The sequence below is a fragment of the Yersinia antarctica genome (assembly GCF_056636475.1).
Window position 1 is genome coordinate 343567 of sequence record NZ_JBSJQF010000001.1, and the last position, 115343, is coordinate 458909.

The following is a 115343-nucleotide window of genomic DNA, read 5'->3' on the forward strand; positions in this document are numbered from 1 at the left end:
CATTTTCAGCAGAGAAAATAGATCAGCAGGACCGTGGCCGCTATATTGCTGAAAAAATAGCATTAAACATCACAGATGAAAGCCGTGTCCAGGGCTTGCTATTAACACCGAAAAGCAAAGGCCCTCATCCGGCGATTGTTCTTTTGCATGACCATGGGTCTAAATTTGATATTGGCAAAGAGAAAATGATCCGGCCTTGGGGCGATAGCGCGCAGCTTGCCTCAGCGCAGGCTTGGTCGGATAAATTCTTTAGCGGTAAATTCATCGGCGATGAGTTGGCAAAACGCGGTTATGTTGTGCTTTCTATTGATGCTATTGGCTGGGGTGATAGAGGCCCTATCAGCTATGAGCAACAGCAGGCTTTAGCCAGTAACTTCTTTAATCTTGGTCGTTCATTAGCAGGCACGATGGCTTATGAAGATATACGAACGGTTGATTTTCTGGCGACACTTCCATCAGTTGACCGCCAACGTATTGGTGCTCTTGGATTTTCTATGGGAGCGTATCGTGCCTGGCAATTAGCTGCATTATCGGATAAGGTCGCGGCCACTGCGGCTATCTCTTGGTTTGGTAACTATCAAGGTTTGATGACCCCAGGTAATAATGTACTTCGTGGGCAATCCGCTTTTTACATGCTCCACCCTGGTATTGCCAATAAGTTGGATTTCCCTGATATTGCCAGCTTAGCAGCACCAAAACCGATGCTTCTTTTTAACGGCGGGAAAGATAAATTGTTCCCATCGGATGCGGTCGAGCAGGCTTACAGTAAAGTGCATGCAATCTGGCGGTCACAAAATGCGGAATCACGCTTGGTCACTCGTAGCTGGCCTGCGTTGGGGCACGTATTTTACCAAGAGCAACAAGATGTGGTTTTCCCTTGGTTAGACCGCTGGTTGAAGCCATAAAAAAGGCCCCGAGGGGCCTTTTATCCGCCGAATACGATCAGTGAGAGCTACTTTGAGAGGCACCCAACCCCGTTTGTGAACGGACAAACTGTGCTTTGAAGCGCAGACGTTCTTGCTTACCTTCTTCTGAATTATCGGTGACGGAGAAGAACCATATCCCGACAAATGCCACTATCATTGAGAATAATGCTGGGTATTCATATGGATAAATTGGTTTTGCGTGCCCTAGAATGGTTACCCAGATAGTTGGGCCTAAAATCATCAGGAGCACCGCAGTCAGTAACCCCAACCAGCCACCAATCATTGCACCACGCGTGGTCAGTTTATCCCAATACATTGAAATGAAGATGATTGGGAAGTTACAACTGGCGGCAATGGAGAATGCCAAACCTACCATGAAAGCAATGTTTTGCTTCTCAAACAAAATCCCCAAGCCGATTGCCACAAACCCTAAAATAACGACTGTGATTTTAGAAACTCTCAGTTCATCGCGTTCATTTGCTTTACCCTTCTTGATGACACTGGCGTAAAGGTCATGAGAAACAGCAGATGCCCCCGCTAATGTCAGACCGGCAACCACCGCCAAAATAGTTGCGAAAGCAACTGCCGAGATAAAGCCTAAGAAGAAGCTACCCCCCACGGCATCAGCCAGATGCACTGCTGCCATATTATTACCGCCAAGCAGTGCCCCCGCCGCATCCTTAAAGGCTGGATTCGGGCCGACCAACAGGATTGCGCCAAAACCAATAATAAAGGTCAATATGTAGAAGTAACCGATAAAGCCAGTGGCATAGAACACGCTCTTGCGGGCTTCTTTGGCATCACTTACCGTAAAGAAACGCATTAGAATGTGTGGTAAGCCTGCGGTACCAAACATTAATGCCAAGCCGAGCGACAATGCTGATATTGGGTCAGAGACTAGCCCTCCAGGGCTCATGATCGCCAAGCCTTTAGGGTGAACTTTAATGGCCTCACTGAATAAGGTATTGAAGTTAAAGTTAACCGACTTCATAACCATAATGGCCATAAACGAAGCACCCGCCAGCAGTAACACCGCTTTGATAATCTGTACCCACGTTGTGGCTAACATGCCGCCAAACAAGACGTACAGTACCATCAGGATGCCCACCAACACGACAGCTACATGGTAGTTCAAGCCAAACAACAACTCTATCAGCTTACCGGCACCGACCATTTGAGCTATCAGATATAAAGCGACCACCACTAACGAACCACAGGCAGATAATGTTCTTATCGGCCTTTGTTTCAAGCGATAAGAAGCCACATCAGCAAAAGTATAGCGACCCAGATTACGCAGCCGCTCGGCAATTAAAAACAGAATGATTGGCCAGCCGATTAGAAAGCCGATGGAGTAAATCAAGCCATCATAGCCAGAGGTATAAACCAGCGCGGAAATACCCAGAAATGATGCCGCAGACATAAAGTCCCCAGCAATGGCCAAACCATTTTGGAAACCGGTTATGCGCCCGCCAGCGGTATAATAATCACCCCGGGAACGGGTGCGCTTTGATGCCCAGTAGGTAATATATAATGTCGCGCCAACAAACAGTACGAACATAATGATCGCTTGGATATTGAGCGGCTGGCGATGAACTTCGCCGGTAATTGCTTCTGCCTGTGACAGCGCAGGCAGAGTCAGTAAGGAAAGTACGGACCAATGGCGAGTCTTCATTGCTTCACCTCACGAAGAATTTCTGCCGTCAGACGGTCAAACTCGCCATTAGCACGAATAACGTAAATACCTGTAAGAACAAAAGAAATAACGATCAACCCCACACCAACGGGTATGCCGCGAGTAATGCTGGAGCCTGCATATAGCGGGGTACCGAGCCATTGTGGTTCGAAAGCAATAAGGAAAATGAAACCGACATACAGCGCTAGGGTAATGAGCGACAGTATCCAGGCAAAGCGGCCACGCTTTTGCACCAACTCTTTGAAACGCGGGTTATTTTCAATCTCTTGATAAATGCTGTCATTCATCAGAGTCTCTCCTTTGAGGCATTAATTAAGTTTGCCGCCGGTAGGCGGCACAATTTACGACGGTGTTTGCATTGATTGTTTTTCTTCCAGTAATTTGTCCACTACGCCCGGATCGGCCAGTGTTGAGGTATCCCCTAAGTTGCTGGTATCGCCAGCCGCAATTTTGCGCAGAATACGGCGCATGATCTTGCCTGAACGGGTTTTTGGTAGTGAATCAGTCCAGTGCAAAATATCTGGGGTCGCAATTGGGCCAATCTCTTTACGCACCCAATTACGCACCTCGGTATACAGCTCTGGTGTTGGTTCCTCACCGTGATTCAGCGTGATGTAGGCATAGATAGCTTGCCCTTTAATACTGTGTGGGACACCGACGACGGCAGCTTCGGCAATTTTCGGGTGTGAAACCAATGCGGATTCAATTTCAGCGGTCCCTAGGCGGTGACCTGAAACGTTAAGTACGTCATCGACGCGGCCGGTTATCCAGTAGTAGCCATCTTCGTCACGGCGAGCGCCATCACCACTGAAATACATGCCTTTAAAGGTTGAGAAGTAGGTCTGCTCAAAACGGTCATGATCGCCGAATAAGGTTCTGGCCTGACCCGGCCAAGAGTCGGTTATCACCAGATTGCCTTCGGCTGCACCTTCTTGCAGGTTACCTAAGTTGTCGACCAACGCTGGCTGTACCCCAAAGAAGGGGCGAGTAGCTGAACCGGCTTTTAACTCTGTGGCTCCTGGCAGTGGCGTTATCATGAAACCGCCCGTTTCAGTTTGCCACCAGGTATCAACAATCGGGCATTTACTGTTACCAATCTTGTTGTAATACCATTCCCATGCTTCCGGGTTAATAGGTTCACCAACTGAACCCATAATGCGTAGGGAGTCGCGTTTTGTCCCTTCGATGGCTTTGTCACCTTCGGCCATTAAGGCACGAATGGCGGTAGGAGCGGTATACAGAATATTAACCTGATGTTTATCGATAACCTGACCCAAGCGATTGACGCCTGGATAGTTAGGAACACCTTCAAACATCAGAGTAATAGCACCGCAAGCCAGTGGGCCATACAGCAAATAGCTGTGGCCAGTGACCCAACCAACGTCCGCGGTACACCAGTAGATATCGCCGGGGTGATAATCAAAAACGTATTTAAAGGTCAACGCGGCATAAACCAGATAACCGCCGGTGGTATGTAAAACCCCTTTTGGTTTGCCAGTAGAACCCGAGGTATAAAGGATGAACAGTGGGTCTTCGGCATTCATCTCTTCTGGCGGGCAGTCGGCGGAGGCTTCTTTTATCAGGTCATGCCACCACAAGTCTCTCCCGTCTTTCCAATAGCTGGCATTGCCAGTACGTTGGAAGACGACCACATTTTTGATACTGGTGATAGCTGGATTTTTTAGGGCTTCATCGACATTTTTTTTCAGTGGAATTGCGCGACCAGCACGAATGCCTTCATCGGCAGTAATCACCAGTTTTGAGTTAGAGTCGATAATTCGGCCAGCAACGGCATCAGGTGAGAATCCACCAAAAATAACAGAGTGCACGGCGCCAATACGCGCGCAGGCCAGCATAGCAACAGCGGCTTCTGGCACCATCGGCATATAGATTGCAACCACATCACCTTTCTTGATGCCCAGTTTTTTCAGCACATTAGCAAACTGGCATACATCGTGGTGAAGCTGTTTATAGGTGACGGTTTTTGATTGGTTAGGATCATCACCTTCCCAAATAATTGCGGTTTGATCGCCACGCTCTGCCAGGTGACGGTCAAGGCAGTTAGCTGCAAGATTCAGTGTGCCATCTTCGAACCAGCGGATGCTGATATGACCGGGGTCAAAGGAGGTGTTTTTAACCGTTTTATACGGTTTAATCCAATCAATAATCTTGCCATGTTCGCCCCAAAATTCATCTGGGTTCTGCACAGATTGTTGATAATATTGCTGATATTGTTCAGGGTTTATCAGGGCATGCTCTGCAATTGCAGTTGGAATAGGGTGTTTATGTATCTGGCTCATAATAGTTCTCCTTGAGATTGTTAATAATATGTCAATCAAAAGTTAATTATAGTGTGGAGGGCCGTTTTGTTTCTTTTTTGGGCGGCAGATCACGCATAAAAGATGTTGATTTAGAGACTTACTTAATGTGCTGCGTGGTGAATCGATATCTTAATGATAGGAGACGCGCCTTGTGATCATGCAATAAAGGAAAGGAAATGTGCAGATCAGCTCATTTCTAGCGTGAAATAAGAATATTGAAGGGGGAATGTCACTAAAAGTACTAACGTAGCGTGACTAATGCAATTTAATAGTAGTTGTTAACCAAAAAATTAAAAATTAATTTACAATCATCGGAAAGTTTATATTTTTATATTTTACTGTAATTAGAATTACATATATATATCAACTGAGAATATGAATATATAAATACAAAGCCCAATGGAATAAATATGCAATTTACTATTTTCTCTATTTGAATAAATTTCTCTTATTTCGCTGAAAAAAAATCGACTTTGGTTGCGAAACCTCCAGAATAAGCGGAGAATTAAAATGGCTGAATTTAACAAAATAAAAACAAAATAAGTGAAAAAATAAAACACAATGAGAGTTTATCATGTAATTTAATTTAGCTTGTTTTTTATACAGACAGTTGCGATGTTATTTGTCTCTGATGGATTTTATTATTTTAATAACAAATATTTACTGTGGTCTAAAGATTTTTGGGGCTGAAGTTATGCCTCAGCATCATGTGGGCTTAGTGTAAACAAGGCTTGCAGAAGAGTGTCCAGAAATGATACTGATTTATAACGTGGTCGGCTGGCGGGAGGCTGAACCATACGTTTTATCAACTATAGCCCCGTATTTAATGATTAAGTATTCTATTTGAAATGCTTGGTAACTTGCATTTTATAGGATGCTTTGAGGAATTTTTAGGGTATGAAAAGTGTAAAAATAGGTCTGGCCTGGCAAATACTCATTGCGCTGGTATTAGGTATTTTGGTTGGTGCGGTTCTGCATAATCAAATTGAATCCAGAGAGTGGTTAGTTAGTAATATTTTAAGTCCAGCAGGTGATATCTTCATCCGCTTAATTAAAATGATTGTTGTACCGATAGTTATTTCGACCTTGATCGTGGGTATTGCTGGTGTTGGTGATGCGAAGAAGCTTGGGCGAATTGGCCTGAAAACCATTATCTATTTCGAAGTTATCACTACCATCGCCATTATTGTTGGGATCACCTTGGCGAATGTGTTTCAACCGGGGCACGGCATTGATATGTCGGCATTGACGGTGGTCGATATCTCCCAGTATGAAAAGACCACTGAGCAAGTACAAAGTGGTAGCCACAGCCTGGTGAGCACTATCTTGTCGCTCATTCCTGCCAACGTCTTCGCTTCCATGGCGAAAGGCGATATGTTGCCAATTATCTTCTTCTCAGTGTTGTTTGGTTTAGGGCTGTCTTCATTGCCAAAAGAAACCAAAGAGCCACTGTTGAATGTGTTTAAAGCAATTTCTGAAAGCATGTTCAAAGTCACTCATATGATTATGCGCTATGCGCCTATCGGGGTGTTTGGTTTGATCTCGGTGACGGTTGCCAATTTTGGTTTTGCCTCGCTTATTCCATTGGCCAAGCTGGTTATTTTGGTTTACGCCGCGATTCTATTTTTTGCACTGGTCGTGCTGGGCACCGTTGCCAGATTATGTAAATTACGTATCTGGACATTGATTCGAATTTTGAAAGATGAGCTGATTTTAGCTTACTCTACCGCCAGTTCAGAAACTGTATTGCCACGAATCATCGAGAAAATGGAAGCCTATGGCGCGCCAAAATCGATTACCAGCTTTGTGGTTCCGACGGGCTATTCCTTCAACTTAGATGGTTCTACCCTTTATCAGAGTATTGCCGCCATATTTATTGCCCAGTTATATGGTATCGAGCTGTCCATTGGGCAAGAGATCATTCTAGTCCTAACCTTAATGGTGACTTCTAAAGGGATTGCTGGTGTTCCGGGAGTTTCGTTTGTTGTCTTGTTAGCAACGCTAGGCAGTGTAGGTATTCCACTGGAAGGTTTGGCCTTTATCGCTGGTGTGGACCGTATTCTGGATATGGCACGTACCGCACTGAACGTGGTGGGGAATGCGTTAGCGGTGCTGGTTATTGCCAAGTGGGAACATCAGTTTGACCATAAAAAAGCCAAGGCATACGAGAAGGCGTTATTTGCACCAAAACAGACGCCGGTTAACCAAAGCTAATACTCTTTACCCTTGATGTTCCGGTGATGTTAGTCGCTCGTATTGGCCCGAATCATTTACTCATATAAGATCATTCGGGCTGATTTATTCGCTGCTTGGAGTTGGGCATTGATATTTGTAGGCCCCCTATCGATGAGCGACAGATAGGGGGTTTTTATTTGTGTCTATCATCAATAAAACACCAGTGACATTATTCATTTAGTCCTAAGCGGTATGACCAATGGATAAGCTCAGCGACTTTGTGCACATCCAGTTTTTTCATCATATTAAGGCGGTGGGTTTCTACGGTTTTTTGGCTGATAGAAAGGTGAACCGCGATAATACGATTACAAGCACCCTCGGTAATCAGTTTTAGGATCTGTCGTTCTCGTGGTGTTAGTACTGGTTGGCTGGCATCGCTACCTTGTGCCAGTTTATTAACCAGAGAACTATTGAGTGCGGGATCAATATAGCGTTTACCCACCGCCACCGTTTGAATGGCGGCCAGCAGAATTTGCTGTGGGCTTTTTTTCAGAACATAACCTAGCGCGCCACTGCTTAACGTTTTGCTGGCGTGATGTTCCTCATGACGGGCTGTTAATGCCAGAATCCTCATCGTCGGCCAGCGGCGAAGCAGTTGAATAATGACATCAAGGCCATCCATGCCAGGCAATCCGAGATCTATAATCGCAATGTCTGGTTCTGTCTGGCGGCATAAATTGTATACATCCAGCCCATTATCAGCTTGGCCAACAATTTGATAACGTGGATAAGCTGCCAACATATTTTTAATACCATTAATGATTAGTTCATGATCGTCGACAATCAGTAATTTCGTATTCATAAAGTTATTCCCTTTACCTGATGATTGAAATGGTGTCGCGGGGCTCCCGCGGTTGAAACAGAAAATGGATTATCTCGTCGAGGTGATCGATATCTTGCTGTGTAATGAGTTCATGATTTTCGACTGCTATTTCCAGCTGAATCACAGCGTCTTGTAACTCAATAAGGCCCGCTTGCCCGGCACAGCCTTTTAAGGTGTGAAGCTGGTGCGATAACGTGGGGGTATGGGTGAGAGACTCTCTCACTTGCTGCACTAATAGTTGCAATGATTGTAATAGTTTAAGGCGCAATGAGCTGTCAGCCAGATTCAATAGTGGCCTCGGTGTTGATAACTGGGGAGAGAGAGTGACCCCGCGTTCGAGCTGGAATTGTGCGGTCAGATCCAGTACTTCTGCCAGTTGGCTGAAAGTTACTGGTTTAGAGAGATAATGATTCATCCCCGCCTGACTGGCCCTTATCTTTTCCTCAGGATTGGTATTGGCACTTAATGCCGTAATCATGCAGCGATTATCCTGGTTGGTCGCATCATCACGCCAATAGCGGGTTGTTGCCAGCCCATCCATACCTGGCATACGAATATCCATCAGCACCAGATCAAAACGCTGCGTTTGGCCGAGGCGTAGTGCGATTTCGCCACTCTCTGCCAGAGTCACTTGATGCCCCAATTGGCGCAGCATCATGCCGGTGATATCTCGATTGGTTTCAGCATCATCGACTAACAATATGGTCATATGCCAAGGTTGTAGTGGGAGAGCATGTGGTATCTCTTGCTGAGATGAGGCGGGCTGCTTCTCTCCGTTAAGATGCTTTTTAACGTTGCTATATAAGCGACCGGGTAGGTAGCACAGCTCTTTATCGTTAAAGGGGGTCTGCGGCAGGTGTACTGATTGATTACCTTCTGGCGGGCAGGTTATCCCCCACGAAGATAATTGAGCATGTAATGGCTGTGGTGCACATATTTCACCTTTAAACGGTTTGAGCACTATTATCCCACAAAATGGCAGACTTAATGAGAAGCGACTACCGTGGTCTGGTAGGCTAAAAAGTGTAATATTCCCCCCCATCATTCTTGCCAGATTATCTGCAATAGTTAGTCCCAACCCCGTTCCCTGCCCGTGCTCATGGGTCTGGACAAAAGGGTGGAATATCTCTTGTTGAAGCTGCAAATCAATACCACAGCCGGTATCTTCAACAGTGAAGCAGAGCTGCTGGCCCTTACGGACTACATTGAGCCTAATATGGCCACATTGCGTGAATTTAACGGCATTGCCCAATAAGTTAACCAGAATCTGCTTTAAGCGTTGTTTGTCCAACTCCAGTTCCAGCGGCACATCCGAACTGACGTAAGTAGAGAGGGTGATGGCTTTACTCAAGGCCTGGCTATGAATAGTTAACATGGCCTGATCCAATAAGGGCAATAAGGCGGTTTTCTCTTGAGACAAGGCCATTTGCCCCGACTCAATACGTGAAAAATCCAACAGGTTGTTAACTATCATCAGTAAAGAATGTGAGCACTGGCGAGCGGTCTCGGCCAACCGATATTGCTCGCAGGTCAGTGGGGTATTTTGTAATAACTCAACCGCACCTAGCGTGCCATTTAAAGGAGTACGAATTTCATGACTGATAGTGGTTAGATGGACACTCTTACGGCGATTAGCCTGTTCGGCCAGCTGTTTTGATTTTGCCAGCGCCAGCGTGCGTTCCTTTACTTTCATTTCAAGGGTGTCGTACTGCTCATTCAAGGTGTCTAGCAAGTTGTTATAAGCACGAGCAATCTGCCCTAACTCATCCATGCGTTTCACTGGTAAACGCAGCTCCATCGCTTGTGGGCCGGTGGCACCAATAATATTGATGAAGTTCCATAGGGGAATAGCGAGGTAATATCGCAGTAATAAAGAGAGCACTAACGTGAGCAGCAGCAAAATAGCCAGTGCAAAGGGGAGTTGATGTAATGCGGGTTTGGCCGCTTCCCAGGCAAAACCGACGCGGGGATAAATAACTAACTGTTGCCAACCGGGGCCTTTTAACTGGGTTCTTAATACCAAATAATCAGGTGTTTGTTGCCAACCATCATGTAAATTTCGGTCTTTTAGCTGGCGAAGAATCTCATGTAACTGATGCGAAGGTATATTTTGCTGAGATATCGGTAACAACTCGCCACTCTTATCCAACCATAAATTAATATCTCTCTGTTCAACTGGCTGATTATCCGTCACCAACTCATTCAGTTTTAATGAGAATCCAGCTAATGAACCGGCGTGGTCACATGCGGCAACAGAAACATGCCAGCCTCGTTGTGGGCTATAAGTCGGCATCCCCCAAAAAATATTGTCATGGGTAGGAAATATTGGCAGTAAAAGTAATTCTTTACGTCGCTGGTTCAAATAGTTATTTGATACCGCCTGTGGTCTGAATATGGTAATACCTTCTTTGTTTTTAATCGTGAAACTGTCGAGATAATAAGTTTGACCAGAAGTTCCATATGCCTGAGCGATGCGAAGGTCATGTCTGGATTGGATGGCATTACACATTCCTGAACTAAAAGGAATATTGTCGCTCGGATTATCATCTGTATGTCTAATAGGCAATCGCCAGGTGGCTTGGTAACTTGTCTGGCGACTTATCAATGCGGTTGCGTCCCGTTCTGCGCCTTCAAATTGGTAATTACTTAAATCTGCGCGTAATGATGCCATGTGGGTTAATTCATTCACCAAACGTTGGCGTGTATCCTCATATGAGAAGAATGCCATGGCCGCAATTGAAATAAGCCATATGGCCATTAAGGTCATGCCCAGTAATAGTGTCAATCGAGTGACGAGTGATGATGAATTTTCCATAAAGTCACCTGACTGTTTTTTTTAGTACGCCACAGCCAAAATTTGATATCAAGAAATACACTGATTTCATTACTGCTCGTTATAGATTCATTTAGTTCTGTAAAAAGAGTAAATCAGGGTTTTACCTTATAACGAATATTTAATTACGGAGGATAATTAAATCGTACTGATGCAGGAGTTACCGCCGATGCTTGAAATGTTGAAGAGACAACCCTTAGTTAACGACATTGATTTATCAGATATTAATATTGTTCAATTCACGTTGAAGGGAATTCCTGCCAAAGCGATGGATTACCATCATTCTATTTGTATTGGTGTTTTTTTTATTGAGAGAAAAATGATATCCAATACTGTTATTCGATATATTGCACTTATGCTGGTGGCGCTGGAGAATACGCAGGATTTTGCTTTACAGTTTAACGATGGCAATTGGTGGTTATGGGGGCGATATACACTTGATAATAGCGAGAGGATCGCCGGTGAGAATCAAGATCTCTCGATGAAATTAGAACAAATTCATGCCGTTATTCAGCATTTAAGTGGCTTGGTAGCCACATTGAGTACTTCCCAAACAAACGTCTTAACCAAACCGAAGAAGCATGTCAGCAAGGCTATCTCATGAAAGAACTTGCCAGTTTAATATTACTGTTTTCAGTGTCACTGGCCCATGGACAAGCTATTCCCTGGCAAGGAGAGCCTTTCTTTATTTATAGCCGGGGTATGAGTGTATCTAACCTATTAAAAGATTTAGGGATGAATTATGGCATACCGGTAGTCATTAGCCCGGAAATAAACGAACACTTTAGTGGGAAAATTCGCGACAAAACACCAGAAGCAATCCTGTCTAAATTAGCCGGTCTATACAATCTTACCTGGTACTATGATGGTGAAATACTCTATTTTTACAAAGCTCAAGCCATCCGAAGGGAATTTATATCGCCAGATGGATTATCAACGACAACTTTAATCAAATATCTACAACATAGCGGAGTAGCCGCAGGAAAAAACTGTGCGATAAAGGCTATTTCTCGTCTGGATGCTATTGAGGTTACAGGTGTTCCTATCTGTATTGAACGGGTGACGACATTGAGAAAAATGCTTTCGTCTCAAGCCCGTAAGCAAAACCAAAATAAAGAAACAGTGAAAGTCTTCCTGCTAAAATATGCCTCTGCGGCTGACTCTAATTATCAGTATCGTGATCAGCAAGTTAAATGGGCTTAGTCAGCGTATTGCGCGAGATGAGTCAGGGCAATAGTCTGCCTTTAGTTGCAGGAAAAGAACAAGATGAGGCGCATACCAGCATGCCTCTTTTCTCGGCTGATCCTCGGCAAAACGCAGTTATTATCCGTGATCGTCAGGTCAATATGCCGGTCTATCGTAGTTTGATCGCCCAGTTGGATCAGCGGCCAGTTCAAATAGAAATATCAGTGACCATTATTGATGTTGATGCCGGAGATATTAGCCAGCTTGGTATCGATTGGTCCGCATCTACTTCCATTGGTGGCGCGGGTATCTCGTTTAATAGTAATTCGGGGAAAAATAGTGCTGATGGTTTCTCCACTGTAATTGGTGATACTGGGAACTTTATGGTTCGCTTGAATGCGTTACAAAAGAATTCACGTGCCAGAGTCTTATCACGCCCTTCGGTGGTCACCCTAAATAATATTCAGGCGGTACTGGATAAAAACGTAACGTTTTATACTAAGTTGCAAGGCGATAAAGTGGCAAAACTTGAATCGATCACCTCTGGGTCATTATTGCGAGTGACACCGAGAATGATTGATGCCGATGGTGTAAAAGAAGTTTTGCTTAATCTTAACATTCAGGATGGGCAACAGCAGGCGCCAATAAGCAGTAGTGAACCGTTGCCGGAAATACAAAATTCAGATATCTCAACGCAAGCCACGTTGCGTGTTGGGCAAAGTCTGTTATTGGGTGGCTTCATCCAGGATAAACAAATTGAGTCGCAAAACAAAATACCGCTACTGGGCGATATTCCATTATTAGGTGGTTTATTTCGCAGCACTGATAAGCAATCTCACAGTGTTGTCAGGTTATTTCTGATCAAAGCTGTACCGGTTAATACAGGGGAATAGCATGGCAGTACGGTTTAAACTCCGCCTGTTAAATGGTGAACTTAATGGGCGTGAGCTGATGTTACCTGAGGGGGAGTTTACGCTAGGGGGTCAGCAGTGCGACGTATTATTACCCTTACTTCAGGGGCAAATATTGACCTTGAGAATAAGTGATGAGCACATAACTTTGCAGACATCTGGGGATGTCTGGGTTAAGGGGGAGCGGTATGATTTACAACAGAAACTCCCACTCGGACAGGCGATTGAAACCGGGGGATTAATCTTGGTTGTTGGTGAGGCGGGCGATAATTTAAGTGATATTCATTATATCCCTCGCGCTCGGCCACGCTTATTACTCTGCTTATCTGTACTGGCATTTATCCTATTGTTACTGCTATCGGTAGTTATATTCTGGTTTATACAGCAGCCAAAAGCGCTACTGGCTTATCTTCCTCCTGATATTCCAACACAACTCTCAGAGCAGTTAAAGCAACCCGCTTTACAGGGGATAAAAGAAAACTGGTTATTAGATGGCAGTATTGTTTTGAGTGGTCACTGTAGCTCATCACCCGCAGTGATTAAGTTGCAGAATTTCCTGGTTCTTAACCGTATTGTTTTTCGTAATCAATTAGTCTGTGATGACCATCTGCTCAGTAGCGTCAAGGATGTATTACACCAGTATGGCTATCAGGATATAGAGGTCGACACGGGGAAACATCCAGGGCATATCACAATCCATGGTGCTATTGAAATGGGGGGGCAATGGTTAAAAGTTCAGGAAACACTGGCGACAGTGGCTGGGTTAAAGGGCTGGGCGGTTATTAATAGCCATGATGGGCAAATTGCGCAATTAGTTGAGCGCTTGAGGGAACTGGGGTTATTAGGCTATCTCAGTATGGCGCAAAGTAATAAGGAAATCATTATCAGCGGTATATTGTCGCTCAGCCAACAACAACAACTGATGGAAATGTTGACAGCATTGGCCCGGCAACAACCGGACTTTCTGGCGGTGAGGTATCAGAATATTCCCACGTCAGATCAAACTGCTCAGCTTCTTCCCGCTGCAATTGTCAGCTATGGCGGAAATAAATTTTCAGGATTCGTGCAATTAGCTAATGGATTACGCTTACAGCAAGGGACGGTACTGGCGAATGGCTATAAAGTTATTTTTATTGGAGAGCAAGGCATATCATTACTAAAATCTAACAATTTAATCCATATACCCATGAATTTTTAAGGATTAGGAGAGCAACGAGTGTCGCATATTACTGAACTGGAAGATGCTATTAAATATGACGAGAAAAAAACACAACAGAAGAATGCGTTGTTGGAAAATGGGAGGTTATTAATTTCACAACAATTGTCTCTACAGCAAACACCTGATAATTATAAAACTCTTAACAATATGATGCTGGCCCTAAGTAGTGCGGGGAAAATAATAGCAACACTGTCAACTCGCTATGGAAATTAAAAAACAATCATCATGCCATTTTATGGAAAAAATGGAATAAATATAAAAGACAGATGCTTTTTAGTGAGACAAAATAATATTATATATTTATCAGTGCATCAGGAAATTCAATATGAATGATAATGATTCTATTCAGAGCATGTTAGGGGACCTACACAGTCGGTATAGTAAATTACTGTCTGATCTAGGGAAGTTGAAAGGATTCCAGCAACAAATCGAATTACTGAAAGAAAAAGCCAAAAATGACAGTAAAGCAAGAGAGAGGTTAATTCGCTTGAATGAAGCCTTTCCGAATGGTTTAAATCAAGAAAAAGCACAAATGGTGGTATCTATTGCAAACATGAAAGTACAGTTTAAACAACTGGAGACGCAGCTCAGAAATATAAGTTCAGGTGAGGCAATGTAGTTAATCTCTTCCTGAAATATCATTATTATCTTGAGTTAAGGAGTATTTCTATGGTCGCGAACACTGGTGTAAATAAATCAGACAACACTTCCTCGTATGTTAACCAATCTTCCAATAATGAATTTAATTTTTCCGTTTTGGAAAATAAATTTAATAGTCTTCACAACAATATTAATAATGTTGGCAGTAATCTGAGTAATAATCTAAGTGAGCATGCTGATATTTTCAGTATGGGATTGAGTGCCTTTTATGAGTACCTGGACGTACTTGAATCACTTGCCAGAAGTGCCTATGACGCTATGCACACCCGATCAAAATATGCCAATGATATACAGGATAACGCTAATCAGGTTGATTCCGTAATTGCCGAAGCGGCTAAAGGTGACGATAAAACAACCAAGCCGCTACCGGATTCAGTTATCGAGTTTATGCGGGAGCATGGCATCAAAGTTGATAAGATGAGTATTGATGAGTATTTAAAGAAGAATGGGCCAGAACTGGATAAAGGACAATTACAGGCAGTAAAAGCGGCATTAGATAATGAAAAGACCCGCGCGTCAGATACCATGACTCAAGAACAATTACAGTTACAGAAGTTTATGCAAAGTTATAACGTTAATGTTAATAACATCAGTACATTGCAGACAGGTTTAAAAGATATATTAACGACGATTGCCCGCAATCTTTGTTAACCAAGTTATGGCCGTAAGGATGATTCGATATGAATATTGAACCTACTGATCAACTTATTAATTTTATGCGACGTGGCGGTTCTCTGCGTATGTTGGCAAATATGTCAGAGCAAGACTTGACGTTAATATATGAATATAGCGTACAACTTTGTCACGGCGGAGAATATGACAGCGCAAAAAAGCTGTTAAATATATTGATTCGTTTCGACCATTGGAATTTTGCTTATTGGTTAACATTAGGTTCGTGTTATCAACAAACCGGGGATTGCCATCAGGCGATTTATTGCTTCAGCCGCGCGGGGCAAATTCAGGTCGATGACCCTCGTCCATCTTGTTTCGCTGGGGAATGTTATTCCGCTTGCGGCAATACTATTTATGCTGAAAAAGCATTCCGTGCCGCATTGAACTGGTGCCATGCTCACCCTGAGCAGGCTCAAGTCCGCCAGCAAGCTGAACGGGGACTGGCGGCATTATTACTGGAGGTGAGACATGCCTAATAGTATTGCATTTAAAGCCGACACACAGACTGATTGGGCACTGGCTGCCGCAGGTAAAAGCACACCTTTGGCACCGGCGAAAATGCCAGATTGGTGGGCAATTTCCGGGTTGTCACCCTCGGCGGATATGAATATGACGTCACCCAAGGTGACGCAGCAAAAAGCCCAGGCCGCCTTGGATCGCCTGCTGGTCGCCTTACCCCGTTCCGGCGCCAAAGCAGGGGACAGTGGCCGGCTTTCCCTTGATCAGTTGGGCAGTACAGATATGCAGCTTATCCTCTCGATGGCTGGCAACCTGAGCCTGGTTTTTTTTTCTGATTCCTGTAAGTCAATCCGCCAGCAGATGGAGCGGGCGACGGATGTGCAGACTTTTTTACGCGATAAACGGGTTAATGAGTATCAGCAACAGATTGATAAAGCAGTTCAGCAAGCGGATAAAGCTCACAAGGCTGGTATTTTCAACATGGTGCTTGATTGGGCCATCGGCTTAGCCGAGATAGTATACGGTGCGATTAAGGTCTCTGCCGGGGTATTAACCGGGGATCCGGTGGCAATGGCTTCCGGGGTCGCATATTTGGCGGCGGGGACCGCCGGTTTGGTTAAAGCCGCCGCCGAAACGGCGATGCTGGCTGGAGCCTCAAAAGAGAAATGTCAGGAAGTTATTGATGTTGCAGGTAAAGTTCAACTCGGTTGTGAATGCTTTGCTATGGCAATCGACCTGTTTCAAGCTGCCCGCGCGATTAATGCCGCTCGAGCGGTGACCAAAGGGGCGGGTGATGTGCTAAAAGCGGGCGGAGCTGATGCGTTGACCGAAGCGATGAAGAATCTAAGTCAACAAAAAGTGCAACAGTTAACTGAACAGTTCGCCAAGAATGCCTGTAAGCAGATAACTGAAACGGAAATGGCCTTGATGCACAATATCAGCAACTCTTTTACCCACGCTGGCGTTGAAAAACTGGTGGGCGATGTGACGAAAGATCTGGTTAAAACCGCGATTAAGAAAGGCACTACGCTCACTGCGGAACAATTTACTCGCCAATGTACCAAGAAAATTATGAAGGAGATGGTTAAGAAAATAATAAAAGATATCAGCCTCTCACCATTAAATATAATGCAAAAAGTTACTCAAGGGTTAGTGCAGGTTAATAGTGGCCAGTTGGCGATCCAAAATGGAGGGCTGCAAAAAGAAATTGAAAAATTGATGCTTGATCAAGACTTCACGCAGTTTATGGATCAATGGGTTGAGCGGAATAAACAGCAGCAAAGTAAACAACTCAAAGATATCTCTCAGAGCGCACAAGACACATTGGAGAAATTAAGCGATAACATCCATCAAAGCGGCATGCTACAAACGAGAGTGGCAGGTTCATTAATATAATGAGGTTATAATGAATACACCTATCAGCCAGGACATAAAAATAAACGACAAAGCCCTACAGGCTGTCGATGATGATGGGAAATTAGATAATAATATTGGCAATATCATTAGTGATATCTCCGATATTATTTCCCAAATGTATGCATTATTTAAAAAAATGCGTGATTTACTGGGTGCCTATGGTGGGAAACAATTCGAACTTCTATTTAATATCAAAGCTACTGCTATGAAAAATCAACGTGAAGCTATCGATAAAACAGCATCAGCGGCCATCGCCAGCGGAGTTTGCTCCATGCTATCCGGTATATTTAGCGGCGTCGGTGCTGGAGCAGGCGACCGGTTGGGCGGTATTGGTGGGCATATTAGTAATGCTACTGGGCAATCTATTATCGGTATTGGGAAACTGGCCGAAGGTGATAAAGCCCGTGCTGCGGAAACCTTGCGCATGGCGAGTATTCTGCAAAGCTCTAGTTCTGATAGTTATTCAAAAAATTCCAATGAAATACAGGATAAAATAGTAGAGCTAAGGCAAGCATTCAAGGAATTTGGCAATACCTTGACTAACCTAATAAACCATATTTCCATGGCGGTGAAATTATGATATATGAAATTTAACTCTCAGTGCATTGAGCAATACTTACTCAGTAAAGGCTGTGTGACTCAAACAGCCTTTTTCGAAAATAGCCCTATAAAATTAGGGCGTGAGTTTTTATTTGATGCATATCGGGTAATCTACCGTATTGAACAGCATGAATTAATTATTTGTTCTTTGGAGATTTCCACTGAAAAAAATACGACGGGGAATTTTTTGGCATTATTTAATTTCCTGCTCCATTTAGGTGAGGAAATTACTGATATATCGATAGTCAGGATGCTGATTATTAATAATGTCGCTAATCAGCCGTTGCGGTTGATCCGCAGTAGACTTATTCGAATATTAATAGTTAAAGGAGCATTCAGTAAAAATATCGATGGTAATGATTGGCTACTATTTGATGTCAGTACGGGGAAATAGAATTAAGGAGGCCCAATGGACGATTTTTCTGCCGATGATTTCCAGTCCCTGTGTGTAAAGATAAATAGTGTATTGAAAGAACAGAATATTATTCAGTACCCAATGAGTGATTTTAAGCAGCAACCTGATCCGCAGGAAGTAGAAACGCGCTATACACGGGGTTATCAGGCCTGGCTGGCAGATGACTATACTGCTGCGATTAGCGATTTTTCTTGGCTTACACTCTGTTGCCCCTTAGTGTCACGGTTTCATCTGGCTTTGGCCGCAGCTCTGCAAATGCAGCAAGAATATGCTCTGGCGCTGAGTGCTTATGCCGCCGCGCTATTACTGGATGCAAATGATCCTGAACCGGTATATCAAATGGCGGTTTGTTTACGCGCGCTGGATAAAGGGGCTGATGCCAGAGAAGCATTACAAACCGCCATTGAAATGAGTTATCTGAACCCTGAGTATGCGTCTACAGCAACGAAAGCCAATCGATTATTGAATGAAATATAAATGAAATAATACGAATGTTATGGCCAATATTTAAAAGGGGATAGCGATGGATGGCATAGACAATATTAATTGTGTTAATGATTTATCTGAGCCTAATGCGGTAGTTAAACCGAATATCGAGGGGAGACCCTCTATTAGCCCCCCTGAAGCATTAGCAAATGACTTTCTGAACAACACTGTTCCGAATGCTAAGGACAAAATAATTGAAATTTTTGTGACTCAAAAAGATATTGTTATTAAAGAGCATGAAATCAGCGTTAAGTTAGCCAAAAAACAGTTTTTCATCAATGTGATTGAGTTGACGGTTTCTCTGGCTTCATTTGTTGTCAGTGTTGGCATGAGTATTTGCAGTGGCGGGGCGGCGACCCCGGTTGCCATAATTACTGGGGTGAACTTAATGTTATCACTGTCTAACCTGGCATGCGCCTACCATAACTGGAATTGTGCCAGTAAAAATAAAGAGGGGCTAACCATGGGCAGTGATGCAATTCAGCAAGCTGCCTTTATGCTCGCTAAATCCTGTGGTGTTTCATCCGATAATTGCAAAAAAATCGCGCGCTACACATCGTTCTTTATTCGTGTTGGTATCGTGGCCTCTTTAGCAGGTATAGGGCTACTAACGCACCCGGTCGTTACCAACAGTTTATGTTTACTTGCTAAAAACTATAATCCAATAGTGGCCTCTATAACCAGTATTATTACTGCCGGTGCGCTAGGTGTGTGGATAAGTAATGATCATGATCAGAAAAAAGAAATAGAGGGTATTTTAAGGAGTAATGAGCTGGAAGCAAATGAAATACTAATAACAACTCATGCTGAGGGGGCTGCATATCGAAAAATCGGTATCATCAAGGATAATGTACAAACAAATTTCGCTTAGGGTGAATGCCGGATAGTCTCTTTAGTGTTATTTGTTAACCTTGTATAAGGTTAATTACTCTCTAAGGGATATGATGAAATCAATACAGTTTGTTTTATTTCGGCAAGAGGGAACATTACGTAGCAACGGAGAATGTTATACCGTACCTGCGGGGAATTTGGTTGTTACCCACGAGTTGGCTACGGTATCTTCTTTCTCACAGAGCACTTTTATTTCAATATTGTGTCATTCGATAGATCTTTTACCTATATATCAAAACTTAGCCAGTAAAATGGTGCAGTCGAATAAATTTCGCTTACCCTATAAAATATCTGATCACTACAAAATATTGCCAGCAAATAAAGATGTTATTCACGCAACTGAACAGTTAATTGATATTGAGCGCTCAGCATCATTACGCTTTCTTTACCTGTATTGTTTAGGTCTGGATTCAGTTTATTTCTCCAGATTGTTGGAATCAATTGTGGGTACCAATAATGAGTTACTGGAGTTTTTTGAACAAAATCGCCTCAATCCCTGGACGGTATCGCGCTATGCCGATGAATTAGGTATTTCCACCCGTAAATTGAATTTTCTGTTTTACGAAAAATTCGGTATGTCTGCAAAGCAGTGGTTACTGGATCAGCGTTTGAAAAAAGGCTGTGAATTGCTGTTATCTACACAGCTACGCGTGGCAGATATCGCCATGGAATGCGGTTTTAGCAATCACGCACATTTTTCTGATAGCTTCCGTCGCCGTTTTCAGCAGTGCCCATCGCATATGCGGTCACTTATGGAATAGGGAGGTTTGATGGATATAAACGCATTAATGAACGAAATGACGAATAGCATTAATAAGATAAGTCAGGACTTTCAAAACCAGATGGCGGCCGGTAATCCCTCTGATCCTGAACATATGCTCAAGATGCAATTTGCCATGCAGCAGTATTCGTCTTACATCAACTTTAGCAGTGCGCTGATGAAGAATATTAAAGATATGACCAGTGGGATTATTGCCAAAATATGATCTTACTTTCAGCACAATGTCGCCAGTTGGTGGTTGAAGCCGCCTTGGCCGGGGTGAATCACAGCCTACAGGCTGAAGCCCAAAATATCCTTAATGTGTTACCCCAACTGATACCGGACCCTCAGGTACGTTTGGTCTGCGAGGCAATGCTGCTATTCGGACTTAATGACAGAGTGGCAGCGCTGGCGTTACTGGCAACATCCGCATCTGAAGATGCGCAGGCCATGTTGGCGTTGCTACAACAAGGGATCTCTGCTGCTGACTCAACGTCATTGGCGTTGCCGATAACAACGCGGCAGCCTCTGGTACTAAAGGCATAACACCGCAACGGTATAAAATTGCTTATCAACAAGGAGATCATTAGATGGAAATTGATGCCATTCAGGCTGCTTCAATGTTGAATACCCCCCTTCAGCCAGCGGCCGGTGAGCCGCAACAAATCGCCAAATTTACGCAGTTAATGCAACAGGCGGAACCTGGCACGGCAATGATGTCGCCATCCCAATTATTGGGCGTTCAGTCGCAATGGATGTACGCCACATTAGCAGTAGATTTAACGGCTAAAGTGGCCGGTGTTCTCGGGCAGAACATCAATAAACTGGTCAATATGCAATGAAGCACCTGCGGCGTGCGATAGCGCTCTTGCTGGTGGTTATCTCCCTTTCAGGCTGTGGTATGGAGCTATATAGCGGGCTTTCTGAGGGGGAGGCCAACCAGATGCTGGCGTTGCTGATGTTGCACCAGATTAAAGCCGAAAAGCAGTCCGAGAAAGGCGGGACGGTAGGGCTGAGTGTCGATAAAAGTCAGTTTATTAATGCAGTGGAACTGCTACGACAAAATGGTTTTCCGCGCCAGAAATTTACGACCGTGGATACGTTGTTTCCGTCGAACCAGCTCGTGACATCACCTGGCCAAGAGCAGGCCAAGATGGTCTATTTGAAAGAACAGCAGTTGGAAAGCATGTTGAGCCATATGGATGGGGTGATTCATGCCGATGTGACCATTGCCATGCCAGCGCCGACCGACGGGAAAAGCAGTGTTCCCCACGCCGCCTCAGTGTTTATCAAGTATTCCCCCGAGGTCAATTTACAAAGCTATCAGCCACAAATTAAAAATCTGATCCGCGATGGTATCCCCGGTATCGATTACTCACAGATTAGTGTGGTGATGCAGCCTGCCAATTATCGGTTTATCGCCGCTGAGCCACACCAGCACGCTGAGGCACAACTGAGCTTGCAATGGCTATTACGCCACGCCGGTGCGATACAGATAGCGTTAGGGCTGGTGTTAGTGCTGCTGGCTGGGTTGTCAACGGTGTGTTTATTACGCTATTTGCGCCGATAAATCGCTAATGGAAGGGGAAAAGGGATGATATTACCGTTAACCGCTGATATCCGGCATTTGCATCAGTTAGCCTGGCGACCCGCACAGTTTGCCCATCCTCTATGGTTGGCAGCGATGGGAATTAAAACAGAGAACTACTGTTATGGCCGCAGTAACGTGCTGGACAGAGTGTTGAATAATGCGCTAATTCAGCAACGAAAATTCCCACAGCAAGCCCTGCCTGCGGTGCTGAGCAAGCCGCAGCAAGAGCGAATGGCAAGCTATCCGCGCTTATCTGCCCACTGTCTGGCGCTGGGGTTGGTTCATTTACAATGTGGTGATTATTTGCGCCTACGGCGTTATCGCGAGAGGCTTTCGCCGCTGTTGGATGAAGCTGATATTCAACAACTCATTGGTATGGGATATCAGGGTCACCTGCCTGCCAGCTTAAGCCCACAGCATCTGCCCACGGTTGCCTTACGTCTGGGGCATAGCCTGGCACATCAGGTACGCCACGATGATGTGGTTTGGCGTGCAATCTCTATCTCATTACCTCCTCAGCCCCGTGCGTTATTTTTGTCCCAGGCCTTCTCTTTTGCGGTTGACGGTTGGTTAACCCGACTGGAGCGTTTGCTGTGAACCCTTTTCATCTCAGGATAGAGAAGTTTGATTATTCGCTGCCAGCGGGGCGAGTCATTGCGGCGGTTCAGTTACAGGAAATGGCGCAGAGTCGCGATATTTTGTCTGCTGCCCGGGTGCAGGCCGCCGAGATTGTGCAAGCAGCGCAGGATGAGAGCCGCGTGTTGTTGGCGCAAGCACAGCAACAAGCAGACATGCTGATGGTTCAAGTGCGGAGTCAAACAGAAGCTGAGGTGGTGGCGCAACATGTTGGCTGGCTAGTGGCGGCGGAGCAATTGGAGGCATCCTTGATTACACAAGCCCGTCAGCAGATTCTGGCAGCGATTACGGCGGTGGTAACTGCCTGGGCCGGTCAGCAATCTGTGGAACAGATTTTGATTCATCGGCTGGGGGCGCAAGTGGAGAAAATGGCGCACGATGAAAAGTTGCTCTTACAGGTTCACCCGCAGCATCTGCCTGCCGTGGTCTCTGCTCTGGGTGAACGGGTGCAGTGTGTGGGGGATGAGAGCATGCCTGAAGATACCGCCCGCTTAGGTTCGCCAATGCTGCAAGTCAGCCTTTCTCTGCGTAGCCATTTGGCGCAACTTATCCTTTGGCTACAGGAGCCAGCTCATGATTAGTGCCAATAATGTGTCAGAGACCTTGGCAGTTCACGGCTCTGACCAACATGTGGGGAAGGCTCATGGCGAAGTAACCCCCGCACACTCAGTCATGGAATTGGCCAGCATTGAATTATCTGAAGTGAGACAAACCGCGCTGGAAGAGACGATGGAAGAGATCGGGCTGAGTCTCGGCTCCCGTTTGAAAGATCAAAAATCCATTGAGGCTGAGGAGCGTAATCTGCGCCGCCAACAGCTATTGGTGAAGTTGATAACCCAGCTCTCCGGTAGCAACGATATGCTGTTTTCACAGAACATTCCGCTTGATGTGGATATTGTTTCGCTTGCCAATAAGCTTCGACAGGGTGAGCTATCGGCAGGGCAGCAAGTGTTACTGTTGGCCGCCATGCTGGCACACAGCAAAAATAATCCATTACGCCGCCGCAGCTTATCGCAACTACTTGGCCCACTACTTGAGCGTGAAGGCTGGGAGGTTGAGCTATTTGGTCTGTTGGAGCTAGGCGCAGAGGGTAGCCGCTCGCTGGGAGCCGTCAAACAGTTGTTTCAGCAAAGTATTCATCAAAGTGAATTGTCGCTGGCGGAGTGGTTTACCCGGGTGAGTCGTTGGCCACAGCGCCAGCAACGTGTTCGGGTACTCATGCGTGCCGTCGCGTTTGATTTGTCCTGTCGGCCGTTCGCTCAATACGGTGAGCGTTTGTCCGCGACACTCCACCAGTTGCGCCGTTTGCTGATGTTTCTCGGGTTGGAAGACCATTGCAGCCAGGTGGGGAATGTCTGTGGCGTGGCAGGAGATATGATTCTGAACGAGGTACTGGCAGTGGTGGGGCAACCCTGGTTATTCAGTAGCTGGTTGCAGCCACGAATTGAAGCGATTACCGGTTCGGATGCCAAAGCACAGCGAGGATTCATTCGTCGGTTTTATGAGTTGTTTAAATTGATGCCAGTGGATTGTTTCAATGATCAGGAACAACAAGCACAAATTTTAGCCACCTTGCTGGAGATATGACTTTTCGTTTCAGGCGAACCCCCGATGGTTGATAAGGCATTAGCTGCTTATTCTTTTCATTGTTTATTCTCGTCATTTTTCAACTTGCAGGTGTGCTGGCTGCGCTCACGACCCGACCCGGCCACAACCGATTTGTCTCTTGCTTGCCGCCGGCCTGAATTTTGAAATCTATTATGTATAGCGAAAAGTTGCATCAAAAGGACATTGGTTATGGAGATGGATTTAGTTGTTACCCGTAACCTTCAATTGTTTATCCGCATGGCGGAATTGCCCTGCTCGGCTATCACCTCTCGCATGCAGTGGCAGATAGAAAAACGGATTATTTTCCTTGAGTGGCGAGCATCAAGGTTACTGCTCACTTGCGGTTTACAACAACGGCACTACAACCATGATGATCTGCTGCGGCTCCAGCAATGCTGGCGGCTTGAGCGATTTAATGGCGTGCCACAGCGTATCTACTTACTGAAAATGGGTATTATGGTCAGTTGCTCCCCGCCAGCATTGTCCGATGCTGAGTTTTGGTATCAGCTCTACCGGCAGCAGTGTGCCTTGCTGTGCCGACTGCCGGGAGCATGTCCATGAGGCAATCGGCGTTGATACGTGGCTTGCTGATGATAACTGCGCGGCAGGATATTTTTCTGGCGATCATGCTGTTGGTAGCGATCTTTATGATGATCCTGCCTCTGCCAACCGTGTTGGTAGATCTGCTGATTGCGATCAATCTGGCTTTCTCAGTCATCCTGCTAATGATCTCGATTTACCTGCGCGATCCCCTCGAATTCTCGGTTTTCCCGTCGTTATTGCTGATTACCACGCTCTATCGCTTGGCGCTAACTATCAGTACTACGCGCTTAGTGCTGCTCCAGCATGATGCCGGTGAAATTGTCGAGGCATTCGGTCAGTTTGTGGTTGGCGGTAATCTGGCTGTGGGGTTGATCATTTTTACTATTATCACCGTGGTCCAGTTTATCGTGATTACCAAAGGCTCAGAGCGAGTGGCAGAGGTCAGCGCCCGTTTCTCGCTTGATGGCATGCCCGGTAAGCAAATGAGTATTGATGGTGATATGCGGGCGGGCGTGATTGATGCGGCCGAGGCTGGGCGGCTAAGGGAGAGGGTGCAAAGAGAGAGCCGGTTGTTTGGGGCGATGGACGGCGCGATGAAGTTCGTTAAAGGCGATGCTATTGCCGGGATTATTGTCATTCTGGTGAATATTATTGGCGGCATCACCATCGGTGTGCTGCAACATAATATGTCGGCGGAACAGGCGATGATCACCTATGCGGTGCTCTCGGTTGGCGATGGGCTATGTGCCCAAATCCCATCGTTACTTATCTCCATTACTGCTGGGATTATCGTGACCCGCGTTCCTGGCGGCGATAAGCAGAGTTTGGCTAAAGATCTGGCGGTACAAGTGGGGCGTCAGCCAGATGCTTTATGGTTAGCCGCCGCCATCCTGACTGTTTTTGCTTTGTTACCCGGTTTTCCATTCCTGATCTTTATCATACTGGCGGCGCTGGTGGCCGCGCCTGCCTTTTTACTCTATCGCAAGAATCAGTCAATACGGCACAGAGGTACGGTAACGGGGGCTGGTGACAGTGGCTTATCTGCGGACCATGCAATGACACCAGGTGCGATACCTTTGATGTTGCATTGTGCGACCAACCTGGATTATCCCGAGTTGGCCCGAGATATTGATAGCTTGCGTTGGCGCTGGTTTGAGCATCTTGGCGTGCCATTGCCGGAGGCGGAGATCCGCAGTGATCCTACCTTGATTGAGAACAGCTTATCGATCCGGGTCTATCAGGAGCAAGTGCTGGAACTGACATTACCATCAGATGATTTGCTACTGACTCAGCCCAGTGCCCAGCTAGAGACGCGCAGCCAAAGGTTAGGCAGCAGAATGGGCACTTTTGAGTGGTTAGCTGCAGATCAGGGCAGCCATGCCAGCATCTTGGGCATCCCATATGTACAAGGGCATAAACGTATTATCTCTTGCCTGACACGGGTATTTGAGCGACATACGGCTGAATTTATTGGTGTGCAGGAAACCCGTTATCTGATGGATGCGATGGAAGGGCGTTACGGGGAATTAGTGAAAGAACTACAGCGCCAGATGCCGCTGGGCAAAGTCGCGGAGATACTGCAACGGCTAGTGGAGGAGGATGTGTCGATCCGGGATTTGCGCGCCATTTTCGGCGCGCTGGTGGTCTGGGCACCGAAAGAGAAAGACAGTGTCATGTTAACCGAGTACGTGCGCATCGCCTTACGCCGCCATGTGTGTCGCCGGTTCAGTAAAAACAGCGTCTGGTTACCGGTATTGCGGCTGGGAGAGGGGGCTGAGAACTTGATTCGTGAATCTATTCGCCAAACCTCTGCGGGTGCTTACTCGGCGTTAGCCGATAAACACTCACGCTTGATCCTCGACAAGATAAAAGCCGCTGTTGCACAAAACAGTGATGTTGTCCTGCTGACCGCCATCGATGTACGGCGTTTTCTGCGCAAAATAGTTGAGCGGGATATTTTCACGCTGCCGGTACTTTCCTGGCAGGAATTGGGTGATGAGATGAATATCAAGGTGGCAGGCACTATTGAGTTGATTGGTGATGAACTTGATGAAGCTGCCTGATAGTCCAACACTAAGTGCTCAGTTGCATCAGCAATTGAGCTTATCGTCTCTGCCGCCGGATGGTATGGCCTATCGCGGGCCAATACTGGATGTTGGCCCAACCCTATTACGCGCCAATCTGCCCGGTGTGGCGCTGGGGGAGTTATGCCGTATTGCGTCACCGGACATGCTGGCCGAAGTGGTAGCTATTGAACAACAGACCGCGTTGCTATCGCCATTCGCCTCTTCAGCCGGTTTGCGCAGCGGTCAGTGGGTGTCACCACTTGGGCATACCCACCGTGTCAAGGTGGGGCCATCACTGGTTGGGCGGGTTTTGGATGGTTTGGGGGTCGCCATGGATGGCGGCCCTCCGGTTATCGGGCATTGGCGTGAGTTGGATTGCCAACCCCCGGAGCCACTAACCCGCCAGCCGATTCGGCAAATACTGACCACCGGGATCCGGGCCATTGATGGCGTATTGAGCTGCGGTGAGGGGCAGCGAGTCGGTATTTTTGCGGCGGCAGGGGGCGGGAAAAGTAGCTTGCTGAGTATGCTCTGTGCGGGCAGCAATGCGGATGTCATGGTGTTGGCGTTAATTGGTGAACGTGGCCGTGAGGTGCGGGAGTTTCTTGACCAGGTGCTCACCCCTGAAACCCGTGCTCGCACCGTAGTGGTAGTCGCAACCTCTGATCGTCCGGCTCTGGAGCGGTTGAAGGGTATTTATACTGCTACTACCGTGGCCGAATACTTCCGTGAGCGCGGGTTGAAAGTGTTGTTAATGGTGGATTCGCTAACCCGCTATGCCAGAGCGGCTCGAGAAATAGGGCTGGCGGCCGGTGAACTGCCTGCGGCGGGCAGCTTCCCTCCCAGCGTCTTTGCGGCATTACCCCGCTTATTGGAACGGGCCGGTAACAGTGAATGCGGCAGTATCACCGCTTTTTACACCGTACTGGTGGAAGGGGACGATATGAATGAGCCGGTGGCTGATGAGGTGCGTTCGCTGTTGGATGGGCACATTGTGCTATCCCGCCGACTGGCCGGTGCCGGGCACTATCCGGCTATCGATATTGCCGCCAGTGTCAGCCGTATCATGCCGCAAATCGTCACGGTAGAACATCTGGCGCTGGCACAGAAATTGCGCCAAATACAAGCCTGCTATCAAGAGATCGAACTGTTGGTTCGCGTGGGTGAATATCAGGCGGGGCAAGACCCGCAGGCTGATGACGCACTGCAACGTTACCCGAAGGTCTGTGCCTTTTTGCAACAGGAGAACGCCTTATCGTGCCATTCCGACACCGTCAGCCTCAACCACACCTTGGAACAACTCGGCCAAATAATCGATTGAACCACCCCGCGCTGGATATTTTGCAGCGCTTGCTCTGTTTACGGCAACGCAAGGAGCGCCGGTTACGCCAACAACTGTTCCGTTGGCAGCAAGAACAACAGCAGCAGGAACTGCAATTGATACAGTGCCGTCGCGAACGCTACCAGTTATGTCAGCAGTTACAACAACTTGTGCAATGGCGCGGTAGGTTGCTCCCCGCGCAAGCGGATCAGCAGAGAGTTTTACAACATCAGGTGTATCAGGCGGAGCGGCAGCAGCAAAAGCAAATTAGCGCGTTGCATGCTCTGGGGCTGCAACAACGGAGCGCTATAGCAGCACAACAGGCGCTGATACGGAGTAATCAGCGTGAACAGGAAAAATTAAGGATGTTAATAAAAGATGAGTCGAATCGATATTGAAGGTGCATTACCTCTGCTCAGTGAGCATTATTTGGGCGGAAATTCGCAGCAGCGGGTAGCTAATGAGAGACAAAAACAGCAATTTGCCCGTTATCTCTCTCCGCGCGTTCTTCCCATGGCGGAGATGGCCGATGCAATTACCACGGTGAGAGACCGTGGCTTGATATCCACTGATTACTGCATTGCCAGTGGGCCGTTGCGTGGGACAAGGGTCAGTGTCAGCCTGGCCGTTCAGGGGTTAAATATTGTGCTCAGTCACACCAATGGTGAATTGGTTGAACGTTTGCAACGTATACAGTCGCGCTGGCAACGGCAACTGTACTTGTTAGGCTTCCCCTGCTGGTTGGAGGTCATCCATGTTCGAGAGTCTGACGGCTGAATTACGCCAACTCAGCGCCGTTATTGGTCATGGACGGCATTCGGCTGGGGTGTCTGCAACCTTCATCAAAGCTGGGGGAGAGGGGGTTTATCTGCCACTGCAATTTAACGGGCAGGAATGTGGTTTGTGGTTATCGCAGTCATGTTGGCAGCACTGGCTGGCCTATGCGCTGGCAACGGATGATGCCCCTCTTTTGGCGGCAGAATTGGTGAATGCAATGGCGCATTGGGCCGTCAGTCCACTGCTTGCGTCGCTACCCGAGTTGGTCCTTCATGACATTACTCCTCAGGCGATGACACTGCTAACGCAGTGGGCGGTGGGGCTGACTTTCGAACTGGAAGGGCAGCAACTCAGTGTCGTGCTGTGTAACTGGCCGCCGGTGGCATTAATAGCAAGGTTATCTCACTGGCAGAGTGAGGCGCTACCCGCTCAACAAGATGCTGTCTGGCAAGCTGGCTTAGTGGTTGGTTGGAGTCATTTATCCTTACACCAGTTGCAACAAATCAGGCCTGGAGATGGGGTTCGGATACTGGCGGCCGCTGAACTGGAACAGCGGAATTGTTGGTTATGGCAGAGGTCATCCGCGCAGATTTATATCAAATTAGAGGATGGAAACAAAGTGACAATTCAACAGGTTAATGACGATATTGACCGGTTGCTGGCGCTGGATATTGCCACGGTGACCCAAGAGCCACCGGCGGTGGCGCTAGAGCAATTACCGCAGACACTCGTCATGGAAATAGGGCGGCTGACACTGCCGCTGAGTGATATCAAGCAGTTAGCCGTCGGGCAAACACTGGACTGTAAAACCGCCTTCTATGGTGAAGTGAATATTCGTTTGCATGGGCAATCGGTCGGCAGTGGCAGCCTGTTGTGTTGTGATGAGCAGTTGATTGTGCGGATTGAGCAATGGTTTCTCACCGCTCACCCTTGATAATGCAGCGCTGTTGGGCTGAGGCTCTGAGGTTATTCAGGTCATGACCTGATTCCGGCTAAGGCGGGCTGGGCAAATACTGTGGGTATTGTTTTTACTCAACAGGCCAGCCTTTTGCGGAACCGATTATGGAGTTACTGAATTCGTCCTCTCAATTGATTGTCCTACTTTTTTTGCTGTCGGTGCTGCCACTGCTGATGGTGATGGGCACCTCATTCCTCAAACTATCGATAGTTTTTTCTTTGTTACGTAATGCGCTGGGTGTTCAGCAGGTGCCCCCTAATATCGCTATTTATGGACTGGCCTTGGTGTTAACCATTTTCATCATGGCACCGGTTGGCTTAGATGTGCATGCCCGACTGCAAGATGAGCCGCTCCCCAACGACATTGGCGCTTTGCTACAGCAAATTGATGAGCATGCTCTGGCGCCATACCGCGATTTTTTACAACGTAATACCGATACAGAACAAGTCACTTTTTTTAACGATATCGTCCAAACCAAATGGCCCGAACGCTATCGTAATAGTGTAAAACCCAATTCACTGCTGATATTAATGCCCGCATTTACGCTAACCCAACTGACTGAAGCATTCAAAATTGGGTTGTTGCTCTATTTGCCGTTTGTGGCGATCGACTTAATTGTGTCCAATATTCTGTTGGCCATGGGCATGATGATGGTGTCACCCATTACCATATCACTCCCATTCAAGTTATTGATTTTTATTCTTATTGATGGCTGGGGATTGCTACTGGGTCAGTTGGTGGGGTCGTATTTATGACTCTCGACCGAGGGATTTATCAATGAGTAATGCCATTGTTGTTCATCTGGCGACCCAACTGTTATGGATAGTTTTACTGCTCTCGATGCCGGTGGTGGTGGTGGCCTCCGTGGTCGGGTTAATTGTCAGTTTGTTGCAGGCACTCACCCAAATCCAGGATCAGACATTACAGTTTTTGATTAAATTACTGGCGGTGTCAGCCACGTTATTGATTACCTACCATTGGATGGGATCGACACTGCTGAATTATACCCAGCAGACCTTTTTGCAAATCACCAGTATGCGGTCCTGAGATGCCAGACTCTCTGTACTGGCTCGAGGCGCTGGGGTTGGCGATGATGCGCCCTTACGGCATGTTGCTGATATTACCCCTGTTTACTGCGCGCAGTCTGGGCAGTAGCTTATTGCGTAACGGCCTGGTTTTTGCCATCGCTTTGCCGGTCACACCACTGTTTTTCTCCCTGCCACTGATAACCCACGATAGCCTCATCGGTTGGTTTGGGGTGCTGTGTGTTGAGCTATTGATTGGGGTGATGATTGGCTTTGTCGCGGCGCTGCCTTTCTGGGCCATCGATATGGCGGGGTTCCTGATTGATACTCTGCGTGGTGCCACCATGTCCACTTTGTTTAACCCCAGTATGGGCATGGAATCGTCTATTTTTGGTGTGTTGTTTACGCAAATATTAACCGTACTGTTTTTATTATCTGGCGGTTTCAATCTGGTATTGGCAGCACTCTATGGCTCCTATGAGATTCTGCCTGCTGGCAGTGGTATTCGCCCCTCATCAGCGATGCTGCACTTTCTACAAAGTGAGTGGCTACTGATGCAGGAACTCTGTCTGAGCTTTGCGTTACCCGCGATGCTGGTGATGGTATTAGCTGATTTATCTTTAGGATTAATCAATCGCTCGGCACAACAACTGAATGTTTTCTTTCTGGCGATGCCGATTAAAAGCGCATTGGCTCTGCTTTTGTTACTGATTAGCCTGCCTTATGCCCTACATCACTATCTGGTGGGTATTAACCAGACCGAACAGAAGATAAACACACTTATCCCGTTGATAAATGGGGCTGCTGATGGGGGGTGAGAGCAGTGAAAAGAATGAAAAACCTACCGCGAAACGCCTGAAGGAAGCTCGGGAGAAAGGGCAGGTGATTAAAAGTGTTGAGATAACCTCCGGCGCCCAGTTAGTGGTGCTGGTGGTTTACTTTCTCCTGACAGGCTACACGTTGGTCGATCAGGCCATCGTACTTATCCGTAGCTCCATCAGCCAATTACAACAACCGTTGGCCATGGCGCTGGCCCGCATTGGTGCGGAGTGCATGGCAGTACTTATTCATATTATGGGGATATTAGGCGGTGCGCTGATTTTAGTCACCATTCTGGCCGGTATCGCGCAAATCGGGCCGTTATTGGCAACCAAAGCGGTAGAGTTTAAAGGCGAACATATCAATCCAATCAATAATGCCAAACAACTATTCTCACTGCGCAGTGTGTTTGAACTGACCAAGTCATTATTGAAAGTAGGGGTGCTCACACTGATTTTCGGCTATTTATTGCTGCACTATGCGGTTTCTTTTGGTTATCTGGCTTACTGCGGAAGTCGCTGTGCGATCCCCGTCTTTGCCACATTAATGAGCTGGCTACTGGGTGCTCTGGTTGCCTGTTATGTGGTTTTCTCTTTGATGGATTATGCCTTTCAACGCTATAACACCATGAAACAACTCAAAATGTCTCTGGAAGAAATCAAGCGGGAACATAAAGACAGCAACGGAGACCCACACATCAAACAGAAACGCCGGCAGTTACAGCATGAAGTGCAAAGTGGCAGTTTCGCAAAAAACGTCAGACGCTCTACAGCAGTGGTCCGTAATCCCACCCATTTTGCGGTTTGCCTGTTTTATCACGCTGATGATGCACCCTTGCCCGTGGTGATTGAAAAGGGTCATGGCGAACAGGCCGGGCTGATCATTGCATTAGCAGAGGAGCAGGGTATCCCGGTGGTGGAAAATATTGCGCTGGCACGGGCATTACACCGCGATGTGGCCTGTGGCGATACCATACCAGAGCAATTCTTCGAGCCGGTGGCGGCTATCCTGCGCTTGGCATTGGCATTGGATTACCAGTTGCCAGCGGGTGAAGATAGCTGATCGTGGATGTTTCCTGCCTCTCCGGCACTGTTACTGACGTAACCTTTGATTAACATCTAACTTACGTCACAACATACTTCATTGAATGGATAATTGGCTTATTATATCTAGGTCTATTTTATCGTCGCCGCGAATAGTCTTGATATCGCAAGTGACTGTATCTATTTGGAGGTATCAGTGTGAGCTGGCAAGTATTTAAATCTCAATATCTGGTGCGCTTTTGGGCGCCACTACCGGCGGTCATTGCTGCTGGTATCTTATCGACTTATTACTTCGGCTTAACTGGCACCTTCTGGGCGGTGACTGGCGAGTTTACCCGCTGGGGAGGCCACCTCATGCAGTTGTTTGGCGCGCATCCGCAAGAGTGGGGTTACTTTAAAGTTATCGGATTGGAGGGGACGCCGTTAGATCGTATTGATGGCATGATGATTATCGGCATGTTTGCCGGATGTATCGCGGCGGCTCTGTGGGCTAACAACGTTAAGTTGCGCAAGCCTCAACACGGTATTCGCATCGCACAAGCGCTGGTTGGCGGCATTATTGCGGGTTTTGGTGCGCGTCTGGCGATGGGCTGCAATTTGGCGGCTTTCTTTACCGGGATTCCACAGTTTTCACTACATGCCTGGTTCTTTGCCCTTGCGACGGCGGCCGGCTCCTACTTTGGTGCCAAATTTACGCTGTTACCTCTGTTTCGCATTCCGGTAAAGTTACAAAAAGTGACGGCTGCATCGCCCTTGACGCAGCATCCGGCCCGCGCCGCACGCCGTTTTCGTCTTGGTATGGTGGTGTTTGTTCTGGCACTAAGCTGGTCGTTGATTGAGCTGTTCCGTCACCCAAAACTGGGCATCGCCATGTTGTGCGGTATTGGTTTTGGCTTGCTGATTGAACGTGCGCAAATTTGTTTTACCTCTGCGTTCCGTGACTTGTGGATAACCGGGCGTACTCACATGGCAAAGGCCATTATTCTTGGGATGGCGGTCAGTGCGATTGGTATTTTCAGTTATGTCCAACTGGGGGTAGCACCTAAGATTTTGTGGGCCGGGCCGAATGCGGTGATTGGCGGTTTGCTGTTTGGCTTTGGTATCGTGCTGGCCGGAGGCTGTGAAACCGGCTGGATGTATCGCGCGGTCGAAGGGCAGATTCATTATTGGTGGGTGGGGCTGGGTAACATTATCGGCGCGACCATTTTGGCCTATTATTGGGATGATTTCGCCCCTGCTTTGGCGACCAATTATGACAAGGTGAACTTGTTGCAGACCTTCGGGCCAATAGGCGGATTGTTGGTGACTTACCTGATGTTAGCCATTGCCTTTGCTGCCATGCTGTGGTGGGAAAAACGTTTCTTCCGTAAACAGAAAGCGGCCACATCCGTTCTGGCTAAGGAGCTACTATGAGTCATTCCTCATCGACAACGACCGTCATCGTACCTGATTACCGCTTAGATATGGTGGGTGAACCGTGCCCATATCCCGCGGTGGCGACGCTAGAAGCCATGCCGCAACTGAAGCCGGGCGAAATTCTGGAAGTGATCAGCGACTGTCCGCAATCGATTAATAATATCCCATTGGATGCGCGAAACTACGGCTATACCGTGCTGGATATTCAGCAGGACGGCCCTACGATTCGTTATTTGATTCAGCGCTGAGATAAGTAAGTCTATGGCTCTGATTTTTCCTTTGGGGTTAATGCCTTATCTGCTCAGTGGCCGGGGTGTAATCTGAAAATGTTTAGTTTGAGTGAGGCGAAATAAGTGATTAGGTGGCCATGAGCATTATTGTTATTAATAATACTCATGGTCTACCCGATTAGTTCAACTCAGTTGCGGTTTTGCTGGGTGTTGCCACCGCAAGAGACACGCCTGCGGCCCTAAGCCGTTTTAATATGCTGAATAACAAAGAGCTTTTGGTATTACTGACCATTCGTGGACTGGGGACTAGACCGGTCACACTGAGGACAATACCGTCCGGGCTTAACTGACTGAATTTCACTGATGGAGCCGGGGTATCAAGTATCGACTCGTGTTCTTCATAAGCTTCTATCAACAGTGCCTGTGCCAGTTCAACATCCAAATCCAGTGGGAAGGTCAGGGCAATGGTCACCACCCCTTGAGCATTAGCCATGGTGGCGTTACGCACATTCTGCGAAATCAATTGGGAGTTCGGGACAATAACTGTTGAGCGGTCACTGAGTTGGATCTCAGTAGCGCGAACATTGATGCGGCGAATGTCCCCTTCAACCCCACTGATACTGATCAAATCCCCCACTTTGACTGGCCGTTCGGTCAGCAAAATAATGCCGGAAATAAAGTTCTTCACAATCTCCTGCAAGCCAAAGCCGATACCCACCGACAGTGCACTGACAATCCAGGCTAATTTATTCCATTGGATACCCAGTACCGATAAGGTCAGTAGAATCACCAGCACGTAACCGATGTTACTGAAAAGCGTTACCGCCGAGGTCTTTATACCGGAATCCATCTGGGTTTGTGGCAAGAACTCATTATTCAGCCAACGCCGTGCGGCTTTGAGCACGTATAAACCGACCAGTAAGCAAACCAGCGCATTAAATAAGTTAGTGGGAACAATATTTAATTTTTCCAGACCTTCGCCGCTTAATAACTCTACCGCTTTTTGCAGTAGTGAAATCGGGGTAGTGGAACCAAAGGTGCCATTAAGTAATGCGATAATAGCCAACAATATCAGCAGTACTTTGCTGGAGGCGGAGAGTAACGTTGCGGCCTGGGCTAAATGGCGGTCATCAATATTCAGTGATTGCTTAATGGCTTTACCGGCGCTGCTGGTGGGCGAGAAAATGCTTTCCGCCAAATCAACACACAGATGAACTAATAAATATAAACAGGCGATGACCAGACAGCTCCACACCAACTTGTAACTTAAGAATTTCGCCAGTGCGATATAACCGACTAACAATGACAGTAATATGGCTATTGCCGTAATGCCGATGGCGAAATGAATCAATCCCGCTAGCGTGGAATAGGCTTCAGGTTTTTCGCCATTTACCACCAGATTACGCCGTACCCGATTAGCACGTAACGGAATAATCGCCGCAGTAAGCGCCACCAGCAGCGCCGAAATACCATTACTAAAAATTGCCCCAGACACACTGATATTAATCATATTGTTCATCTGATCAAGGGCACCAAAAATCATGATGCAACTGGCTAGCAGAGGGGGGAATAGTCTCAGTGATGTGGCCACTTCATCAGCGATGGCAGGTAACCGCCATGAGGGGCGTTGGTTGGATAAAAATGCCCGCCCAAGGCCCGCGATTAAAGCGGAGAAGAACATGAGCTGAACAAATGCCAGCGCAAAATCCATCACTACCTGTGAGACATCCGGCGTGCGAGTAAAGGTTTGAGTGATACATTGCGCCACTGTGACGGTGATCAACACCGTACAAAGCGTGGTGGCTGAGGCCATAAAGCTGCGGCGTAGCGGGCCTGGTGGTAAGCATTTGGTACAAAACCAGGCGGTCAGCACATCGAGAAATTTAAAACCAAATATGCTGATTAAGAGTGCTAGCAGCAGATACATCGTGGTGCCGAAACGCCATTCGGGTTCCCAGGCGGCGCTCCAGGCATCGGCCAGCTCTTGGGTAAAATCTTTCAGTCGGCGGTCATCGTCAACATTGGGATTGACGATCGGTGCCCAGAAGTTCGCACCCAAAATGCTGCCAGAATTTAAGGCAATTTGTGATTTCAACGCGGTGCGCCGTAACGCGATGATCTGTGTTGCCAGGTTTTCCGCGTTGGTTTTGATAGCTTGGGCCTGATCATTCTGGCCATCTAACTGGATTTTACGGGTATTCAATATCCGCCGCTGCTGGGCGACTACTGGGGTCTCTGCCAATGCTCCGGCGGCAGGTAACGGGCCTAAAACCTCCAACTGTGTTTGCAGTTGTTCCCGCTTGGGCTTCAGGTCGGCTATCAAGATATCAGCATCACGCGCCAGTGCCAGTGCGGTCTCGTTTAGCACACTCAACTGGTTATCGGAGGTACTGGCAGAGACACTCTGTTTCAGCTTATCCAACTGTTTTTGTAGGCTAATCAGTTGTACTGATACTGCCGGTTTTACTGGCACCTCACTGTTTTCAGCCGTAGCATCTGATGCTATGGCGGCAACGCTGGTACCTGATATTGACGCAAAAATAAGCGTTAGCAGCAGCCACAGCAGCGGATAATTTCTACGTGCAACAACGTACCCAATCTTTTTCATAAAACCGATCAGCCTGAAAGTGAGTGCCACAATTAACCCAAAAATCCGATAGGTGTGCTGTTAAAGCCAGCCTGACCGCCATTGTGGCACATTCTGCACCTTACGGAATAATCTTACTCCGATAATTACTCCTCTCACTCAAATGATAAAGATAATAATTATCATTGAAATTAACACTCTCATTTAATAGATTGTGCGCTGAACTTATGGACCCACGATATGTGGCACGCAGGCAATATTATTGCGCTGTGAAATAGCAATGGATGCTGATTATAACCATCTATTTTATATGCCTAATTATCTGGGGAAGATAACTATGTTTTCGGTTTTTGTCATAAAGCGTTCTGCTATTTTATGTTCATTGGCGATGTGTATTCCTTTCGCTTCGCTGGCTGAAGATACGATAGAAGTCACGGCCAAAGCAGGTAATGCTGCTGATCTCCCGACCTCGGGCTACACCGCGATAACCACCAAAGGGGCGACTAAAACTGATCAACCCTTAATTCTTACCGCCCAGGCGGTATCGGTGGTGACGCGTCAGCAGATGGATGACCAAAATGTCGCTACGATTAATCAGGCGCTGAATTACACTCCTGGCGTGTTCACCGGTTTTTCCGGCGGAGCCAACCGCTATGACACCATCGCACTGCGGGGTTTCCATGGCGGTGATGTGAACAATACCTTCCTCGATGGTCTGCGCTTACTCAGTGACGGCGGCAGCTTTAACGTGTTGCAAGTAGACCCGTGGTTCCTGGAGCGCATTGATGTCATCAAAGGCCCCTCTTCGGCACTGTATGGTCAGAGTATCCCCGGTGGTGTGGTGATGATGACATCTAAACGCCCACAGTTTACTTCTGAAGGCCATTTCCGCCTGACGGCCGGTAATAACAATACACAAGCGGTTGCCTTTGATTATACCGATGCTATATCCGAGCATTGGGCGTTTCGTCTCACCGGGATTACCCGTAACAGTGACACCATGTACGACCATCAGCGTGAAGAACGCTATGCCATCGCACCCTCATTATTGTGGCAGCCGGATGAGAATACCTCTTTGTTATTGCGGGCTAATTTGCAAAAAGACCCTTCTGGTGGTTACCACAGTTCGGTGCCGGCTGATGGTAGCATCTATGGGCAGAAATTAAGCCGTGGCTTCTTTGATGGCGAAAGTAACCACAATGTATTTAAACGTTGGCAGCAAATCTATAGCTATGAATTTTCACATAAATTTGATGATGTTTGGTCATTCCGCCAGAATGCCAGTTACACCCATTCCAATACTCAGTTAGAACAGGTTTATCAGGGAGGATGGAATAGCGATCGCACTCTGATGAATCGTTATTATTCCGGTGAGGACTCCTCGCTCAACGCGTTTGCTATTGATAACCAACTGGGTGCTGATTTTGCTACCGCCGCAGTTGAACATAAAGTGATGCTGGGCTTTGATTTCCAGAAGTTCAGCAATAATCTGCGCAGCGACAGCGCTTTTGCGACCACACTGAACCCTTACACCGGTATTTCGGCGGGGAGCACGCTTTATAGCGATTATCTGCTGACCACTCCGGGCATCAACACCTCCTATTTAAACCGCCGTTATGAACAGAGTGGCATCTATTTGCAAGATGAAATGACGCTGGATAATTGGCACCTGAATCTATCAGGTCGTTATGACCGGATGAAAACTGAAAACATTAATAAGACTGCCAATAGTACCGATGAACGCACCGATAAACATGCCAGTGGGCGCGCGGCATTACTGTATAGCTTCGACAGCGGCATTTCACCCTATGTCAGCTACAGCCAGGCCATCACGCCAAGTCTGTTCCCGGATGCACAACAAAACTTATTGAAACCGATGACCAGCGAGCAGTATGAAGTCGGTATCAAATATCAGCCGCAGGGCAGCACTTCACTCTATTCCGCCGCTTTATATGACCTGACACAAAATGATGTGGCAAACCGTGCCGTGCCGGCGACCTATTTTGTACCAGCCGGTAAAGTTAATTCACAGGGGTTGGAATTGGAGGCCAGAAGCCAGGTTAATGACCGGTTAAGTGTGATTGCGGGCTATACCTATAATCGGGTGAAATTCAAAGATGCTATTGATGGTAATGATGGCAATACACCGGTGTTAGCACCGTCAAATATGGCATCACTGTGGGCGCAATATGAGGCAGGTTACGGCATCAATATTGGTGCGGGTATCCGCTATATTGGCAAGCAGTGGGCTGATGATGCTAATACTTTGCGCGTACCCTCTTATACACTGGGCGATGCCTCTGTCCGTGCTGATTTAGGCACTTGGGCTGCGTCGTTGAAAGGGGCATTTGTTCAATTGAATGTGAATAATATCGCCGACAAAAAATACGTCGCAGCCTGTTACAACACCTCTTATTGCTACTGGGGTGCTGAGCGCTCAGTGCTGGCAACCGTCGGTTATGATTTCTAACTAATAATACTGGCTTCGGTACGGTATTACACCGAAGCCAGTCTATTCAGCTTTAAGCTTATTTACTGCCATGAGAACCCTAACTCAGCGCCAGAACGGGCGGCTGTAATCCCGTTTGATATCATCCCGGCTTAGGCCAATATCCTTTAATTGATCTGAATTCAATCTTGACAGTGTATTCGCGGTTTTACGTCGTTCATTGCACTGGTATAGGTATCTGTATGCTTTCAGCCACACTTGAATAAAAATATTGTGGCGGCTTTTCGTTGCTCGAGCAGCCGACGAACGACATTCATCTATCTGATCTTCAATTATATTATTCATCATCGACTCCCCGTCATTAGGTGAGCCACTAGCATGAAACTTTGGCGAAAAACATTACAGATGCAAATGGGGACTATTATTTCCATACAGATATGCGATATATAAACTGAATGGTACAAATAAGCGCCATCTGTACTGGTCCCACTCAATTTATCAGGTGATATCAATGACTCGTTACCAACAACTGGCTGATATTCTTAGTCAACGGATTAAAGAGGGGCTGTATATTGCAGGGGAGCGGCTGCCTTCTGTCAGAGTATTGAGTGACGAGCATGGTGTCAGTATCAGTACCGTCCAGCAGGCTTATCGGCAGTTGGAAGAGTGCCTGCTAATTGAAGCGCGCGCGAAATCGGGCTATTTCGTGCGTTGCAGTTCAAACCTGCCTTCCTTACCGGCGACATGCACCCATGCCCAGCGGCCGGTAGAGGTATCACAGTGGGAAAATACGCTGGCATTTTTGACCAGGGGCGATCAAGCGAATGTTATCCATTTGGGCGTCGGTTCGCCCGACCTGTCTGGGCCGGGACTAAAAATACTCAGTCGATTGCTTAGCCGGATTAGCCTACACCAAAGCGAGGAAGTGCTGGAGTACGACAATATTTATGGTACCCCGGCTTTGCGTGAGCAAATTGCCCGGCTGATGCTGGATAGCGGTAATCATCAGTCGGCTGAAAATATCATTATTACTTCTGGCTGCCATGGCGCATTGGCTATCGCATTGGGGGCGGTTTGTCAGGCCGGTGATATTGTTGCTATCGATTCCCCCAGTTTTCACGGTGCGATGCAAACCCTGAAAGGGATGGGAATGAAGGTGATTGAGATCCCGACCGATCCGGTGGTGGGGATCAGTCTGGAGGCATTGGAAATGGCACTGGATCAATGGCCGATCAAAGTGATTCAGCTTACTCCAACCTGCAATAACCCTCTGGGCTACAATATGCCGGACGAACGCAAGAAGGCTTTACTGACCTTAGCTCAGCGCTATGATGTGGCGATTATTGAAGATGATGTATATGGCGGGTTGGCTTATCAATACCCGCGCCCACCGACCATTGCCTCATTTGATGATGATGGTCGGGTACTGCTGTGCAGTTCTTTTTCTAAAACGGTGGCACCTGGTTTACGCATTGGTTGGATTGCACCGGGGCGCTATTTAGAGAAAGCGCTGCACATGAAATATATTTCTGCTGGGCGGGTGGTGTCGTTGCCACAACTGGCGATGGCTGAGTTTATCAAGCAAGGGCATTACATGCAGCACTTGCGCCGGATGCGCCGCCAATATCAACGTAACCGCGATATTATGACCAGTTGGGTAATGAAATACTTTCCACCGAGTACCTGTCTGAGCAGGCCGCAGGGCAGCTTTATGCTCTGGGTCGAGTTGCCTCATGGATTTGATAGCTTGCGGCTTAATCGCTGCTTATTACCACAGGGGGTACAGGTTGCCGCTGGGTTTATTAGTTCAGCTTCAGGGAAATACCGCAATTGCCTGCGGCTCAGCTACAGCAAACCAATGACCGCAGAAATCGAACGAGCAGTGCAAATTGTGGGTAAGGCAATTTATGAATTGTTGGCTGATGCAGAACCGAAGGTGGCGTTAGAAAAGCAAAGCTAGCCTTAGACGGGTGAGGTTAATGGCAAAGTGCCAGCGGCGCAGAGAATAGGCAGATGGTAACATCGCCCTTGGTGGTTCGAGCTGCGCCATCCCAGGCGCGACGTTTTACTCTTTTGCCTATTCTCACGGCTTCAGATCGCATCATCGTGATTTGTCGTCAGTCTGACTGGCCGCTCGCTTTGAGCCTCGCAATGTGTATCATTTACTGGCGCAGATAGATCTGTGGTAGTGCGGTTTCAGGGTGGCGTGAAATCCCCAAATCTGCCTGATACCAGCGAGTCAGCGTCTCGGCATTGAGCACTTCCGCTGGTGTGCCACAGGCCACCAGTTCGCCCTGTGCTAGCAGCAAAATACGATCGGCATAGAGTGCGGCCAGATTCAAATCATGCAACACACAGCACACCGCCAAGGGTTCTTGGTGGGTGAGCTGGCGCAATAGGCGCAGGGTATGCTGTTGATGATACAAATCTAATGCGGAGGTCGGTTCGTCAAGGAACAACCAGCGTGGTGTCGGTTGTGGTTGCCACAATTGTGCTAATACGCGGGCTAATTGTACCCGTTGTTGCTCACCACCAGACAGTGCGCGATAGTCACGCTGTGCCAGTGACAAACAGTCCGTTTGAGCCATCACCTCTTCTAAAGCTTGCCTATTTTGTGCCGCGCCATAAGGGGCTCGGCCCATCTGAATCACTTCGCTAACACTAAATGGAAAAGCCAGGCTGCTGTATTGCCGCATGACTGCACGGGTACGGGCCAATTCCTGCGGCTGCCAGCTCTTCAGATCTTTGCCGAGCAATTGGCATTCGCCATCAGAAGGGGTGAGGTAGCCGGTTAACAAGCGCAGCAGGGTTGATTTCCCCGCGCCATTCGGCCCGATAATGGCTACCATTTCGCCGCTGGCAATTTGTAGCGAAACATTCTTGATTAGCCTCTGGCCCTGCACATGATAGGCGAGCTGATTAGCCTCTAATAACGCCGGCGGTGTTACTGCTTGATTAACTCCAGCTATATCAACCACTGAGTTGCTCCCGCTGACGTAAAATCAGCCATAGAAAATAAGGGCCACCCAGTAGGCTGGTTATCAACCCGACCGGCATTTCAGCCGGGGCGACTAAGGTACGGGCCAGAGTATCGGCGGTCAGTAATAGACAAGCCCCACCCAGTGCGGCACCGGGCAGCAACCAGCGGTGGTCAGCACCGATACGCATGCGGATAAGATGTGGCACGACCAGCCCGATAAAACCGATAACTCCACTGACAGCCACCGCGGCACCGATCAAGATGGCGCTCAGTAATAGCAAACGCAGCTTGGCTTGGCGTACATTAACACCGAGGTAGTGTGCCTCTTCATCTCCTAGCTGCAACAGATTCAACTGACGCGCCTGTAATAATCCAAGAACACAGGCGGGTAGGATCAGAGAAGCCGCCACCATCAGTGTTGACCATTGAGCCTGGCCTAAGCTCCCCATACTCCAGAGTGAGAACTGGCGTAATTGCTGGTCATCACTGATATAAGTCAGCACCCCGACCGCCGCACCGCACAGCGCATTAATGGCGATACCAGCCAGTAGCAGGCGGGATAAGTTGCCATGGCCCCAGCGGCTGAGGGTAAAAATAATGGCTGAGATGGCCAGGCTGCCAATAAACGCGCCGACCATATGGCTATAAAGGGCTAATAGTGGCGGCAGGCTGAATGGCATGACAATAATTAGCCCGACACACAAAGCGGCACCACTACTGATACCCAATAGGCCGGGATCAGCCAGCGGATTACGGAATAACCCTTGCATGATGGCACCGGAAACCGCCAGCGCGCAGCCGACAACCACCGCCAACAACACGCGCGGCAGGCGGATATTCAACCAGATATGCCACATAGCATCATCTAATGATGCATGCCACAAGGTACGGAACGAGAGCGTCAAAGCCCCCATATTGGCCGAGCCGAGTGCTAATAAGATTAGAACCATCAGTAAGATGCTCAGCATCAGGCGTGGATGGATACGGCAATTCATTGCGCTTGTTCCATGCCTTTGCGCAGCAGCGCCAGCACTTGCGGCGTTTCCAAGCCAAAGCCAAGTAATGCCATGTCATCCACCACTAACAGGCGCTTATGTTGACCCGCGGGTGTCAGGGCTATACCGGGTAATTTCCAGACCCCCTCATTGCCACCCAGTGCTTTCACACCGGCACTGGTAATCAGCAATAAGTCCGGTGCACTAGCGACAACCCCCTCTTGTGACAGTGGGCGGTAGCGGCTAAAGCCTTGCATGGCATTGCTACCACCGGCGGCACGGATCATGGCATCTGCGGCAGTATTCTGACCGGCAGCCATCGGTGTCAGGCCACCGTGACTCATAACAAACAGCACTTTTACCGGCAGTGGCGTACTACTCACCGCAGCTAAACGTTGTTGGTAGTCTTTAATCAGTTTTTGGCCTTGTTCTGGCTGATGAAGCGCTGTGGCGACCGCACTAATCTTCGCCGTTACACTTTCCGGCGTGATTTGTCCCGGTACGGTAACCACGTTAACCCCGCTGTCGGCAACCTGTTTGAGTACCAATGAGGGTTGAGCCAGTTCGCTGACCAACAGCATGGTCGGCTTCATCGCCAAAATCCCTTCGGCATTGAGCATTCGCATGTACCCCACGTCAGGCAGCTTCTGCACTGCCTGCGGTTGTAGACTGGTACTGTCACGAGCCACAATCTCGCCACCAGCACCGAGTGCATAGGCGATTTCTGTTACATCACCACCAATGGTGACAATACGTTCTGCGGCGAATGTATTTAGCGGCAGAATACCGGCGCTCAGTGACAGAATGAAAGGGAGTGACAGCAGCCTTAGTCTCATGCAGCGATATCCTTATTGATCAGGCGCGCAATCTGCTCACGCCATTGATTTTGTTCTGGTTGCCCTTCGGTGCGTTGACCATAAAGTTGAGCAAGTTGGGTACCATCGGCGGCAAACAGTTCCAAACTGGTGACAAACCCATCTTTGGTTGGTTTACGGGTGATCCAGCTTTCAGCAATAGCAGTTTCAATCAGATGCAGCGTAAAGCGTTTATTGAAAACGTTAATCCAGTCTTGATGCGGGGCCACTTTCTCAATTAAACCGGTGAAAATTTGCACGCAGCCGCGGTTACCCACAAAAATCATGATTTCGTTCTGATCCTGCTGGGCGATATTCAGTAGTTGTGTCAGTGAACTGTTATCAACACGATAGGCGAGATCATCCCCGACGGCGCGGAATGCTTGCTGGCGGGTCAAATTATTGCGCTTAAGCAACTGGAAGAATTGGTGTACATCGGTCATGGCACGCCATTCGGTATCCACGGTGGCATCATCAACTGTTGGCTCGGCCACTTCAGGTGTGCTCAGTGCTTCTAATGGCAATGCTGGATTTTCTGTACTGATAAACTTCGCCAGCACGGCTTGCCAAGCCACCATATCCGTCTGTTCAGTAGCATAGACTTTATGTAACGCATCACCCTGCTGGTCAAAGAACTGGATACTATGGCGCACACCGTGGCGTGTCTCTTCTGACAGTGTGAATGCACTGGCCCACTGATTGAGGAACAACCGCAAATCCAATTCACGCGGGTTAAGGATTAAACCCGCATGACCGTTCAGATGTTGATTCTGGTAACGGCCCATCTGCTCATGCACGGCATAGGTGTTGCGGGTGATAGCTTTGGCTTCCCCCACCGCCTCCAATGCGGCCAGTAGGGTGCGGGCATCGCCTTGTAAGCGTTTTGCATCATGACCCACACGGCTATGAGTCAATTCCGCTTCTGAAATACCCATTAGTGTCGCTAAATCACGCGCGTATTTGCCTGGGTTATCCGCTTTGGCTTGTATGTACTGCTCATATATAGATTTGCTCATTAATGACATCCTCGTTCTATTGATTTTTTATATGCAGGTGACAGCGTTAAATGATAATCCGGTAACCCATAAATTGGATTACCGGATGAGTAGTTTCAGACTATCTTTTTTTAATGAATTACCACTGGTAACTCACAAATAGCTTCGCGTTGCGGCCATCTTGTGGCACGCCTTGCGGCGCGTAGTACTCTTTGTCGAATGCGTTGCCCAGAACCACGGTAGTTGTGACACCTTTCAGTTGTTCCTGGCCTTTATAGCTGACATAGAAATCATTGAGACCATAACCGGCCTGACGTTTACCGGTGCTTAACGGTTTGGAGCGGTCAGCAAATGTGGCAATCCAACCCACCGCGAAACCACTGCTGGCAACCGGGATATCCACTACGCTGGTGACGGTATCCGGGTTAATGGACTCGAGCCATTTATTGGTGCTCTGATTTTTACCCCGGGTACGGTTATAGGCCAGATCCCAGTTAAACAGGGCTGTTTTATAGCTCATGGTGGCATCCCAACCCCAGATTTTTACCCGGTCGATATTCACTGATGATGTGGTCATCGCCGTCATATTAACGCTGGTGTCGATATAGTCTTTCGCATTGGTATCGAAGTAGCTGGCCTTGAATTGCAGGTCATCTTCAGCCATTAGCAAATCATTGAAACGTAAACCAAACCCGTACTCTTGGGTTTCATTAGTTTCCGGTTTTAGATTCGGATTGGGCACCCAGTAGTTGGTGAGTGTCATTCCCGGGCGGATAGGAATTGAGAAGTGTTTTGAGTCGTTGTACATCTCGCCCATGGTTGGTGCGCGGAAAGCTTGGGCATAGGAGCCAAACAGCATCAACCAGTCAGTGGGGGTAACACTCACTGCGCCGCGTGATGACCATTTGTCGGCATCGACGTCAGCATAGCCTTCGCTGCTGCCGCTATAGTTGTCATAACGGGTACCGGCTAAAATGGACACTGGCAGGTCGCGCAGGGTGATTTCATCTTGTAGCCAGCCGGAGCCAAACCGAATATCTGCTTGTGGGAAGCTGGTCGTCGCGCCTCCCGGCGTCTGCTCTTGTTTATAGGCTTCTGTGCCGTAAGTCAGCAGGTGTGATGCAAAGCTGTCGGTAAACAAACGCGTCCGGTTTTCCAGCTTTCCGCCTTCCGTGGTTTGTTTACGTCCCTCTTCGGTTGCACCTTGTGGCCGTGCATTGATTTCCACTTCAGAGTAGTAAACCCGTGCGGTGGCATTCAACCACTCCTGATCCAGTGGCTTAAGGTGGTAACTGAGTTGGGCATCACGTTGGATCGTTGAACGATTGGTTATGACATTGCCACTGGAAGCTGCACTGGTTTGTGGATTTTTGGGTTCTATTGCGTTGTTGTTGTAATAGCGCAGATTGGCACTCAGTGATTGAATCTGGTCAATATGCCAGGTTCCTTTTGCCAGCACATTACTGATGGTTTCGTCATTTGGTGCATCAAAACCATTACTCTGACGGATATTGCCGATATCACGGGTACCGAAGGAGAGAATGCCATCAACATCATCGGTGCGGCCATAGGCACTGGCACCGAGGCCGAAACTGTGATCACCGGTAGCCGCAGAGCTGTAAACGCGGTAACCGGTATTTTGGCCCGCGAACAGCAAGTCAGCGGCATCGACAGTTTCAAAAGAGATAACACCACCTAATGCGCCACTGCCGTACAGCAGGGCAGATGGGCCACGTACTACTTCAACACGTTTCACCAGTGCCGGATCAAGGAAAGTGGCGTTCAGATGGCCGGTATCGGTACCTTGGCGAATACCATCAACCAGAGTCAATACACCTTGCTTACCGTAGCCACGTAGTGTCACATCCTGGCCGTTGACCCGCCCGCTGCCGGTGACGGTCAGCCCCGGTATTTTGCGCAGCATATCTGCCGCAGAGGTGGCGGTCTCGCTGGTCGGCGAGGTACCTTCAATCACGGTTACCATCATCGGTGCTTCAAAACTACTGCGCTCATTACCTGTTGCCGTAACCACCATGGTATCGGTAGTGTGCTTTTTACTGCTTGTCGGCGTGGTAGTGGTATCAGCCGCTTGAACGGCCAAAGGCAGCGTGCAAGCGATTGCCAAACTGAGTGGGGACCAGCGGAAACGGTCAGAAATGAAACGAGGCATGTCGGCAATTCTCCATATTTTCTATGCGAATAAAACAGATATATAGGTTGCTGGCTGCCTTGATTCGAGAATCTGGGTGGCTTGCTATCCCCTTCGTCTTTTGATGCTACAGCAGTATTAGCGGCCCGTTACTCGGCTCTGTACGGCTGCTGTTTTGCTGTAATACCCATGACGTGGGTTCTGTGTATGTTATTTGGTCAGTATTAGTTTGCCGGCCTTGGTCTGGCGCAGTTGATAGTGTTCGCCTTGATGGACGATAAAGGCGACACCGTGCTCTCCCAGCAGTTGTTCGCTGGTGACAGACAAGGGCTTACTTGCTGTCGGATACTCGACAGCAGGTTCGTCGTTCAACCTCGGTGTTTTATTCAACTGTGTGTCCATATATTTAGCACGGAAATGATAACGAGTATCAATATAATAAGCATTATCATGTATGATCGAATGTTACATCAAGACATATTTATTGTTAATTGATTTTTTAGCTGGCGAACTAAATCTGGCTCGACAAGTGCGTAAGTTTGATGCCAGTACCATCCGTGGCTCAAGGCCGTTAATGGTTGAATCAGGCAATCGCACGCGGGTCAGTCGTTGGCTTGGTTGGATGGACGAGATAATCGCGTAGCTGTACTTAGCCAAAAAACACCCACAGCCACGACGGTCTATGGCCTTCTGACGGCACTGGCAGAAAGTGAAGAAACTAAATATAATGAGGTCATACATTAACCAGAATTATATTAAGGAGGATTACTATGTTGACCCGTGAATTGTTTCTTTATTCACTCGTCTTTAGTGATCGTGATTGCTCAAGCGTTACCGGTATCGTGCTGCGATAACCTGCTTGAGCGAAGCTAACTAACACTCTGACAACTTCCCTCCGGCTTACCGGTTATCGTCGGCTTTATTGACGATAGGCATCTCTATGCCTGTAAAACTTGAGTAAGCAATGACCACATTACTTTCTGCAAAATCTGTCGGTTACGACAACACTTTCGGCCCACTGCTGGCTGAGATTTCCTTCGGCCTGAAAAAAGGTGACCGCATTGGTTTGATAGGCCATAACGGTTGTGGAAAAAGCACTCTGCTGAAAATCCTCAGCGGTGATCTTCCCGCCACGGCCGGTACTATCACTACCGCCAACCAGTGCCTGATGGCTCGGGTTGAACAACATCTCCCCGCCGCTTTAGATGATTGCACCTTACTGGATGCGGTGCTCAATCACCTCCCCAATAGCCTGCATCAACCAGAACGTTGGCAAGCAGAGGTTTTGCTCGTCAGCTTGGGGTTTGATGAACCCATTTGGACACTGACTGCCGGTACGTTAAGTGGTGGTCAGCATACGCGTCTGTTGCTGGCACGAGCACTGATCCGCCAGCCAGATTTGTTGCTATTGGATGAACCCAGTAACCATCTGGATTTACCTACCCTGCTGTGGCTGGAGCAGTTTCTCCTGAATTGGGGGGGCAGTTTTGTACTGGTTTCACATGATCGCAGTTTGCTGGATCGTGTGACCAACTGTACCTGGATTTTGCGTGACAAAAATCTGCAATTTATCCGCCTGCCTTGCACTCAGGCACGGCAGGCATTGGCGGAGAAAGATATCTCGGACAGTCATCGCCGTTTAGCCGAACAAAAGGAAATTGATCGGGTAGCAAAAAGCGCCAAGCGACTGGCCATCTGGGGCAGCGTGTATGACAACGAAAAGCTGGCGCGTAAGGCTAAACAAATGGAGAAGCAGGTCGATCGCCTCAAGGATGATCAAACTCAGGTTACCGCCGGTAATCAGTGGCAATTGCGCCTAAATGGCGAAGCTCTGGCGGCAGACCGAGTGCTGGCACTCTCAGATTTACGGGTTCGACCAGCGGCTCAGGCACCGGTGCTATTTGAATTGGCACAATTTCGGGTCAAAAGCGGTGATCGCGTCGCACTGGTAGGCCGCAATGGTTGCGGTAAATCTTCTCTGTTGCACTGCCTATGGCGGGCTTTTAGCCAACCAGAGACCGCCGACGTGGGAGTGACGTTCCATCCTAGGGTACGTGTGGGCTATTACGACCAAAGTCTGCAACAACTGCGTGACGAAGACACTCTATCCGAGGCTTTAGCCCCCTTTGCACCCTTGACCGAAGATCAGCGAAAAATGGCGTTGATCGGTGCCGGATTCCCCTATCTTCGGCATCAGCAGCAGGTTAGCACCTTGAGTGGTGGCGAGCGTTCACGCTTGTTATTTATCGGCCTGACACTGGCTAACTATTCATTGCTACTGCTTGATGAACCGACTAACCATCTTGATATGGAAGGTAAAGAAGAGCTGGCAAATACGCTGAAAACCTTCAGTGGTGCGGTGTTGCTGGTTTCCCATGACCGTACATTGATTGAACAAAGCTGCAATCGTTTTTGGTTAATCGATAAGCAGTGGTTGGAAGAGTGGCACCATCTAGAACCGGTCTATGCCATTTTGGCCGATAAACCCGCATCAGTTTCTGTGCCCGCCTCCACATTCGAACCTGAGTCGATAATGTTAGTGGAAAGTGAAGAAGAACAGTTGTTGGCTGAGTTGTTGGAATTAGAAAGTAAGCTGAAACAGGATCTGGCACGTAAGTTCAAGCATCAGAAGCCAGAGCTGCAATGCCAGTGGCGACAACAGATAGCGCAATTAAACACCTTACTTGATTTGACGTAATGCTCAAGCCGCAAGGATGCGGCTTGTTTTTGTGGCACGGCTAATCGAACTCAGCAAGCCCATTTTAGATTATAAAAACTAATCCAAATTACAGAATGTCGACCGCGTTACATTTATTGAAATAAACAACTGGTTGAAAGATCAAGTTCACTTCTTTTTGCTGTAATCATCACATTAATGCAGTTTTTTGTGTCGTAGCATCCTGCCGAACGAAATACATAATTCTTAGGAATTTTAATCTGCAAGGCTATGAAAGATGAAAATTTACAGTAACTTACCGATAACTCTCAATGATGTAATTGATGCACAAAAACGATTGAGAGGTCATATCTACAAAACAGGATTAGCGAGGTCGAATTATCTGAGTGAGCGCTGTCATGGCGAGATTTATCTGAAGTTTGAGAACATGCAACGTACCGGGTCATTCAAAATTCGCGGCGCATTCAATAAGCTCAGCTCACTCAGCGAAGAGGAGAGAAGGCAAGGGGTTGTGGCTTGTTCTGCGGGTAATCATGCGCAAGGGGTTTCTTTATCCTGTGCCATGTTGGGGATTAACAGCAAGGTGGTGATGCCAAATTGCGCCCCTAAATCAAAAATTGCGGCGACCAGTGAATATTCTGCGCAGGTGGTGCTACATGGTGAGAATTTCAACGATACCATAGCAAAAGCCAGTGAAATTATTGAAATGGAACACCGTATTTTTATTCACCCTTTCGATGATGAGAAAGTGATTGCTGGTCAGGGCACTATCGGGCTGGAAATACTCGAAGATCTCTATGATGTCGATAATGTGATTGTCCCTATTGGTGGCGGTGGATTAATTGCCGGTATCGCGCTGGCAATTAAATCTATTAATCCAACCATTAATATTATTGGCGTCCAGTCAGAGAATGTTCACGGCATGGCGGCATCTTATTATAGCGGTAGTATTACTAATCATCGTAAAACCGGTACGCTTGCCGATGGTTGTGATGTGACTCGCCCAGGTACGTTACCTTTTGAAATCGTCAAAACATTGGTTACCGACATTGTACTGGTCAGTGAAGATGAAATAAGAAAAAGTATGATTGACCTTATTCAGCGTAACAAGATTATTACCGAAGGTGCAGGTGCATTAGCATCCGCAGCATTATTAAGCGGCAAACTAAAAGATTATATCACCGGCAAAAAGACCGTCAGCATTATATCAGGCGGCAATATTGATTTATCGCGCGTATCACAAATAACGGGATTAGGCAGTATTTCGTAAAATATATTAATAAGGAATTTATTAATGGATATCGATAATGCTATTACAACCACTACCGCAATCGAAACAAAAACGTGGCGCAAATCAGATACAACCTGGACTTTGGGATTATTTGGCACAGCAATAGGGGCAGGCGTTTTATTCTTTCCAATCCGCGCAGGTTTCGGCGGTTTAATTCCTATTTTAATTATGTTGGTGTTGGCTTATCCGATTGCCTTTCTCTGTCATCGGGCATTGGCGCGTTTATGTTTATCTGGCAGTAATTGTTCAGGCAATATTACGGAGACCGTGGAAGAACACTTCGGTAAAACCGGTGGTGTGGTGATTACCTTCCTCTATTTTTTCGCAATTTGTCCGTTGTTGTGGATTTACGGCGTAACCATCACCAATACCTTTATGACCTTCTGGGAACATCAACTCCAACTGGCTCCGCTAAACCGTGGTGTGGTGGCGCTGGCGTTGCTATTGCTGATGGCTGGGGTGATTTACTTCGGTAAAGACCTGATGGTTAAGGTGATGAGTTTTCTGGTATTTCCGTTTATTACTTGTCTGGTATTAATCTCACTCTCACTTATCCCTTACTGGAATGCCTCGGTTATTGAGCAGGTGGATTTGAGCCAGATTTCTCTGCTAGGACACGATGGCATACTGGTGACGGTGTGGTTGGGTATTTCCATCATGGTGTTCTCTTTCAATTTCTCGCCGATTGTCTCTTCTTTCGTGGTCTCAAAGCGCGAAGAATATGAACCGGAGTTTGGCCGGGATTTTACTGAGAAAAAATGCTCTCAGATTATTAGTAAGGCCAGCATGTTGATGGTGGCTGTGGTGATGTTCTTTGCCTTTAGCTGCCTGTTTACGCTGTCGCCGCAAAATATGGCAGAAGCTAAGGCACAAAATATTCCAGTGCTGTCTTATCTGGCAAACCATTTTTCTGCCATGTCCGGTAGCAAATCGACCTTCTCCATTACGCTGGAATATGCCGCTTCACTGATTGCGCTGGTCGCTATTTTTAAATCTTTCTTCGGACATTATCTCGGTACGTTGGAAGGTCTCAATGGTCTGATTATTAAGTTCGGCTACCAAGGCGATAAAACTAAAATATCCGGTGGCAAGCTTAATCTGGTCAGTATGTTTTTCATCATGGGATCAACCTGGGTGGTGGCTTATCTCAACCCGAATATCCTTGATTTGATTGAAGCCATGGGGGCACCAATTATCGCCTCACTACTGTGTCTGCTGCCTATGTACGCCGTTCATAAACTGCCTTCTCTGGCCCGTTTCAGAGGCCGGCCAGAAAACTATTTTGTTACCCTCGTCGGTCTGCTGACCATCTTCAATATCGTCTACAAATTAATATAAGACGGCGCTTAAAAGCCCGTATTTTGCCCAAAAAACACGGGCGGAGTAATCACATGACATTAAATCCTACAGTTTTGGTTATTAACTGTGGTTCATCATCCATTAAATTTTCAGTACTGACCGCCGACAATTGTGACGCGGTAATCTCCGGGATTGCCGACGGTATTGGCACTGAAAAACCTTTTTTGCGGATTGATAGAGTCACTCAATTTCAATTGGCTCAATGGAATTATGTTGATGCATTAGCAGCGATTGCCGATGAGCTGGAAAAGCGTGGCCTTAATAAATCAATTTCGCTGATTGGCCACCGTATTGCCCATGGTGGTGAAATATTCAGTGAATCAGTGCTGATTGATGATTGGGTGGTGGAGGAAATCAAAAAGGTTTCGCCATTGGCTCCGCTACATAACTACGCCAATTTGCACGGCGTTGAGGCGGCACGCCAGCTATTTCCCGGCATTAAACAAGTCGCCGTATTTGATACCGGTTTTCATCAAACATTAAAACCGGAGGCTTATCTTTATGCGCTACCTTACCGCTATTTCCGCGAACAGGGGGTACGACGTTATGGTTTTCATGGCACGTCGTATCGCTATGTGGCAGGGCTTGCCGCGAGTTTCTTCGGATTTGATGGGAGCGATTGCGGCCTGATTATCGCTCATTTGGGGAATGGTGCATCTGTCTGCGCGGTTCAGGACGGCAAAAGCGTTGATACATCGATGGGCATGACCCCATTGGACGGTTTGGTCATGGGAACACGCAGTGGTGATGTGGACTTTGGCGCACTGGCATATCTGGCGCGCCAAACCGGGAAAAGTCTGGAAGATTTGGAGCATATGCTTAATAAGGAGTCCGGTTTATTGGGGATCTCCGGTCTGTCTGCTGATATGCGGACGCTGGAGAAAGCCTATCACGAGGGGCATGAAGCGGCGCGTCTGGCGATACATACCTTTGTGCATCGCCTTGCACGCCATATTGGCGGGCATATCAGTTCGCTGCGCCGGTTCGACGGCCTGATTCTGACCGGGGGAATTGGCGAAAACTCATCGCTTATCCGTCAGTTAACGCTGGAGCATCTGGCCGTTTTTGGTGTCGACATCGATCACGGTAAAAACAACCGGCTACAGCATGGAACCTCTCATGTCATCTCTACCGCCCGCTCACGGGTCGTTGCCGCAGTTATCCCCACCAATGAAGAAAAAATGATTGCGCTTGATGCGGTCCGCCTTGGCTATGCGCAACAGGACGCAGCGGTTTCCGAGGCTGTTTTTTGACCCTCAACCCCATGAAATCACCAGCTATATTCTGTTTATTGGAGTTTGTTCATGAAGATTGATGTTGATGTAAATAATAAAAAATATGCCGATGCATGGCTCGGATTTAGCGGGAACAATTGGCATAGCGAAATTAATGTCAGAGATTTTATCCAGCAGAACTATCAACCTTATGAAGGTGATGAGTCGTTTCTCTCCGGCGCCACCCCTGCGACCCAAAAATTGTGGGAGCAGGTTATGGAGGGGATTCGTTTGGAGAATGCGACTCATGCGCCGGTAGACTTTGATGATGATATTGCCACCACCATCACTGCCCATAAAGCGGGTTACATTGAACAACAGCTGGAAAAAATCGTCGGGCTACAGACCGATAAACCCCTGAAGCGTGCGTTACATCCTTTTGGCGGTATCAACATGGTGCAAAGCGCATTTGACGCCTATGGCCGTGAGATGGATGCCAACTTCAAATATATCTTCACTGATTTACGTAAAACCCATAATCAAGGCGTGTTCGATGTTTATTCGCCTGAGATGCTGAAATGTCGTAAATCCGGCATTTTGACCGGCCTGCCGGATGGCTATGGACGAGGGCGAATTATTGGCGACTATCGGCGTATCGCACTGTATGGCATTGCCTATCTGGTGCGGGAACGTGAGCTACAGTTTGCCGATTTACAGCCACAACTTGAGCAAGGTATTAAGTTGGAAAGTGTGATTCGTTTGCGCGAAGAGCTGGCTGAGCATCGCCACGCGCTGTTGCAGATTCAAACCATGGCCGCACGCTACGGTTGCGATATTTCAGGACCGGCCAAAAATGCTCAAGAAGCTATTCAGTGGCTCTATTTTGGTTATCTGGCCGCGGTGAAATCGCAAAATGGTGGTGCGATGTCACTGGGCCGCACCGCGACATTCCTCGATATTTATATCGAGCGCGATTTAGCCAACGGGGTGTTGAGCGAGCAGCAGGCGCAGGAGCTTATTGATCACTTCATCATGAAGATTCGCATGGTGCGTTTCCTGCGGACACCTGAGTTTGATTCACTGTTCTCCGGTGATCCGATTTGGGCCACGGAAGTGCTGGGCGGAATGGGCTTGGATGGCCGAACCTTAGTGACCAAGAATACCTTCCGTTATCTCAACACGTTGGAAACCATGGGGCCAGCGCCGGAGCCTAATTTAACCATTTTATGGTCGGAGGCGTTGCCACAGGCATTTAAGCGTTATGCGGCCAATGTCTCGATTCAGACATCTTCGTTGCAATATGAAAATGACGATCTGATGCGGCCAGATTTTAATAGCGACGATTATGCGATTGCCTGCTGTGTTAGCCCGATGGTGATCGGTAAGCAAATGCAATTCTTTGGTGCGCGCGCCAATCTGGCTAAAACGCTGCTGTATTGCATCAATGGTGGCATGGATGAAAAACTCAAAATTCAGGTCGGCCCGAAATGTGCCCCGATGACCGATGACGTGCTGGACTATGAACGGGTGATGGCTAGCCTCAACGTGTTTATGGATTGGTTAGCGGTGCAATATATCAGCGCCCTGAATCTCATCCATTATATGCATGACAAATACAGCTACGAAGCGTCACTGATGGCACTACATGATCGCGATGTTTATCGCACCATGGCCTGCGGTATCGCCGGGCTTTCGGTAGCGGCGGATTCGCTTTCAGCCATTAAATACGCCAAGGTTAAACCAATCCGTGATGCCGATGGGCTGGCTGTCGATTTTGCCATTGAGGGCGAATATCCTCAGTACGGTAACAACGACGAGCGTGTCGACACTATTGCTTGTGATTTAGTTGAGCGTTTTATGAAGAAAATCAGCAAGCTGCCAACCTATCGCCATGCAGTGCCGACGCAGTCAATTCTGACTATTACCTCTAATGTGGTGTATGGACAGAAAACGGGTAATACCCCCGACGGCCGACGCGACGGTATGCCATTTGCACCAGGTGCCAACCCTATGCATGGCCGTGATCGCAAAGGGGCCGTGGCATCACTCTCCTCTGTCAGCAAGCTGCCGTTCAAATATGCCAAAGATGGGATTTCTTACACGTTTTCGATTGTCCCTGCGGCCTTGGGCAAGGACTCGGCGGTGCGTAATAATAATCTGGTCGGCCTGCTGGATGGTTATTTCCACCATGATGAGTCGATGGAGGGTGGGCAGCATCTTAATGTCAATGTCATGAATCGCGATATGCTGCTGGATGCCATCGAACATCCAGAAAACTATCCAAATCTCACCATCCGTGTTTCTGGTTATGCCGTACGTTTTAACGCCCTGACGCCCGAGCAGCAGCAGGATGTGGTCTCCCGAACCTTCACCAATACGTTATAATTGTTAGCCCCTCCCTAACAAGAGGGGCCAATAGCTTATCTCTGCGTATTTCGCACTTTAATCCGGCTTTACGTTGTAGTGATGTTGAGCATAGCCGATTCGCCCTAGTCACTGTCACTTTCTGCCTGAGGCCATTCCCGCAGTTCGTATGCAATGACTGCCGGGTTGATATAAATCATATGCCAGCTACGGGCGCCTTGAACGGGTAGATCATCATGAATTTCAGCGGGGTTGACCATGATGATATCTCCGGCTGAAGACTCAACTCTGCCGATGTTACTCCATCGCCAATTCCCAAACGAAATGCAACAAAGTGACCCACCGGTCAGGTACGGATAAAATAGCCGTATTGACCCTGTCGGAGACCCTGTTGCATGAAGGGAAAACATTTGACTCAGCATGAGCGCTTTTACATCGAAAAACGAAAAGCTGAAGGCGTTAATCAGTCCTGCATTGCCAGAGAACTGGATGTCTCTCGCTCTACCCTGAGCCGGGAGCTCAGACGTAATACGGACCCCGCCTTCAACGGACTTTACTCCTCCAGACGCGCTGATGCCTTAGCCAGACAACGGCGGGGCGCCACCTCGGCACACAATGCCTGTGTCCCTCTGGGCCAGCAGACACAAGACTTTCTCCGGCAGGCGCTGGCTGTACATACCTCCCCTGAGGTTATCTGTGGGAGACTGAAAATCCAGTTTGATATCGCCGTCAGCAAAAATACCCTCTACCGCTATATCCGTTCGGACAGACAGGCTGGCGGTAAGCTTTACCTTCAGCTCCCTCACCGGGGTAAACGCTATCGCTATGATACGGGTGAGCCCGGACGCACGCCCATCCCGGACAGGGTTGGCATTGAGCACAGGCCTGCTGAGGCTGAACTCAAACAGGTTCCCGGGCATGTTGAAATCGATACGATTTTTGGCAAAGACCAGAAGTCATTCCTGCTGACGGTCGTGGACAAAGCCACAAAGCAGGTCATTATCCGTAAACTCCCCAATAAGTGCGCTGAGAGCGTCGTGGAAGCGTTCAGGGACATCGTGGCGAATACTTTCTGCGAGTTTAAAACCCTGACGGCAGATAACGGACCCGAGTTTGCGAAACATAAGGACATCACTCAGGTAACGGGCGCAAAGGTTTACTTTGCCCGGCCTTATCATTCCTGGGAGCGGGGGTTGAATGAGCATACCAACGGTCTGATACGGCGGTTTTATCCGAAAGGAACCGATTTTAATGGCGTCAGCGATGAAGATATTGCGAGACTGGAGCACATCCTCAACACTCGGGGGCGCAAATCTCTGGAATACAGCTCACCGAATGAGGTATTTTTAGAGTATCTACTCGCTGCATAACGCATGATGGTTTGTTGCGTTTCGTTCGGGAATGGGGCCATGAATGTTGTGATCCCTGAACAAAGATACCGATGCCAAACTCGTCATGGGAATGACGGGGAAAGGTGTGCTCGGTCAGTAATGACATCGCTTCGGCCCCCGGAATCACCTGATGATGCAGTTTGATTTGGTGAATTGCGCGTTTTAACGTCATCTCTCAGCAAATTCGAGAATTAAAATCAGAGAGTTAGAATCAAGCTGACGATAAAACCATTACTTCATTCGTACGTGTCTTACGCTAATATTGAAATCCGAGAATGGATTATCTTTAAAGCTTATCACTCTCTGGTTCTCAGTGAAAATACGTGCAGTATAGTGTGACAAATATAATAACCTGTTGAAAAGGCAATTTCATAATCCTCCTGATTTTAGGATGTAAAATTAAGCTGCTGATAATCCATCTTTATTTCTGTCAGAGAGTATACTATCACTTGATCGAAGTACCTTTTTTCTGCCCGATAAACAAAATGGTTTTTTTGTCAAAAGTGTCAAAATAATTTTTTGATCGACTAAAAAATGATTATATCTAAACTTTATATTTATTTTGCCGATAACTCATTATCAACTGGATGATGGCTTGATATTGTCGTTGTGTTAGGCGAGATAGGGTGGTTCATCATATGACATTATGAAGATAATATTATTATCTTAAGGGATACTTATGTTGCCAACATCTCATGATAATATAAAGATTGAATTTTTATTTGGTGGGTTTATATTTTTAATCGCATATTTTTTTGTGTTCATATTTAATTTAAGTGAGGTGCTGTTTCCCTATTTGTCAAAATATAAGAAATATAATCTAGATGCGGTTTTTATTGCACTAAATGTCACCGGATTGCTGGGGTTTATCTATAGCTCATTGCGAATAAACAGAATGTCAAAGGAGATAGCGAAACGTATTGAGGCAGAAAAGAGCATCAACTGGATGTCTAGCCATGATATCTTAACGGATCTACCTAACCAAAAATTTCTCGACTCTTATATTTCACGTTCTGCTAAGAATAAAGATGCACTAAATTATGTGGTTCTAAGTATAGAGATTAATAAGTTTAAAGATGTCAACGATCTGCTCGACTACGACCACCGAAATGAAATATTTAAGCTGGTTGGACAGCGCCTCTCTTATATGTTCCCAGATAATGTCTATAAATTACGTGGTGATGAGTTTTTGGTATTAAAGTCAAATAAAGATAAAGCAGACCTATCATTGCTGGGCGAGCGCATAGTGAAGACTATTTGCAGCCTTATTCAAATTGGCGATTTTACCTTTAATATAGCCGCCAATGTTGGTATCTCCCGCTATCCTGAAGATTCTGGCGATCTTCGACAAGCTATTCAGCAATCGGCCTGTGCTTTGTACATTGCTAAGAAGGCCGGTCGTGAGGAAGTCCGAGTCTTTACTCCCTTGATGCAGAATACACTTTTATCCCGAGCCCAACTTAAGAGTGATTTTAAGAAAGCGTTGGCGAGTAATGCTTTCTCTGTCTATTACCAGCCGTTAGTGGACCTGAGAACCGAAAAAACAGTCGGTTTTGAAGCCCTTGCGCGCTGGGAGATTTCCCCAGGCAAATTCATTTCCCCTACTCTATTCATCCCTCTGGCAGAAGAGATGGGTAAAATCTCTGAGCTGACGGAGCAGTTGTTTCGGCGGGCCTGTCTCGAAACATTAAGCTGGCCTGCTCATCTGGTACTGTCATTTAATATTTCCCCGATACTGCTGTGTAATAAGCAACTGAGCACGCACATCATGAGTGTCATGAATGAGTTGGGGCTGCCCGCAGATCGTCTGGAGGTAGAAATCACGGAAAGTGCACTTTTTCAGAATGCCAATGTAGCCCGATTTACGCTTAAAAAACTGAGGGATGAGGGAATAAAAATTGCGTTAGACGATTTTGGTACCGGTTACTCCAGCCTTTCTCAGCTTTGCAACTTCTCATTTGATAAGTTAAAGATTGATAAGAGCTTCATCGATACTTTCCAACACAATGAAAAAAAAGAAAAAATCGTACGTGCCATTATCTCATTGGCCAGTTCTCTGGGGGTGAAAGTCACCGCCGAAGGTATCGAACACACCAGTCAACTTGTGCGTCTACAGGATATTGGGTGTGATATTGGCCAGGGATATCTGCTTGGTATGCCCGCAGCGAAAGCGGTCCTATATCCGGTGGAATCCTTATTGATTTATAAATTTTCTCCAGAAGTCGCTGAGAAAGAGAGCGCATAAAAACAGGAGGATATACCGCTGAGGTATTGGCAGTGGGCAATATTTCTCTGTGGGAGTATGAGGGGGGAATCATTGAGGGTACGCTGTGCCCTTCGCTGTGCCCTTCGCTGTGCCCTTCGCTGTGCCCTTCGCTGTGCCCTTCGCTGGCAGGCAGCGAAGGGCGGTAACATTAAAACTTAGTCCAGCCGCCCTGTTCTGCGACTAATGCGACACTCTTAATTCGTGTCTTTGGCCTGAGCAGAGGGCCTGTTGAAACGCCAGGTGCCTTTCCTTTGATTTTAAATACCGAGACAATTTCTGTTAGTTGACGAGCCTGCTCTTCCAGCGAGGCAGCAGCAGCAGCAGATTGCTGCACTAAGGCGGCATTTTGCTGCGTGACGCTGTCCATTTGAACCACCGCAGAACCAATTTGGCTGATCCCTTTACTCTGTTCGGTCGAGGCTGCGGCTATTTCGCTCATAATGTCATTTACGTTGCTGACTGAGCTCACGATTTTGTCCATCGCATCACCTGCTCGCGTCACCTGTTCAGACCCGGATTTAATATTTTTAACTGACTCATTGATCAGCACATCAATCTCTTTTGCTGCCTGTGCGCTGCGTTGCGCCAAATTTCTCACTTCACTGGCGACAACGGCAAATCCCCGGCCTTGTTCCCCTGCTCGTGCTGCTTCGACCGCGGCATTTAACGCAAGAATATTGGTTTGAAACGCAATACTGTTGATGACGCCAATGATATCGACGATTTTATGTGAGCTGCTGGTAATTTTCGTCATGGTGGCAATGACGCCACTGACAATTACGCCGCCCTGTTGTGCTTCCCGAGTGGCCTGGTTCGCCAGTGTACTTGCCTGACCGGCATTATCTGCATTCTGCTGAACGGTTGAACCGAGTTGTTCCATGCTGGAGGCGGTCTCTTCCAGCGCCGAGGCTTGTTCTTCAGTTCGGGAAGACAAATCGGTATTTCCGACTGATATCTCACTAGAACCCCTGTAAATCGAATCCGCACTGTTGCGGATTTCAAACACCGTTTTGGCCCAGTTATCCTGCATCTTGTTAATATAAGGAATTAACTGGCCAATACAGTTTCTACCCTGATCTACGATGTTGTGGTCAAGTATGCCTTGTGCCAGAGATTCAAGATGAGCTTTTACTCTGTTCAAAGGCTTAACGAGAAAGTTAACCAGATAGCGGTCGGTTGTTACCATGATCAGCACACTGATTAATAACGCACTGACTAGGATATATTGACACCACACTAGCCATTGGGAAATCCGCTGATTTGCTTCTTCATTTAGGGATATAATTTTTGCGTTGTATTTGTCTATCGCTGCACTGAAGTTCCGTCTTAACGGAAGATATTTACCTGTTTTTATTACTTCAAAATTGTTTATATTTTTCTCTCTTGCTGATTCAAACATCGGCAAAACTGCACTGTTATAGAGATTAAAAGAACTGTTATAAATATCATCTATTGTGGTTGAGTCAATTTTCCCATGATCAATAGTTTTAAATTGACTGAGCCCATTTTTAAGGCCGTCTAATTCGGTAAGAGTTGCCTTCATCTCAAGATCGAAAACTCCAGTGTCATTTTTCGCCATTGCTCCCATAGCACGTTCCATCGCTGTTGTCGCGCGGTAGTATTGTGCATTGGCACTATTAATAATATCGCCATTTTGCTGCTGAGTATGGGTTACACCTAGCTCTTGGTTTAATTGCTTAAGAGAGTATAAAGCAAAGCCTGATGCCCCGGCCCACAACAGTGAAAACACGATGAGAATGAGTATAAGTGCCGTTCTTATTTTAATATTTTGTATGAATCTCATGTTATTAAACCTCAAATGTCGGACACGGGAAAGATACCTTGGAAAGGCAGTTAATAACTAATTTCGGTGTCTATAAAACAGTTGAGTAAATTGTTTTATATTTCATCTTTATTATTATCGGCGGTTGAGATTTTATCTTGAGTTGTTTTTTTGTTATAGAGTAAATAATGTGTTTTTAATGAAGTGATAAAATTATATTTATACATTAGGCCATCAAGATTAGACCTATTAGCTCACTTGATTAAATGAGTTGGTTATAATTAGTACAATAAATAAAAGGTGAAATACTCATGTTTATCATGATCTAATGTGGTTTATTAAATTTAAAATTGAATTGCTCAATAGATATCACATAACAAATTATCAAGAAGTGTCATTCTTTATAAGACTTAATTATTCAAAAATAGGATGTGTTTTCTGAATAATTTGAATTTATGGGCACGGCCAATATCACTTTTTTCTTGGAGAAATCAGCACGATTGGAAAAGTTAAAGATCAAAGTGACATTATTTTAGGGTGGATTCACTGAGTTTTTTGAAAAACTTGCCGAAAACTTATAAATTTCATAACACAGGTATGATTTATAATGACAGAATTAAATATCTATGGGCAAGCACTGGGCAAATCATTACCCGACTGGTTGCCTCGAACAACTCCCCAACGGATTATCCTCAAAGGAGACTATTGCCTCCTTGAACCTATTGATATCAAGCATAGCAAGGATCTATTTGAAGCCTGGCACAGCATTGATGACGAGCGTGACTGGACTTACTTTCACATTAATCGCCCCATCACAATTAGGCAATGTGACCATTATATTGCCTCTCTTAGTGCAAGTAAGGACCCTCTCTTTTATTCAGTCATCAATTACTCCACCGGAAAAGCAGTAGGTTTTATCGCGTTACAACGCATTGACCCCGAGAATGGGGCGGTAGAAATCGGTTGGATTAACTGGTCACCGTTGATGAAACGTACTTTATGCAGCACTGAGGCAATATTTCTTTTGCTATCCTATGCGCTGGATACTTTGCAATACCGGCGATGTGCGTGGAAGTGTGACAGTTTGCACCAGCCAGCGATTCAAGCGGCAGAACGCTTGGGATTTCAATACGAAGGTACTTTCAGACAAATACAAGTATCCAAAGGGCATAGTCGTGACACCCGTTGGTATTCTATTATCGAGAGTGAATGGCCAGGGATTCGGCGAGCTATACAGCTTTGGCTAAGCTCAGCTAACCTGGATGACCGGGGTAAACAGAAGCAGAAATTGGCCGAGTTTATGCCAGTGACAGAAGAGTAGTTATTTTCAATTAGCGTAATGCTGGCTTCACATCACCGAAGCCAGTGTATGGCATCTTATTGTTTATTATAGTATAAATCGTAATTCTGGTTAGTTATGCTGCTCATTTAGAGGTTAGTGGCAAATCATGGGGTGATTTTACTCAATGTGAGACGTAATAGTCATTTTGGTCTTCAATCAGCGCAAGGATTGGAAGACGATGTAGAAAATAGTTTGGCTATATAATAAATTGATATTGAAAGTTATTTTTTGTGTGACTTTTCGATGATGTAGTGAGCACAAAATCTCTACATGAGTGAGTGACAGTGCGGAGTGTCCTACCATTTACTGCCGAATGGTATTTGTCAGCCTGGGTGCACAAAACGGAAATCGATAACGCCTAATGCTAGAGCTAAAATGTGGAAGCAATACCGCCATCGTAGTACTACATGAGATTTATGGTATTAATCCGCATATCAGGCGGGTGTGTCATGAATATCATGCGATGGAGAGGGACGTTTATTGCCTCAATCTTATTGGGCGTGATGAGCCATTTAGCTATGCACAGCAGAATGAGGCATATCGCTATTTTATTGAAAATGTAGGTTTTGACACATCCCATATCGTTACTCTGCTCCAGACTCTGCGGCCACAGTATGACAATCTTATCCTCGTAGGATTTAGTGTTGGAGCCACGCTTGCGGCCAGAAGCGGGTTATGTGCAAGGGTTGTCTGCCACTACGGTTCACGTATCCGCGAGCACAGCGATATTGCGCCACCTTGTCCAGCCCTTGTCATCCTTGCCCGACATGAGGCTTCTTTCGACACGACAATCCTGCAAAGTGAACTAAAAAAATATCCTAATGTTGATAGCCGCATATTCAGCAGCCATCATGGGTTTTGTGATGGGGATAATGCCAACTTTGATGCAGAAAATGCCGATCTTGCAACTAGATTGGTACACCAGTTTATAGGGTAGCTTTGAAAAAATGGGAAAGTTTTCCATTAATACTCTAGCCCGCACGATTAGCGACTACTTTTGCGGTAGTGTATGTCCTATTACGTTAATGAGGCGCGCGGCTACTGACTTTCTTCTCTATATTTTAAATAATAAACATTTAAATTGTTAATGCCATATTTTCTACAGATACTACGACGATAGCCACTGACGGTTTTATAACTGAGTGATAACCTTTTTGAAATCTGAACAGAATTTAAACCTGATATAATACATTGTAATGTTTCATTTTCTCGTTTAGTTAATTTATTTTTAACAAGATTATCGTCATCAAGAGGTATGAAATGACCGCCATAGCGGTTGTGACATATTGTCCCTATTGTTTTTTTGATGTAAGGCATATTACTTTTTCTGTATATGACTGCATGATATATATTAGGGAGGTTAGACAGGTCAGAGTAGTTGTCACAAAATAAAATAATCCCTACATTGTGGGATGACTTTATTTTAATTAATAGATCATGAACTTCACTATGTTTGAATCCAGTAATGTCAAGTAGTATCAGCTTGAGTTTCCCATCTATATTTTTTATCAGTGAGGGAATAGAACGGTAAACCCTTATTACTGAGTCTTCTGAATGTTGGTATAGCACATCATTCAATAGTATTTTGAAAGAGAAAGACATAAGCCCGCACTGACTGAGGATAAAATAGTTCATATAATAATTCCTTTTATTTTTAACTAATGAATGAAAATAAGAAAATCCACTGCGAAATAGTGATGTATTTACTGATGATACTCTCGGAAAGATAAATATAGCCGTAGTGAACATCATTGCTAAAGGCCAAAAATCGCCATGCCTTCCCCCAATAATGCTTCGCTGAAAACAGCGGCTATCTAAAGGGAAAGTCAATTAGCCTGCCAGAAAAATTGATAGCTAAGTTTATTAGAACTTAAGATTTCAGCTATTTGTAGCAGGCCATAATCATCTGATTTTTATTTACTTATATCTAATATAGAAATCTAGATTAGAAATTATATTTCACACCTAGCATTACAGCGGTATCACTGTAACCTTTGTTGCCGATTTGCTGGGCAACATTACCCCACAGGTTAACTTTTTTATTGATTTGGCCTTCAACACCCACTTTTAATTCACCGATATTGGCGGCCCCATCTTGCTTCACTGTCACGTTATCCATAGTGACACCAAAGTCTTTGGTATTATGGATCCAGTTTGCTTCTACAAATGGCTGAAATACTCGGTCTTTACCTTTATCCTGGCTGCTATAGCCATTCATAAAGGCTTTCACACCCAGACGGGTCTGAATATTGCCATCACCTTCACCAGAGACATTCGTGCCGTTAGCTTCTTTATGGTCGTCAGCTTTCACACCCATCCAGGTCACCTGCGCTTTAGGCTGGATAAAGTAGGTGGCATTTTTAGCGGCATTTTCACCGATTTTGAAGGTATAACCACTCTCAACCGAGGCAGTTATCCCCTTAGACTTATATTCTTCAGTATTCAAATCTTGACCGTCAACGGTGTTGTTGAACCAGCTGTATTGCGCCCAACTGTCAACATATAAGCCGGACTTATCGGCCTCGTTGGCATACCAGGTCCCGTAGACACCGGCGCTGTAACCGTCAGTTGACCCTTTAGCGTTGTAACCGGACACTTGCGAGATGGTGGTGCTTTTGCTGTTACCATACCCAGCCATAACGCCCAGATGGAAACGGTCCATGTCGTTATTGCTCCACTGAGCAATATCTCCGCCTAATTGCAGCACATAACGGTTAGCCTGTGTGCTCAGTTGATCTTGAGAATCACGGAAACGGTTATGCCCACCCTCGTTACGCAACCACATACTGGTTACTTTCTGTTCGCCAGTCAGTGCGTCGATATACTGAGTTTCGCCCAAACGATCATGCAAACGAGTGACAAACATATTATTAGCCGAGGCTAAGTTGGCAGTATAGCCGCCAGCTTCTGGACGCTCAGTCATAGCAGATGGAACTGTTGGGTCTGAAGGTGGCGTAGGAATAACAGCATTAGTCAGATACCAGTTATTGGCATTAGCATCAGAACCGCGCATCAATGAATAATCATAAGCACCGGCAACGATACGATCCTTTTGAATAAACTCACCGCCAGATAAGCCATTAACCTGAATCAATTCAATACCGTTTAACGTTGTCGCGCCAGTGCCACCCGCGTTAGTCACGCTGACGAAGGTGTTCCCTGAAGTGTTACCTTCGACGATCATTTTATCCGTTATGGAGTTGTCGTCATTTAATTCAGTATTAAACAATAAGTTACCGTTATTACCAATATAGTCACCATGGACAGTTAATACGTCGCCTGCAATAGGATTGGAGAAATTAATTGTCCCGGCGTTAGTCAGCTCAGCGACGTCAGAACTTGCCATCATATTCCACATGGCGCGACTATCAATATTCACCTGGCCGCCATTACGTGCAAGACCATTCCATTGTGTATTGTTAATGCTGAGATTAGCTTGGCTACCTAAACCTGACTGGATATCACCATTTAAAACCATATCGTTTGCATTAACATTAACGATACCAAAGTTCGCCAGGCTAGCATCGGTATCTGCATTTATTAATATGCCATTGTTAATAACACTACTGTTATCAAGGACTGCATTGATGGTGCCACCAAGAGCATTAAATGTTTTGCCGTTTTGACTATGTATATTGGCATTCTGTTGATTCATAGTCACAATTGCTTGTGTGTTACTATTCACTGCATCAGCGTTATTACCACTAGTAACTATATTGGTATTAGTCACATTAACAGTGGTCCCACTGTCATTAGCCTGAACAGCATACGCATTATTACCCACCGTACTGATGTTATTGCCCTGACTAATAATAGAACTCGCGGAACTGGCCATCATGGCTACTGCACCATTACTGGCTGTACTGATAGTGCTACCCGTAATATCAGCCTGGCCGCCTAAAACTGCTTGGATAGCGGTATTATTAGCGCCGAGGGTTTTAACCGATGCTCCTGGGTTAATAACAATTTTACCACCTGGCCCTCTCGCACTTACTGCGGTTGCCTGATGAGTGATAATTTGCGTATTTCCACTGACAATCGCTAAAGATGATCCATTACCATTCAGTTCAGAAGAGACTAGCGCAGTACCCGCCCCGAATGTTTCCAGGGTACTGTCGATGATATCAAATTGAGTATTTGCACTATTTGTTGTTTCAACGAAGACCGCAGCGGCAGAGGCTCCACCGGTACTGGCGTATGAGCCGGTCATGCTCCCTCGTGAACCATTTGCTATTTGTAAAGCACTGGCACTTGAGCCGAGATAAGCACCTGTTGTTGTCAATCTAGAGTTATTGATAATTACTGAACTATTATTAGCAGCTATACCCTTGCCACCGGCACCTGTTGCTGAAATGGTACTGTTATTTAATGAAATTTGGCTATTAGAGACCAGTGACAGGCCGGAGGCATTTGCCCCTGAAACTGAAATATTTGCGTCATCCAAGTTAACACTGGCACCAGTTTGCGCATACACGCCGTGTGAGCCAGTCCCTGTAGTGGTTAATGTACTTCCGTGTAAAAAATCGACGCGTGAGCCTGCCCCAGAAGCATATAAAGTATCAGCGGCATTACCCCCAGTCGTTAATGTGATATCACCGTCAGCAATTAATACGCCACCATTTGATACCGTTGCTGCATGCCCAGAAAAATCGTTAATCAAGCCAGTATCTACTACTGTCCCATCAGGAGCATTTACAGTTGTGCCATTTACTATAATTTGGGAAAAAGCAGGCGTTGTTATTGATGTAAAGGCAATAGCGATTAGAGTTTTTTTAAAGGCAGGCATATTATATTTCTCATTTTTTTAAGTAAAAATATGTTTATTAACAAGTAGTTATATTATTGGTGTTTTTAATGTAATTGAATCGTTCTCGATAACCATTTTTACTTTCGTAAATATGGAGTGTAGGCTACGCCACAGTGTATTTAATATTATATGGCATACTAATGATTGAGTTTTTATATCATGCTGTGATTATAGCTATAATTTATTTTGTTAAATATAGGATATGATACATATCGCTGTAGGAATTTTCTTGATTTGTTTTTTTGTAAAATGACATGGAAAATTTCTTTAGTATTATTTAACTAAATGATTAACATTTCATATCTACGAGGGGAAACCTATTTTTGTATCTAATGGGGGGATACTCTGGCGTTGACGTATTTTAACACTTATCCATTTGAGTTTTGTAGGAGAGTGAGCCAAGAACAATGTCTTCTAACTGAAAATAGACATTGTTGAGCATCAATGCTTAACGTCCTCTCAACTTGTCATTTTAAACGTAAATTATCTTATTAAAAATACAAAAACAAATGAGGAAACTATAGATGCGATAAATATAGAGATGCCGATTAGTATATCAGTCATGAGATCATTCATAATGAATCCCTGTTAAAATCACTCTAGCCTATTTTAATTTACGAATATATTGTCAACTTAGCGGCATTAGCATCCACACTATGCACCAGCGAGTAATCATAAACACCCTCCACGATCATGCCATTTTGAAAGCTCACTGTTAGAGCCAAAGCCATTAAACTTAATCAGCTCGAAACCATTTAGTGTCTTTTCACCACGATAACTAAGGTTATTTAACCTATCCGCTGTTATCTAATGGTGCTAACGTGCGATCACATAAGCTGCACATTAAACAGTATCAATTAAACAGACAGTTTGATTAAACTTTATTTAAAACTAAAATAGCCTACAGTTTTATACGTGATAGTTATGATTAACATCAGCTGTGTGGAGGATTTGAATAGTAAGAAATACTAAAATGTTAACACAGTTATAGGATTGGAAAAATAACGAGTCGTCACTCACCGATCTCATTATCTCCAGTCCCTATTATTTGCTAAAAAATGAATTTTCCTACAAAAATAACAGGAATTCCAATGTATTTATATTGCTATTTTAGACGGAATCGTTAAATTCATTTAGCTGGAATAGTTAATTATAAATTTTTAAGTTATACCTGCGTTTATTTAAGTTCCCCTGTATTGATTGACAGATGGATTAACCACATCAATAGGGCAAAGCGTCGTGTTTATACGTCCCTTATTGTAATCAGAGAGTGAATAATTAAAAACTCATCACTATATTAACCATTGTTGCTGCATGTAGATCTCCTGCTTTGGCTCAAAATGGAGACTTTTATGAACCTAATACTTCTGCATCACAAACCAGTGTAAATGATGGTTTTATTGCATATGGCTTTCAATGTAACATCTGATAAACTGGAGCATCTCTTTATCTGGCAGGTTAATCGATACGCTAATTTCATGGTCGATATTTTCTGGGTATTATTATCCTCTGGAACCTACGCTGGTATTGCAAATAGGGTATCAACTGCCATAAACGCCAGATAATGTTCGCAGTACGTGCTACTGCGAGGGGGGAGATATTCTACGCTTAATCAATATGCCAATGAAATTGGTAGGAAATGTTAATGTCCACTTGAGGAGTTCAATGTGTCTTTGAGCAAAAATTACTTATATCAGGCTGGAGCTACCCAGGTAAGATGGGCTAGCGAGTTATTTTCGGCCTCTATTTTATTATTTTGTGGACTAATACTCTATTCAGTTAATTTGTGCGCGGCACAATCTCTTCCCCATAACGACTTACTCACTAAACCCGGCGATGTTATTCAAATTAAGCTCAGTGAGTTGCATCCGACCCAAATAACCGTAGGTAAGCTCCAGATTGCAGGTGATTTGGCTGATTATGCTAGCGATTCAAAGCACTTATTCAACGATTTGTGTAAAGTTCAAGGGGCAGGGAAACTGGCTAAATATAGCCTGTCATCAACACCGAAAGATCCCACTTCATATACCTGTAAACAGGCTATAGGAACCAATAAAGCTGATATGAACACGGTTGATATCGGACCAATGGGGAAACTTTACCTGACTGATGGTCATCATGCATTTAACAGCTTTTGGGATGCACCCGGTGGTGGCGGTGATGTGACCTTAAGCGTACTGGTCGGGCAGAATATAAGCCGTGACAACGACGGAACGTTATTTACTCAAGCTCAGTTCGAACAACAGATGACTGAACTTAAACATTTTCTCCCTATTGATGCCGAGGGGAAACCAATTACGTTCTCTCAATTGCCTGCAACCCTGGGCACGAGTGCTTTTCAGGACGATCCATATCGCTCAATACTCTATTATCTACGCGGTATATCTTACGATAAGTCTGATAAAAATCTTAACCCTGAAACGGGTAAGCCTTATAAAGAAATACCTTTCCTCGAGTTTTATTGGGGACAGCTATTACGCAGTAAGATGGATTTAAAACGTTATAATTTGCGTAAGCAAGATGACTATATCAAGGCTCTGGAAGACGCCGCAACCCTGATGGTGAATGTACCCAAGCAGCAACTGATAGGGCATTCAGGTCAAACGGCAAGAGCTTTAGGCCAGCTGAACAGCATTGATGAAAAGCGTTTAGATAAACTGGCGAAACCAGATTCTAAATTAGCGAAGGCACTTAATTATCAGTCAACTAACTGAGTTATAAAAATAAGATCTTTGTTGAATAAATCGAACTTTTAGCCCTAATCAGGTTTGGATCACCACATTTCTGATGATATTGCAGTATCTCGTGGCAAAACAAAGGTTCGATATCATCCATTGGACAGCTTACAACAAGGCGCTCATCAGTCGCGGCTTGCTAACATTCTGGCTGGATGAGTCGGTCATCTAGACTTGGTGTCGATAGGAACAGGTGAGTTCGGTTGATATGGGGATGAGAATAATAAAAATAACGGAAAGATTTCAGCTGGCCCTGCCGGGCAGGGCCAAACCGTTTAGCACGAGATCAACTTAAATCGACATCCTTATGCCCGAAAAGCCACGTCAGGATAAACCCGGAAATATACGAAATAACCAGACCAGCCACATACACCAGCATCCCGGCGAAAATACCTTGGGCTGATGTCATCAGAGGAATAGATACCAAGCCAGATGGGCCAAACACGGTATTCAGGCCCACCGGTAATCCCAACCAGGCAACAAGGCCAATAAAGAAGCCGCCGACAGCACCGCCTAAACATGCGGTAATAAAAGGCTTCAGGCGTGGTAACGTTACGCCATAAATAAGCGGCTCACCGATCCCCAGTAGCCCAGGGAAAATAGCCCCTTTAATCTGTGTCCGCAGGACTGAACCTTTTGGCGAACGAGCATAAAGTGCCAGTGCCGCACCCACCTGACCGGCACCCGCCATGGCCAGAATAGGGAATAATGAGTTAAATCCTTGTGCATCCATTAAGGCGAAATAGACCGGAACAAACCCTTGGTGGATACCAAACACTACTGCAATCAGGAATAACCCTGCCAGAATGGCAGTACCAAACGGGTTACCATTCAAATGCATAAACAGCCATGACATCCCCTTAAACAGCTCGCCACCCACTGGCATGATAACAACGAAAGTGATTGCTCCTGTAGCGAGTAACGTTATCGCCGATGTCAGGATCATATCTAGATTATCAGGGATAAAACGGCGCACCTGTCGCTCAATCCATGCGCCCAAGATACAGGCCAACAGAACCCCAATGATATTGCCGCGCGGATCAATTGCCAGACCAAAGAAGTTTTCCATGCCACCGTAGTAGCCGACGGTACCTTCCGGCACATAGCGTAAAATAAATAGCGAAGCGATAATTGCGCCGTTGACCCCCGTCCCACCAAAGGCTTGCTGTGTATTAAAGCCAATCAGAATGCTAAGGAAAGTGAACACTAAATACTTTCATGTATGCAATCAGTGCCGCCAGCCATGGAGACTGAATAACGCCGTCCAATGCCAGTGTCTGCTGGAGTAATGTTGCTATCCCCAATAGTAATCCTGCGGCAATGAACCCTGGAATGAGTGGGGTAAAAATGGTGGCGAATTTGGCCAGAAAACTATGAACAGCGCTTTTTTGTTTCGCTTTCATTTGCTGTTTTGTCTGGCTGGCTAGCACCTGCAAATCAACATCCTGAGCACTTTCATGTCCCTGCTGCGGTTCAGAACCCAGGAGCTTGTTCATCATCTCGCTGGCGGTCTGGGCTTTGCCCGGCCCGAGAATGATTTGCAGTTGATCATCGCTGTTCACCACCCCCATCACTCCAGGGATTTTTTTCAGGTCGTCATGTTGTATCAGTTGACGGTCTTTTAAGGTGAGACGGAGCCTTGTCATGCAGTTTCCGCAGACAATGATATTTTTACTCCCGCCCGTGAAGAGTAAAATTTGGTCTATCGTAGTGCCGGTTATTTTCGCCATAGTTATACTTTAATCTCCTGTAGCGCTTTACCGATAAATCCCTTATTTTTGTTAAGGATAGCGCTAGCTTCCTCAGCAGACATACCACTTAGGATCATCATAATGGCTGTTTTACAGTGTCGGTTGTACTCATTTCACTATTTTGATTACAGGAAATAGCCACTACGCTAGTGCCAACATGGCGTGCATAGGCCATAGCCCCCAATACATAAGGTGTGCGGCCACTTGCTGCAATGCCCACTAACACATCATGTGCATTAAAATTGAGGTTATGCAGGTATTGCTCACCCATTTTGCGGCTATCTTCTGCATTTTCAACTGCCTGTAAAATAGCAGTATTACCGCCAGCGATCAGCCCTACGACCATTTCTCGCAGCGTACCATAAATTGGCGGGCATTCGCTCGCATCCAACATCACCAAGCGACCAGAAGTGCCTGCCCCACAGTAAATTAATCTGCCACCTTGCGCGAAAGCAGTACCTCTTTTTTGTTTTTATTATTTTGGATGGGTTGGCTAACCCCCGAGCTGCTCTTCAAAAAACGAATACACGGCTATTCTGGTAATAACTCATCCACAATATAAGGACATTGCTCATGAAGAGAGGTGTCTCCGCCGCACAAATCATCAATATGTCGAAAGATCTCTAAAATTGAATAGTTTGTTTGCGCGGGATGCTTACAGGGGGAAATCTATTGAAATCGTGTCAGTAATGGATAGGGAGTCGGAGCGGAAATAGAGCAGAATCCAGATACGAAAAAGCCCCGCTTTGCAGCGAGGCCTTATAAATAGTGGTGCCCGGACTCGGAATCGAACCAAGGACACGGGGATTTTCAATCCCCTGCTCTACCGACTGAGCTATCCGGGCAACGGGGCGCATTAAACCGTATTGGCCGCTGATCGTCAACGAATTTATGGTTTAAAACCACTAAAACTGTACTGACTGCTCTCTTTTCAGACAAAAGAACCAGAAATTATCTCAGGGCAGCGATAAAACTTAGTGGTAAATTACTTAACCCAGTGCGCCATTTTTACGGCATTGCGCGACTTCCAATACATCTTCAGCCAGGCGCTTGGCAATTTCAACATCGACGAGTTGACGTTTAACCAGCAGTTTGCTCAAACAACCTTCCAGAATCAGTTCCATCTGTTGTGCAACCATAGCTGCATCATCAGCGTCCATCTCTTGCAACAGCTCTTGGGTATAGAGTAGTGAGGCCTGTTTCTGCTGTTCAGCCAACTGGTGGATCGGGTGTTCATTATCGGGATAGAAACTGCATGCAGCAATAAATAAGCAACCGGGGTAACGCTGATTCTGCACTTGCTCACCTAGCGTCTGGTAACGCGCCAGTAACTTTTGTTTGGGTGATAAGGTCTCGTCCAGTTGCAATTGTCGCCGCCAGGTATCTATCTGCTGGCCATGAAAGCGCAGACAGTCATACAACAAAGCTTCACGATCCGGCCAGAAACGGGCCAGATCACTGACTTCAACTGACACCTCTTTTGCCAGCATCTCCAGCGTGGTGTTTGCCAGTCCTTGCTGCTCCAATAGATTGAGCGCACTGCTTAAAACTTGTTCACGTTGCACGTTGCACGTTGCTCTCCTCCAACCTCTTATCTGGCAAGTGTGGTTTACCACCGCCTATGGTGCAAATAGTCTATACCCTGCGTACTGATTAATAGACATCGGCAGGTATGGACATTTTCTGCCAGCAGACTCTGTACCTTATCATTACTACGGCGACATTTTTCTAACTCTTTACCCTTTAGTTGTTTGTTAATTTATAACGACAAAATCACCGCACGATTTTTGCTATTTAGCAGTCTGTGAAGCAGGGCGCATTTTATTGTGCATCTGCCTATAACGATTGGTGAATAACTCATAATTCCTGTTCTTTTGCCTGATGGTTTATTGGAACGGGGTTTCTATAATGATCATCGTGAACCGTAAATAGAAAAAATCTTACAAAACAGGCGCAAAATTAACGACTAACACCCACTGCCGTGTGCGCTGGCAACCTGAATTGCATCACGTCCTGCATCGAGCCGTCGTTCCATCCGGGCGTTCAATTATAAGGATCGAAAATGAGTCTGCAAAATTATCCTAATCAGTTCCGCCGCAACCTACAACAAGGGCAAACCCTTATTGGTTGCTGGAGTGCACTGGCAAATCATATTTCAGCCGAAGTGCTGGGCCTGGCGGGTTTTGACTGGTTGGTTCTGGACGGTGAACATGCGCCGAACGATGTTACGACGTTTATTCCACAACTCATGGCGCTGAAAGGCAGTAATAGCGCACCGGTTGTACGTGCGCCCTGTAATGAACCCATCATTATAAAACGCTTATTGGATATCGGTTTTTATAACTTCCTGATCCCGTTTGTTGAAAGCGAAGCAGAAGCCATAAGTGCGGTTGCCTCGACCCGTTATCCACCGGCGGGGATCCGCGGGGTTTCTGTGTCTCATCGCGGTAACAATTACGGCACCGTACCCGACTACTTTGCCACCATCAACGACAACATCACCGTACTGGTGCAAATCGAAAGCCAGCAAGGGGTGGATAATATTGATGCTATCGCCGCCGTTGATGGGGTGGACGGTATTTTTGTTGGACCGGGCGATCTGTCGGCGGCACTGGGTTATCTGGGGCAGCCCAATCATCCCGAAGTACAAAAAGTGATTCGTCATATTTTTGATCGCGCTAAAGCACAGGGTAAGCCTAGCGGTATTTTGGCGCCAGTTGAAGCTGATGCCCGCCGTTATCTCGAATGGGGGGCAACCTTTGTCGCTGTTGGCAGTGATTTGGGCGTATTTCGTAGCGCGACTCAGGCGTTATGCGACAAATTTAAAAAATAACCATCAGTCTGTTTTGACAGTTTAGTACTGCCGCGTTGACGGCCTTCCGACTTAATTGAGGAGTAATAAATGAAAATCGGCTTTATTGGTTTAGGGATTATGGGAAAACCAATGAGTAAAAATCTGCTGAAAGCGGGCTACTCATTAACAGTCCTCGATCGTAATGCTGCGGTGCTGGATGAATTGATCACCGCTGGCGCGCGTACGGCAACGACACCAAAAGCGCTGGCAGCAGAATGCGATATCATCATTACCATGCTACCTAATTCGCCTCATGTAAAAGAAGTGGTACTGGGTGAAAACGGTGTTATTGAAGGTGCTAAACCGGGTTCTGTGCTGATTGATATGAGTTCGATTGCACCGCTGGTTAGCCGTGAAATCAGTGAAGCGCTGGCACTAAAGCAGGTTGCAATGTTGGACGCGCCAGTCAGTGGTGGTGAGCCAAAAGCTATCGATGGCACCTTGTCAGTGATGGTGGGTGGTGATAAAGCGGTATTCGAGAGCTGTTTCGAGGTGATGAAAGCCATGGGGGGATCGGTGGTGCATACTGGTGATATTGGTGCTGGTAATGTGACTAAACTGGCCAATCAGGTGATTGTCGCACTGAATATTGCCGCGATGTCTGAAGCCTTGGTGCTGGCAACTAAGGCGGGAGTGAACCCTGATCTGGTATTCCAAGCGATCCGTGGTGGTCTGGCAGGCAGTACCGTGTTGGAAGCCAAGGCACCGATGGTGATGGATCGTAACTTCAAACCAGGCTTCCGTATCGATCTACATATCAAAGACTTAGCTAATGCCCTCGACACCTCACATGGCGTCGGTGCTCAGTTGCCCCTGACCGCAGCCGTGATGGAGATGATGCAGGCGCTGAAAGCTGATGGTTTGGGCACCGCTGACCACAGTGCATTGGCGTGTTATTACGAGAAATTGGCTAAAGTTGAAGTCACTCGTTAATCGGTGGCACCGGTGCCTGCGGGTGCCGGGCTACTGGGTAACAGGGCTATACTGGTAAGCATTCCGTTATCCTGAGCGGCCGGTTTATAACGTCGGAGCCTGTGCGGTATTGGATAGCTCATGAGATTGAATCATTTATGAAAATAGTCATCGCCCCAGACTCTTATAAAGAAAGCTTATCTGCGCTGGATGTTGCGGTGCAGATTGAAGCGGGTTTTCGCACTCAATTTCCCGATGCACAATATATCAAATTGCCGGTCGCGGATGGTGGTGAAGGTACCGTTGAGGCCATGGTCGCGGCCACCACTGGCCGGATTATTCAGGTCAATGTGACCGGCCCGTTAGGTGACGAAGTTGCGGCTTTTTACGGAATATCCGGTGATGAAAAATCGGCTTTTATTGAAATGGCGGCCGCCAGCGGGCTAGAGCTGGTTCCACCAGAACTGCGCAACCCACTGAAAACCACCTCCTACGGTACCGGCGAATTGATTTGTAATGCGCTGGATCAGGGGGTCAAACATATAATTATCGGCATCGGTGGCAGTGCCACCAATGATGGCGGTGCGGGCATGGTGCAAGCGCTGGGTGTCAAACTGCTGGATAAGCAGGGTAAGCAGATTGGTTTTGGCGGCGGGAAGCTGGCTGAACTGGATGTTATTGATATCTCAGGACTGGATCCGCGGATTAAGCAGTGCCAAATCGATGTTGCTTGTGATGTCACCAATCCACTGACTGGCAGTGAAGGGGCATCGGCTATTTTTGGGCGGCAGAAAGGGGCGACACCTGAGATGGTTAGCCAACTGGATGACGGTTTGCAGCATTATGCAGGTATCATTAAACGTTATCTTGATATTGATGTTGACCAGGTTGAAGGCGCTGGCGCGGCGGGTGGTTTAGGCGCGGCATTGCTGGCGTTTTGCGGTGCAACCTTAAGTCCCGGTATTGATATTGTTACCGATGCTCTTGGTCTGGACGCTTTGGTTAGGGACGCGACATTTGTTATTACCGGCGAAGGGCGCATTGATAGCCAAACCATTCACGGCAAAGTGCCGATTGGTGTCGCGAGAGTTGCCAAACGTTATAATAAGCCAGTGATTGGTATTGCCGGTAGCCTGACAGATGATGTTGATGTGGTGTATGAGCATGGTCTGGATGCGGTATTCAGCGTGATCTACAGTATCTGTACTCTGGAGCAGGCACTGGATAATGCGGCAGCCAATGTGTTTATGACCGCACGCAATATTGCCGCCACGCTGGCGATGGGGATGGCTGTCGGTAAATCAGCGCAAGAAAGTAAATAACACGCTTTTGGTCATAACCATCCACCGGTAAATCTCTATCAGGGCTAACGATTGATTGGCCCTGATTTCCTCGTTGGCGCTCAACTTTGCCAGCAACATGCCCCCGGTCTTGCCATTTATGTGACCCGTCCCTCAACTCTCTTTCTTTGTGGTGTGAATTGGGCGTTTGTCCAATGTATTCCCCTTCCAGACCTCATATGCTGGTGCATCAGCCCAGACTGAGGCCCATTCATGAGTGTATATAATCTTGACCCCCGGCTAGCCCAGGATATTGTTACCCGTACCATGAAGATCATTGATACCAATATTAATGTGATGGATGGTAAAGGGCGGATCATTGGTAGTGGTGATGAAGAGCGCCTTGGCGAACTGCATGAAGGGGCGCTCTTGTCGCTGTCTCATGGCCGGATTGTCGATATCGATGAAGCTGTTGCTCGCCAGTTGCACGGGGTGAGGCCAGGGATCAACCTGCCATTGCGCCTTGAGGGCGAAATCGTGGGGGTGATTGGCCTAACCGGCAACCCGGGGCAACTACGTCAATATGGCGAACTGGTGTGCATGGCAGCAGAGATGATGATGGAGCAGGCGCGGTTGGTGCATCTGCTGGCGCAGGATAGCCGTCTGCGTGAAGAGTTGGTATTGAACTTGATCCGCACCGAAGAGATATCACCGGCACTGATTGAATGGGCGCAGCGCCTTGGGGTGGATATCAATGAACCACGGGTCGTAGCCGTGGTGGATGTGGACAGCGGCCAGTTGAGTGTCGACAGTGCTATGTCGGAATTACAAGAGCTGCAAACCCTGTTGACGACGCCAGAGCGCAATAATCTGATTGCGATTGTTTCACTGACTGAGATGGTGGTGCTTAAACCGGCGCTAAATAGCCATGGCCGCTGGGATGCTATTGATCACCGGCGGCGTATGGAGTCTTTGCTGTCGCGCATGACTGAGCGGGGCCGCTTGCGAGTGCGCCTGTCGCTTGGCAATTTCTTTACCGGGCCGGGCAGTATTGCGCGCTCATACCGTACCGCTCGTACTACCATGGCGGTCGGTAAGCAACGGATGCCGGAGCAACGCAGCTATTACTATCAGGATTTGGTGTTACCGGTATTGCTTGATAGTTTGCGTGGTGGCTGGCAGGCCAATGAATTAGCCTTACCACTGGCTAAATTACGGGCGATGGACAGTAACGGTCTGTTGCGGCGCACTCTGGCCTGCTGGTTCCGTAATAACGTGCAGCCAACGGCTACTGCCAAAGCGTTATTTATTCATCGCAATACCCTGGAGTATCGGTTGAATCGTATTTCCGAACTGACCGGTTTAGATTTAGCGAACTTTGATGATCGCTTGCTGCTGTATGTGGCGCTTCAATTGGGCGAGCAGGAGTAGAGATAGATGTGATAGCAAGAAGAGCAGGCCGAGTGAGTGTCACCCGGCCTGATGATTCACTGATACTTAGGTCACTGGTGCCGGATTAAACACCGCCAAGGCATTGCGCAGCCCCCATTGATCGGACCACGTCCGTTTGCGGTCACTGGCAATATCCAGAATAAATTCAAATAATTGCTGACCAACCTCTTCAATAGTGGCATCACCTGTCGCAATGGTTCCGGCATCGATATCCATCAGGTCATGCCAGCGGTTAGCCAGATCAGTGCGGGTTGCCATTTTGATTACCGGCACTGCCGCCAGACCATAAGGGGTGCCGCGCCCGGTGGTAAATACCTGAACGGTAATACCAGATGCTAACTGTTGCGTGCCGCAGACAAAATCACTGGCTGGGGTGGCTGCAAAAATCAGCCCACGCTTGGTGGGGCGCTGCCCCGGTGAAAGCACTTCCACAATGGCGCTGCGGCCGGATTTGGCAATGGAACCGAGTGCTTTTTCCACGACGTTTGCTAAGCCGCCCTTTTTATTCCCAGGTGAAGGGTTGGCGCTACGATCGGTTTTGCCGGTTTCGAGATAGTCGTCGTACCATTTCATCTCTTCCAGTAACCTTCTGCCAACCTCCTCGTTAATCGCCCGCGGGGTTAACAGATGGATAGCATCACGCACTTCCGTGACTTCAGAGAACATGACGGTTGCGCCGCAACGCACCAGTAAGTCCGAAGCATAGCCCACCGCAGGGTTGGCGGTTACGCCAGAAAAAGCGTCACTGCCACCGCATTGCATACCGACCACCAATTCAGAGGCCGGGCAGGTTTCACGTTGGCGCATATTCAGGCGTTGCAGGTGCTTTTCCGCCACTTGCAGAATGTCATCGACCATGGAACGGAAGCCGACGTGTTTCTCATCCTGCAAGCGCACGATATTGCTTTCATCCAGTGAGATAACCTGCACGTCAGGTGTCCCTTCCAGCAGCCGCTCGGGTTGGAGCTTTTCACAACCGAGACCGACGACCATCACTTCGCCACCAAAATTGGGGTTAAGGGCCAAGTTATGAATAGTGCGAATGGGCACTACCGCTGCTGGGGCATTGATTGCCACTCCACAGCCATATAAGTGATTCAGTGCAACTACGCCATCGACATTGGGATATTTGGGTAGTAGGGTGCGCTCAATGATATTGACCACATAATCCACCACGCCAGCGACGCAATGTACGCTGGTGGTAATCGCGAGTAGGTTTTTGGTCCCGACACTGCCGTCAGCGTTGCGATAGCCCTCAAAGGTATAACCTTCCAGTGGTGGCAGAGCCTCGGGGACTGCGGTGGCAAGGGGTAAGGTCTCCAGTGCAGGTGCGGCAGGTAATTCAACCAACGATTCATCTATCCAGCCGCCGCGAGCGATATCCCGCACTGCCAGACCAATCACCTCAGCATAACGAATGATTGGGCCGCCTTTAGGAATATCGACCAAAGCCACTTTATGGCCTTGTGGCACATGCTCAATAAGTTCAAGGCCACATTTAAACCGAGTGCCAGCACATAGGCCATTGTTATTAACCACAATGGCAACATTATCCGCGTCCTGTACTTTAATATAAAGCGGGTTGTCTACAGGACTATTACAAATGCTCATAATATTTCCCTTATATACCCTTTAATTTTTTTGGGTACGATAATTATGTTGATAACATAACTGTTATTTTTATCAATACAGCCATTATTTGTCTTAAACATAATGCTCACTAGCTTGTAAATAAGTATACGCCGCTAAAAAGAGCAAGGCATTGTGCGGATGACCTAGATGCTAATGGGTTTAATGTCTATTTTTGTTCGCAAGCCCAAAAGCAGGTGAGCATTATCACGAAAAGGTCATTTATCGCCGACATACTTTGACATTAAAAACGCATATAAAAAAAGCCCTTCGACAAAGGGCTATGTTAAAAAGGGGTACGCGGGCTTTTATTATGCTGATGCTTTGATATCAAATGAGGCTATGCCAATATTAATAACAGAGGCGATATTGCGAGAAGCAGTTCTGATATTTTCAGTTGCCTGAGAGAGTGCATCGTCAAGTGTACAAATATGGTAAATAATACTGAAAATAGCATCAACACCATGTTGATGAACAATGTTGGCATCGGTAGCCAGGCTGCCGGCAATACCAATCACTGGTTTATTGTATTTTTTGGCTAATCGAGCGACACCGACCGGGACTTTGCCATTGATACTTTGGCTGTCTATCCGGCCTTCACCGGTCAGAACGAAATGACAGTCTTTGATATAGGTTTCCAGGTCTAATGCTTCCGCGACTATCTCCACGCCCTGGCGCAACTGTGCACCGCAAAATGCTAACAATGCGGCCCCCATACCGCCAGCGGCCCCCGCGCCGGGTATCCTATCTACGTCTATTCCCAGATATTGTTTAACCATTTGCGCGTAATGGACCAGGTTATTATCCAGTATCACAATCATTGTGGCCGTAGCCCCCTTCTGTGGGCCAAAAATAGCGGAAGCACCTTGCTCACCGGTCAGCGGATTGGTCACATCACAAGCGACTTCAATGCGGCAATCTTTAAGGCGTGGGTCCAGCTGCGACACATCTATCGAGGCAATGTTATGTAAACTGCCGCCACCAAAATCAATCTCTGCGCCGTAGGCGTTACGCAATTTGGCTCCTAGCGCTTGTACCATACCTGCACCGCCATCGTTGGTGGCACTGCCACCGATACCGATAATAATATGACGCACGCCTGTTTGCAGCGCCGCACGGATTAATTCACCGGTACCGTAGGAGGTAGTGTTTAACGGGTTCCTCAATTCGGGAGGGACCAATTCCAGTCCGCTGGCCGCTGCCATCTCAATAAAAGCCGACTTCCTATCACCTGATAATCCCCAGAAAGCCTGGATTTTATTACCCAGCGGCCCGGTAACATCAGTCATGATTTTTTGGCCGCCGGTTGCGCTGATCATGGCGTCGACAGTGCCTTCACCACCATCAGCCACGGGGATCTTGATGTATTCAGCATAAGGGAATATTTCTCTAAAACCTTGTTCAATAGCCTGAGCTACTGCTATTGCCGATAAACTTTCTTTATAAGAGTCTGGTGCGATGACTATTTTCATTAGGTGTCCTGTCGCTATATTTCAAACAACAAGTGCCCCATAAGAGGCACCTATTGTTATTCCCTTAAGATGTTTTCAATTCCAGACGTTTGATATCGCCTACAACAAATAAGTAGCAGAACATAGCCATAATGGCAGAGCATCCAACAAAGATTAATGCGGCATTAAAGGAGTGTAATTCTTTCACCAGATAACCGATAACCAGCGGTGTGACAATAGAGGCGACGTTACCAAATACGTTAAATAATCCGCCACATAAACCAACAATTTCTTTTGGTGCGGTATCAGCAATAACTGGCCAGCCCAATGCACCGAAACCTTTACCAAAGAAGGCCAATGCCATCAGTGCGACCACCACTACGTCACTATCGACGTAGTTACACAGAATAATGCTTGATGCCAATAACATACCTAACACGATAGGGACTTTACGGGCAAAAGTCAGAGAGTGACCACGTTTAATGAGTGAGTCAGAGAATACGCCACCTAATACACCACCGGCAAATCCGCACAATGCCGGGATAGAGGCCACCATCCCCACTTTTAAAATAGACATCCCTTTATCTTGTACTAAATAAATGGGGAACCAGGTTAGGAAGAACCAGGTAATGGTATTAATAAAGTATTGACCAAAGAAGACACCTAACATCATTCGGCTAGCCAATAATTGCTTCAGATAATCTAATTTAGGACCGCTTTTATGACCGTCAGGTTTCTTGTGGTCCATATCGACAACAGCACCACCTTGTTTTATGTATTCAAGTTCAGATGCAGACATACCCGGGTGATCGGTCGGGTTATGGATAAATTTAACCCAGGCAATGGTTAATACGAAACCTAGCCCGCCCATCACAGTAAATACATGCTGCCAGCCCCAGGCAAAGGTTAAATAACCTAATAACGGAGAGAAAAGGGCCAGAGAGAAGTATTGTGCAGAGTTAAAAATGGCTGAAGCGGTGCCTCTTTCTTTGGTTGGAAACCAGGCCGCGACAATTCTGGCGTTAGCCGGGAAAGAGGGAGCTTCAGAGAAACCTAACATAAAGCGCATGATAAACATGGAGATAGCGGCATACGCTATCGGGAACATGTCGACAAACCCTTGCGTAAAGGTAAATAACGACCAGAAGAACAGGCTATAGGTGTAGACCCGCTTGGAGCCGTAGCGGTCTAATAACCAACCACCCGGTATTTGCATTAGCAGGTAAGCCCAACCAAAGGCTGAGAAGATATAACCCATTGCAACAGCATCTAATTGCAATTCTTTTGCCACTTCGGTGCCTGCAATTGACAATGTTGCCCGGTCAGCATAGTTAATTGCAGTCACAATAAAGATAATCAATAATATTATATATCGGACGTGGGTCCGTTTTTCAGTCACAGCGGCTTCCAGACTCATTTTTATACCCTCTATAATCATTATTTAGGTTGCCGCATTTAAATTCGTTATGAATGAGATGCAATAACCTATTTTTTATTTGGTGTTATATAAATAAAAAAATCAATTTTCATAAATGTCTTCGTTAGCGCCAGATACATTATATGGAGCGGAGAAATAATTCGCATTGTGCATAGGCCCAAAAAAATGCGGCTAAATTATTTAATTGTTGTGTGGCTGTACAGCGAAGTGGGGTTATCATCACAAATACCCGTCGGACTTGAGGTTGCGACGGTGCGAGCGGTCTTACCGCAACAGCAACTAGTTTGGTTATATCCCAATGAGATTATTTTTAATCCTGATAATAAACTGATCTAGATCAAAATTATCTTTAGTATTCAGATGGGGTAAATAAACATCTAATTAACATTGTCCGAGTTAAATCTCTTTATTATTGTAAATAACTGGGTAAAATAACTGTGCTTAATCGATTCTTCCCGCTATTTATTACTCTTTATCTTCGTGCATTTGCCTATTTAATTATCACGAAATATCAGCAATGGCACGATTCTTTTGCATTAAAAATTAATTGTAATAATACAATATTATAGACACTATGTTTGTAAGGTTAATGATTTGATAGAGTTGTGAATAGTTGTTGCAAATAATAATTATTTATCCGGCAATGGCGTGACTTCTGGGAAGAAATAAGATGAATCCATTTATTGTGGCTGACGCCGAAAGTTGTATTGGCTGTCGGAGCTGTGAAGTAGCTTGTGTGGTCGCTCATCATGAGGGGACATTCCCTGATAAACCTGACTATTTCACACCTCGGGTGAAAGTATTTAAAGGTAACCAAAGTGCCACTGCGGTCTTTTGTCACCATTGTGAAGATGCCCCTTGTGCCAGCACTTGCCCGAATGGTGCCATCGTTGAGTTAAATAACAGTGTTCAGGTTATTCAGGAAAAATGTATCGGCTGCAAAACCTGCATGATCGCCTGCCCGTTTGGCATGATGACGGTGGTGACCGAGACGGTACAACCTGCGAGTCATCGTCTGGCCGATGCCTATCAACGTACTGAAGCACAGAAATGCGACCTTTGTATTGATCAGCCTGATGGCCCTGCTTGTATCAAAACCTGTCCGACGCAGGCCCTGACACTGGTTGATCAACATTATCTACTCCGGCAACAGCAGCAAAAGCGCCAGCGCACCGCATTGAATGAGCACAATGGCCGTTTGTTCAGTAGTGCTACTTCTGCTGGCGCGGCGCACTCATTCAGCCCACTGAGCAAAAATATTCGTGATGTGGCACCGGTTAATCTATTGCAGCGGCCACGAACACCGCGCCTTGAGCCTAAAAAAATCCCACTGGCGGAGCGTAAGGCAAGTTTTGCCGAGATCTATCTGCCGTTCACCGAAGGCCAAATCCATGAGCAGGCTGAACGTTGTTTAAATTGCGGTGATAAAACCATCTGTCAGTGGACCTGCCCGCTACATAACGCTATCCCGAAATGGATTTCATTGGCTCATCAGGGCCGTATTCATGAAGCAGCTGAGTTATCCCACCAAACCAGTAGTTTGCCAGAGATATGTGGCCGAGTTTGTCCGCAGGACCGCTTGTGTGAACAAGCTTGTACTTTAAACGACCACGATGGCGCAGTGACGATTGGTCAGATTGAACGGCATATTACGGAAACGGCATTAGCCACCGGCTGGCGGCCGGATATGTCGCAAGTCAAACCCACGGGTAAACGTGTTGCTATCATCGGTGCAGGGCCTGCGGGGTTAGGGTGTGCGGATATTCTGGTCCGTAACGGCATTACACCGGTGGTGTTTGATCGTTATCCCGAAATCGGTGGTTTGTTAACCTTTGGTATTCCGGCATTCAAATTAGAGAAAGGTGTGATGACCCGTCGGCGTGAGATTTTTAGCGAGATGGGTGTCGAGTTCTGCCTAAATACCGAGATTGGGCGGGATATCACCATGGAGAGCCTGCTTAGTGATTTCGATGCCCTATTCCTCGGCGTGGGAACATACCGTTCAATGCGCTCCGGGTTGGAAAATGAGGATGCTCAAGGGGTTTACGATGCTTTGCCATTCCTGATCGGCAATACCCAACACCTGATGGGGTACGCGGGCAGTGGTGCTCACCCTTATGTCAGCATGGAAAACCAACGGGTAGTGGTTTTGGGCGGCGGCGATACTGCGATGGATTGTGTGCGTACGTCGTTGCGCCATGGTGCTAGCAGCGTGATTTGTGCTTACCGCCGTGATGAAAAGAACATGCCTGGCTCCAAGCGAGAGGTGAAAAATGCGCGCGAGGAGGGGGCCGAATTTATGTTCAATCTTCAGCCACAAAAGATTGAGGTGGATGAACAGGGGCAGGTTACTGGTATCAAAATGGTTCGCACTGAAATGGGGCAGGCAGATGCTAAAGGGCGGCGGCAGGCCCGCCCAATCACCGGCTCCGAGCACATTATTCCGGCCGACGCGGTGATTATGGCCTTTGGTTTTAGCCCGCACCGTATGTCGTGGCTGGCAGAACACAATGTGGTGCTGGATAAGCAGGGGCGAGTGGTCGCACCGACGATTTCCGGTTACCCGTATCAAACCAGTAACCCAAAAATCTTTGCGGGTGGTGACATCGTGCGTGGCGCAGATCTGATTGTCACGGCCATTGCCGAGGGGCGCAAAGCGGCCGAAAGCATTGCTTATTATCTCAATGTTTTATAACCCCGGCGGCCAGGAGAGAAGATGAACCGATTTGTAATCGCCGATATGACGCAGTGCATTGGTTGCCGCACCTGTGAAATTGCCTGTGTGGTGGCGCACAGCCCCGATAATAACGCCAGCACCATTACGCCAGAGCAGTTCCATCCGCGCTTGAGCGTAATGAAAAGCTTTGCCGTCAGCACCCCAATTTTGTGTCATCAATGTGAGGATGCGCCCTGCGAGAACTCCTGCCCGAACGGTGCCATTGTCACAGGCATTCATGGGGTTCAGGTAATGGCATCTCGCTGTATTGGCTGCAAAACCTGCATGTTGGTCTGCCCATTCGGGGCGATGAATATGGTTGAGCAGCCAATCCATGACTCAATGGTACGGGCGCAAGCGCATAAATGTGATTTATGCCATTCCCGTGAGGCAGGCCCAGCCTGTATAGAAGTCTGCCCAACCAACGCATTGAAATTGGTGACGCCGATGGCGTTGGAAGCGCTACAGCGGGACAGGCAATTGCGCGCTGCTCGTGGTGCTGCGCCGGGTATCGTCCGGTAACCTTTGTGGTCATAAGGATAATAAAATGGAAAAGATCCTCACGGTCTGCCCTTATTGCGGTTCTGGATGCAAATTAAACTTATTGGTTGAGGATGGCGAAATTGTTGGCGCCCAGCCGGCCAATGGTGTCACAAATCAGGGGGAGTTATGCCTGAAAGGTTACTATGGCTGGGATTTCCTCAACGATACCCGGTTGCTAACCCCACGACTGACCGCGCCATTATTACGGCATAAGCGGGGTGAGGCATTTCAGCGTGTGAGCTGGCAGGAAGCCATTGCCTTTATTACCACCAAACTCAAAGCAATAAAAAAGCGCCATGGTGCGGATGCCATCATGATGACTGGCTCCTCAAGGGGGCCGGGCAATGAGGCCAACTATGTGATGCAGAAGTTTGCACGTGCCGCCATCGGCACCAACAATATCGATTGTTGCGCTCGACTGTGTCATGGCCCCTCGGTAGCAGGATTGCAGCAAACACTGGGCAATGGGGCGATGAGTAACTCGATTGGTGAGATTGAAAATACCGACTGTGTGTTGGTGTTTGGTTATAACGCGGCTGACTCTCACCCGATTGTTGCCAGACGGATCCTCAAGGCCAAAAACAAGGGAGCCAAACTGATCGTTTGCGATCCGCGACATATTGAAACTGCCCGTATTGCTGATCAATGGTTGGCACTGAAAAATGGCGCGAATATGGCACTGGTGAATGCCTTTATCTATGTGCTGATTGAAGAAAAACTGTACGACGCTAATTATGTTCGTGCACATACGCGCGGCTTTGAAGAACTGCAAGTTGGAGTGGCAGATTACCGCCCAGAGGATGTTGAACACATTACTGGCTTGCCGGCACAAGCGGTACGACAGGCCATGCGCACTTATGCTGCCGCTCCGGCGGCCACTATCTTGTGGGGCATGGGTGTCACCCAATGGGGGCAGGCGGTCGATGTGGTTAAGGGCTTGTCTTCGCTGGCGTTATTAACCGGTAATCTGGGGCGGCCAAATGTTGGCGTCGGGCCGGTACGCGGCCAAAATAATGTGCAGGGCGCGTGTGATATGGGCGTGCTGCCCAATACCTTCCCCGGTTATGAGAAAGTGACTGATGATGAAGCCAGAAGCCGCTTCGCTGCTGCCTGGGGAGTACCTGAGTTACCCGCGCATATCGGTTACTCGATTACCGATGTGCCGCATAAAGTTGCAGAAGGCAAGTTGAAAGCCTATTACGTGTTTGGTGAAGATCCAATCCAGACCGAACCTGATTTGGCTGCAATGCGCGCCGCGTTCGAGGCATTAGAGCTGGTGGTGGTGCAGGATATCTTTATGACTAAAACCGCCGAATTGGCGGATGTGGTACTCCCGGCGACCTCGTGGGGTGAACATGAAGGGGTTTATACCAGCGCCGATCGTGGCTTCCAGCATTTTAACAAAGCCATCGAGCCGAAAGGCGATGTGAAGCCTGACTGGGAAATAATTAGCCTGATATCCACGGCAATGGGTTACCCAATGGCGTATCAAAATACTCGCCAAATTTGGGATGAAATGCGCAACCTGTGCCCACCGTTCTATGGTGCAACCTACGAGAAAATGGCCGGTTTGGGTTATGTCCAATGGCCTTGCCCGACAGAAGATCACCCCGGCACGCCGTATCTCTATACTGATAGCCAGTTTGCTACTGAGGACGGTAAAGGCTTACTCAGTTGTGCACCATGGCAACCGCCCCATGAGCAGACTAACCCTGATTACCCACTGGCACTTTGCACCGTGCGGGAGGTGGGCCACTACAGTTGCCGCTCTATGACCGGTAACTGCGCCACATTGAAGATTCTGGCAGATGAGCCTGGCTATGTACAAATACACCCAGAGGATGCCAGCCAGCTCGGTGTGATTGATCAGGCACTGATCTGGATCTCCTCGCGGCGTGGCAAAGTGATCGCTCGTGCCAGTGTTACCGATCGAGCCAACCTAGGGGCGGTGTATATGACCTATCAGTGGTGGATTGGTGCTTGTAATGAGTTGACGGTGGATCATGTTGATCCGGTGTCAAAAACACCGGAATTCAAGCATTGTGCCGTTAAGGTTGAGGCGATTAGTGATCAAAACGCGGCGGAGCACTATGTTGAGCAACAATATAGCCAGATGAAAAAGCGCTTATCCGATGCGGCTACCGTGCAGTAATTGATAACCTACCGCGCCAGACCATTCGCATGGTTTAGCGCGGCATGGTTTGCTGCAAATGTGCTAAGAACTCAGCGGCGTTCATAAAACCGGTCACTCTGGCGGCGGGAACTTCTTTACCCTGCGCATCAAAAAATAGAATAGTCGGTAAGCCCAATACCTTGAGTTCTTTCAACATCGCCGCATGTTCGGCGCTGTTGCTAGTGACATCAGCCTGAATGAGCACAGTATCCGCGAGCTGGCGCTGAACATAGCTATCACTGAAGGTATATTTCTCAAACTCTTTACAGGCCACGCACCAGTCTGCATACAGATCCAGCATCACCGGCTTGCCCTGCGCTTGCGCTAATGCAGCCTGTAATTGCGGCAAATTAGCCACTGGCTGGAAGGTTAAGTGTTTGATTTCAATCTGCTGTGTGTTGCCATTAAAAGTCCAATCCTGTAACGGGCGGGCAGCGATTAACAGTGCTGCCAATAGCAACAACTGTAAGGCCCGCGCCCAGCCAGAATGAGCTTTAAGGCTGAGTACAAATGCCCAGCCGAAGAAGGCGATGGCCAGCAGGCTCCATAAACGCAAGCCCCAGACATCACCCAGTACTCTTTCCAGCAGAAATACCGGCAGCGCCAGAATCACAAAGCCGAAAGCTTCTTTGACATATTGCATCCATGGGCCGCTACGTGGGATCAGCTTGTTGCCAAACAGCGTTACAACTACCAGTGGAATACCCATACCTAACGCATACAAATACAACGTACCGCCACCGGCCAGCATATTTCCGCTTTGCGCGATATACAGCAAAATGGCGCTGAGGGGCGCGGTGGTGCACGGCGAGCAAATCAGGCCCGCCAGTGCGCCCATGGCAAAGACACCGGCCAGCGAGCCGCCACGTTGGCTGCTACTCCACTGCACCAACCGGGTTTGCAGTGACGAGGGCAGTTGCAGCGAATAGAGGCCAAACATCGATAGCGCCAATAATACGAACAGCACCGATAGCCCAATCAACACATACGGGTGTTGCAGCGCGGCCTGAAATTGTAAGCCAGCCGCCGCCACCACCAAACCGAGCAAGGTATAGGTCAACGCCATGCCCTGCACGTACACCACCGCCAGTATCAATATTCGCCGCTGGCTGTGGGGCTTTTCACGGCCAAGAATAATGGCGGAAATCAGCGGATACATTGGCAATACGCAGGGGGTAAAGGCGATGCCGATACCAATTAACAGCGCCCATAGTGGTGAGAAGGGTAATTCAGCCGGTGTAGGCGCGCTTTCTTGGGGGGGCTGTGCCGTGCCCTGTGGGTTAACGGCGGGGGTTGCAGAGCTTGCGATAACGGCATTAAGCGGCACCACCCGCACTTCTGGCGGGTAACAGAAACCAGCTTCGGCGCAGCCCTGATAGGTGACACTGACACTCGCGCCTTCCGCAGCCTGCGAAATCGGGATTTTCAGCACGAGCTGCTGTTTGAAAATCGCCACTTCACCGTAGAACTCATCATGATGCGCAATACCCTCTGGCAGAGTAAATTCCCCGAGAGTGGCGTGCTGTGGCACAATTTTTATTTGCTGGCGATACAGATAATAATCGGGATGAATCTGCCAACTCAGTGTGAGCTGGTCACCTTGTTGGCGAAAATCAAAGGCAAACGCCCTATCGACCGGAAGAAACCGGCTCTGGCTGCTTTTTTGGCCAAGAGGGGAGCTCTCACCAAATAGTGAAGCCTGTGCGCTGTGCGGTGCGAGTAAAGCACTGCACAGCAGCAGAATCAGAGTAATGAAGCGTTGAGCCATGACAGGTAATCTTTATCTCCGCCCTGTACCGGTAACACCAGTAATTCTGGCGTCTGGTAGGGGTGATGTTGTTTGATGTAACTGAGAAGGGCTTGCTGATGATCTGTATCGCTCTTAAACAAGAGTTGTACTTCATACTCTTGCTGGAGCTTACCTTCCCAGTAGTAAATCGAGGTTGCACCGGGCAACAGCGTGGCACAGGCGGCCAATTTCTCACCCAGAACCTGCGCGGCTAAATCTTGCGCGCTGGCTTCATCAGGGGCGGTGCACAATACCACAATTGCATCACAATCAGACATCTTAACCTCATCGGTAGCGTGGCTTATATGACGAAGCGGAGCGTAACGTGCTGAATATACGCGTTACCTGAATACTTGCCTGGATACTATAGCGCGAAGCGTGGGCAGGTCAGAAGATGATTTATGTAACAGTGAGATGGATTCGATGAAAGTTGCCAATGAGCGTTGTAGAGGAAAATTGTTGATGTGAGTGGGGCGCAAATGAATTGCGCCCCAAAACGCTTACAGAACCAGACTGCCCATCACAAAACCGAAGCAAACGGCCAGCGCCACCCCGATGGTGCCAGGGATGAAGAATGGATGGTTAAACACGAAACGACCAATACGCGTGGTACCAGTGTCATCCATTTGTACCGCGGCTACCAATGTTGGGTAGGTTGGCAGAATAAACAGACCAGACACCGCCGCGAAAGAAGCAATGGCTGCCAGTGGTGACACGTTCAGGGCCATTGCCATTGGCATCAACGCCTTGGCAGTTGCAGCCTGAGAGTACAACAGTGCAGAACAGAAGAAGAAGATAACGGCCAGTAACCATGAGTGGGCCTGAATCAGGCTACCCGCAGTTTCTTTAATCCACTCCAGGTTGTGCTGTACAAAGGTATCACCTAACCAGGCTACACCCAGGATACAGATACAGGCACTCATACCGGCTTTGAAGGTGCTGGAGTTCAGGATTGAATCGGTATCAACCGAGCATACCAGCGTAGTGATAGTTGCCACACTCAGCATGATGATCAGGATGGCGTTAGTGGTATTCATCAGCGGAGTTGCAACCAGACCGACACTTGGGCTGTTGATAATCGCATAGGCAACCACACAAAGAACGCCGGCCAGGAACAGCAGCACTGACGTTTTAGCCCGTGGCTTGATCACTTTTACAGTGTCGCCGCGCAGTGTTACTAAGCCTTCTTCCAAGCGTTTGATATAGATAGGGTCATCAGACAGTTTGGAGTTAAAGCACAAGGATACGATCAGCGACATCACCAGCACCGCACACAGGGTAGAGGGGATGACTATCATCAGCAGATGCAGATAGCTAACGCCATGACCTTCCATAACGGAAGACATGTAAACCACTGCCGCGGAAATCGGTGAGGCAGTAATGGCTATCTGTGCGGAGACCACTGCTGTGGACAGAGGGCGGCAAGGTTTAATGCCTTGCTCTTTCGCCACTTCTGCAATCACGGGCAGTGCTGAAAGAGAAATGTTACCTGTCCCGGCAAAGATGGTCAGAAAATAAGTGACCAGCGGAGCAAGAATGGTGATGTGTTTTGGATTCTTACGCAGTAACTTTTCAGTTTGCTGTACCAGATAATCCATACCGCCCGCTACCTGCATCGCAGAGATTGCAGCAATAACGGCCATAATAATTGAGATAACATCGAACGGAATGCTACCGGGTTTAACGCCAATCATGGCTAAAACCAAAACACCGATGCCGCCTGCAAAACCGATACCGATACCACCTAATCTGGCCCCTAAAAAAATGGCCAGTAGGACGATGACTAACTCTACGGCTATCATAGTGTTTACTCCTTGATCCAAATGAAAAATTAAAGTTAAAAAATTGTGTTTGCCAGAAAGTAAAAAGGCACGCCGTCCAGAGGAGCATGCGTGCCTTTCAGGGCTACCGGATGATTATTTTATTGTTCATTTTCATCGGTATAACGTTTCGCTTTATAAGCCGGATGCATCAGGTTTTCAACAGAGAAAATGTCGTCCAGCTCAGCTTCAGTCAACAAGCCGCGTTCTAGAACAACTTCCCGCACATTTTTACCGGTTTCTGCACAGATTTTACCCACGATGTCACCATTATGGTGGCCAATGAATGGGTTGAGATAGGTGACGATACCGATGGAGTTAAAGACGTAACGTTCGCAGACCTCTTTGTTGGCAGTAATACCGTTAATGCATTTTTCCAACAGGTTATAACAGGCGTTTGTCAGGATATGGATAGACTCAAACATAGCCTGACCAATCACTGGCTCCATAACGTTCAACTGGAGTTGGCCTGCTTCGGCCGCCATAGTAATGCAAGTGTCGTTACCGATCACCTTAAAACAAACCTGGTTAACGACTTCAGGGATAACCGGGTTAACTTTGGCCGGCATGATTGAAGAACCTGCCTGTAATTCTGGCAGATTGATTTCATTCAGACCAGTACGTGGGCCAGATGACAGCAAACGTAAGTCGTTGCAGATTTTTGACATCTTAACGGCCAGGCGTTTTAGCGCACTGTGCACCATCACGTAAGCGCCACAGTCAGAAGTAGCTTCGATCAGGTCTTCCGCCGGAACACAAGCCAAACCACTGATTTCAGATAATTTCTGTATTGCTAACTGTGAGTAGCCTTCTGGTGTGTTCAGCGCAGTACCGATAGCGGTGGCACCTAGGTTAACTTCCAGCAGCAATTCTGCGGTACGTTGCAGGTTCTTGGTTTCTTCTTTTAATAAGATAGCAAAGGCTTTGAATTCCTGACCCAGCGTCATTGGCACCGCATCCTGTAACTGAGTACGGCCCATTTTCAGGATTTTTTCGAATTCTTTGGATTTTCTTTCGAAACCTTCTTTTAACTGATCAATCGCCTCGATCAACTTCATGATGGAAGTATAAACCGCAATGCGGAAACCGGTTGGGTAGGCATCGTTGGTGGATTGGCATTTGTTCAGATGGTCGTTAGGGTTAAGGTATTGATACTCTCCCTTCTGGTGGCCCATCAGCTCCAGACCGATATTGGCCAGAACTTCGTTGGTGTTCATGTTTAAAGAGGTACCGGCGCCGCCTTGGAACACGTCAACCGGGAACTGATCCATACACTTCCCTTTATCCAGAACTTCATCACATGCCTGAATAATGATATCCGCGATTTTGCGTGGAATAGTGTGTAGCTCTTTGTTCGCCATTGCCGCTGCTTTTTTTACCATGACCATGCCGCGTACAAACTCTGGAACATCACTGATTTTGCTGTTACTGATATAGAAGTTTTCAATCGCACGCAGGGTATGAACACCGTAGTAAGCCTCTGCGGGGACTTCTCGTGTACCTAACAGGTCTTCTTCAATACGAATGTTATTTGACATGAGAACCTTCTCTATTGTGCTGTCTTGTTTTGTATTTGTTAATTTAATAATGCCGCCGTGAGCAATATGATGCCGCTATGAACCTTTAGTGCGGAAAGATTAACCACTCATCTTCTTGCTGACAGGATCATATGCTGCTTAGCGACAAAAAGCCTTGAACTGAGATCACTATATGGTCGGAATTAATCGAGATGATCTGATATCTGTGATTCTTCTCACAGTTAGATTAATTAGTAATAAAAGTATGGCTGCAACTTGAAAATAGAGCCAACCATCACCATTTTACTGTAGTCGACCCACGTTGAAGGGGGAGCTGACGCTGCAATCCGCTAATCGAGGGGAAATGGCGTGTTAGCATCAGCCGGGTCAAGGTTTTCATGGTATCTGTCAGGCAGGTTTACCTGATGAGGGATACTGAATGATTGGAATAAGGAGAATGCGGTGCGTTGGTTACCGTTAGCGCTGATATTTTTATTGGCATATATAGAAATATCGATATTTATCAAGGTTGCAGCTGTATTGGGTGTGTTGGTTACCCTGCTGTTGGTGATCCTTAGCTCCTGTGTGGGGATCTCTCTGGTGCGTAACCAGGGGATAAAAACCTTTATGCAGATGCAGCAAAAACTGGCTGCCGGGGAAAGCCCGGCGGCGGAGATGGTTAAAAGTGTGTCGCTGATCTTGGCTGGCTTCTTGCTGTTGATCCCCGGCTTCTTCACCGACTTCCTCGGTTTGTTGCTGCTATTACCACCGATTCAAAAATCGTTAACGCTAAAACTGATGCCACATCTGAATATTTATCGTGGTGGCGGTTTTACTCACAATGGTACTGGCCCAATGGGCGGTGGCAATACCTTTGATGGTGAGTTTCAGCGCAAAGCTGATGACCACTTCACCGTAGAGCATCATCCCGATGAGGATGATAAACCTACAGATAATCGTTTCAAAGATGAGAAGTAAGTTGTGGGCTTATTCTAATAGCCTGTTTATTAATCATAAATTTATAAAGTAAATCACAGGGCTTTCTGTGGTGGGTAGGCCACCTGGGGATGAGAATCTTCCTGCTCAGGGTGAAAAAAAGTGAAATTTTTTTTGTCGTCTCCCTTGAAGGGATGAGAGGCTGCCCCCACTTAGAATGTCACGGTATCGGTTATGAAGGCATACCGATATTAATCCTAAATCTGATACGGACCTTCTCATAGGAGAGCTATCAATGAAAATTCGTCCATTGCATGACCGCGTTATCGTCAAGCGCAAAGAAGTTGAATCCAAATCTGCTGGCGGCATCGTTCTGACTGGCACTGCAGCGGGTAAATCTACTCGTGGTGAAGTACTGGCAGTCGGCAATGGTCGCATCCTGGATAACGGCGAAATCAAGCCGCTGGATGTGAAAGTAGGCGACGTCGTTATTTTCAACGATGGTTACGGCGTGAAGTCAGAGAAGATCGACCATGAAGAAGTGTTGATCATGTCCGAAAGCGACATTCTGGCAATTGTTGAAGCGTAATTCACGCTCTCTAATCTTCTGAACTGAACGAGTTAAGGGAAATACCAATGGCAGCTAAAGACGTAAAATTCGGTAACGACGCACGCATCAAAATGCTACGCGGCGTAAACATCCTTGCTGATGCAGTGAAAGTGACCCTAGGCCCGAAAGGCCGTAACGTAGTTCTGGACAAGTCTTTTGGCTCTCCAACTATCACCAAAGATGGTGTTTCAGTTGCGCGTGAGATCGAACTGGAAGACAAGTTTGAGAACATGGGTGCACAGATGGTTAAAGAAGTTGCCTCTAAAGCGAATGACGCTGCGGGTGACGGTACCACTACTGCAACTGTATTGGCTCAATCCATTATCACTGAAGGCCTGAAAGCAGTTGCGGCCGGCATGAACCCAATGGACCTGAAGCGCGGTATCGACAAAGCAGTTATCGCTGCTGTTGAAGAGCTGAAAAAACTGTCTGTACCTTGCTCTGATTCTAAAGCTATCGCTCAGGTAGGGACTATCTCTGCCAACTCTGACTCCACCGTAGGTGAGCTTATCGCTCAAGCGATGGAAAAGGTCGGTAAAGAAGGCGTTATCACCGTTGAAGAAGGTTCAGGCCTGCAAGACGAGCTGGACGTAGTTGAAGGTATGCAGTTTGACCGTGGTTACCTGTCTCCTTACTTCATCAATAAACCAGAAACCGGTTCTATTGAACTTGAAAGCCCATTCATCCTGCTGGCTGACAAGAAAATCTCTAACATCCGTGAAATGCTGCCAGTGCTGGAAGCGGTAGCGAAAGCCGGTAAACCACTGCTGATTGTCGCAGAAGACGTTGAAGGCGAAGCCCTGGCGACCCTGGTGGTTAACACCATGCGCGGTATTGTTAAAGTTGCAGCGGTTAAAGCACCTGGCTTCGGCGACCGTCGTAAAGCTATGCTGCAAGACATCGCGACACTGACTGGCGGTACTGTTATCTCTGAAGAGATCGGTCTGGAACTGGAAAAAACCACTCTGGAAGATCTGGGTCAGGCAAAACGCGTTGTTATCAATAAAGATACCACTATCATTATCGATGGCGTAGGCGACGAAGCGTCAATCCAGGGTCGTGTTACTCAGATCCGTCAGCAAATTGAAGATGCGACTTCTGACTACGACAAAGAAAAACTGCAAGAGCGTGTCGCTAAACTGGCTGGCGGCGTTGCCGTTATCAAAGTTGGTGCCGCAACTGAAGTTGAAATGAAAGAGAAGAAAGCACGCGTTGAAGATGCTCTGCACGCAACCCGTGCGGCAGTAGAAGAAGGCGTAGTGGCTGGTGGTGGTGTTGCACTGATTCGTGCTGCATCTGCTATCACTAAATCGGGTCTGAAAGGTGATAACGAAGACCAGAACGTCGGTATCAAAGTTGCTCTGCGTGCGATGGAATCTCCACTGCGTCAGATCGTGGTTAACGCCGGTGAAGAAGCCTCTGTTATCGCGAACAACGTTAAAGCGGGTTCAGGCAGCTACGGCTACAACGCTTATACCGAAGAATACGGTGACATGATCGCGATGGGTATCTTGGATCCAACTAAAGTGACTCGTTCTGCTCTGCAGTACGCAGCCTCTATTGCTGGTCTGATGATCACTACCGAGTGCATGATCACTGACCTGCCACGTGATGACAAAGGCGGTGATATGGGCGCTGGCGGCATGGGTGGTATGGGCGGCATGGGCGGCATGATGTAATGCTGCCAACCTTTGAGCTGCCATTAGATTGGTAGCAAAAGGGACAAGCTGTTGATGAAAGCGAGTGGGGTGACCTGCTCGCTTTTGTTTTATCTATTGCCACCAAAATCTGCCATAACGCTACTCCGTGTTATCCTATACTCAGTCTTTTCTGGTTCAAATTTCGTAACCAACCATCATAAAAGCGGTTTTATTTCATTCAGTGTGATGATTGCAGGACTTTTTTTAGTCGTGGCAGTAATTTAATGTGTAAACTGTTAATCATTAACCATCAGGCTCGACATCGAGTATTTGGATAATTTCGGCAACGGATGCCTAAGCGGCAGCGGTGCTTTCTGGTAATCTTTAGCGTGATTCTCAACTTCGAATGGGGAAAAAAATGCGGATTAAAGTGTTACTTGGCCTTTCAGCAGCGCTGTTGCTGGCGGGTTGTAGCTCCACTAACCAATTAAGTTCGGCGGGTGAGCAAGTGAAATTCTCTGATACGAAGCCTGGTGCTGAATGTCAGTTGGTCGGCCAGGTGGCTGGTACTCAGAGTAACTGGTTCTCAGGTGGTGGCGGTGAAAGCAGTTCTATGCGTGGGGCAGCAAATGACCTACGTAATAAAGCAGCAGCAATGGGCGGCAACGTAATTTACGGTGCTACCAGCCCGAGCGAAACCTTCTTATCAAGCTTTGCACCACTGGATAGCAAAATGGTTGGTGAAGTTTATAAGTGCCCTTGATAGCTCAAGCAAGAATTTAAATAAAGCAGGGGATGCCATGGCATCCCCTGCTTGTTACAGCCGTCATCTTTCTGGCTGCACTCGTTACTCGGCCCATTCATGGACCTCGCCTCTACAAAGCCGCTGCAAGCCGCGTTCAAATCTGCTCCCGGCAGATTTGTCACCCGAATTATTCATCCTGCATCAATCGGAGATCCAGCGGGGTCTTGCTCGGTTCACCGCCGATTTCCCGTGCTAAACGGGGAACCAAATAACCGGATACGCGGCTTAGCAGACCTTTCATTAATAGCCGTGCTTCGTCATCATCGACCATAAAGTGAGCCGCACCTTGCACTTTATCCAGTACATGAATGTAGTAAGGCAGAATACCAGCATCAAACAAGGCATTGCTTAATGTTGCCAATACCTCGGCATCATCATTGACCCCTCGCAACAGCACACTCTGATTTAAGAGGGTTACACCCGCCCGTTTGAGCTGTGCCATACTGTCCCGCAAAGGCTGATCGATTTCATTGGCGTGGTTTATATGTGTAACCATTAGCACTTGTAATCGAGTATCACCCAGCCGCTGGCATAGCGCCGCAGTGATACGGTCAGGGATAACCACCGGTAATCGGGTATGGATGCGTAAGCGCTTGATGTGAGCTATGTTTTCCAGCTCATCCAGCAACCAACTGAGCTCGTGGTCTTTCGCCATGAGCGGGTCACCGCCGGAAAAGATGATCTCGTCTAGCTCTGGGTGCTGGCGGATATAATCCAGTGCCTGATGCCAATTGGCTTTGTTGCCTTGGTTATCCTGATAAGGGAAATGGCGGCGGAAACAATAGCGGCAATTGACGGCACAGCCGCCTTTTACCAGCAGCAGTGCGCGGTTGCGATACTTGTGCAACAAGCCGGGTACGACGCTGCGTTGTTCATCAAGCGGGTCATTGGTAAAACCGGGTACTGCGATAAACTCTTCGCGTGCGGTCAGCACTTGAAGCAATAATGGGTCAGACGGATCTCCCAGCCGCATACGCGCAACAAAAGCGCGAGGTACTCTGAGAGGGAATAAACGACGAGCCTCAATACCTTGTTGCAGGTTGGGGTGTTCATTTAAGGAAAGAATTCTTAGCAATTCGGCCGGATCAGTAATTACATCGGCGAGTTGTTGCAACCAATCTTCTCTAATTGGCATGTTTCGGGTTACAATACTTGCCATTTTTTAGGCTTAACTACCAGTTTCTTGAGGACCATTATGGCCACTTATTATAGCAACGATTTTCGTCCCGGTCTTAAAATCATGTTCGAGGGCGAGCCTTATGCAGTTGAAGCCAGCGAGTTCGTAAAACCAGGCAAAGGCCAAGCTTTTGCTCGTGTTAAGATGCGCCGCCTGCTGACCGGTTCACGCGTTGAAAAAACCTTTAAATCTACCGACTCAGCCGAAGGCGCAGACGTTAACGATTTGAACCTGACTTACCTGTACAACGACGGTGAGTTCTGGCACTTCATGAATAACGAGACTTACGAGCAGTTGCAAGCTGATGCCAAAGCCATTGGCGATAACGACAAATGGCTGATTGATCAGGCTGAATGTATCGTGACTCTGTGGAATGGTCAGCCTATCGCTGTCAGCCCACCAAACTTTGTTGAACTCGAAATCACTGACACTGACCCAGGTCTAAAAGGTGACACTGCCGGTACCGGTGGTAAGCCTGCAACTCTGAGTACCGGTGCCGTGGTCAAAGTGCCATTATTCGTACAGGTTGGCGAAGTTATCAAAGTTGATACCCGCTCTGGCGAATATGTTTCTCGCGTTAAGTAAGTCTTAATAAATAAGATGCGCTGGGAATGAAAGAAAACCGCTTAAACGCGGTTTTCTGCTATCTGGGCCTGTCGGATGTGGGTTTTATCGATAGCGCACTGTTGTGCTGTTAATTGAGTCGGAAAAAGTGCAATGCTGTTTTTTTGACTATCCTTATAAGGTGAATAAGCCAAATGCCCTATAAGGAACCTTTATAATGTTAAAGAAAAGCATCGCCATTATTTTTTCATTGTTGGTTATCTCTTCATTGAGCGCCTGCAACACCACGAAAGGTGTTGGCAAAGATGTTCAAAGTGCAGGTAGTGCGATTGAACGTAGCGCTGAATAAACGTCTGTTTATATTCTTATCGGCGGCGATTGCCGCCGGATTTGTTTTTGATCGGCCATAATATTGCTGCTTATTATTTAGCGTGATAACGTATCCCTCTTACCTTTATGCTGTTCGGGACGACCTGGGCACGCATCTGTTTTTCGGGGACGACCCCGCCTGAGCGAGGTGGTTACGATGGCTTGGATTATTCTGGTTATTGCTGGTTTATTAGAAGTTATTTGGGCTATTGGCCTGAAGTATTCTCATGGTTTTACGCGGCTGACCCCCAGTGTTATCACTCTGGTAGCGATGGCGGTCAGTGTCTTTTTGTTGGCCTATGCCATGAAAACGTTACCAGCAGGCACGGCCTATGCGGTTTGGACCGGTATTGGTGCGGTAGGTACTGCTATTTTAGGTATTGCCCTGCTTGGGGAGTCTGCCAGTTTGGCGCGGGTGTTTAGCTTGGGGCTAATTTTAGCTGGAATTATCGGCTTGAAGTTGGCGTCATAACAAGGGATTTCCTTTAGCGCTCGCGGAATGAACAGCAGATCGGGTTATAGTTCGATCTGCTGTTACAGATTGAAGGCTAAAACACAGCATTATTACTTTTTAATCTCTGCGCTCGGCCCTTCCTGCTTAACCCATATCAACTTATCAACCGGGAAACCATAATTCCTCGCTACGGCAACCAAACGATCGCGGGTCTGAGTATCGATCGTTGGCGTACGGGATAAAATCCACAAATAATCCCGATTAGGGCCGGCAATTAAGGCATGCTGATATTTATCATCTAAATCAATGACATTATAGCCACCATAGAAAGGCCCAAAGAATGACACTTTAAGCGAGGCTTGTTGGGGGGAACCAATAAAATAGGCTTTGCCGATACTCTCCTGCCATTGCTGCTTCTGTGGGTTATAACCCCGGTTAATGACTTTTACACCACCATCATCTCGTGGCGTGTAATTAGCGCTGACCCTCTCCAATCCACGTTCAAAAGAGTGGTCCAACCGGGCTATTTCATACCAGGTGCCGAGGTAGCGAGGGAGTTGGAAGTTATCAACCACTTTCACGTCTTTAGGCGGGGTCACGCTACAGGCGACCGAGAGCAGAGTTGCAGTTAATACGGATAGTTTTGACCACAGGCGCATTGGCGTTCCTTAGTTTTCTGATAATTACTCTATGGTTGAGAATAGCTATCAGTTATCAGGGGCGCAAATAGATGAATCTGAGTTATTAGCTGAGTGCGGAAAAAAAACGGCCCGCTAAAGAGCAGGCCGCAGATTAGGCATGAATAATTACAGCGTCAGGACACCGATGATAGTGACCACACTCAGAATGGCTGCCAGACCATAGAATACCCATTTCCCGGCAGGGACATGGATTTTCAAATCATGCATGGCGTGATGGATACGGTGTAAACCGCACCACAGTGGCAGAATAATCATCAGCAGCAGGAAGATCCGGCCAATGAAACTCTGACAGAATGCCAGAATACGCTCATAACTCAACGCATCACCAGGGAAGGCACCCAGCGGCAGCAAAATGGCAACCAGCAGAATTACCGCCGGCGCAATGATTGCACTCCACATACCACCCGCGCCAAACAGACCCCAGAAGATAGGTTCATCGGAGCGTTTAGGGACTTGATTCATCTTGTTCTCCTCCGAGTTAGAGTAAGGCAACGGCCAGAATAATCGCGGTAGCCACGACAGTCACAACCCACAGTGCCTTGATAATTGGCTCTGGACCTATTTTTTCGCTATTAACGATAATATTGGCGGCTTTCGGTGCCAGTTCAAACCAGGTTTTGGTATGCAGCACAGCGGCCAATAACGTAATAATATTGATCAGTAACACCAGTGGGTTTTGCAGGAAACCAACGAAGCCTTCCCACCCAGTCGGGCCACTTTTCAACGCGAACACGCCGTAAATCAACAGAACACTGAACCATACTGTCGGAATCGATGTACCTTCGCGCACCATATAAAAGCGGTAGAAACCGAGCTTCTGCCACCAGTTTGGGGCCATGGTACGGACATAAGCTTTACGTTTAGTAGTCATTACTGTCTCCCCTCCCTTATTGTGGTTTAAGCATGGCGATCATGAAGTCTTTAGCACTCTCGACCTTGCCTTGTTGGATAGCAGCAGCCGGATCAACGTGTTTCGGACAAACTTCAGAACAGTAGCCAACGAAGGTACAGCTCCAAACACCATTTTTACCGTTAAGCTGTGGCATACGCTCTTTTTTACCGTGGTCACGGTTATCTAAATTGTAACGGTGCGCCAGGGTAATAGCTGCCGGGCCGATAAACTCAGGATTCAAGCCAAACTGCGGGCAAGCGGCATAGCACAAGCCACAGTTAATACAGCCGGAGAACTGATGGTATTTCGCCATCTGAGCCGGAGTCTGCTTATTCGGGCCGTCTTGCGGTTTCCGCTCGTTACCAATAATGTAAGGCTTGATAGCTTCCAGGCTCTCAATAAAGTGAGTCATATCAACGACTAAATCACGTTCAATCGGGAAGTTACCCAGTGCTTCGACTTTCATTCCGCCAGTGTATTCGCGTAGGAAAGTCTTACAGGCAAGTTTTGGAACCTTATTGACCATCATGCCGCATGAGCCGCAAATCGCCATTCGGCAAGACCAGCGATAAGAGAGGTCCGGTGCCAGGTTATCTTTGATGTAGCCTAATGCATCAAGCAGAGAGGTCTGCTCATCGTAAGGTACTTCAAAGGTTTCGAAGTGAGGTTCGCTATCACTTTCTGGGTTATAGCGCATGACCTCCATTTTCAGGAGTTTCATATCAGTCATTCGCCTGCTCCTTATCCTTCAAATCTTTTGCATCTTGTGCGGTGGCTTCGCCACCATAAACACGTTTTGCCGGTGCCAGCTTGGTAATCTTAACGTCGCTGTATTCAAGGCGTGGGGCGCCACCCGGAGTATGGAAGGCCAGCGTGTGTTTGAGGAAATTAACATCATCACGCTCGGTGCAGCCTTCATCCAGACGCTGATGCGCGCCACGGGATTCTTTACGGTTAAGTGCAGAGTGGGCCATACATTCAGCCACATCCAAGCCGTAACCCAGCTCAATGGTGTACAGCAAGTCAGTATTGAAAACACTGGAGGTATCGGTGATTTTCACGCGTTTGAAGCGCTCTTTCAACTCGGCCAGTTTATCCACCGTTTTCTGCATCAGTTCTGGTGTGCGGTAAATACCACAACCTTCTTCCATTGACAGACCCATCTCATCGCGGATTTTAGACCAATTCTCGGTCCCTTCCTGTTTCATGAGATTACTTAGGCGGGTTTCCACATCACGGGTTTGTGCATCTAGCGCACTGCCATTTGCCGGGCCGGTTTCCATGGCACGCGCTGCTGCTTGTTCACCGGCAACACGACCAAATACCACTAACTCAGCCAGTGAGTTAGAACCTAAGCGGTTAGCGCCATGTAAGCCAACAGAAGAACATTCACCTACCGCGAACAGCCCTTTGATACGGGTTTCGCACTGTTGGTTGGTTTCGATACCACCCATGGTGTAATGCGCAGTTGGACGCACTGGGATGGGTTCTTTGACTGGGTCGACACCGACATAAGCTTTTGCCAGTTCACAGATGAACGGCAAGCGCTCAAGCAGTTTTTTCTCGCCCAAATGGCGCAGATCCAGATAGACCACATCACCACGTGGCGTGGCGATGGTGCGGCCAGCACGCCATTCATGCCAGAAGGCTTGCGAAACTTTATCGCGTGGGCCTAATTCCATGTATTTGTTTTTGGGTTCACCGAGTGGGGTTTCTGGTCCCATCCCATAATCCTGCAAATAACGGTAGCCGTCTTTATTGACCAGAATACCGCCTTCACCACGACAACCTTCGGTCATCAGGATGCCAGAACCTGGCAGGCCAGTTGGGTGATATTGCACAAATTCCATATCTCGCAGCGGAACGCCGTGGTGGAATGCCATCCCCATACCATCACCGGTAACAATACCGCCGTTGGTGTTATAACGATAAACTCGGCCTGCGCCACCGGTCGCCATGATCACCGCGTTCGCACGAATTTGTACACGGGTGCCTTCCATCATATTCATGGCAACTACGCCACGTGCCTGACCGTCATCGACCAGAATATCTAACACGAAATGCTCATCAAATCGTTGAATTTGTGGATATTTCAAAGATGTCTGGAACAGTGTGTGCAGCATATGGAAGCCGGTTTTATCGGCAGCAAACCAGGTGCGCTCAATTTTCATCCCACCAAAGCGGCGAACGTTAACCGAGCCATCAGGTTTGCGGCTCCATGGGCAGCCCCAAATTTCCAGCTGTGCCATTTCTTGCGGGCAACTGTGGACAAAATGGTCAACAACATCTTGTTCGCATAGCCAGTCACCACCGGCTACCGTGTCGTTGAAATGATAGTCAAAGCTATCGTGGTCTTGTGTGACGGCGGCTGATCCCCCTTCGGCGGCCACAGTATGGCTACGCATCGGGTATACTTTCGAGATCAGAGCAATCTTCAGTTGGGGGTTGGCTTCCGCTGCGGCTATTGCTGCACGTAAACCAGCGCCTCCGGCCCCGATAATAGCAAGATCGGCGTTAAAGGTTTGCACTGCGCTTCTCCATTGTTCAAGTGAAATACCCTTCATACTTCAAGCTACATGTGCGTTGGCTGCTTTCATTCACCCGAATTATTGACTGGCGTCAACTCATCGGGACTCACTCAATTGCCGCCTTCCTGCAACTCGAATTATTTTGGATATCTAATTAAAATATATAATTTTAAATTATTATTAGGCTAACTTATTCGCCGTTAACCAGAATGATGGTATTAAGAATAGCTATTTCTTACTTTTTGTATGGGAATAATTATACCTAATGCTAAGTGCTATAAATTTGATGTGATCGATTGTTTTGTTTTATTTGAACCTACTCAGGCGCATTACTAGCAAAAACGTGATCCCAAACAGGATCTACTGGGCTAAAGTCTTTTTTGCAGCGTGAAATGCTGAATTCAAGCCAAAAATCGGGCTGATGAGTGACAGATTTGTCTGAGTGAGTAGATGCGAGTAGACTGCATCCCCTGTTTGATTTCGGAGTTAACCACCATGAGCGAAACGGCAAGCTGGCAGCCGAGTGCACCTATCGCCAATTTGTTGAAACGCGCAGCAATAATGGCAGAGATCCGGCGCTTTTTTGCCGATCGTGGCGTATTAGAAGTTGAAACGCCAACCATGAGCCAAGCGACAGTGACGGACGTTCATTTAGTCCCATTCCAAACCCGGTTTGTTGGCCCGGGCGCTGCCGATGGTATGACGCTGTACATGATGACCAGCCCGGAATACCACATGAAGCGCTTGTTGGCGGCAGGCAGTGGATCTATCTATCAATTGGGGCGCAGTTTCCGCAATGAAGAAGCTGGCCGTCATCACAATCCTGAATTCACCATGCTGGAATGGTATCGCCCACATTATGATATGTATCGCTTAATGAATGAGGTTGATGACCTGTTGCAGCAAATACTGGATTGTAATAGCGCTGAAACCTTGTCTTATCAGCAAGCATTCCTGCGCCACTTAGACATTGATCCATTGTCGGCAGATAAAGCACAATTGCGTGAAGCCGCGGCAAAACTGGATTTAAGTAATATTGCCGATACAGAAGAAGATCGCGATACGCTATTGCAGCTGCTGTTTACCGTCGGAGTCGAGCCACACATTGGCCGCGATAAACCCGCCTTTGTTTATCATTTCCCCGCGTCTCAAGCTTCACTGGCGGTGATCAGCACTGAAGATCACCGAGTAGCAGAACGTTTTGAGGTTTACTTCAAAGGTATTGAGTTAGCGAATGGTTTCCATGAGCTGACTGATGGTGATGAACAACTGCAACGTTTTGAGCAAGATAATCGCATTCGAGCCAAACGGGGTTTACCGCAGAACCCAATTGATATGAACCTAATTGCCGCCTTGAAACAGGGCTTGCCGGATTGCTCAGGAGTGGCGTTAGGTGTTGATCGTCTGGTGATGCTGGCGCTGGGGGCGGAAAGATTAGATGAGGTTATCGCATTCCCAGTAGGGCGTGCTTAATAACCCCTCGCCCTTGGCGCCGCAGCGGTGTTCGCTACGTTCACGAACCCGAATCACTTACTGATGTAAGCTCATCGGGATTAATGAACTTGCTGCCTTGCTGCCTTGCTGCAACACCAATGACTTTGGGTAATATTCCTGATTATTGGGCCTGACTCTTCACAGAGTCAGGCCATTTTTCTATCGATACGTCAACTTAACTTACAAGCTACCCGGTGTGCGGCCGCGCCCTGAAGTAATAGTGCGGCCAGCGCCACGCCCCAGTGTTTCCAGCCGAGCCTGGAAGGGTGGGAATGGCAGAGTAATGCCGTGCTCACGGTAACCGGCCAGAATCAACTGGTGGATTTCATGGCGCAGTGGCATACGATGTCCCATTTCGGCGGCGTAAATACGCAGTTCGAAAATCTGAATCCCTTGTTGAAGATCAACCAGATAGACCTCGGGTGCCGGGTTATCCAATACCAAGGTACAGCGGCGTGCAGCAGTAAGTAACACCTCAGTCACTTCCTCACTGCTGGTTTCAGCCGGAGCCGGCACTGTGAGTACCACACGGGTAATTGAATCTGACAGTGACCAGTTAATAAATTGCTCAGTAATAAATGCCTTATTCGGCACGATAATTTCTTTGCGATCCCAGTCAGAAATAGTTGTGGCACGGGTATTGATTTTGGTCACGCTACCGGTGAGATCACGTATGGTCACGGTATCGCCGATACGGATCGGTTTCTCGAACAAGATGATCAGACCAGAAACAAAGTTGGCAAAAATTTCCTGCAAACCGAACCCCAAACCTAAACCAAGTGCGGCAACCAACCATTGGAATTTCGCCCACTCGATCCCTAACATAGAGAAACCGAGCAAGCTGCCGAACAGGATCAACAGATATTTGGTGATGGTGGAGATGGCATAGCCCGTCCCCGGCGTCAGATCCAGATGCTGCAATAGCGCCAGTTCCAGTAGGGCAGGTAGGTTGCGCACTAGCTGGGTAGTCACAACCATCACTAAAATAGCGATCAGCAGTGATCCCATGGTGATCGCCTGCACCGACTCAATACCGTTAATGGTGGATGACACATCCCACAGGCGAATATTTTCCAGAAAACCAAAAGCTGAATGAATCTCAGACCACAATGCTATCACTGAAACCAAGGCGATCATCGTCAGGATCGATCGCACCAGACGTAGAGATTGGGCGCTGATCACATCCAGATCAATGACCGGTTCCTCAACATCAATGGACCCTTCGGTACTGTTATTGTGCGGCGTATCTTCTTCACCGCGGGCGCGCTGCGCCAGAATATCGGCTCGCCGCTGCTTAGCTCGGTCAAAAGCAATACGGCGGCGCTGAATCAGCATCCAACGGCGGATAATATGGTAAACCACCAACAAGAAGAACCAGATGGCAACCGAGGTTTCCAAACGCGCCAGTAGCGCCTGTGAGGTGGTGAGATAACCGAGCGCCGAGGCCAATGCCGCAATCAGTGGGGCAGATAGCAGTAGCCCCCATAACGCCACGTTAATGATGTTCTCGCCCGAGCCTTTTTTATCCAGATAGAGTGGAATACCGGCTCGTTTCAGGCTATTGGTCACCAGACTTAAGGCAACACACAGCAAAATAAAGCACAGGCGGCCCAGGGTACCAGCGAATTCACGGTCGTTATAATTCTCGAATGTAATCAGTGCCATCATCAATGGGATAATCAACCACACAGACATGCGATAAAAACGCATTGCCCGCCCGACCTGCGCCGGTGACCAGCGGAAGTGGGTGATAAACAGGCCATGAGGATGTGCAAACGAGGCACTTATCATAAACAGCCACAGTACTGGCACGGTGGCAGTGACGGCATTACCAATGGCGATCGCCATTGGATATGACCAAGCGTTTTGCAGGCCATAGCCGAGCGCGGCCCACAATACCGGTAGCGGCAGCGCCATCAGAATTGACCAGAAAACGGTACGTAATGTCAGGGAGAAATGGTCTTGCGTAACCTTACCCACCCGGCTGCTAGCACGCTCCAGGAAGGCATGATAGTGGCGACGCAAGCTGATACTGAAACCGACAAACAGCAAGGCTGCGCTGATCGGTAGCAGTGTCTCTTGGCTGGTCATCATCATGACGAACGCGCCACTTAACTGCGAAAGTGTATCCAGCGACAGTAAGCGGGTCAGGTCATGGGCAACGTTAATCGGGTAAGACAGTGATATTGGGCTGACATCTGCGACCCAAAACAGATAACGGTGAGTGGCCTCGCGAACTTCACTTAGCGCATCCACCAACTGACTGTTGGCCACTTTCAACTTGGTTAATTCTAGAATCTGGGTGTCATAGCCAGACAGCAGAGAATTCAGCAATTCGCGCTGTGTGCGCCATTGAGCATCAAGGATCCGCTGCTGTTCGGTGGTGAGCGGTGTACCATCATTTTGCTTTAATTTGACATTTTGCTGCTGTAACTTCTCCAACATGTCTTCATATTGCAGACGTTGAACCCGCAACTGCGCCATATCACGATCCAGTTGCTGAGATTTCGGTACGTCAGGCAATCTTGCAACTTGTGCCCGCAGTGTTTCCCCCAGTGCGGTTGAAACGCCCAGCCACTGGGCCTGTTCACGAATAGTACTGAGAGCCTGCCGGACTTGTTGGGTTTGGGCTACCGCTTGCCGTTGTTGCGAAGAGATCAGATCAATGCGTTGCGCCTGTTGATTTAGCGCTTGGGATAGCTCGCGGTTGATTTGCAGTTGCTGGATGATTGACTCAGGTAAATCGCCCCCTTGTTCCGCCAGTAACTCGGTGCGCTCAAGTGCCTGTTCAGCCGCCTGCTGACGCTGGTTATTGAGATTATTACGTAAGGTTTGGAGCTGAGCATCAACCCGTTCTTGACGCTTTTTGTATAACTCGGCGCGCAGCCGTGACAGCTCTTGCCGGTTGTTGGCTGAGAGCTGAGAAAGCTCCAGTTCATTGGCTTTAGCCTTACGGGCCACGGCTTCTGCTTGTAGTAATGCAAACTGTGCCTGTGCGACCGGATTGGCGGGGTTACTTTGTGCCTGAAGGCGGGTGCTGATTTCAGTCAGAATTCGCCGAGCTTCTGATTGCTGCTGAGGCAACTGGCTGAGGGATTCACTGATTTCCCGCGCCCGATCCTGTTCTTGTTGCGACAGACGGCTTAATTCCAACAACTGGCTGCTGATTTGCAGCACTTGTTGTTCCAGTTCGGAGGTAGACATGTTACTGGGTACGGGCAGGGGTTTATCCCCTTCTTGCGCCAGTTCCTGGCGTAACTCGCGGGTCAGTTTGGGGAAGTCATCAATGGCTTTTTGATACTGCTGGGCGCGGATATCAGACTCTTTTGCATCCGCCAGCCAGCTAAGAGCCGATTGCAGCGCCTGAACAATTTCGGTCTGATTTGGCATCCCTTTATTGGTTTCAGCCTGTTTCAGCTCTTGTCTGAGCTGATCTTCATTAGGCTGAGTTGCCGCATGCAACGGCAAAGACAGCAGCATGACAAATGACAGTAACAGGCCAAAAGAGAGTGATTTACCAAAAAATCGAGAAATTATTAGGCGCACGTAAGGGTTCCTTAACATCGATTACGTTTATACCCGTCATACTTCAAGCTGCATATGCATTGGCTGCTCTCGCTCACCCGAATCATTGACTAGCGTCAACTCATCGGGTTTATTCGCTTGCCGCCTTACTGCAACTCGAATTACTTAGGGTATAGCAGTAGGGACGGCTTCGGCTAATACTTCACCCATGCGGGTAACAGAACCACTGTTTAACTGTGGTGCTAAATAGACTTTACCTTCAGCAAACACGTTAATCACTGTCGAGCCTAACTTAAAGCGGCCCATTTCTTGCCCTTTTTCCAGCACTACCGCGCCTTCAGTTCCTGCTTGCGGATAGGTCCATCGGCGAATCACACCTTCTCGTGGCGGGGTAATGGTGCCAGCCCAGACGGTTTCTATGCTGCCAACAATAGTGGCACCTACCAGAATTTGTGCCATCGGGCCAAAAGCGGTATCAAAGATGCAAATAACACGTTCATTACGTGCGAAGAGATTAGGCACATTAGCCGCAGTCAATGGATTGACCGAGAACAAATCACCTGGCACATAAATCATTTCGCGCAAGATACCGTCACACGGCATATGGACGCGATGGTAGTCACGTGGAGCCAGATAGGTGGTGACAAAATGGCCATTTTGGAACTCAGCAGCCAACATATAGTTACCGGCGAGTAGGGCTTCCAGCGTGTAGTTGTGGCCCTTTGCCTGCAAAATTTGCCCGTCATGAATTGCGCCTAACTGGCTAATAGCGCCGTCGGCAGGTTGGGCCAAGAGGTTTTCTTCCGCTACAACAGGGCGCACACCCGCGCGCAGTGGGCGCACAAAGAACTCATTAAACGAACGATAAGCAGAGAACTCAGGGTCCTGGGCTTCCTTCATATCAACATGGTAGTAGCGGGCAAATGCCTTGATCACCAGTTGGGTCAGCCAGCCACCTTGCTTATCTGCCCCCCAGCCTGCCAAACGAGTCAGGCCAAGTTTTGGGAGTAAATATTGTAATCTGATTTTGATACTGTCCAGCACGTAGACCTCTGGGTAAACATTAAAATTAATGAGGGGGCGCATAATACCCGTCGCCCTTCAAGATACAGGGGTGTTGGCTGCCTCACACCAGTCACTTACTTGAGTAAGCTCCTGAGGCTTCGCTCAATTGCCGCCTACCTGCATCTTGAAGTCACTGGGTATATATCTTTCTGCGCCCACAGTTTTTAGCTAAAGCATGTTCAACAGGACTATCGAGACATCATTTCTCGTCGCTATCAGATGTCTTACGCGGCTTCGCCTGTTCCATACTTTCCAGGATTCGATGGTAATTATCGAAACGCTCTTCAGCGATTTTGCCTTGTTCTACCGCTTCGCGCAGTGCACAACCGGGATCGGTGGTATGGCTGCAATCACGGAATTTGCAATGGCCGAGATAATCACGGAATTCGACAAATCCTTGAGTGATTTGTTCCGGTGCCAGATGCCAGAGGCCAAATTCACGCACCCCCGGTGAGTCAATCACATCGCCGCCTTGCTGGAAGTGATATAAGCGGGCTGCGGTGGTGGTGTGCTGACCCAGACCTGAATTACCCGATACCGTATTGACCAGAATTTCGTTATCCGTTGGTGGTAACAGGGCATTCAGCAGGCTGGATTTACCCACGCCGGACTGACCGGCAAAGATACTGATGCGCCCAGCCAGTGCCTTTTCAAAGGCTTCCATCCCTTCACGGGTTTGACTTGAGACTTCCAGCACGTTGTAGCCAATGCGACGGTAAATCTCCATCATGCCATCAACGAATTTACGGCCATCGGCATCCAGTAAATCGATTTTGTTCAACACAATTAACGGTTCGACTTCCAGTGTTTCACAGGCCACCAGATAGCGATCGATAATATTAAGAGAAAGTTCAGGTAAGATCGCCGAAACGATCACGATCTGATCGATATTTGCGGCGATCGGTTTCACGCCGTCGTACAGATCAGGGCGTGTCAGCACGGATGTACGCTCATGTACGGCTTCGACAATGCCTTTAACCCGCACACCTTCCTGAGCTTGCAAGCCTGGGCGCCAGACCACACGGTCACCGGTAACCAGTGATTTAATGGTACGGCGGATGTTACAACGGTGTTGAACACCATCGGTGGCTTCGACATCGGCGTGCTGGCCGAAACGACTGATTACGATACCTTCTTGCGCATCGCCAAGCTGAGAGTCATCTAACTCAGGTTTTCTATCAGTGCGTAGCCGACGCTGATGGTTTGCCTGCACACGGCGTTGTTGACCTTTCGACAGTTTATTCTTACTCACTGCGCCTCACTTGAATCTGCATTAATACCCTTCATACTTGAAGCCGCTGGGGCTACTCGCTTCACTCCCCCGCATCGGTGTAATCTTATCGGGATTCGTTTGCTTGCTACCTACCTGCAACGCCAATTTCTTTGGGTATATCGCTGGTTGCGACCAAAAGGGCTATGATACACATTATTTTATCAATTAACCGTTTGTTCGGTAGTCTCACCCGCTAACAGGCAGGAAATATTATGGCAGAGAATCAAAATAATCTGATCTGGATCGATCTGGAAATGACCGGTCTTGATCCTGAGCGCGATCGGATCATTGAGATAGCCACTCTGGTCACCGATGCTAATCTCAATATTCTAGCCGAAGGCCCAGTATTGGCGGTTCGTCAGTCGGATGAACAGCTTGGGCTTATGGATGAATGGAATGTGCGTACCCATACCGGCAGTGGTTTGGTGGAACGGGTTAAAGCCAGCCCATTTAGTGATAGTGATGCTGAATTACAAACCATTGAATTCTTGAAACAGTGGGTTCCAGCGGGCGCTTCACCTATCTGTGGTAACAGTGTGGGCCAAGACCGCCGCTTCCTGTTCCGTTATATGCCAGAGCTTGAAGCTTATTTCCACTACCGCTATCTGGATGTCAGCACGCTAAAAGAGCTGGCACGCCGCTGGAAACCAGAGATTCTGCCGGGTTTCAAAAAACAAAATACCCATCAAGCACTAGACGATATCCGTGAATCTGTGGCTGAGCTTGCCTATTACCGCGAGCATTTTATTCAATCTTGATCCCCTGCGGCCTTGAAGCAGCAGGGGTGTTAGCTGCGTTAGCTCACCCGAATCACTGACTGCCCGTTGACCTTAAAATAAATAGACTCATCGGGATGCGTTTGCTGGCAGCCTACCTGCTACTCCAATGACTTTGGGGTTTTGTTGCGGCCTTGAAGCAGCAGGGATAGTCGCGCTTACACTCCTGCTGTTTCAATAACTTTAGGTATATACTTTGCCCGGCGCTGGTAAAAACGCCACATTGCTGTTTTAATCGTCACTTGAACCAAAAAATGATTTTTTTGCTTTTAGGGGCTTGCGGCAAAACGGATTTCTCGTATAATGCGCACCCCGTACCGATGAAGAATTCGCAAACATGCGCAGACCGATTTAGTACGAGTTAAGTGTAGAAAACGTTGTAAAAAGTAAGACGGCACCAAGCGGGAATAGCTCAGTTGGTAGAGCACGACCTTGCCAAGGTCGGGGTCGCGAGTTCGAGTCTCGTTTCCCGCTCCAATCTTTAACCATAAAGATAGTGACCGGCAGTACAGCAGCTTTAGTTCAGAAGTCAGAAATATAAGTGATACGTTGTTATGACGTATGGCAGCGACGCGGGAATAGCTCAGTTGGTAGAGCACGACCTTGCCAAGGTCGGGGTCGCGAGTTCGAGTCTCGTTTCCCGCTCCAAAATTTATTTCTGAATAAGCAGTAAATATCAAATGCTGTCACATACAGCAGGGTGCAAAAGCATCTCAATGCGGGAATAGCTCAGTTGGTAGAGCACGACCTTGCCAAGGTCGGGGTCGCGAGTTCGAGTCTCGTTTCCCGCTCCAAAATTTTTATTCAATTCTATTATTTTTATCCACAGCTACATAACGCGCCATGCCGCGTTGTACATACAATGTATTAACTTCGTCAACAGACTTATCCACAGATTCTGCTTTTTTTATATCCAGCTCATATTTTATCCACTGCGCAACCCTCTTTCATATCTCTTTGATTTAGCGATATATATTTTTCTGTGAAAACGTTATACCGATGACTTGCGCTTTTTTTCGCACTTGATTGCCAAGGTGTTTTTATTTTTATGCACAGGAAAACTCCGAGTTCATTCATTATAAAAATACATAAAAAAAAGCCATACCAAACAGCATATAGTTTCAGGTAAAGGGGGATATCAGGCATCCCGTGGTAGGCCTTTCTCAATAGCCCGCACCAGCCTTTTTTTCTGTGGCGATTGAACATCCACAATCAGTGTAGACCGTCTTTTCAATTGTTGTGAGATTGACCACTCAATATGTTCATCTAACATTGGATCAATCCCGCGGCGCGCTTCCAGTGCCAATACGATACTGTCGAGATAGGGGGCATTGCCCAGTGCGACCGAGATATTACGTAGCCAGCGTAGGTGACCAATGCGGCGGATGGCGGAACCTTCCGTAACCCGCAAAAATTTCTCTTCATTCCAGGCAAATAAATCCAATAACTGTGGCGTGTGTAGCACGGCGCGTGGGCTGAAATCTTCCTCATCAGTTAATTGTGAGAAGCGGTTCCAGGGGCAGATAAGCTGACAATCATCACAGCCATAAATACGATTTCCCATTAGTGGACGAAATTCTTCTGGTATCGCCCCTTCAAGTTCAATGGTCAGGTAGGAGATACAGCGGCGAGCATCAACGGTATAGGGTGCAACGATAGCGCCGGTCGGGCAGGTGGTGATACAGGCAACGCAACGGCCACATTGCTCCTCTTGCGGCTTATCAATCGGCAGCGGCAGATCAATTAGTAATTCGCCAAGAAAGAACCAGGAGCCCGCATCACGATTTAAAATCAGTGAGTGCTTACCAACCCAGCCAATCCCTGCTTTTGCAGCTAATGACCGCTCCATAATGGGGGCAGAATCGACAAATGGGCGGAAATTGATGTCACCGTGAGCCTGCTCCAGACAGTAACTCTGAATCATATCGCCCAATCTTTTCAGCCGCTGGCGCAGCAATTTATGATAATCACGGCCCAGCGCATAGCGACTGACATAACCTAACTTAGCATTGTTCAATGTGCTGGCAAATGCAGCCTTGGCAGGGAGATAATTCATCCGCACGCTAATCACCCGTAAGGTTCCGGGTAATAATTCATGGGGCCGCGCGCGCAGCATACCGTGGCGAGCCATCCAGGCCATCTCGCCATGATATTGTTTATCAAGCCAAGTTTGTAACCGCGGTTCTTCCGCAGACAAATCCGTATCGCAGATACCGACTTGCTGGAAACCTAGCGATTGCCCCCATTGCTTGATATGTTGGGCTAATTGATTCAGATCGAGGGGGTGTGCCATGACGGACCATAGTAAGAAACAAATCGGTGTCAGCTTACCACACTCTGTTTTTTCTGCGGACTGGGTACGCCAGAACGAGGCCGTGGCCGCGGCACACTTTTCTCTAACGTTGTTTGATCTGATGGTCAGAGCGGGCGATG

99 protein-coding genes, 4 tRNA genes and 3 pseudogenes (2 of these 106 only partly in view) are annotated in these 115343 nt (G+C 47.5%); 68 read left to right on the forward strand and 38 right to left on the reverse strand.

What is annotated here, in order from left to right; all coding sequences use genetic code 11:
- Window positions 1-905, forward strand: partial view of a dienelactone hydrolase family protein gene (locus ACWJJO_RS01525; RefSeq protein ID WP_481091552.1) — the 3' portion only. 112 nt of this gene lie to the left of the window's left edge; the window shows 905 of its 1017 coding nt (coding positions 113-1017); the start codon falls outside the window, past its left edge; its stop codon occupies window positions 903-905.
- Window positions 906-942: 37 nt separating this feature from the next.
- On the opposite strand, the gene actP is transcribed toward ACWJJO_RS01525, so the two are convergent.
- The 3 genes from actP to acs are packed head-to-tail and all read right to left on the reverse strand — an operon-like array spanning window position 943 to window position 4919.
- Window positions 943-2598 carry a cation/acetate symporter ActP gene (gene actP / locus ACWJJO_RS01530; protein WP_083161141.1) on the reverse strand — a complete coding sequence of 552 codons (1656 nt, stop codon included), beginning with the start codon at window positions 2596-2598 and terminating at the stop codon, window positions 943-945.
- Window positions 2595-2906, reverse strand: a complete 312-nt coding sequence (locus ACWJJO_RS01535) for a DUF485 domain-containing protein (RefSeq protein ID WP_083161139.1) — start codon at window positions 2904-2906, stop codon at window positions 2595-2597. The genes actP and ACWJJO_RS01535 overlap by 4 nt, the downstream gene beginning before the upstream one ends.
- Before the next feature lie 54 nt (window positions 2907-2960).
- The gene (gene acs, locus ACWJJO_RS01540; RefSeq protein WP_083161137.1) at window positions 2961-4919 is read right to left on the reverse strand and encodes an acetate--CoA ligase; all 1959 of its coding nucleotides are present in this window, start codon (window positions 4917-4919) and stop codon (window positions 2961-2963) included.
- 918 nt (window positions 4920-5837) lie between these two features.
- On the opposite strand from acs, the gene gltP reads away from it, so the two are divergent.
- Window positions 5838-7154, forward strand: a complete 1317-nt coding sequence (gltP, locus tag ACWJJO_RS01545; RefSeq protein ID WP_083161135.1) for a glutamate/aspartate:proton symporter GltP — start codon at window positions 5838-5840, stop codon at window positions 7152-7154.
- 190 nt (window positions 7155-7344) lie between these two features.
- Here the strand turns inward: gltP and ACWJJO_RS01550 are convergent, their stop codons facing one another.
- Together ACWJJO_RS01550 and ACWJJO_RS01555 are read right to left on the reverse strand one after the other, a co-directional pair.
- Complete coding sequence (locus ACWJJO_RS01550) at window positions 7345-7977, reverse strand: two component system response regulator (RefSeq protein WP_083161133.1); 633 nt, start codon at window positions 7975-7977, stop codon at window positions 7345-7347.
- 13 nt (window positions 7978-7990) lie between these two features.
- Complete coding sequence (locus ACWJJO_RS01555; protein ID WP_481090549.1) at window positions 7991-10813, reverse strand: two component system sensor kinase; 2823 nt, start codon at window positions 10811-10813, stop codon at window positions 7991-7993.
- A 169-nt stretch (window positions 10814-10982) separates the two neighbouring features.
- Here ACWJJO_RS01555 and ACWJJO_RS01560 point away from each other — a divergent pair, with 169 nt between their 5' ends.
- The 32 genes and pseudogenes from ACWJJO_RS01560 to yedF all read left to right on the forward strand — a co-directional run bounded on the left by ACWJJO_RS01560 (window position 10983) and on the right by yedF (window position 34556).
- Entirely contained in the window at window positions 10983-11435 is a 453-nt protein-coding gene (locus tag ACWJJO_RS01560) for a hypothetical protein (protein ID WP_481090550.1), read from the forward strand.
- Window positions 11432-12909 (forward strand): annotated as a pseudogene (locus ACWJJO_RS01565) (EscC/YscC/HrcC family type III secretion system outer membrane ring protein). Before ACWJJO_RS01560 ends, ACWJJO_RS01565 begins: the two are co-directional and overlap by 4 nt.
- A gap of 1 nt (window position 12910) precedes the next feature.
- Window positions 12911-14125 carry a type III secretion system inner membrane ring subunit SctD gene (sctD, locus tag ACWJJO_RS01570; protein WP_481090551.1) on the forward strand — a complete coding sequence of 405 codons (1215 nt, stop codon included), beginning with the start codon at window positions 12911-12913 and terminating at the stop codon, window positions 14123-14125.
- 18 nt (window positions 14126-14143) lie between these two features.
- Window positions 14144-14359, forward strand: coding sequence for an EscE/YscE/SsaE family type III secretion system needle protein co-chaperone (locus ACWJJO_RS01575; protein WP_083161125.1), 216 nt, complete (start codon window positions 14144-14146; stop codon window positions 14357-14359).
- Between the two features lie 112 nt (window positions 14360-14471).
- Window positions 14472-14765: a chromosome partitioning protein ParA gene (locus tag ACWJJO_RS01580; RefSeq protein ID WP_083161123.1), complete on the forward strand. Its 294-nt coding sequence runs from the start codon at window positions 14472-14474 to the stop codon at window positions 14763-14765.
- Between the two features lie 50 nt (window positions 14766-14815).
- A complete protein-coding gene (gene sseB / locus ACWJJO_RS01585; RefSeq protein ID WP_083161121.1) occupies window positions 14816-15457 on the forward strand; it encodes a type III secretion system translocon protein SseB in 642 nt (213 codons plus the stop codon).
- A gap of 29 nt (window positions 15458-15486) precedes the next feature.
- The gene (locus ACWJJO_RS01590; protein ID WP_083161119.1) at window positions 15487-15954 is read left to right on the forward strand and encodes a SycD/LcrH family type III secretion system chaperone; all 468 of its coding nucleotides are present in this window, start codon (window positions 15487-15489) and stop codon (window positions 15952-15954) included.
- A complete protein-coding gene (gene sctE, locus ACWJJO_RS01595) occupies window positions 15947-17332 on the forward strand; it encodes a type III secretion system translocon subunit SseC family protein (RefSeq protein ID WP_083161117.1) in 1386 nt (461 codons plus the stop codon). Before ACWJJO_RS01590 ends, sctE begins: the two co-directional genes overlap by 8 nt.
- A gap of 10 nt (window positions 17333-17342) precedes the next feature.
- Entirely contained in the window at window positions 17343-17933 is a 591-nt protein-coding gene (gene sseD / locus ACWJJO_RS01600) for a type III secretion system translocon protein SseD (RefSeq protein ID WP_481090552.1), read from the forward strand.
- A gap of 3 nt (window positions 17934-17936) precedes the next feature.
- The gene (gene sseE, locus ACWJJO_RS01605) at window positions 17937-18347 is read left to right on the forward strand and encodes a type III secretion system effector protein SseE (RefSeq protein ID WP_420072891.1); all 411 of its coding nucleotides are present in this window, start codon (window positions 17937-17939) and stop codon (window positions 18345-18347) included.
- A gap of 15 nt (window positions 18348-18362) precedes the next feature.
- Window positions 18363-18845 carry a SycD/LcrH family type III secretion system chaperone gene (locus tag ACWJJO_RS01610; protein ID WP_083161113.1) on the forward strand — a complete coding sequence of 161 codons (483 nt, stop codon included), beginning with the start codon at window positions 18363-18365 and terminating at the stop codon, window positions 18843-18845.
- 46 nt (window positions 18846-18891) lie between these two features.
- On the forward strand, window positions 18892-19725 hold the full coding sequence (locus tag ACWJJO_RS01615) for a hypothetical protein (RefSeq protein ID WP_083161111.1): 834 nt from the start codon (window positions 18892-18894) through the stop codon (window positions 19723-19725).
- 73 nt (window positions 19726-19798) lie between these two features.
- Entirely contained in the window at window positions 19799-20506 is a 708-nt protein-coding gene (locus tag ACWJJO_RS01620) for a helix-turn-helix domain-containing protein (RefSeq protein ID WP_481090553.1), read from the forward strand.
- A 9-nt stretch (window positions 20507-20515) separates the two neighbouring features.
- Entirely contained in the window at window positions 20516-20731 is a 216-nt protein-coding gene (gene sctF, locus ACWJJO_RS01625) for a type III secretion system needle filament subunit SctF (protein WP_083161107.1), read from the forward strand.
- Window positions 20728-21051, forward strand: coding sequence for an EscG/YscG/SsaH family type III secretion system needle protein co-chaperone (locus ACWJJO_RS01630; protein ID WP_083161105.1), 324 nt, complete (start codon window positions 20728-20730; stop codon window positions 21049-21051). Before sctF ends, ACWJJO_RS01630 begins: the two co-directional genes overlap by 4 nt.
- A 44-nt stretch (window positions 21052-21095) precedes the next feature.
- Window positions 21096-21347, forward strand: a complete 252-nt coding sequence (gene sctI / locus ACWJJO_RS01635; RefSeq protein ID WP_372568540.1) for a type III secretion system inner rod subunit SctI — start codon at window positions 21096-21098, stop codon at window positions 21345-21347.
- Window positions 21344-22075 (forward strand): EscJ/YscJ/HrcJ family type III secretion inner membrane ring protein SsaJ, encoded by a 732-nt coding sequence (gene ssaJ, locus ACWJJO_RS01640; RefSeq protein WP_083161101.1) that lies wholly within the window; start codon window positions 21344-21346, stop codon window positions 22073-22075. Before sctI ends, ssaJ begins: the two co-directional genes overlap by 4 nt.
- Window positions 22076-22099: 24 nt before the next feature.
- On the forward strand, window positions 22100-22693 hold the full coding sequence (locus ACWJJO_RS01645) for a type III secretion system domain-containing protein (RefSeq protein ID WP_372568541.1): 594 nt from the start codon (window positions 22100-22102) through the stop codon (window positions 22691-22693).
- Window positions 22690-23313: a type III secretion system stator protein SctL gene (gene sctL, locus ACWJJO_RS01650; RefSeq protein WP_481090554.1), complete on the forward strand. Its 624-nt coding sequence runs from the start codon at window positions 22690-22692 to the stop codon at window positions 23311-23313. The genes ACWJJO_RS01645 and sctL overlap by 4 nt, the downstream gene beginning before the upstream one ends.
- Complete coding sequence (locus tag ACWJJO_RS01655) at window positions 23306-24319, forward strand: TyeA family type III secretion system gatekeeper subunit (RefSeq protein WP_372568543.1); 1014 nt, start codon at window positions 23306-23308, stop codon at window positions 24317-24319. The genes sctL and ACWJJO_RS01655 overlap by 8 nt, the downstream gene beginning before the upstream one ends.
- Before the next feature lie 210 nt (window positions 24320-24529).
- Entirely contained in the window at window positions 24530-24901 is a 372-nt protein-coding gene (locus ACWJJO_RS01660) for a type III secretion system protein (RefSeq protein ID WP_083161093.1), read from the forward strand.
- Complete coding sequence (locus ACWJJO_RS01665) at window positions 24898-26946, forward strand: EscV/YscV/HrcV family type III secretion system export apparatus protein (protein WP_481090555.1); 2049 nt, start codon at window positions 24898-24900, stop codon at window positions 26944-26946. Before ACWJJO_RS01660 ends, ACWJJO_RS01665 begins: the two co-directional genes overlap by 4 nt.
- Window positions 26933-28270 (forward strand): EscN/YscN/HrcN family type III secretion system ATPase, encoded by a 1338-nt coding sequence (locus ACWJJO_RS01670; RefSeq protein ID WP_481090556.1) that lies wholly within the window; start codon window positions 26933-26935, stop codon window positions 28268-28270. Before ACWJJO_RS01665 ends, ACWJJO_RS01670 begins: the two co-directional genes overlap by 14 nt.
- Window positions 28267-28668, forward strand: coding sequence for a type III secretion protein (locus ACWJJO_RS01675; RefSeq protein ID WP_372569843.1), 402 nt, complete (start codon window positions 28267-28269; stop codon window positions 28666-28668). The genes ACWJJO_RS01670 and ACWJJO_RS01675 overlap by 4 nt, the downstream gene beginning before the upstream one ends.
- The gene (locus tag ACWJJO_RS01680; protein WP_442821340.1) at window positions 28649-29047 is read left to right on the forward strand and encodes a hypothetical protein; all 399 of its coding nucleotides are present in this window, start codon (window positions 28649-28651) and stop codon (window positions 29045-29047) included. The genes ACWJJO_RS01675 and ACWJJO_RS01680 overlap by 20 nt, the downstream gene beginning before the upstream one ends.
- On the forward strand, window positions 29025-29981 hold the full coding sequence (locus ACWJJO_RS01685; RefSeq protein WP_442821339.1) for a YscQ/HrcQ family type III secretion apparatus protein: 957 nt from the start codon (window positions 29025-29027) through the stop codon (window positions 29979-29981). The genes ACWJJO_RS01680 and ACWJJO_RS01685 overlap by 23 nt, the downstream gene beginning before the upstream one ends.
- A gap of 128 nt (window positions 29982-30109) precedes the next feature.
- Complete coding sequence (gene sctR, locus ACWJJO_RS01690) at window positions 30110-30760, forward strand: type III secretion system export apparatus subunit SctR (protein WP_372559973.1); 651 nt, start codon at window positions 30110-30112, stop codon at window positions 30758-30760.
- 22 nt (window positions 30761-30782) lie between these two features.
- Window positions 30783-31052, forward strand: coding sequence for an EscS/YscS/HrcS family type III secretion system export apparatus protein (locus tag ACWJJO_RS01695; RefSeq protein ID WP_050085721.1), 270 nt, complete (start codon window positions 30783-30785; stop codon window positions 31050-31052).
- Window position 31053: 1 nt separating this feature from the next.
- Window positions 31054-31848 carry a type III secretion system export apparatus subunit SctT gene (gene sctT / locus ACWJJO_RS01700; RefSeq protein ID WP_372568547.1) on the forward strand — a complete coding sequence of 265 codons (795 nt, stop codon included), beginning with the start codon at window positions 31054-31056 and terminating at the stop codon, window positions 31846-31848.
- Window positions 31838-32911 (forward strand): EscU/YscU/HrcU family type III secretion system export apparatus switch protein, encoded by a 1074-nt coding sequence (locus ACWJJO_RS01705; protein WP_083161081.1) that lies wholly within the window; start codon window positions 31838-31840, stop codon window positions 32909-32911. Before sctT ends, ACWJJO_RS01705 begins: the two co-directional genes overlap by 11 nt.
- Before the next feature lie 179 nt (window positions 32912-33090).
- Window positions 33091-34305: a selenium metabolism membrane protein YedE/FdhT gene (gene yedE / locus ACWJJO_RS01710; protein WP_372568548.1), complete on the forward strand. Its 1215-nt coding sequence runs from the start codon at window positions 33091-33093 to the stop codon at window positions 34303-34305.
- The gene (gene yedF / locus ACWJJO_RS01715) at window positions 34302-34556 is read left to right on the forward strand and encodes a sulfurtransferase-like selenium metabolism protein YedF (protein ID WP_083161077.1); all 255 of its coding nucleotides are present in this window, start codon (window positions 34302-34304) and stop codon (window positions 34554-34556) included. Before yedE ends, yedF begins: the two co-directional genes overlap by 4 nt.
- Window positions 34557-34716: 160 nt before the next feature.
- Here yedF and ACWJJO_RS01720 read toward each other — a convergent pair whose 3' ends face one another.
- A complete protein-coding gene (locus ACWJJO_RS01720) occupies window positions 34717-37176 on the reverse strand; it encodes a DUF3772 domain-containing protein (protein ID WP_102970490.1) in 2460 nt (819 codons plus the stop codon).
- A 286-nt stretch (window positions 37177-37462) separates the two neighbouring features.
- On the opposite strand from ACWJJO_RS01720, the gene ACWJJO_RS01725 reads away from it, so the two are divergent.
- Window positions 37463-39595, forward strand: coding sequence for a TonB-dependent siderophore receptor (locus ACWJJO_RS01725; protein ID WP_481090557.1), 2133 nt, complete (start codon window positions 37463-37465; stop codon window positions 39593-39595).
- A gap of 84 nt (window positions 39596-39679) precedes the next feature.
- On the opposite strand, the gene ACWJJO_RS01730 is transcribed toward ACWJJO_RS01725, so the two are convergent.
- Entirely contained in the window at window positions 39680-39922 is a 243-nt protein-coding gene (locus ACWJJO_RS01730; protein ID WP_481090558.1) for a DUF1127 domain-containing protein, read from the reverse strand.
- 163 nt (window positions 39923-40085) lie between these two features.
- Here ACWJJO_RS01730 and ACWJJO_RS01735 point away from each other — a divergent pair, with 163 nt between their 5' ends.
- A complete protein-coding gene (locus ACWJJO_RS01735; RefSeq protein WP_481090559.1) occupies window positions 40086-41534 on the forward strand; it encodes an aminotransferase-like domain-containing protein in 1449 nt (482 codons plus the stop codon).
- Window positions 41535-41736: 202 nt separating this feature from the next.
- On the opposite strand, the gene ACWJJO_RS01740 is transcribed toward ACWJJO_RS01735, so the two are convergent.
- The 6 genes from ACWJJO_RS01740 to hemP all read right to left on the reverse strand — a co-directional run bounded on the left by ACWJJO_RS01740 (window position 41737) and on the right by hemP (window position 47949).
- On the reverse strand, window positions 41737-42543 hold the full coding sequence (locus tag ACWJJO_RS01740) for a heme ABC transporter ATP-binding protein (RefSeq protein ID WP_083163925.1): 807 nt from the start codon (window positions 42541-42543) through the stop codon (window positions 41737-41739).
- Between the two features lies 1 nt (window position 42544).
- Window positions 42545-43549, reverse strand: coding sequence for a FecCD family ABC transporter permease (locus ACWJJO_RS01745; RefSeq protein ID WP_083161071.1), 1005 nt, complete (start codon window positions 43547-43549; stop codon window positions 42545-42547).
- A complete protein-coding gene (locus ACWJJO_RS01750; RefSeq protein WP_481090560.1) occupies window positions 43546-44385 on the reverse strand; it encodes a heme/hemin ABC transporter substrate-binding protein in 840 nt (279 codons plus the stop codon). Before ACWJJO_RS01750 ends, ACWJJO_RS01745 begins: the two co-directional genes overlap by 4 nt.
- Window positions 44382-45419 (reverse strand): hemin-degrading factor, encoded by a 1038-nt coding sequence (locus tag ACWJJO_RS01755; protein ID WP_372568555.1) that lies wholly within the window; start codon window positions 45417-45419, stop codon window positions 44382-44384. The genes ACWJJO_RS01750 and ACWJJO_RS01755 overlap by 4 nt, the downstream gene beginning before the upstream one ends.
- A 118-nt stretch (window positions 45420-45537) precedes the next feature.
- The gene (locus tag ACWJJO_RS01760) at window positions 45538-47568 is read right to left on the reverse strand and encodes a TonB-dependent hemoglobin/transferrin/lactoferrin family receptor (protein ID WP_481090561.1); all 2031 of its coding nucleotides are present in this window, start codon (window positions 47566-47568) and stop codon (window positions 45538-45540) included.
- A gap of 189 nt (window positions 47569-47757) precedes the next feature.
- Complete coding sequence (gene hemP / locus ACWJJO_RS01765; protein ID WP_083161063.1) at window positions 47758-47949, reverse strand: hemin uptake protein HemP; 192 nt, start codon at window positions 47947-47949, stop codon at window positions 47758-47760.
- An 82-nt stretch (window positions 47950-48031) separates the two neighbouring features.
- Here hemP and ACWJJO_RS01770 point away from each other — a divergent pair, with 82 nt between their 5' ends.
- From ACWJJO_RS01770 to pflB, 6 genes are all read left to right on the forward strand, one after another.
- The gene (locus tag ACWJJO_RS01770) at window positions 48032-48190 is read left to right on the forward strand and encodes a hypothetical protein (protein ID WP_420072900.1); all 159 of its coding nucleotides are present in this window, start codon (window positions 48032-48034) and stop codon (window positions 48188-48190) included.
- Between the two features lie 321 nt (window positions 48191-48511).
- Window positions 48512-50245 carry an ABC-F family ATP-binding cassette domain-containing protein gene (locus tag ACWJJO_RS01775; protein WP_481090562.1) on the forward strand — a complete coding sequence of 578 codons (1734 nt, stop codon included), beginning with the start codon at window positions 48512-48514 and terminating at the stop codon, window positions 50243-50245.
- Between the two features lie 256 nt (window positions 50246-50501).
- Entirely contained in the window at window positions 50502-51494 is a 993-nt protein-coding gene (gene tdcB, locus ACWJJO_RS01780) for a bifunctional threonine ammonia-lyase/L-serine ammonia-lyase TdcB (RefSeq protein ID WP_083161057.1), read from the forward strand.
- A gap of 24 nt (window positions 51495-51518) precedes the next feature.
- Complete coding sequence (gene tdcC, locus ACWJJO_RS01785) at window positions 51519-52853, forward strand: threonine/serine transporter TdcC (RefSeq protein WP_372559960.1); 1335 nt, start codon at window positions 51519-51521, stop codon at window positions 52851-52853.
- Between the two features lie 53 nt (window positions 52854-52906).
- Window positions 52907-54127: a propionate kinase gene (tdcD, locus tag ACWJJO_RS01790; RefSeq protein ID WP_372568557.1), complete on the forward strand. Its 1221-nt coding sequence runs from the start codon at window positions 52907-52909 to the stop codon at window positions 54125-54127.
- Between the two features lie 51 nt (window positions 54128-54178).
- Entirely contained in the window at window positions 54179-56473 is a 2295-nt protein-coding gene (gene pflB / locus ACWJJO_RS01795) for a formate C-acetyltransferase (RefSeq protein WP_420073847.1), read from the forward strand.
- A gap of 104 nt (window positions 56474-56577) precedes the next feature.
- On the opposite strand, the gene ACWJJO_RS01800 is transcribed toward pflB, so the two are convergent.
- The gene (locus ACWJJO_RS01800; protein ID WP_481090563.1) at window positions 56578-56712 is read right to left on the reverse strand and encodes a hypothetical protein; all 135 of its coding nucleotides are present in this window, start codon (window positions 56710-56712) and stop codon (window positions 56578-56580) included.
- A 135-nt stretch (window positions 56713-56847) separates the two neighbouring features.
- On the opposite strand from ACWJJO_RS01800, the gene ACWJJO_RS01805 reads away from it, so the two are divergent.
- Both ACWJJO_RS01805 and ACWJJO_RS01810 read left to right on the forward strand, forming a co-directional pair.
- The gene (locus tag ACWJJO_RS01805; protein ID WP_481090564.1) at window positions 56848-57822 is read left to right on the forward strand and encodes an IS30 family transposase; all 975 of its coding nucleotides are present in this window, start codon (window positions 56848-56850) and stop codon (window positions 57820-57822) included.
- Between the two features lie 700 nt (window positions 57823-58522).
- On the forward strand, window positions 58523-60088 hold the full coding sequence (locus tag ACWJJO_RS01810) for a putative bifunctional diguanylate cyclase/phosphodiesterase (protein WP_481090565.1): 1566 nt from the start codon (window positions 58523-58525) through the stop codon (window positions 60086-60088).
- 169 nt (window positions 60089-60257) lie between these two features.
- Here the strand turns inward: ACWJJO_RS01810 and ACWJJO_RS01815 are convergent, their stop codons facing one another.
- Complete coding sequence (locus ACWJJO_RS01815; protein ID WP_083161047.1) at window positions 60258-61913, reverse strand: methyl-accepting chemotaxis protein; 1656 nt, start codon at window positions 61911-61913, stop codon at window positions 60258-60260.
- Window positions 61914-62499: 586 nt separating this feature from the next.
- On the opposite strand from ACWJJO_RS01815, the gene ACWJJO_RS01820 reads away from it, so the two are divergent.
- Together ACWJJO_RS01820 and ACWJJO_RS01825 are read left to right on the forward strand one after the other, a co-directional pair.
- Complete coding sequence (locus tag ACWJJO_RS01820; protein ID WP_083161044.1) at window positions 62500-63213, forward strand: GNAT family N-acetyltransferase; 714 nt, start codon at window positions 62500-62502, stop codon at window positions 63211-63213.
- A gap of 382 nt (window positions 63214-63595) precedes the next feature.
- Window positions 63596-64171: a dienelactone hydrolase family protein gene (locus tag ACWJJO_RS01825; protein ID WP_083161042.1), complete on the forward strand. Its 576-nt coding sequence runs from the start codon at window positions 63596-63598 to the stop codon at window positions 64169-64171.
- 101 nt (window positions 64172-64272) lie between these two features.
- On the opposite strand, the gene ACWJJO_RS01830 is transcribed toward ACWJJO_RS01825, so the two are convergent.
- Together ACWJJO_RS01830 and ACWJJO_RS01835 are read right to left on the reverse strand one after the other, a co-directional pair.
- Window positions 64273-64869, reverse strand: coding sequence for a response regulator transcription factor (locus tag ACWJJO_RS01830; RefSeq protein ID WP_442848207.1), 597 nt, complete (start codon window positions 64867-64869; stop codon window positions 64273-64275).
- 310 nt (window positions 64870-65179) lie between these two features.
- Complete coding sequence (locus ACWJJO_RS01835) at window positions 65180-67444, reverse strand: autotransporter outer membrane beta-barrel domain-containing protein (protein ID WP_481090566.1); 2265 nt, start codon at window positions 67442-67444, stop codon at window positions 65180-65182.
- Between the two features lie 82 nt (window positions 67445-67526).
- On the opposite strand from ACWJJO_RS01835, the gene ACWJJO_RS01840 reads away from it, so the two are divergent.
- Window positions 67527-68042 carry a hypothetical protein gene (locus ACWJJO_RS01840; RefSeq protein ID WP_442821326.1) on the forward strand — a complete coding sequence of 172 codons (516 nt, stop codon included), beginning with the start codon at window positions 67527-67529 and terminating at the stop codon, window positions 68040-68042.
- A 1666-nt stretch (window positions 68043-69708) separates the two neighbouring features.
- Window positions 69709-70755, forward strand: coding sequence for a ParB-like protein (locus tag ACWJJO_RS01845; protein WP_442848205.1), 1047 nt, complete (start codon window positions 69709-69711; stop codon window positions 70753-70755).
- Between the two features lie 307 nt (window positions 70756-71062).
- On the opposite strand, the pseudogene murP reads toward ACWJJO_RS01845, so the two are convergent.
- From murP to ACWJJO_RS01865, 4 genes and pseudogenes are all read right to left on the reverse strand, one after another.
- Window positions 71063-72506: pseudogene (gene murP / locus ACWJJO_RS01850) on the reverse strand (PTS N-acetylmuramic acid transporter subunit IIBC).
- A 2-nt stretch (window positions 72507-72508) separates the two neighbouring features.
- A pseudogene (locus ACWJJO_RS01855) lies at window positions 72509-72981 on the reverse strand (N-acetylmuramic acid 6-phosphate etherase); the annotation flags it as partial.
- Between the two features lie 315 nt (window positions 72982-73296).
- Window positions 73297-73372 (reverse strand) — tRNA-Phe (locus ACWJJO_RS01860).
- A gap of 144 nt (window positions 73373-73516) precedes the next feature.
- Window positions 73517-74092: a transcriptional regulator gene (locus ACWJJO_RS01865; RefSeq protein ID WP_083161032.1), complete on the reverse strand. Its 576-nt coding sequence runs from the start codon at window positions 74090-74092 to the stop codon at window positions 73517-73519.
- Window positions 74093-74589: 497 nt separating this feature from the next.
- On the opposite strand from ACWJJO_RS01865, the gene garL reads away from it, so the two are divergent.
- From garL to ACWJJO_RS01885, 4 genes are all read left to right on the forward strand, one after another.
- On the forward strand, window positions 74590-75360 hold the full coding sequence (gene garL / locus ACWJJO_RS01870) for a 2-dehydro-3-deoxyglucarate aldolase (RefSeq protein WP_481090567.1): 771 nt from the start codon (window positions 74590-74592) through the stop codon (window positions 75358-75360).
- A gap of 69 nt (window positions 75361-75429) precedes the next feature.
- Window positions 75430-76314 carry a 2-hydroxy-3-oxopropionate reductase gene (gene garR / locus ACWJJO_RS01875; protein ID WP_083161028.1) on the forward strand — a complete coding sequence of 295 codons (885 nt, stop codon included), beginning with the start codon at window positions 75430-75432 and terminating at the stop codon, window positions 76312-76314.
- Window positions 76315-76451: 137 nt separating this feature from the next.
- Window positions 76452-77615: a glycerate kinase gene (locus ACWJJO_RS01880; RefSeq protein ID WP_083161026.1), complete on the forward strand. Its 1164-nt coding sequence runs from the start codon at window positions 76452-76454 to the stop codon at window positions 77613-77615.
- A 231-nt stretch (window positions 77616-77846) separates the two neighbouring features.
- A complete protein-coding gene (locus ACWJJO_RS01885) occupies window positions 77847-79004 on the forward strand; it encodes a CdaR family transcriptional regulator (RefSeq protein ID WP_019211377.1) in 1158 nt (385 codons plus the stop codon).
- Between the two features lie 66 nt (window positions 79005-79070).
- On the opposite strand, the gene garD is transcribed toward ACWJJO_RS01885, so the two are convergent.
- The 3 genes from garD to ACWJJO_RS01900 form a co-directional block, all read right to left on the reverse strand.
- Window positions 79071-80636, reverse strand: a complete 1566-nt coding sequence (gene garD / locus ACWJJO_RS01890) for a galactarate dehydratase (RefSeq protein ID WP_420073539.1) — start codon at window positions 80634-80636, stop codon at window positions 79071-79073.
- 329 nt (window positions 80637-80965) lie between these two features.
- Window positions 80966-82126: a glycerate kinase gene (locus ACWJJO_RS01895; RefSeq protein WP_442821323.1), complete on the reverse strand. Its 1161-nt coding sequence runs from the start codon at window positions 82124-82126 to the stop codon at window positions 80966-80968.
- A gap of 64 nt (window positions 82127-82190) precedes the next feature.
- Window positions 82191-83522, reverse strand: a complete 1332-nt coding sequence (locus ACWJJO_RS01900; protein ID WP_005187385.1) for an MFS transporter — start codon at window positions 83520-83522, stop codon at window positions 82191-82193.
- A gap of 691 nt (window positions 83523-84213) precedes the next feature.
- Here ACWJJO_RS01900 and aegA point away from each other — a divergent pair.
- The 3 genes from aegA to fdhF are packed head-to-tail and all read left to right on the forward strand — an operon-like array spanning window position 84214 to window position 88954.
- Window positions 84214-86238, forward strand: a complete 2025-nt coding sequence (gene aegA, locus ACWJJO_RS01905) for a formate-dependent uric acid utilization protein AegA (protein ID WP_083161020.1) — start codon at window positions 84214-84216, stop codon at window positions 86236-86238.
- Between the two features lie 21 nt (window positions 86239-86259).
- Window positions 86260-86781 carry a 4Fe-4S dicluster domain-containing protein gene (locus ACWJJO_RS01910; RefSeq protein WP_420073373.1) on the forward strand — a complete coding sequence of 174 codons (522 nt, stop codon included), beginning with the start codon at window positions 86260-86262 and terminating at the stop codon, window positions 86779-86781.
- A gap of 25 nt (window positions 86782-86806) precedes the next feature.
- The gene (gene fdhF, locus ACWJJO_RS01915; protein ID WP_481090568.1) at window positions 86807-88954 is read left to right on the forward strand and encodes a formate dehydrogenase subunit alpha; all 2148 of its coding nucleotides are present in this window, start codon (window positions 86807-86809) and stop codon (window positions 88952-88954) included.
- A 34-nt stretch (window positions 88955-88988) separates the two neighbouring features.
- Here fdhF and ACWJJO_RS01920 read toward each other — a convergent pair whose 3' ends face one another.
- The 4 genes from ACWJJO_RS01920 to aspA all read right to left on the reverse strand — a co-directional run bounded on the left by ACWJJO_RS01920 (window position 88989) and on the right by aspA (window position 94122).
- The gene (locus ACWJJO_RS01920; protein ID WP_481090569.1) at window positions 88989-90743 is read right to left on the reverse strand and encodes a protein-disulfide reductase DsbD; all 1755 of its coding nucleotides are present in this window, start codon (window positions 90741-90743) and stop codon (window positions 88989-88991) included.
- Window positions 90719-91042: a divalent cation tolerance protein CutA gene (cutA, locus tag ACWJJO_RS01925; protein WP_005187404.1), complete on the reverse strand. Its 324-nt coding sequence runs from the start codon at window positions 91040-91042 to the stop codon at window positions 90719-90721. The genes ACWJJO_RS01920 and cutA overlap by 25 nt, the downstream gene beginning before the upstream one ends.
- A gap of 222 nt (window positions 91043-91264) precedes the next feature.
- Window positions 91265-92566, reverse strand: coding sequence for an anaerobic C4-dicarboxylate transporter (locus tag ACWJJO_RS01930; protein ID WP_083161011.1), 1302 nt, complete (start codon window positions 92564-92566; stop codon window positions 91265-91267).
- Between the two features lie 119 nt (window positions 92567-92685).
- Complete coding sequence (gene aspA / locus ACWJJO_RS01935) at window positions 92686-94122, reverse strand: aspartate ammonia-lyase (RefSeq protein ID WP_372557810.1); 1437 nt, start codon at window positions 94120-94122, stop codon at window positions 92686-92688.
- A gap of 441 nt (window positions 94123-94563) precedes the next feature.
- On the opposite strand from aspA, the gene ACWJJO_RS01940 reads away from it, so the two are divergent.
- From ACWJJO_RS01940 to ACWJJO_RS01955, 4 genes are all read left to right on the forward strand, one after another.
- Window positions 94564-95079 (forward strand): FxsA family protein, encoded by a 516-nt coding sequence (locus tag ACWJJO_RS01940; RefSeq protein WP_083161007.1) that lies wholly within the window; start codon window positions 94564-94566, stop codon window positions 95077-95079.
- Window positions 95080-95332: 253 nt separating this feature from the next.
- Window positions 95333-95626 (forward strand): co-chaperone GroES, encoded by a 294-nt coding sequence (locus tag ACWJJO_RS01945; RefSeq protein WP_048618980.1) that lies wholly within the window; start codon window positions 95333-95335, stop codon window positions 95624-95626.
- A 47-nt stretch (window positions 95627-95673) separates the two neighbouring features.
- Window positions 95674-97326 (forward strand): chaperonin GroEL, encoded by a 1653-nt coding sequence (groL, locus tag ACWJJO_RS01950; protein ID WP_083161005.1) that lies wholly within the window; start codon window positions 95674-95676, stop codon window positions 97324-97326.
- 379 nt (window positions 97327-97705) lie between these two features.
- On the forward strand, window positions 97706-98050 hold the full coding sequence (locus tag ACWJJO_RS01955; RefSeq protein WP_032906818.1) for a DUF4156 domain-containing protein: 345 nt from the start codon (window positions 97706-97708) through the stop codon (window positions 98048-98050).
- A gap of 169 nt (window positions 98051-98219) precedes the next feature.
- Here ACWJJO_RS01955 and epmB read toward each other — a convergent pair whose 3' ends face one another.
- Window positions 98220-99251 carry an EF-P beta-lysylation protein EpmB gene (gene epmB, locus ACWJJO_RS01960; protein WP_372568570.1) on the reverse strand — a complete coding sequence of 344 codons (1032 nt, stop codon included), beginning with the start codon at window positions 99249-99251 and terminating at the stop codon, window positions 98220-98222.
- Window positions 99252-99287: 36 nt separating this feature from the next.
- On the opposite strand from epmB, the gene efp reads away from it, so the two are divergent.
- From efp to sugE, 3 genes are all read left to right on the forward strand, one after another.
- Entirely contained in the window at window positions 99288-99854 is a 567-nt protein-coding gene (gene efp / locus ACWJJO_RS01965) for an elongation factor P (protein ID WP_083161001.1), read from the forward strand.
- 196 nt (window positions 99855-100050) lie between these two features.
- Window positions 100051-100182: an entericidin A/B family lipoprotein gene (locus tag ACWJJO_RS01970; protein WP_004392446.1), complete on the forward strand. Its 132-nt coding sequence runs from the start codon at window positions 100051-100053 to the stop codon at window positions 100180-100182.
- 177 nt (window positions 100183-100359) lie between these two features.
- Window positions 100360-100674, forward strand: a complete 315-nt coding sequence (gene sugE, locus ACWJJO_RS01975; protein ID WP_083160999.1) for a quaternary ammonium compound efflux SMR transporter SugE — start codon at window positions 100360-100362, stop codon at window positions 100672-100674.
- A 92-nt stretch (window positions 100675-100766) separates the two neighbouring features.
- On the opposite strand, the gene blc is transcribed toward sugE, so the two are convergent.
- The 5 genes from blc to frdA form a co-directional block, all read right to left on the reverse strand.
- Complete coding sequence (blc, locus tag ACWJJO_RS01980) at window positions 100767-101315, reverse strand: outer membrane lipoprotein Blc (protein WP_083160997.1); 549 nt, start codon at window positions 101313-101315, stop codon at window positions 100767-100769.
- Window positions 101316-101462: 147 nt separating this feature from the next.
- Entirely contained in the window at window positions 101463-101819 is a 357-nt protein-coding gene (frdD, locus tag ACWJJO_RS01985) for a fumarate reductase subunit FrdD (protein WP_042568697.1), read from the reverse strand.
- A gap of 16 nt (window positions 101820-101835) precedes the next feature.
- On the reverse strand, window positions 101836-102228 hold the full coding sequence (gene frdC, locus ACWJJO_RS01990; RefSeq protein ID WP_481090570.1) for a fumarate reductase subunit FrdC: 393 nt from the start codon (window positions 102226-102228) through the stop codon (window positions 101836-101838).
- Between the two features lie 16 nt (window positions 102229-102244).
- Window positions 102245-102979, reverse strand: coding sequence for a succinate dehydrogenase/fumarate reductase iron-sulfur subunit (locus ACWJJO_RS01995; RefSeq protein ID WP_032906821.1), 735 nt, complete (start codon window positions 102977-102979; stop codon window positions 102245-102247).
- Window positions 102972-104777, reverse strand: a complete 1806-nt coding sequence (gene frdA / locus ACWJJO_RS02000; RefSeq protein WP_083160991.1) for a fumarate reductase (quinol) flavoprotein subunit — start codon at window positions 104775-104777, stop codon at window positions 102972-102974. The genes ACWJJO_RS01995 and frdA overlap by 8 nt, the downstream gene beginning before the upstream one ends.
- A 495-nt stretch (window positions 104778-105272) precedes the next feature.
- Between frdA and epmA the strand changes: the two genes are divergently transcribed.
- The gene (gene epmA / locus ACWJJO_RS02005) at window positions 105273-106250 is read left to right on the forward strand and encodes an elongation factor P--(R)-beta-lysine ligase (RefSeq protein ID WP_083160989.1); all 978 of its coding nucleotides are present in this window, start codon (window positions 105273-105275) and stop codon (window positions 106248-106250) included.
- 201 nt (window positions 106251-106451) lie between these two features.
- Here the strand turns inward: epmA and mscM are convergent, their stop codons facing one another.
- The 3 genes from mscM to rsgA form a co-directional block, all read right to left on the reverse strand.
- A complete protein-coding gene (mscM, locus tag ACWJJO_RS02010; RefSeq protein ID WP_102970487.1) occupies window positions 106452-109835 on the reverse strand; it encodes a miniconductance mechanosensitive channel MscM in 3384 nt (1127 codons plus the stop codon).
- A gap of 126 nt (window positions 109836-109961) precedes the next feature.
- Complete coding sequence (asd, locus tag ACWJJO_RS02015) at window positions 109962-110840, reverse strand: archaetidylserine decarboxylase (RefSeq protein ID WP_481091553.1); 879 nt, start codon at window positions 110838-110840, stop codon at window positions 109962-109964.
- 220 nt (window positions 110841-111060) lie between these two features.
- Window positions 111061-112113 carry a small ribosomal subunit biogenesis GTPase RsgA gene (rsgA, locus tag ACWJJO_RS02020; RefSeq protein ID WP_005187493.1) on the reverse strand — a complete coding sequence of 351 codons (1053 nt, stop codon included), beginning with the start codon at window positions 112111-112113 and terminating at the stop codon, window positions 111061-111063.
- A 233-nt stretch (window positions 112114-112346) separates the two neighbouring features.
- On the opposite strand from rsgA, the gene orn reads away from it, so the two are divergent.
- From orn to ACWJJO_RS02040, 4 genes are all read left to right on the forward strand, one after another.
- Window positions 112347-112892: an oligoribonuclease gene (gene orn, locus ACWJJO_RS02025; protein ID WP_481090571.1), complete on the forward strand. Its 546-nt coding sequence runs from the start codon at window positions 112347-112349 to the stop codon at window positions 112890-112892.
- 419 nt (window positions 112893-113311) lie between these two features.
- Window positions 113312-113387 (forward strand) — tRNA-Gly (locus tag ACWJJO_RS02030).
- A 95-nt stretch (window positions 113388-113482) separates the two neighbouring features.
- Window positions 113483-113558, forward strand: a tRNA-Gly gene (locus ACWJJO_RS02035).
- 70 nt (window positions 113559-113628) lie between these two features.
- A tRNA-Gly gene (locus tag ACWJJO_RS02040) sits at window positions 113629-113704 on the forward strand.
- 344 nt (window positions 113705-114048) lie between these two features.
- Here the strand turns inward: ACWJJO_RS02040 and queG are convergent.
- Window positions 114049-115203 (reverse strand): tRNA epoxyqueuosine(34) reductase QueG, encoded by a 1155-nt coding sequence (queG, locus tag ACWJJO_RS02045; protein WP_083160985.1) that lies wholly within the window; start codon window positions 115201-115203, stop codon window positions 114049-114051.
- Here queG and nnr point away from each other — a divergent pair.
- A protein-coding gene (nnr, locus tag ACWJJO_RS02050; protein ID WP_481090572.1) for a bifunctional ADP-dependent NAD(P)H-hydrate dehydratase/NAD(P)H-hydrate epimerase crosses the window boundary here: on the forward strand, window positions 115202-115343 show its 5' end (the start). The gene runs 1373 nt beyond the window's last position; only the first 142 of its 1515 coding nucleotides appear in the window; the start codon lies at window positions 115202-115204; its stop codon lies off the right edge, out of view. The genes queG and nnr overlap by 2 nt on opposite strands.

Coding starts and splice junctions, on each gene's coding strand:
- ACWJJO_RS01830 (WP_442848207.1), bottom strand. CDS start 64,869: ATGAACTATTTTATCCTCAGTCAGTGCGGGCTTATGTCTTTCTCTTTC.
- blc (WP_083160997.1), bottom strand. CDS start 101,315: ATGCGCCTGTGGTCAAAACTATCCGTATTAACTGCAACTCTGCTCTCG.
- ACWJJO_RS01955 (WP_032906818.1), top strand. CDS start 97,706: ATGCGGATTAAAGTGTTACTTGGCCTTTCAGCAGCGCTGTTGCTGGCG.
- ACWJJO_RS01705 (WP_083161081.1), top strand. CDS start 31,838: ATGGGGGGTGAGAGCAGTGAAAAGAATGAAAAACCTACCGCGAAACGC.
- ACWJJO_RS01725 (WP_481090557.1), top strand. CDS start 37,463: ATGTTTTCGGTTTTTGTCATAAAGCGTTCTGCTATTTTATGTTCATTG.
- sseE (WP_420072891.1), top strand. CDS start 17,937: ATGAAATTTAACTCTCAGTGCATTGAGCAATACTTACTCAGTAAAGGC.
- gltP (WP_083161135.1), top strand. CDS start 5,838: ATGAAAAGTGTAAAAATAGGTCTGGCCTGGCAAATACTCATTGCGCTG.
- ACWJJO_RS01555 (WP_481090549.1), bottom strand. CDS start 10,813: ATGGAAAATTCATCATCACTCGTCACTCGATTGACACTATTACTGGGC.
- ACWJJO_RS01930 (WP_083161011.1), bottom strand. CDS start 92,566: ATGATAGCCGTAGAGTTAGTCATCGTCCTACTGGCCATTTTTTTAGGG.
- pflB (WP_420073847.1), top strand. CDS start 54,179: ATGAAGATTGATGTTGATGTAAATAATAAAAAATATGCCGATGCATGG.
- sseD (WP_481090552.1), top strand. CDS start 17,343: ATGAATACACCTATCAGCCAGGACATAAAAATAAACGACAAAGCCCTA.
- epmB (WP_372568570.1), bottom strand. CDS start 99,251: ATGGCAAGTATTGTAACCCGAAACATGCCAATTAGAGAAGATTGGTTG.
- ACWJJO_RS01750 (WP_481090560.1), bottom strand. CDS start 44,385: ATGAGACTAAGGCTGCTGTCACTCCCTTTCATTCTGTCACTGAGCGCC.
- ACWJJO_RS01970 (WP_004392446.1), top strand. CDS start 100,051: ATGTTAAAGAAAAGCATCGCCATTATTTTTTCATTGTTGGTTATCTCT.
- ACWJJO_RS01560 (WP_481090550.1), top strand. CDS start 10,983: ATGCAGGAGTTACCGCCGATGCTTGAAATGTTGAAGAGACAACCCTTA.
- efp (WP_083161001.1), top strand. CDS start 99,288: ATGGCCACTTATTATAGCAACGATTTTCGTCCCGGTCTTAAAATCATG.
- ACWJJO_RS01910 (WP_420073373.1), top strand. CDS start 86,260: ATGAACCGATTTGTAATCGCCGATATGACGCAGTGCATTGGTTGCCGC.
- ACWJJO_RS01620 (WP_481090553.1), top strand. CDS start 19,799: ATGAAATCAATACAGTTTGTTTTATTTCGGCAAGAGGGAACATTACGT.
- fdhF (WP_481090568.1), top strand. CDS start 86,807: ATGGAAAAGATCCTCACGGTCTGCCCTTATTGCGGTTCTGGATGCAAA.
- ACWJJO_RS01825 (WP_083161042.1), top strand. CDS start 63,596: ATGCTAGAGCTAAAATGTGGAAGCAATACCGCCATCGTAGTACTACAT.
- hemP (WP_083161063.1), bottom strand. CDS start 47,949: ATGGACACACAGTTGAATAAAACACCGAGGTTGAACGACGAACCTGCT.
- sctT (WP_372568547.1), top strand. CDS start 31,054: ATGCCAGACTCTCTGTACTGGCTCGAGGCGCTGGGGTTGGCGATGATG.
- garR (WP_083161028.1), top strand. CDS start 75,430: ATGAAAATCGGCTTTATTGGTTTAGGGATTATGGGAAAACCAATGAGT.
- queG (WP_083160985.1), bottom strand. CDS start 115,203: ATGGCACACCCCCTCGATCTGAATCAATTAGCCCAACATATCAAGCAA.
- ACWJJO_RS01760 (WP_481090561.1), bottom strand. CDS start 47,568: ATGCCTCGTTTCATTTCTGACCGTTTCCGCTGGTCCCCACTCAGTTTG.
- orn (WP_481090571.1), top strand. CDS start 112,347: ATGGCAGAGAATCAAAATAATCTGATCTGGATCGATCTGGAAATGACC.
- ACWJJO_RS01655 (WP_372568543.1), top strand. CDS start 23,306: ATGATTAGTGCCAATAATGTGTCAGAGACCTTGGCAGTTCACGGCTCT.
- ACWJJO_RS01735 (WP_481090559.1), top strand. CDS start 40,086: ATGACTCGTTACCAACAACTGGCTGATATTCTTAGTCAACGGATTAAA.
- ACWJJO_RS01590 (WP_083161119.1), top strand. CDS start 15,487: ATGAATATTGAACCTACTGATCAACTTATTAATTTTATGCGACGTGGC.
- tdcC (WP_372559960.1), top strand. CDS start 51,519: ATGGATATCGATAATGCTATTACAACCACTACCGCAATCGAAACAAAA.
- ACWJJO_RS01835 (WP_481090566.1), bottom strand. CDS start 67,444: ATGACCGGCTCATACGCCAGTACCGGTGGAGCCTCTGCCGCTGCGGTC.
- acs (WP_083161137.1), bottom strand. CDS start 4,919: ATGAGCCAGATACATAAACACCCTATTCCAACTGCAATTGCAGAGCAT.
- ACWJJO_RS01670 (WP_481090556.1), top strand. CDS start 26,933: ATGAAGCTGCCTGATAGTCCAACACTAAGTGCTCAGTTGCATCAGCAA.
- ACWJJO_RS01680 (WP_442821340.1), top strand. CDS start 28,649: ATGAGTCGAATCGATATTGAAGGTGCATTACCTCTGCTCAGTGAGCAT.
- mscM (WP_102970487.1), bottom strand. CDS start 109,835: ATGTTAAGGAACCCTTACGTGCGCCTAATAATTTCTCGATTTTTTGGT.
- epmA (WP_083160989.1), top strand. CDS start 105,273: ATGAGCGAAACGGCAAGCTGGCAGCCGAGTGCACCTATCGCCAATTTG.
- ACWJJO_RS01615 (WP_083161111.1), top strand. CDS start 18,892: ATGGATGGCATAGACAATATTAATTGTGTTAATGATTTATCTGAGCCT.
- actP (WP_083161141.1), bottom strand. CDS start 2,598: ATGAAGACTCGCCATTGGTCCGTACTTTCCTTACTGACTCTGCCTGCG.
- ssaJ (WP_083161101.1), top strand. CDS start 21,344: ATGAAGCACCTGCGGCGTGCGATAGCGCTCTTGCTGGTGGTTATCTCC.
- sseB (WP_083161121.1), top strand. CDS start 14,816: ATGGTCGCGAACACTGGTGTAAATAAATCAGACAACACTTCCTCGTAT.
- ACWJJO_RS01900 (WP_005187385.1), bottom strand. CDS start 83,522: ATGAGTCTGGAAGCCGCTGTGACTGAAAAACGGACCCACGTCCGATAT.
- ACWJJO_RS01695 (WP_050085721.1), top strand. CDS start 30,783: ATGAGTAATGCCATTGTTGTTCATCTGGCGACCCAACTGTTATGGATA.
- frdD (WP_042568697.1), bottom strand. CDS start 101,819: ATGAATCAAGTCCCTAAACGCTCCGATGAACCTATCTTCTGGGGTCTG.
- sctI (WP_372568540.1), top strand. CDS start 21,096: ATGGAAATTGATGCCATTCAGGCTGCTTCAATGTTGAATACCCCCCTT.
- ACWJJO_RS01550 (WP_083161133.1), bottom strand. CDS start 7,977: ATGAATACGAAATTACTGATTGTCGACGATCATGAACTAATCATTAAT.
- aspA (WP_372557810.1), bottom strand. CDS start 94,122: ATGTCAAATAACATTCGTATTGAAGAAGACCTGTTAGGTACACGAGAA.
- ACWJJO_RS01745 (WP_083161071.1), bottom strand. CDS start 43,549: ATGAATTGCCGTATCCATCCACGCCTGATGCTGAGCATCTTACTGATG.
- ACWJJO_RS01580 (WP_083161123.1), top strand. CDS start 14,472: ATGAATGATAATGATTCTATTCAGAGCATGTTAGGGGACCTACACAGT.
- ACWJJO_RS01820 (WP_083161044.1), top strand. CDS start 62,500: ATGACAGAATTAAATATCTATGGGCAAGCACTGGGCAAATCATTACCC.
- ACWJJO_RS01815 (WP_083161047.1), bottom strand. CDS start 61,913: ATGAGATTCATACAAAATATTAAAATAAGAACGGCACTTATACTCATT.
- ACWJJO_RS01810 (WP_481090565.1), top strand. CDS start 58,523: ATGTTGCCAACATCTCATGATAATATAAAGATTGAATTTTTATTTGGT.
- ACWJJO_RS01610 (WP_083161113.1), top strand. CDS start 18,363: ATGGACGATTTTTCTGCCGATGATTTCCAGTCCCTGTGTGTAAAGATA.
- ACWJJO_RS01895 (WP_442821323.1), bottom strand. CDS start 82,126: ATGAAAATAGTCATCGCACCAGACTCTTATAAAGAAAGTTTATCGGCA.
- ACWJJO_RS01730 (WP_481090558.1), bottom strand. CDS start 39,922: ATGATGAATAATATAATTGAAGATCAGATAGATGAATGTCGTTCGTCG.
- ACWJJO_RS01630 (WP_083161105.1), top strand. CDS start 20,728: ATGATCTTACTTTCAGCACAATGTCGCCAGTTGGTGGTTGAAGCCGCC.
- ACWJJO_RS01685 (WP_442821339.1), top strand. CDS start 29,025: ATGTTCGAGAGTCTGACGGCTGAATTACGCCAACTCAGCGCCGTTATT.
- ACWJJO_RS01945 (WP_048618980.1), top strand. CDS start 95,333: ATGAAAATTCGTCCATTGCATGACCGCGTTATCGTCAAGCGCAAAGAA.
- ACWJJO_RS01645 (WP_372568541.1), top strand. CDS start 22,100: ATGATATTACCGTTAACCGCTGATATCCGGCATTTGCATCAGTTAGCC.
- sctE (WP_083161117.1), top strand. CDS start 15,947: ATGCCTAATAGTATTGCATTTAAAGCCGACACACAGACTGATTGGGCA.
- ACWJJO_RS01885 (WP_019211377.1), top strand. CDS start 77,847: ATGAGTGTATATAATCTTGACCCCCGGCTAGCCCAGGATATTGTTACC.
- sctD (WP_481090551.1), top strand. CDS start 12,911: ATGGCAGTACGGTTTAAACTCCGCCTGTTAAATGGTGAACTTAATGGG.
- aegA (WP_083161020.1), top strand. CDS start 84,214: ATGAATCCATTTATTGTGGCTGACGCCGAAAGTTGTATTGGCTGTCGG.
- sctF (WP_083161107.1), top strand. CDS start 20,516: ATGGATATAAACGCATTAATGAACGAAATGACGAATAGCATTAATAAG.
- ACWJJO_RS01920 (WP_481090569.1), bottom strand. CDS start 90,743: ATGGCTCAACGCTTCATTACTCTGATTCTGCTGCTGTGCAGTGCTTTA.
- ACWJJO_RS01660 (WP_083161093.1), top strand. CDS start 24,530: ATGGAGATGGATTTAGTTGTTACCCGTAACCTTCAATTGTTTATCCGC.
- ACWJJO_RS01535 (WP_083161139.1), bottom strand. CDS start 2,906: ATGAATGACAGCATTTATCAAGAGATTGAAAATAACCCGCGTTTCAAA.
- ACWJJO_RS01800 (WP_481090563.1), bottom strand. CDS start 56,712: ATGGTCAACCCCGCTGAAATTCATGATGATCTACCCGTTCAAGGCGCC.
- yedF (WP_083161077.1), top strand. CDS start 34,302: ATGAGTCATTCCTCATCGACAACGACCGTCATCGTACCTGATTACCGC.
- ACWJJO_RS01880 (WP_083161026.1), top strand. CDS start 76,452: ATGAAAATAGTCATCGCCCCAGACTCTTATAAAGAAAGCTTATCTGCG.
- ACWJJO_RS01665 (WP_481090555.1), top strand. CDS start 24,898: ATGAGGCAATCGGCGTTGATACGTGGCTTGCTGATGATAACTGCGCGG.
- sugE (WP_083160999.1), top strand. CDS start 100,360: ATGGCTTGGATTATTCTGGTTATTGCTGGTTTATTAGAAGTTATTTGG.
- tdcD (WP_372568557.1), top strand. CDS start 52,907: ATGACATTAAATCCTACAGTTTTGGTTATTAACTGTGGTTCATCATCC.
- frdC (WP_481090570.1), bottom strand. CDS start 102,228: ATGACTACTAAACGTAAAGCTTATGTCCGTACCATGGCCCCAAACTGG.
- cutA (WP_005187404.1), bottom strand. CDS start 91,042: ATGTCTGATTGTGATGCAATTGTGGTATTGTGCACCGCCCCTGATGAA.
- ACWJJO_RS01755 (WP_372568555.1), bottom strand. CDS start 45,419: ATGAGCAAATCTATATATGAGCAGTACATACAAGCCAAAGCGGATAAC.
- ACWJJO_RS01995 (WP_032906821.1), bottom strand. CDS start 102,979: ATGACTGATATGAAACTCCTGAAAATGGAGGTCATGCGCTATAACCCA.
- tdcB (WP_083161057.1), top strand. CDS start 50,502: ATGAAAATTTACAGTAACTTACCGATAACTCTCAATGATGTAATTGAT.
- ACWJJO_RS01775 (WP_481090562.1), top strand. CDS start 48,512: ATGACCACATTACTTTCTGCAAAATCTGTCGGTTACGACAACACTTTC.
- ACWJJO_RS01805 (WP_481090564.1), top strand. CDS start 56,848: ATGAAGGGAAAACATTTGACTCAGCATGAGCGCTTTTACATCGAAAAA.
- garD (WP_420073539.1), bottom strand. CDS start 80,636: ATGAGCATTTGTAATAGTCCTGTAGACAACCCGCTTTATATTAAAGTA.
- groL (WP_083161005.1), top strand. CDS start 95,674: ATGGCAGCTAAAGACGTAAAATTCGGTAACGACGCACGCATCAAAATG.
- sctR (WP_372559973.1), top strand. CDS start 30,110: ATGGAGTTACTGAATTCGTCCTCTCAATTGATTGTCCTACTTTTTTTG.
- garL (WP_481090567.1), top strand. CDS start 74,590: ATGAGTCTGCAAAATTATCCTAATCAGTTCCGCCGCAACCTACAACAA.